The organism is Bifidobacterium sp. LH_730 (assembly GCF_056355835.1).
The window spans coordinates 281,024-396,366 of sequence record NZ_JBKETB010000002.1; the positions used below are offsets into that span (position 1 = coordinate 281,024).

The window sequence follows — 115,343 nt, forward strand, 5'->3', positions numbered from 1 at the left end:
CCGATGCCCCAGATAAGGTCCTTGACCGCGCATTCGGCGAGCAAGGCGTTCCCGGTGTCCTTCAGCTGCCGCAATAATTCCGGATTCTGGCTGAATTTCGCCAGCAAACCTTCGTATACCACGATTTGTCGCACGCCATTCCAACGATGATCGTCATAGTTCGACACCAACCGGCCCAGTGCTTTGATACGTGCCACATCATCCGTGACCAGAATGCGCTCTGCCGTTGCATCATCATGGAAGCACGCCGCTTTGCGGTGCATCATGAATTGTTCCATCGAGGAGAAGCCGATGCCATCCACGGCAAACGGGGAAAGATACCAATTGCTTAGATATCCGTTCTGTCCATTTGGATTATGGAAACATACGATGCCGGTCATGCATCGCCCACGTTTCGCACTGCCAGATCAAGTTCCAAATCGTGAAGTCCGTAATAGGCTTTCCTCAGAAAATCCACGGGAATCCTGCGCACCACTTCTGCGCTGGGAATATTGTAATACCATTGGTAATACGCATAGAATTCACCGATCCAGTCCGGCATGAAACCGGCAAGCGCCTTTCCCGGAAGCAACGCATATCCCTCGGTTTTGGAGAAGTATTCCCACAATTCCCGGGCGTTCATAGTGCTGACATACGCTTGCGCCTGATCGATACTCGCCCGTGTTTTGCTGGCCATATAGGCGGTGATGAAATCGACCGTGTCTTTATCCGGGAATTCCTGCGCGACAAAGTCGAAGAGTTTGCCCTGGCTCTCCACCACATCGGCCAAATACGCCTCCGCATATGCGCGCATCATCATCACCTCTTTGCATCGGTCAGCAAGGTGCTGAACACCGTGGTCACCGCATTCGCATCGGAATCAATGAGTTCACGCATTCTCTGACGTGCCATGGCGTCTCGTTGATTGTACTTGGCGTTGAATTCGGCATAGGGAACGGGAGTCAAACCATCCTCTCAGCCAGCCAAGCCAACACACCGTGCTGCTGAAAATCCAAGATGGCAAGACCATCGCAGTCCAACTCATACTGGTGGACCCAGCCATTCGCGGCATCAGGACGGCACACCGCCCATTCCTTGACAAGCTCGGCATCCGCCGTGAGGTAGAGCCCGCGACCATAGTCGTGTCGATCCTCACCGTAGCCATATATCGGCGTGCACACTTCGTTGGGATTCCCGTGATATAGCAACATCAGCGCCCGCCTCCCGCCATGCACGGCTCTCTTGATGCTCACAGCAATCTCAGCCTACGCCGGGGAAAAGCGCTGGAGACGGCAGCCGGATTCCAAACTGTTGGTTGTTTTGGGCTTCTGTTGGCGGCCGGCGCAGCAGAGCCCGAAGAACCGCTCCTGCAAATCGGCGGAAATAGCCGTTTTGTTCTGCAGCCTGGGATCAGGGGCACGACATGACCGCCAACAGAAGGCTAAAACCGCCAACAGATTGCCCAATGGCATCACCTGGGAGCACCGCCGGCATCAGTCCTTGGGCTCAATGCCGGCGGCCGCCACGGTGTCGCGGATGCCGTTGGCGATGGACAGGCACACGTTGCGCGCAAGCCCCGCGCGCATGCCGATATCCGCCATGTCGGCGATCGCGATGCCCCTGCCCTTGCCGTTCACGGACGTGGTGTGTTCGCCATTGATCCCCGGATTCTCGGTCAGGTCATAGGCCGGAGACAGATGCCACCTACCCGAGGACCGGTCGAACACAAAACTGAAGTTCTTGGCATGGTCGTCGCGATTGCCGATGAACACGTTGAAGCACATCAGACGATACAACCGCTCGCAATCCGCCAGTCCGTCGGTGATCCGCATGGTCAGACGCATCAGGAGACCATAGTCGAGGTTGGCGATGCGATGCGAGGTCTCGAGCAGCCCGCCGGCCGACACCATATGGACCTTGTCGCCATCAGGCAACCGGTCGAAGCGCTTCACACCGAAATAGCCCGGGCACTGTTTCGAGGGGAACAGCCTCGTCTCGGGCATCTCGATGCCGCACTCCCCCGCCAATCTTGACAGCCGGTATTCCCGCAGGCCGATGTCCGTCCCATCGACCGAAGAGGGGAATTTGACAATCCATTCCTCGCCGTCGATGGCGGTGAGGATCTTCGGCCGCGCGCCGCCGGATGAGCCTCCGAGCGCGAACAGCCTGTCCAGATCATCGGGAAAATCCGAGGCCAGCATCCGAGCGCACTCGGCGGCGATATCGTCGAGATCGCCCGCCCCACCGTGCCGTTCGAGCACATTTTCAGGCTGATATTCCAACGCGCCCATGCCACCGGAGCCCACGATGGACAGCCTCGCCAACGGACCGACCGAATTGGGATCGATGCCCCGTCGACGCAACAGACGATCGGTCAGCAAACGACCCCAGCCATCCGGCATGCTGTCATCGAACACGCCGAACATGCCGTCAAGAGGATCCCTCTTGGCGATGAACACGCCTTCCCGCAGCGGAAGGCTCAAAGGACTGATGGAAAACCCGTCGCGCAACCACGAGCCGTCATAGGAAAAGGCAAGCGTACGCTGCGGCGACATCATCAACCGCCCCACGGGACAGCCGTGCAACGAGACCCGAACCTGGTCGACGACGGGGAACGCGGCGTTCACGCCCGGCCTCTTTTCACGGCGGCCGCGACGTCTTCGAGGGTGCCGTAGTGCGGCGTTGCGAACAGCGCGTCGAAATCGGATTCACATCCCAGCGCGAATGCCACGGCGATCAACGACCCCAACGAAATCTCATGGATCTGCTCGAAGCGACGCAAAGACCCCAGGGACACTCCGGATGTCGCCGCAAGCGTCGCCTGCGTCATCCCCCGCTCCTTGCGACGCTCGACCATACGCGAGGAAATCGCCGCGGCCACCTCTCCTGGCAGGGGTTCATCAAGCAAAGAAAACATACTCATATATTATCAATATAAGCCAAAACAAGTGATAACTAATAATATATGAGTATATTAAAATCGGTGTTTACAGTCAGTCACCGACCTTGACCCACACGGTGACGTCGGATGGCAGCAAGCCATCGTCGCCCAACGGCTCGGAGGCCAGCATGACCTCGCCCGCGGGAACCGGCACGGCATGGCCGAGGAAATTGGTCATGCACACCCAGCCGCCAGAACGCTCAAATGGAAGCGTGACGCTCCCCTGTGGCAGAAAAACCTGAACCTTCCAAGCCCCATGGGAAGAATCGCGCTTTCATTAAAGCATGAAAACGAACACGAAAAATGTTTGATATGATGACTGCTGATGGTGAGTGATCCCATCACAGACCGGTTTCAAAAACCGTTATAACCAAACCATTGCAAGCCCTGACAGGGTAAGACGGGCCCACGCGCCCACAACTCACAAGGAAGTGAAGATGAACATACCTCGCATCAGCACCTACCGCTCGTTCGTCGTGGCCGCGGCTTGGCATGCGCACCTTGTCGCGCGCGGCCTGACCGCCGAGATCCGCCGCTGGGGCAACCACTGGCAGGTCGTCGTCACCAGCTGAACGGACGGGCGCGGGCGCCATTGATTCTCTATTCCGCGACGCGGAAAGAGAGCCGAATACGAAAATCTCCCTTTTCTCACCACGGCATCGCGCTCAGTATGAGAAAAGGGAGAGATTTTATGTCGTGTGTTGGCGCCTACTCCAGCTCGACCGCGCCGGTGTAGAGCTGGTAGTACTCGCCGCCGAGCGCGATGAGCTCATCGTGCGAGCCGCGCTCGATGATGCGGCCGTGGTCGAGCACCATGATGACATCGGAGTTGCGCACGGTGGACAGGCGGTGCGCGATGACGAACACGGTGCGGCCCTTCATGAGGTTGTCCATGCCGGCCTGCACGACCTCCTCGGTGCGTGTGTCGATCGAGGAGGTCGCCTCGTCGAGGATCATCGCCGGCGGATCGGCCACGGCGGCGCGCGCGATCGAGATGAGCTGGCGCTGGCCCTGCGAAAGGCCCGAGCCGTCGCCCTCCAGCACCGTCTGATATCCCTGCGGCAGCATGCGGATGAAGCCGTCCGCGTTGGTGAGCTTCGCCGCGGCGATGCACTCCTCGTCGGTCGCGTCGAGGCGGCCGTAGCGGATGTTGTCCATCACGGTGCCGGTGAACAGGTTCACGTCCTGCAGCACGATGCCGAGGGACCGACGCAGATCCGGCTTGCGGATGCCCTTGACGGAGATACCATCGTAGAGGATCTGCCCCTCCTGGATGTCGTAGAAGCGGTTGATGAGGTTGGTCACCGTGGTCTTGCCCGCGCCGGTGGCGCCGACGAGCGCGATCTTCTGGCCCGGCTTGGCGAACCAGGTGATGTCGTGGAGCACCGGCTTGTCGGGGTTGTATCCGAAGGACACGTCGGTGAAGCGCACGTCACCGCGCAGCAGCGTCAGCCGCCCGTCGGGCGAGGTGACGGCCTGCTCGCGCGCCTTGGCGGCGACCTCGGCGGCCTTGGGCGAGAGGGCATGCGCGGCGGCCAGCGAGCGCGTGCCGTCGTCGCCTTCCTCGCGCTTCCATGCCCAGTGGCCGGTCTCGTGGTCGACCTCGCGCATCGTGCGCCCGTCCTCGCCAAGCTCGACGTTGACCAGCGTCACGGTGCCGCCGTCGTCCTCGACCGGCTCGTCCATCAGCGCGAAGATGCGCGAGGCACCGGCCAGGGCCATCATCACCATGTTGAACTGCATGGAGATCTGGCCGATCGGGTTGATGAACGAGCGCGAAAGCGTCAGCAGCGACACGATGGTGCCGAGGGTCAGCGTGCCGGCGCCGGACAGGCCGAAGTTGCCCCAGCCGGCGATGCCGGCGATGCCGCCGACGATGGCGAGCAGCACGTAGAGCAGATAGCCCATGTTGCCGATGACCGGCATCGTGATGTTGCCATAGGTGTTGGCCGAGGACGTCGCCTCGAACAGCGCCTCGTTCTTCTCGTCGAACTCGGCCTGGGTGGCGGGCTCGTGGTTGAAGACCTTGATGACCTTCTGGCCGCCCACGGCCTCCTCGACGAAGGCGTTGACATCGCCGATCCAATACTGCTGCTTCATGAAGTAGCGGCCGGAGCGCGAGACGATGAACCTCACGACGACCACCAGCACGGCGGTGAACACGAGCACGAAGGCCGTGAACGGCACGGAGAGCCACAGCATCGAGACCAGCGCCGCCGCGCAGGAGATGATCGACTGGAACATCTGCGGGAACGACATCGTGATCGCTTGGCGCAGCGTGTCGGTGTCGTTCGTGTAATGGCTCATGATGTCGCCATGCTCATGCGTGTCGAAATAGCGGATCGGCAGCTCCTGCTGGTGGGCGAACATATCGTCGCGAATCGCCTTCAGCGTGCGCTGGGCGATGCCGACGAGAATCCAGTTATAGGCCCACGCCGCCACGATGCCGGAGACATAGAGGCATCCCATCAGCGTCAGCGCGCGGATCAGCGGGCTGAAGTCCGGATCGGCGGCGCCGACGAGCGGCAGGATATAGGTGTCAATCAGCGACTGCAGGAACAGCGCGGAGCCGGCCTGCGCCGCCGCGGACAGCAGGATGCAGCAGACGACGAGCGCGACGCGCCATTTGTATTTGAGGACGTATCCGAAGATGCGCTTGATGGTGCCGGGAGCGGCTTTGGGCGCGGCCGGCTTGGGTTTGCGCTCGTTGAACGTGTTCTTGCTCACAGCGTTTCTCCTTCCTCGTTCGCCTCGCCCTGCGCCTTGGTCTGGGATTCGTAGATCGCGCGGTATTCCCCGCAGGATTCCAGCAGCTCGGCATGCGTGCCCTTGTCGAGGATCCGTCCGTCGTGCATGACGACGATCATGTCGGCCTCCTCGACCGAGGCGATGCGCTGGGCGATGATGATCTTCGTCGTATCGGGGATCTCGGTGGCGAAGGCCTGCCGGATTAGTTTGTCTGTTTTGGTGTCGACGGCCGAGGTCGAGTCGTCGAGGATGAGGATCCTCGGCTTCTTGAGCAGGGCGCGCGCGATGCACAGGCGCTGGCGCTGGCCACCGGAGACATTGGTGCCGCCCTGTTCGATATGGGTGTCGTATTTGTCCGGGAATTCCTGGATGAAACCGTCGGCCTGGGCGAGCTGCGCGGCATGGCGCACCTGTTCGTCCGTTGCCTTCGGATCGCCCCAGCGCAGGTTTTCGGCGATGGTGCCGGAGAACAGCACGTTCTTCTGCAGGACCATCGCGACCTCGTCGCGCAGGGTGACCAGATCGTAGTCGCGCGTGTCCCGTCCGCCGACCCTGAGCGAGCCCTCGGTCACGTCGTAGAGGCGCGGGATGAGCTGGACCAGGGACGACTTGGCCGAGCCAGTGCCGCCAACGATGCCGATGGTGGCGCCGGAGGGAATCGTCAGGTTGATGTCGTCGAGCACCGGCTTCTCCGAATTGTCGGAATACCGGAACGACACATGGTCGAATTCGATGGAGCCGTCGGCGACCCGCTTGACCGGGTCGGCGGGGTCGGTGACGGTCGAGACCTCGGTCAGGACCTGGTAGATGCGCTCGGCGGAGGCGACGGAGATGATGATCATCACGAAGATCATCGACACCATCATCAGGGCCATGAGGATCTGCATCGCATAGGTGACCAGCGCGGTCAGGTCGCCGGTGGTCAGGCCCAGCGCGGCGTTGTTGCCGGAGGCGACGATCTGGTTGGCGCCGAGCCAGGCGATGAGGATCATCGAGGTGTAGACGCACAGCATCATCAGCGGCATGTTGAAGCTCATGATGCGCTCGGCCTTGAGGAAGTCCTTGTAGATGCGCTGCGAGATGCGCATGAACTTGCCGACCTCATGCCCCTCGCGGGTGAAGGACTTGACCACCCGCATGCCGCCGAGGTTCTCGTCGACGACGTTGTTGAGCTCGTCGTAGGTGTGGAAAACGCGTTCGAACACCGGATGCACGAAGGCGGCAAGCGCGATCAGGCCGAGGCCGAGGACCGGGATCGCGGCGAGGAAGATCATCGAGATCGACGGGCTGATGCGGAAGGAGAACGCCCAGGCCACGATGACCATGATCGGGGCGCGCACGCCCATGCGCACGATCATCATGAAGGCGTTCTGCAGGTTGGTCACATCGGTGGTCAGGCGCGTGATGATCGAGCCGGTGGAGAAGCGGTCGATGTTGGTGAAGGAGAAGCCCTGCACCTTCTCGAACAGGTCGTGCCGCAGGTTCTTGGCGAAGCCGGCGGCGGCGACGGCCGCATACCGGCCGGACAGCAGGCCGGCGATCAGCGACAGCACCGCGCACAGCACGAGGATGACGCCGAATTTGACGATGGCCGGCATCTGCCCGCCGGTGATGCCTTGGTCGATGAGCTCGGCCATGACGGTGGGGATGACGATCTCCAGCACGCCTTCGATGGCCACGAAGAACGGCGCGAGCAGCGTCGCCTTCTTGTATTCGCGCAGGGAGCCCAGCAGTGTGCGCACCAGATGCGCCTTCGCCACTTTCGGACGCGCCGCCTTCCCCTGGGACTGGGCTTGCGCCGCCGATTCGGGCCCGCTTTCCGTTCCCCGTCCCTCGCCGACGGGAACCGTCGACTCAGGCGACCGGGATTGGTTCCGTTCAGTCATATCCTTGTTATTTCCTTCCCTATGAGACTTGAGTCTTCTCAGTCTGTTTTCCTCATCCGCGAACCGTTTAGCCTCCGGCCGCGATGGTCGTTACCCACGGCACGCGCCCACCTTGCCGGTGGCGATGAGGTTGTCACGCATCACGTCGAGGCAATGCCGCAGGCTCTCCAGATCCTCTTCGCTCAGCCCTTCGCACATGGTGCGTTCCATGTCGTCGGCGTTGGCCCGCATGCGGCCTTCGAGCTCGCGCGCCTTGTCGGTGAGCACGATGCGTTTGAGCCGCGCGTCGCGTTCGACCGCCTCGCGCTCGATAAGTCCCTTGCGCTCCATCAGCGCGAGCACACGCGAAAGCGTGGAACGGGTCAGGCCGAAGCGACGTTCGAGGTCTTGCGGGAAAATCTCGCGATCCTCATGACGGCACAGGTAGATGATGATCTCCGCATTGCCGCCCGTGGCTTCACGGGCCTCATCCGGCATGGTGGCGGTTAAGTAGCGTGCGGTGAGGTTGGCCAGGCCTTTGACGCACACGCCGATTGGCGTGGGTTCCGCCACCTCATTCTCTTCGCACATAGCCCTCCCTACCATTCGGTCAGCATACAAATAATGTAGTATATGCAACAGTTGCAGATGCAACAATTATGGCGTGTCGTCACAACTAGCCCCGAATCCTCGGAACAGTTGGCGGCTTCGGCCCGCAGTCGGCAGATAGCGCAAAGGCACGCACCCTCCCCGCAATGGGAAAGAGCTATCCCCAGACCGTTCCGCCCTGCGTTCCCCAGGAACCTTCGAAAACATCCGCCACCTATGGGCAGAATCCGCCAACTGTTCGCACATGTCATCTGCGCACACAACCGGACTGTGCACGTTTCCAGTCCATGACACACCGACAGACACCAATAATTCCAACATTTTTAAATTCAATCGTCACAGATGTTATATTCTGTTACTGAAAACGTGCACAGTCCTGATTCCGCAGAAGGAAAAAGACAACGCACCACAGACACCAGCGAACACCGCCGTCGCTCTCGAAGGAGCCAACGACGGCCGAAAGGAAAGGACCGCATATGGCATTGCTCCCCAATCCGATAGTCCTGCAGCGCGCGGATCCCTTCGTCCTGCGCGACGGGGACTCGTATCTGTTCACCGGCTCATACCCGGCCTATGACCGCATCACGCTGCGCCGCTCCCCCACTCTGGCCGGCTTGCAGGCCGCGGAGGAGCATGTCATCTGGCGCAAGCACGAATCCGGCACCGGCACCATGAGCGAGCTCATCTGGGCCCCCGAGATCCACCGCGTCAACGGCCAGTGGGTCGTCTACTTCGCCGCCGCGCACACCACCGAAATCCACCCGACCGCCGACACCTTCCAGCACCGCGTCTTCGCGCTGACTTGCGATGACGACGATCCGATCAACGGCACCTGGACCGAACGCGGGCAGGTCGACACCGGCATGGACACCTTCGCCCTCGACGCGACCACCTTCGTCCACACCGACGGGCGCCAATACCTCATCTGGGCGCAGCAGGATCTGGCGATCGAAGGCCACTCCAACCTCTACATCGCGCGCATGGCCAATCCCTGGACGCTCGAGACCGAGCCGGTCATGCTCTCCAAGCCCGAGCTCGACTGGGAGAAGGTGCGCTTCATCGTCGAGGAAGGCCCGGCGGTCTTGAGGCACGGCGACAAGATCTTCGTGACCTTCTCCGCCTCCGGCACCGGCCCGGAATACGCGATGGGCATGCTCACCGCCGACGCCGACGCCGATCTGCTCGACCCGTCCAGCTGGAGCAAGTCCCCCGAACCCGTGTTCGCCTCGGCCAAGACCGTGCGCCAGTTCGGCCCCGGCCACAACTCCTTCACCACCACGCCCGGCGGGGACGATGTGCTCGTCTACCACTGCCGCAACTACGTGGAGATCCTCGGCGACCCGCTGTTCGATCCGAACCGCCACGCACGCATCGGGCTCATCTCCTGGCGCGAGGACGGCATCCCCGACTTCGGCACCCCGCAGATGGACACCCGCTTCACGCCCGCCACCACCGAAGTGCTCCCCACCGACGGCAGACTCGACGTGCGCGACGATCTGTGATTTGCGCAAACAGCCTTGGACAGGCCCCTGGTGTCGCATTCGCGTTTTGCCCATCACGCGGTCATGCCCCGCTAGAATAAGTCCCGGCGTCACGCCGCACAGAACGAAGGAACGAATGTGAATCAGCCCGGCAAAGCCACGATCCATGACGTCGCCCGCATCGCGGGGGTGTCGCGCGCCACGGTGTCGCGCTATCTCAACGGGCACCACTGGGTCAGCGACGACGCGGCGGCCCGCATCAAGGCCGCCATCGAGCAGACGCATTACGTGGCCAACACACATGCACGCGCGCTGGTCACCGGACGCGCCGGGTCGGTGGCCTTCCTGCTGGGCGAGCCCCAGCATCTGCTCTTCGAGGACCCGAACTTCGCCACGTTGCTGCGCGCCGTGGCCGACGAGCTGGGCAAGCGAGGACTGTCCTTTCTGCTCATGACCACCAACGACAAGGACGAGGAACGCCGCAACCTCGCCTATCTCCAAGCCGGGCACGTCGACGGTGTGATCCAAGTGGCCTGGCATCAGGATTCGAGCGAGATGCTGGCCGCGCTTGTCGCTGCGAACATTCCCACGGTCGTCGCCGAGCAACCGGCCGACGAAACGCTGCCGGTCAGCTATGTGCATGTCGAGGATTACGGCAGCGCACGCAAGGCCTGCGATTACCTGCTCGAACGCGGTGCGACGAAACTTGCGATGATTGCGGGACCCGACGGCCCCTCCGGCACGCGAGACCGCGTGCGCGGTTTCCTTGATTCCTGCGGAGCGCAGGCCAAGGAGCGCATCGTGCATGGCGACTACTCGGTCGCCAGCGGACAACGCGCAATGGGCGAGCTGCTTGACGCGCACCCGGATATCGACGCGGTGTTCGTCTCCTCCGATGCGATGGCCGTGGGCGCGATGAAGACACTGCGCGCGCGAGGCATAGATGTGCCCGCCGATATGCAGATCGTCGGCTTCGACGACTCCTCGGCCGCCTTGCTCGCCGACCCGGCGCTGACGACGGTGCGCCAGCCCTTCGAGGAGATCGGCACGCATCTGGTCGACCGACTTATGCGGCTGATCGACGGCGAGGCACCCATCGGGGTGACGCTGCCCTGCCAGCTGGTCGTGCGCGGCACGACGCGCTGACTTCCCAACCCATATATAGGAAAATGCTCCGGCGGGGCATGCGCATGACTGGACCGGCTCATTGTCAGTCGCGCATACCCCGCCGGAGCATTGCGTCGCCTGCGACAGTGGCGGCGAGACACACGGCCCGAAGCCGCGCATCCCGCCGCCGCTGTCACACGGCTTCCGCCTTACTTGGCGGTCGCCTTGGCGTATTCGTCGAGCATGAAGGCGGTGATCGCCTTGCCGCCTTCGCCGAGCAGCGTCGTCAGGCTGTTGACGGGCATGGAGTTGATGAACATGTTCATCATGTCGTTGTCGGGCAGCTGCACGAACTCACCGGCACGCCCCTTGGCCTGCATGGCCGCGACGATCGGGCCGCCGATGACATCGTTGCGCCATTCGCCGAAGGTCGACCACTCGTTGAGCGGCAGCGCCTTGCCGTCGCCATCAATCTCGACGGGCAGCGCGGCGGCGATGTCGCGCGAGGAGACGCCGACCTCGACCGTGTATTCGCCGGTCTCGACGTGCCAGTCATCGAAGCGCACGGACCAGTAGGCGAAGGCACGCTCGTCCAGGTCGATGGTCACGGTCTTCGACTCGCCGGCCTTGAGGAAGACCTTCTCGAAACCCTTGAGCTCGTGGGCGGGACGCGCGACCTCGGACGAACCGGGCGCGACGTAGACCTGCACGGTCTCGGCGCCGTCGACGGCGGAGGTGTTGGTCACGGTCACGCTCACGGAGGCGGTGTTGGCGCCGGTCTTGGTCACCTTGGCGTCGGTCAGCTCGAAGGTGGCGTAGGACAGGCCGTAGCCGAAGGGATAGTCGACGGCCTTGCCGTAGGTGTCGTAGTAGCGGTATCCGACGAAGACGCCCTCGCCATAGTCGACGTGGCCCTCCTCGCCCGGCCAGTTCACGGTGCTCGGGTCGTCGTTGATATCCATCGGAATGGACTGGGCGAGCTTGCCGGAGGGGCTCGCCTCACCGAAGATCACGTCGGCGAGCGCGGGGCCGCCGGCCTGGCCGAGCAGCCAGGATTCGAGCACGCCCTTGGCCTTGTCGGCCCACGGATGGACGGTGACGACCGAGCCGTTGGACAGCACGACCACGACGTTCGGGTTCTCCGCGGCGACGGCCGCAAGCAGCTCGATCTGCTTGGCCGGCATGTCGAGGTTTTCGCGATCGAAGCCCTCGGATTCGGCGGCCTCGGGCAGTCCCAGGAACATGAGCACGACGTCGGCGCCCTTGGCGGTTTCGACGGCTTCGACGGCGAGCGCGGAGTTCTGCGGCTCGAGGTCGAGGGTGAAGCCGGGGGCGAAGTCGGCCTTGATGCCGCGCGCCTCAAGTGTGTCGAGGAAGCTCGTCATCTTGGTGGGCGTGATATGCGAGGAGCCGCCGCCCTGATAGCGCGGGGTGCGCGCGAACTCGCCGATGACGGCGATCTTCGCGTCTTTCTTCACCGGCAGGATCGCGTCCTCGTTCTTGAGCATCACGATGGATTCGATGGCGGCCTGGTGGGCGACCTCGTCGTGCGCGTCGACGTCGAAGCGATAGCCTTCCTGGCTCATGGCGGCGCGGGACTTGTTGGCCAGCTCGATCATGCCGGCGGCCATCTTGTCGAGCTGCGCCGGGGTGATGCGCCCGTCACGGGCGGCGCGGACGACCTCGTCGTCCGTGTAGCTCGGCGGCATCTCGAGGTTGAGGCCGGCGTTGAGGGCGGCGGCACGGTCGTGCACGGCGCCCCAGTCGGACATGACGATGCCTTCGAAGCCCCATTCGTCGCGCAGCACCTCGGTCAGCAGCCAGTGGTTCTGCGAGGCGTGCACGCCGTTGAGCTTGTTGTAGGCGCACATGATCGTCCACGGCTGCGCGGTCTTGACGATGTGCTCGAAGGCCGGCAGGTAGATCTCGCGCAACGCGCGGTCGGAGATGACCGCGTTGATGCGCAGACGGTCGGTCTCCTGGTTGTTGGTCGCGAAGTGCTTCAGCGAGGTGCCCACGCCCTTGGACTGCACGCCCTCGACGATGCCGACGGCCTCATGGCCCGCCAGATACGGGTCCTCGGACCAGTATTCGAAGCAGCGTCCGCCGAGCGGATTGCGCTTGATGTTGACGCCGGGGCCCAGGATCACGGCGACCTTCTCCTGCACGCATTCCTCGCCCATCGCCTCGCCGACCTGGCGGATGAGGCCCGGGTTCCACGAGCTCGACAGGCCGGCCGCCGGCGGGAAGCAGGTGGCGGGCACGGAGTCGTTGAGATCGGTTTCGCCGGTGCTCACGGCGTTGGCCTTCCGCAGGCCGTGCGGGCCGTCGGTGATCATGTATCCGGGGATGCCCTTGGCATCGACGCCCTGCAGATGCCAGGCGTCTCCGCCGGAGGTCAGGGAGGCCTTCTCCTCAAGGGTCAGGTCATTGATGGAGGGATAGGATTCGGTCATTGCTCCTCGTTTCTGCTGCTACTTCGTTGTGTTGCGGAACGGGTTGAAATTACCAACCGGTCGGTAAGTAGATTATCAAATATGCACGCACGACACGCCGATTTATGCGCACCGAGAACCGCAGAACATAGCGCTGACCGACCGTATGGTTTGATATAGATTAAGCAAGTACAGCGCCGTGGAGGAGGGAATATGGCAGAGCTTTCAACCCAGGCATCCGCGCCGACCGACAGCCGGACCGCGATTCTGCAAGCGGCGGCGGAGTCCTTCGGCACGCGGGGATATTACGGCACTTCGCTGCAGCGCATCGCCGACGCGGTCGGTCTGACCAAGGCCGGCGTGCTGCACCACGTGGGTTCCAAGGAGGGGCTGCTGCAGGCCGTGCTCGACGAGATGTACGACCGCGAGACCGAGGACGCGACCTCTGCCATGGTCACGCAAGAACGCCCGCTGGTGGCCGAGATGTGGCGCGATGTCGTGGCCATCAACGCGCGCCGCCCCACGCTGGTGCATATGTTCTCGACGCTGAGCGCCGAAGCGCTCGACCCCGCGCATCCGGCGCACGACTATTTCTCCAGGCGCGAACGCCATGTCGTCGATGTGGCCCTGAACATCCGCTGGCAGGTGCCCGACGGCACCGACGTGCGGCGGCTGCTCACGGCCGGCTTCGCGATGATGGACGGCATCCAGCTGCGCTGGCTGCGCGAACCCGGCCAAGACCTCGAGGCCATGTGGACCGAATGCGAGGACGTCCTCATGCCGCTGCCCCTGTGGGAGGGCTATCGATGAACGGCCCCATGTCCAGCCGCGACGTGCGCGACCACAACCTCGGGCTCGTGCTGACAACGCTGGGCGACGGAGCCGGGCATTCGCGCTCCGACCTGACGCGCGAGACCGGACTGACCGCCGGCGCCGTCACCTCGCTGGTCAATGAACTGATCTCAGCCGGTCTCGTACGCACGGTGGCGGCCGAGGACACCAAACGCCCGCTCATCGGGCGGCGCAAGGACCAGCTGTTCCTCGGCTGCGGCGGCTATGCGGCCGCGGCGATCGAGCTGAGTCTCGACGGCATCCGCACCTGGGTGGAGACTCTGTCCGGCAAGTCGCTGCTCGACAACATCCAGACGATATCCTTCCGTGACCGCGCCCCCTCGGATTTCGCGGACCAAGCGGCGCGCACCATCGCCGGCATCATGGCGCGGCTCGACCAATGGAACATTGTCCATCTGCCGGTCGTCGGCATCGTCGTGCCGGCTCCCATCCTCGAAGACGGTTCGACGGTCTACGCCGCGCTGGACTTCAGATGGAACGACCCCTTCGACCTGCGCTCGATGATCGAACGCCGGCTGGCCGAAGCGCTGCCCTCCGGAGCACAGGCACCGAGAATCGTGCTATTCAACGACGGACACTGCGCGACCTGGGCGGAATACGAGCATCTACGTGTCTCGTTCCCGGACAACGCGCCGCGCAATCTCATGTATGTCAAGGCGGTCAATGGCATCGGCGGCGGCGTCATCATCGACGGACGCCCCTATTCGGGCTCCAGCGGCTTCGCCTTCATTCCCGGGCATACCCCGGTCGACCCCGACGGACCGCCATGCGGATGCGGGCAGCGGGGGTGCTTGGCCACCATCGCCGGCATCGAGCCGATTCTCAACTCCACCGGACTAACCGACTATGACCGCGAACACGGGCGCAACGCCGTGGTGGAGGAACTGCTCAGGCGGGAGAAGGCCGGCGACCCGACGGTGCTTGCGGTCGCCCAGCGTTCCGACCGTGCGATCCGCACCATGCTGGAGGCCATGTGCATCGCCTTCGCCCCGGACATCGTGGTTCTCGGCGGATATCTGCCACGTCGATTGGATGCGTTGAGCGATCTGAACCCGGCGGCCCTGCGGGGCATCGGACGGGGCGCATTCAGAGGCCGGGACGCCATCATCCCGGCTCACTTCGGCGCCGACGCCGCCATCACAGGGGCTATGATGCAGCTGCGGGCCGCCGTGCTGCGCGCCATGCCCAGCATTTTGCGCGGCGAGGAGTGGTGAGCGGCTTCTTCGCGCATGGGCATCTCGCTGCGAGATCCTTCGACTCCGCGCTTCGCGCTCCGCTCAGGATGACAGGAAAAGACACACCCCCACATTCATGCACATATCCTCCCCTTGTGAGGGGAGGTGTCGGACGAAGGCCGACGGAGGGGTAGAGCCCACTCCCCAACCCCACACAACACGAAAGGGGCCAGAGCATCGGATATCCCGACGCCCCGGCCCCATCACCGGATCGAAGTCACGCCATCATTCGATATGGCCGCAGCTTGCGAGCAGCTCGCGCTCGAACAGATACGCCTCGGGATCCCAGATCGCCTCGCCCTGCAGACGGATGGCGCCGGTCGGACCACCCTCGGCCAGCGACGGCCGGTCGACCGTGCCGTCGGCGATGAAGCGGGCCCAGATGCCGTTGACGACCTTGGCGAAGTGGCGCGAGGGGTTCGGTCCCAGCACGTCCTCGGCCTTCGGAGCGTCCAGCGCATCGAAAGCGTAGGGGATCTCGTCGCAGTGCACGGACGAACCGGAGGTCGAGTTCTGCTGGGCATAGTCGTAGAGCCAGGTGCGCTCCCCCGCTCCCGCGGCCATGCGGTTCTCGGCCAGGCGGGCAAGCCCCACGCGGAACATCCACTCGGTCATGAACTGCCCGCCCGTGCGCTCGGCGCCGATGCGATGCACCTCGTTGGCGAAGCGCTCCACGGCCTTGTCGGACATTCCCGCCGCCTTGAGCGGCGCGACGGCCTCGTCGATCCGCGGCGCCGGCCCGGGCAACGGGAAGGAGAACTCGTTGCGGGTAGTGCCGGCCAGCAGCGCCACGTCCCTGCCCGAGCCATGCGCGATCGCGTCGGCGATCGGCTCGGTCAGGAACTCGCCGTCGACCAAGGGCGTGAGCACCATGCCATGCTCGCCTTCGAAGCCGTCGCGCAGCGCCTTGAGGAAGTCGCCGGCATTCGTCGGCGTCGCCGGCCAGCCCTTGGCTTGGTTGATCTCGCGTTCATTGTCGAGGATCGTATCCTCGCCCACCTTGAGCCAGGCCTCCCGCGTCGGTTCGACGCCGACCCGTTCGGCCATCGCGCGCCCGCCGGCCATGGCCTGCTCGAGGCTTGGCGTGCCGGCCGGACCCGACTCGCTGATGACGCCGCGGAACAGTCCGGCGGCCTTGGGCGAGGCCATCAGCGCCTGCACATTGCCGCCTCCGGCCGACTGGCCGCCGATCGTGACCTTGTCGGGGTCGCCGCCGAATTCGGCGATGTTGTCACGCACCCATTCCAAGGCAAGGATCTGGTCGAGCATGCCGCGGTTCAGGGGCGCGCCCTCCATCCAGCCGAAGCCGTCGAAGCCGAGGCGGTAGGAGACGGAGACCGTCACGATGCCGCGCGCATTGAAGGCACGGCCGTTGTACCACGGCGAGGAGGGTGAGCCGGCGAAATACCCGCCGCCATGGATCCACACGAACACCGGCAGCTTGGCGCCGCGGTCGCGGGGCGCAGGCGTGAACACGTTGACGTTGAGCGTGTATTCGCCCGGGATGGAGGGCTCGGGAATCGTCACGGCGGGACCGAAGGGCCGGCGCTGCGGGGTGGGGCCGTATTCCATGGCCGGCCGCACGCCCTCCCACGCCGGGTGGGGCTTCGGCGCTGCGAAACGCAGCTCGCCCACGGGCGCGGAGGCGAAGGGGATGCCGAGATAGGCGGCCGAGGAGGCGTTCTGCCAGCGGCCCTGCACCAGGCCGGCGGTGGTGCGCACGACGGGCGCGGGGACCGCGAGATCGTATTGCAGATGATCGGTCATATCAGGTGCCTCACTTGGTCTTCTTGATGAACATGATGAACACCGCGCCCAGGAGGATGGAGATGATGGCGCCGGGGAAGGCGAGGGCGTAGGAGCCGGTCGTGAGCACGATGGCGGAGGTGACCAGCGGGGCGATGATCTGGCCTGCGGTGTTGGCCAGGTTGAGGATGCCGAGGTCCTTGCCGGCCTCCTCGGGGCTGGGGAGCACGTCGACGTTGAGGGCCTGGTCGACGGCGGTGTAGACGCCGAAGCCCAGCGCCATGACGGCGGCGAAGATCAGCATGCTGGTCTTGGACGGGGCCAGCCACGGGACGGCCAGGGCGATGCACATGACCACGGAGGAGATGACGACGGGCATCTTGCGCTTGCCGATCTTGTCGGAGATCGGGCCGGAGACCAGGGCGGAGGCCAGCGAGCAGACCATCGTGATCGTGGACATGATGGAGATCGTGGCGGCGGCCTCGGTGGTGGACAGGCCGATGTACTTCTGGCAGATGTAGAGCTGGTAGCCGTAGATCATGTAGTAGCCCATGATCAGCAGCAGGCGGCCGACGAGAGCGAGGTAGAAGTCGCGCGCGCCCTTGATCGGCGGACGGAAGCGCATGACCATCTCCTTGACGGAGACCTTCTCGACCTCGGCGTTCACCGAGGACTGCTCGCGCGGCATGATGACCACGGTGACCAGGCCGGTGACGGCCAGGATGATCGTGGCAAGGATGAAGCCGGTGGTCTGGTTGGTGATGAAGGCCGCGCCGAGGATCGCGCCCAGCGCGCCGCCGACGGTCTGGCCCACGCCATAGAAGGCGGACATGGTGCCGCGGATGTTCTCCGGGATGCGGTCGGAGAGGATCGCCACGCAGGGCGCGATCATGAGGTTGAGGCCGATCTGCAGCACGGACCAGAAGGCCACGATCGTGAACAGCGAGTCGGCCGTGGAGGTCAGCCAGAAGCCGAGGGCGGTGACCAAACCGCCGGGCACGATCCACGGGGTGCGCTTGCCGAAGCGCGAGCGCGTGGCGTCGGACAGTGCGCCGAAGACGAGGTTGGAGATCAGCGCGAAGATGATGCTGATCGAGTTCATCGAGGCGAGGATCGCCTCGGGGGCCAGGCCGATGTCCAGCGTGCTGAAGCGCGCAGGCAGCAGGACGCCCGAGCCGGCGGCGGCGCCCACAACCCACAGGATGTTGAAGATGATGAAGCCCGCCATGAAACGGGCCTTGTGGATGCCTGGCATCGGCTTGCCGGTGTCAGGCGCGATCGCGCCGGGATCGACTGCAGTCGCTTCGGAGACGGTCTGACTCATATGCTCCTCCTTGAGTTCGACCAACGCCCTCACCTTCGAGGACTAACCAATCGGTCGGTACGTCGAGGATAACGAACACGCCGATAATTTTCAACCCGTGAAAATTATCGGCGTGTCGCTTCTCTCCCTACACGAAAACCCATTGGAATACGGTGATATCCCGGCCCCGCAACGGAACCGGGATATCACCGGAGAAGCACAGTCCTATGCCTGCTTGCGACGCTCGGCCAACTCCATCCCGATGCCGTCGATGCGCTTGTCGAGATCGTAGGCCGCGAGCAGCGCGACCATGACGACGACCATCGCGATCGGCACCCACACGAAGGTGTGGACCATCGCGTCGAGCGCGCCCTGCGTCTGCGTCGAGGCGGCGCCGTCGTAGCCGCTTATGCCAAGGATCCAGGCGATCGCGGCGGAGGAGACGCCCATCGCGACCTTCATCGAGAAGCTCGACGAGCTGAACACGATGCCGTCGGAGCGCACGCCGGTCTTCCATTCGCCGTATTCGACCACGTCGCCGCTCATCGCGTTGAGGGCCGCGTTCATCGGCACGATGCCGATCATGCGCACGATGATCGAGACGAAGAACACCCACAGGTTCGTCGGATCGACGAAGACGATCAGAGAGCCCACGACCACCAGCGCGAGGCCGGCCAGCGAGGAGTTGCGCTTGCCGAAGCGGGCGACCAAGAGCCCGGCGAAGGGCAGGCCGATGATCAGCGGGATGACCGTCGCCAGGCCCACCACGGCCGTGAGGTTCGAGTTGCCGAGCACCCATTTGGCGATGTAGGCGGCCATGCCGTTGGCGATGCCGTTGTAGATCCACAGTGCGAAGTTGAGGCCGAGCGTCAGCCACCAGTAGCGGTTGCGCGACAGCGCCTTGAAATGCGCGGCCACGCTCCGCCGCTCCGCCGAGCCACCGGCGGCGCCGGCCCCACCGGAGACGCGTTCGCGCGTGTTGGCGAAGGTGAACCAATAGCCGAAGGGAATCATCACCGCGATGACGCCGAAGAAGATCGACCAACCGAGCGCCGAGCCGCCGAAGGCGTTGATCACCGGCATGGCCAGCACATAGACGAGCATGGCGGCCACGTTGGCGATGGTCATGCGGAAGATGTTGAGCTGGGTCTTCTCCCCCGAGTCGCCGGTCAGCAGCGAGGTCAGCGAGGCATAGGAGACGTTGACGGTCGAATACGCCACGTTGACGATCGTGTAGACCACCCAGGCATAGACGACGCCGGCCAGCGAGTCGCCGAAGGGGTCGAGGAAGAGGAACAGGAACGCCACGCCGTAGGCGATGCCGCCGAAGAGCATCCACGGCCGGGCCTTGCCCCATTTCGAGGTGGTCTGGTCGACGAGGATGCCGACGGCGAGATCCCAGAACGCCACGGCCAGTCGCACGATCAGCAGCATCGAGGCGACCATCGAGGCCGACAGATGCACCACATCCGTGTAGAACATGGTCAGATAGGTCGCCATCGCGATGTTGCCGATGGATGTCCAGAAATCGCCCATGCCGAAGGCGAATTTGGTCATGAAACTGAGCTTGGACACTGCCGCTCCTCTCCCATATTTCTCCCGAGTGTTTCTCCCGATGTCAGACCCTGCGGATGCGCACGGCCATATACTGCCGACCGAGGTCCACCTTGACGGAATCGGCATACGTCCCCGGCAGGGTCTCGACGGTCATGTTCCAGGTGTCGATGACGTCGACCTTGTATTCGCCGCCGGCGGGCAGCGGGAATTCGCGGTACTTGGGCGCGTACCAGCCGAAATAGACGAGCTGGTAGTCGTCGCCGGAGCGCAGCACCGGCACATCCCAGTACTGCACGGCCTTCTCCATCGCGGCCGGCAGCTGGATCTCGCCGTTCATCGGCGTGGCGACCGGCCAAGTGCCCTTGTTCGCGAGCGCGGCGTCGAGCGGGGCGGCGTCGAGCGGCGCCTCCTCGAAGACCCGGCGCATGAAGGCGATGCGCGCCGGCGCCTCGCCATACAGCTTGCCGCCGTGGGCCCACCAGATCTGCGGATTGTCGATGAAGGTCTCGCCGTGGGTCACATAGCCGCCGCGGATGGCGCCCTCCCAGTAGCGGCGCATGAGCTCGGTGCCGGGCAGGTTGCCCCAGCCCCAGTAGATATTGCCCTCGTATCCGGGCTCGTCGCACACGACCGGCTTGCCGAAGTCGCGGCGCCAGTCGGCGATGGCCTCGGTGGTGCGCGTGGTGTCGACGCGCTGGGTGGAGCAGTGGGTGCACCACGGCTCGTTGTAGTCGTAGACGGTCACGCAGTTGTGCACGGAACGCAGATGATTGAAGGCGTCGTTGGCCATGACGACGCGCGCGTAGGCGCGCCAGTCCTCGAGGCTCTTGGCCGGCAGAAGGTCGTATTCGTTGGCCAGCGACCACCACACGTTGCGGAACGCGCCATAGCGGCGGGCCATGTACTTCAAGTAGAACTCGTCCTCGGCGGTCGTCATCCTGGAAAAGCCCCACTGCTCCTTGTCATACGGGTGCAGCAGGATGATGTCCGCCTGGATACCGAGCTCGTCGAGCTGGCCGATGCGCCGGTCGAGGTTCTCGAAGAACGGCTCGTTGAATCGCGTGTGGTCGAAGCCCTCCTCCATCGAGCCTTCGTAGGCGAACATCGCGGGGTCGGCGGTGTTGAAGTCATAGGACTTGGGGAACACGCACATGCGGATCTTGTTGAAGGGCGCGTGGGCGAGGGTGTCGATGGTCTGGTCCTGCACCTCGGGCTCCTGGTTGGTCCAGGCGTAGCAGGTGGTGCCGTAGGGCTGGAACGGGGTGCCGTCCTCGTAGACGAAGCGGTATTTGAGCTGGTCGCCGTAGGCGGCGGCCGCCTCGCCGGTCAGCACGTCCTTGGCGGGCAGCACGCGCCCGTGGTTGCCTTCGGCGGCGGGAACGACGTCGATCTCGCCGCTCTGGCCGGCGAGGGCTGGGTCGGCCGAACGGGTCACATAGGTCCAGCGCCCGGCGACGGTGGGCATGAAGCGGACGGAATACTTGCCTTCGCCGCGGTAGAAGCCGCCGACGCTCACCTTCTCGCCGGTTTCGGCGCTGGTGAAGTCGGCCGCGAGCTCGACATCGGCATACGGATTGCCTTCCGAGGTCCCGGTGAGGTTGAGTTCGAAGAGACGGTACTGCTCGACGGTGTGCATGGTCATTTCGATTCCTTGTCGTTTTGCGTTGCGCGGGCTGCGACCGCTGTGTGCGCCGCCCGCCGTGCGGATGGGGGTGCGCAACCGCCGCAGGCGACGGGCCGGAACATCCCGACGCTTGTCAGTGGTTACTAACAGATAACTTATATGATGGCGGAGGAAAAGTCAACCCCGCCCCGAACGCGTGTCGGGGCGGGGTTGGGACATGGTTATTCATATGCGGCCGTGATATGCAGCCGCGTGGCCGGACGACCGGGACCGGACTTATTCAGCGAGGCCGGTCAGGCCCGGCTCCGCGCGGCGCGCGAGTCGAACTCAGCCTTGGGCGGACGCCGTCAGCTCATGCCGCCCGGCCGTCAGCTCATGCCGCCCGGCCGTCAGCTCGCACGCCAGCCCCGGCACATCGACCTCGGCCACCGCGCCCGCCGGCACGTCGACCACGAGCCGCATCGCGCCATCGCCGTCCAGCTTCCAGGAGACCGAGGCCATGCCGCGCGGGGTCAGATGGCTGGTGGAGGCATGTGTGATGCCGCCGCCGGGCATCGGCGCGACGCGGAAGCGACGCCAACCCGGCTCGACCGGTTCCAGGCCGCCGATGCGCGCATGCAACCAAGAGGCCACCGAGCCCAGGGCATAGTGGTTGAAGGAGGTCATGCCACCGGGATTGATGTCGCCGTCGGGCATCATCGAATCCCAACGCTCCCATGTGGTGGTGGCGCCCATCCTGACCTGGTAGAGCCACGAGGGGCATTCGGTGGACATCAGCAGTCCGTATGCCTCCTCGTCATGGCCGGTGAGGCTCAGCGCGGGCAGCACATAGGGCGTGCCGGCGAAGCCGGTCGACACCTTGCCGCCGGATTCGCGCACCAACTGGGCCAGGCGGTCGCCGGCCGCGGCGCGCAGGGCCGGGTCATGGTCGAGCAGGCCGAAGGCGATGGCGAGCGCATAGGCGCATTGCGTGTCGGAGGTCATCGTGCCGTCAGCGTGCACATAGCGCGCCACGAATCCGTCATGCACGCGGGCAGCAAGCGCTTCGAAACGCTCGGCATCCCCCTGCTCCCCCAACGCCTTGGCGCTGTCGGCGGCCATTCGGCAGCTGGCCGCGAAGAAGGCCGTCGACACCAGCTCCTTCTCGGTCATCGCCAGCATCGGATTCTCCGGCGGCGCCGAGGGATCAAGCCAGTCACCAAGCTGTCCGAGGACGGATTCGGGGCGGCGGTCCCACACGCCATCGGCGGAAAGATATCCAGCCACCTCGTCGATCCAGTCGCGCATCAGCGGATAGGAGCGGCGCAGCACCTCGACGTCACCGCCATCCATATAGAGCGCCCACGGCACGCGTGCGGCGGCGTCGCCCCAGATGGCGATGGCGGCCTGGATGCCCCAGGCGCCCAGCGGCACGAAGGGCACGTAGAACGGCACGGTGCCGTAGCGCAGCTGCTCGGCGCGCACATCCGCCAACCAGTTGTCGAGGAAGGACTGCGTGTCGTAGAGATAGGCGGCGGTCGGCGCGAACAGCGCGATATCGCCGGTCCAGCCGAAGCGCTCGTCGCGCTGCGGGCAGTCCTGCGGAATCGACACGAAATTGGAACGCATCGACCACAGGGCGTTCTCATGCAGCTTGGTCACCATCGGATCGGAGCAGTCGAACCAGCCGGCGCGCTTCATATCGGTGTGATAGACGCGGCAGTCTATGTCGGCCGCGGTCAGCTCGCCCGGATAGCCTTCGATCGAGGCATAGCGGAAGCCATGCATCGCGAAGCGCGGCTCCCACCAAGCGTCCGCGCCGTTGGAGACGTAGACGTCGCACTGCTGGCCGCGGCGCAGCGTGCGCGTGCAGGGCGTGCCGTCGGGGTTCAGGACCTCGACATGGCGCATCGTCACCTCGTCGCCGGCCTTGAGGCCGCGCATATTCAGGCGGATGCGCTGCGAGCAGTTCTGTCCGAAGTCGATCAGATAGGTCCCGTCGGCCTTGCGCTCGATGCTCGCCGGCTCATGCCGTTCGATGGGACGCACGGGCGGCAGCTCGGGGTTGACGATCTTCTTCGGGTCGTAGTTGACCTCGGCGACCGGCTTCCAGTCGGAGTCGTCGAAGCCGGGCTCGGAGAATCCGGGGCATTCGAGGCGGGCGTCGTATCGCTCGCCCTCGTAGAGGTCGGAGCACACAATCGGGCCCGGCGCGACCTTCCATGCACCGTCCCACGAATTGGACAGGATGCGGTCGGTGGTGCCGTCGGCGTAGGCGATGTCAAGCTGCGCGAACACGCCGATCTTGTCGCCGTAGAAGTTCACCCAGCCGCCGTCGAAGCCGAGGCGCCCGCGATACCAGCCATCGCCCAGCCAGAAGCCCATCGCGTTCGCGCCGGCGTCGAGCTCGTCGGTCACGTCGAAGGTCCAGCAGTCGAGGCGGTCCGAGTAGACGGTCCAGCCGGGCAGCAGCGCGTCGTCGCCGATGCGCCTGCCGTTGATCTCGGCCTCCACCAAGCCCAGGGCGGTCAGGCTCAGGCGCGCGGTCACAGGCTTGTCCTTAAGTTCGATTTCCGCGCGCACCAACGGCAGACGGCGGTGGTCGGTTTCCGGCTCCACCCACGAAGGGCCCACGAAATCGGCGAAATGCGCGAAGTTCTCCAGCAGAGCCGTTTCGAAACGCAGCGGCTCGCTTGTCGCTCCGTCGAGGCTGACGGTGGCCTCGACCGCTTCGAAGGAGGCCAGGGGCGCGAAGGGCCAGGCGCACAGGATATTGCCGTCGGCCGGCACCTGCGCCTCCTCGCTGACGGGCGAGCCAGCGAACGGCGTGCGCGTGACGCGGATGGTGGCCTTGGCGCCGGGCGCCGGCTCGAGTGCGTAGTTCCAGGACAGGCGCGGGGTGGCGGTGGCGACGCCGATGGCATCGCCGTGCAGGTGTTCGACCCTCAACGCATCGATGCGCTGGGCGGACAGGGTTTGGGTTGCGGTCATCTCATCACTCCTTGGATATGGACATACTGAGTCTTCCCGGCCGACAGCGGACGGGAACGGAGCGATGAAGTCACCATCGACTATATCCCATATTCGGATGTGCGACACGCACGCGGAACTAACTCAGCGATATCCGTCCCAGGTCGGCGAGGGGAAGAGATATGCGTCGTATCGCCCCCACTCCGCCTCATAGTCCACGCCCTCGGGGTCGGCGACCCAACGCCCTTCGAGGCCATACATCGCGGCGAGCGCCATCGAATAGACGAACTCGCCGTCGACGCCCTCGGGCACCTCCCAGTCGGAGTTCCGATACATGGTCAGCGTCGAATGCGTGCGTTCGACGAAATACCGGTGGGCCGGATGCTCGGGCGACATTGCCTCGGCGTTGAGCATCTGGAAAAGCCTTACCAATTCCGGGCGCTGCGCGTTCTGGGCGACGATGCGGCGCAGTACCGTGGGAACATGCGGCCGTTCCCCCTCGCGTGCGCCGCCAGGTTGGAATTCCTGGAGATACTGCCTCTCCGCGGTGGAGCGGTCATAGTATCGCTCGATGACGAGCACCAGCAGGTTCTGCTTGTTCTTGACGCGGTGGATGACGGCGGTCTGGGAGACGCCGATCTCGTTGGCGATGTCCTGCAGGGACATGCCGTTGTATCCGTGGCGGCCGATGAGATCGACCGCGACGTCGACGATCTGGTTGAGGCGATCCTCGGCGCTCATGCGGACGGTTCCGGAGGAGCCGCGCTTCCCCATGATGAGCCCCGCTATGGCTTCCTTTCCGCTCGCATTCCCACGCATGGCACCGCTCCTTTCCCAATTCCCCTCGCACGCGTCCCAACAATAGGGACGCGGACGGCGAAGCACCGGCCATTATTCCGGACAAAACCTTGCGGCAGTTGGCGACACGCCGCCTCTCCGTATTTTTTTGACATAAAAGTTACCACACGCTAACATCCTAAGTTAGCTGGTGGTAACCAGTACCGGAACAATGAAGTCAGCAATATCCGAAGTCGCACCAAGGAAGGTGTTCCATGGAAGAGAAGAACGTCGCCGCCATCGCGGATGACATCGCACCCGACACCGGCAAGCCCATGCCCAAATCCACGATGATCCGATTCGGCATCGGTTTCATCGTCTTCAACATCATGTGGATGATGGCCGGCACCGCGGGCTCGGCCGTGCTGCTGCCCGACCGCTTCAACGGACTCGGCATCGGCTCGGGCGAGGCCGTGCTCGCCTCGATGAACTCGATCGGCATCATCTTCGCCCTCATCGCCAACATCGTCTTCGGCGCCCTGTCTGACGGCACCCGCTCCCGCTTCGGCAAGCGCACCCCGTGGATCATCCCCGGCGGCCTCATCGCCGGCCTGGCCTACTTCATGACCTCCAACGCCACCACCCTGGTCGGCATCGTCGCCTGGTGGAGCGTGCTGCAGATCGGCCTCAACATGATGATCGCGCCCTGCGTGGCGATCCTCTCCGACCGCGTGCCGCAGAAGATCCGCGGCACCCTCTCCGCCTTCTACGGCGTGGGCCAGATCGTCGGCCAGTCCCTCGGCACGATGATCGGCGCCGCCTTCATCACCAACCCGAAGCCCGGCTTCCTCGTCGGCACCGTGATCTGGGTCCTGACCGGCATCGTCGTCGTGCTCATCATCCCCCGCGAGCTGCCCGCCACCTCCGGAGAGAAGATCTCCGTCAAGGAAATGGTCATGCAGTTCCGTCCGCCGGTCAAGGGCGCGCGCGACTTCTACCTCGCCCTCGTCGGCCGCCTCGCGATGATCTTCGGCTACAACATGATCATGGCCTACCAGCTCTACGTGACCCAGAAGTACATCGGCCTGGACAAGGTCGAGGCCGCGGCCACCGTCTCCACCATGGCCACGACCGTCATGGTCATCTCGCTGATCACCTCTCTGGCCTCCGGCCCGATCTCCGACAAGATCGGCAAGCGCAAGCTGCCGGTGTTCATCGCCTCCGCCATCATGGCCATCGGCCTGGCCATCCCGTGGCTCGCCCCGACCAAGACCAGCATGCTGATCTTCGCCGCCGTCATGGCCGTCGGCTACGGCATCTACATGGCCGTCGACCAGGCCCTCAACGTCGACGTGCTGCCCAACCCCGACGAGGCCGGCAAGGACCTCGGCATCCTCAACCTCGCCAACACCGTCGGCCAGGTGCTCGCCCCGATCGCGACCTCCTCGATCGTGCTGGCGACCGGTTCCTACGCGATGACCTTCCCCTGCGCCATCGTGGCCGTCATGGCCGGCGCCGTGCTCATCCTCTTCATCAAGAAGGCCAAGTGAGCCGCTAGCGCCCCTTCCCCGCGGCAACGCACCGCGCCCACCGCGGACCCCGGGTCCGGTTCCCTTCCTCGGGGCCGGACCCTTGCCATATCCCCATCAGCGGATCCCTCCCGGCCGCCCCTCCGGTGCGGTTTTCCGCATGCCAACCATGCCCTTGCGAAAAACCGTACATCTGGCATCCCCTACACGTACGGTTTTCCGCACAACCTCCGTCGGCCTGCGAAAAAGCGTGCGCAAACCCCCGCCTTCCAGCACGGTTTTCCGCACAACCTCCATCACCGTGCGGAAAACCGTATGCCAACGGAACATCCGACTCACGCCGCCAACGAAGCCCCTACCCATCACCATGAAAGGAACCGATATGACATCCTTCGTCCCCGTCACCGCCGACGACACGACCACCACCCACCCGGCCTTGAAGCCCTACGCGGACCGGCTCATGTATCGATCCGTCATCGCCGGGCGCCCCGCCGAGGACTGGACCTTCGGCGAACTGGCGACGTCCTTCCCGCTGTTCAACATCGGCACGCTGCTGTCCGGTCTCAACCGTCTGGCCGAGCTCGAGGCCGGCGCCCCCGGCTCGACCTGGCACCGCATCTACGACGACGCCGATTGCACCGACGACCCGGAGAAGAAGGACGTCGGATACTGGTTCTTCCCGGCCCGACCCGAACGCATCGCCGAGCGCGGCACCCAGAGCGCGCCCTTCGTCATCGCCGTGGCCGGCGGCGCCTACACCAGCGTGTGCACGATGGCCGAATCGATGCCGGTGGCGGCCAAGCTCAACGACCTGGGATACGACGTGTTCATCCCCAACTACCGCGTCGGCGTCTTCGGCGATACCGTCGTGCCGGCCATGCCCAAGCCGCTCGACGACATGGCGGCCGTCTGGCGGCATATCGACGCGCGCCGCGCCGAATATGGGCTCGGAACCCGCGGCTATGTGGTCACCGGCTTCTCCGCCGCCGGCAACCTCACGATGGAATGGGGCAGCAAAGCAGTCGGCTACGCGCATTACGGCATCCCCGCGCCCGTCGCCCTGTTCCCGATTTACGGACTGCCTGTTTTGGACGCGGGCGATGAGGGCGGATTCTTCCGCACCATCACGCTGGGAACGAATGCCTCCGACGAACTGGCGGAACGGTATGACGTCCTCAAGCAGATGGACGGCAACTACCCGCCCTGCTATGTCGTGCACGGCAAGCGCGATTCCATCTGCCCGGTCGTCCATTCCCTACGCTTCAAGGAGGCCCTGGACGCGAACGGCGTCACCTCGCGCCTCGAAATCGCCGAAACCGCCGACCACGGCTTCGGCGACGGCCAGAGCACCGACGCCGAGGGCTGGCCCGTGCGCGCCGTCCACTTCCTCGAGCGGCTGATCTGAGTCACCAACCGCAGCCCAATTCGCACACCGGGGCGGAGTCACCACGACTCCGCCCCTTGTCTATTTGCGTACGATTGTGCGCAGTCCGACGGATGGCATGCTCAGAAACGTACTCTGAGAAGCGCTCACAGTACGTTTGTGCGCACACTATCCGTCGGGCTGCGCAGAAACGTACGTTGAGAACTTCTCGCAGTACGTTTATGCGCATACCCCTCGTCAGGCTGCGCAGAAACGTACGCCGGCAAGCCACGCAAGCGCAGATTCCTCGCGCCAAGACCACACCAATAGCAACACGCGAGAGAAAATTCTTATACTTGACAATAAGTTATTCCCACTGATAGAATTTTCTTGTCATCGACGACAACGACTCACCATCATCAACCACAAGGACCGATACGACATAGGAGTCGCCATGGGTACAGGACCATTGATCGCAGTGCTGCTGGTTTCCATCGCACTGATCGTTTTGCTCATCATCAAATTCAAGATGCACGCCTCGCTGGCGCTGCTCATCGCCGCGTTCTTCGTGGCCTTCGCCACCGGGCTTGACCTCGGTTCCATCGGAGACATACTCGAACAGGGCGTCGGCGGCACACTGGGCTTCCTCACGCTGATCATCGGCTTCGGCGCGGTCCTCGGCAAGATGCTCGAGGTCTCCGGCGGCGCCGAGCGCCTCGCCTCCACGCTCATCAACGCCATCGGCAAGCAGCGCGCCACCATCGTCATGGCCCTGCTCGGCCTGATCTGCGGCATCCCGGTGTTCGTCGAGGTCGGCTTCGTGCTGCTCGTGCCGCTTGTGTTCGTGGTGGCCAAGGAGGCCGGCATCTCCCGCATCAAGGTCGGCATCCCGCTGGGCGTCTCGCTGATGGTCGTCCACTGCATCCTGCCGCCGCACCCCGCCGCCACCGCCATCGCCGGCACGCTCGGCGCCGACATCGGCACCGTCATCATGCTCGGCCTGCTCATCGCCATCCCCTCCGTGCTCATCGGCGGACCGCTCTACGCCCATTTCGCCATCAAGAACGACGAAGGCGCCGACACCGAGGACGAGACCGCCCCGGCGACCGGCGGCACCATGGCCTCCGAAGGCAAGACGCTGCCGGGATTCGGCATCACGCTGCTGACCATCCTCATGCCGCTGATCCTCATGATCGCCCGCACCATCGCCACCCAGGCGATGCCCGAGGGCATGCTCGCCCGGCAGATCATCGATGTGATCGGCAATCCGATCACCGCTCTGCTGATCTCCGTGCTCTTCGCCTACTGCTCCCTCGGTCTGGTGCGCGGCATGAAGCTCGACCTGATCCAAGAGATCACCGACGGCTCCTTCGCCCCGATCGGCGGCATCCTGCTCATCATCGGTGCTGGCGGCGCCTTCAACCAGGTGCTCACCGAATCCGGCGTGGCCCCGGCCCTGGCCGACGCCCTGTCCGGGCTGCCGATCAGCCCGATCATCCTGGCCTGGCTCATCGCACTGGTGCTGCACTTCGCGGTCGGCTCCGCCACCGTCGCCATGATCAGCGCGGCGGGCATCGTCATGCCGATGATGGAGACCACCGGCATCGCCCCGGAAATCCTGGCCCTCGCCATCGGCGCCGGCGCCATCGGCTTCACCCACGTCACCGACTCGCTGTTCTGGATGGTCAAGGAATACCTGCATATGACCGTTCCGCAGGCACTGCGCACGATGACCGTCGGCACCACGATCACCTCAGTGGTGGCCCTCTGCGGCACTTTGCTCGTAAGCCTCGTGCTCTGACCATCCCCTCCCCCGGGGTCGCGGCACCCGCGATACCGCGACTCCGGGCCAGTCATCCATCGATTCACATAACCTAACATCCCAAACGCAAAGGAGCAACCAATGACCAACGAAACCGTGCTCGGCAAGTCCATCGACCAGTGGGTGGCGGAGTTCCCCAAGATGCGCGAGCTCATCGACCTGGAGCCCAGCACCTGGTTCAACGACCGGGTCAAGCCCACGGCCGAGGCCCTGCCCGAGGTCGGCCTGACCGTCAAGGACATCGACGACGCGGCCGACCGCCTCAAGCGCTTCGCGCCGCTGCTCGTGGAGCTGTTCCCCGAGACGAAGGTGACCGAGGGCATCCTCGAATCGCCGCTGGTGGCCGTGCCCGACCAGCGCGACGCCATCGCCAAGCGATACGGCGCCGATATGCCGGGCAAGCTGTGGGCCAAGCTCGACAGCGAGCTGCCGATCAGCGGTTCGATCAAGGCGCGCGGCGGCATCTACGAGGTGTTGAAGCACGCCGAGGATCTGGCCGTCGAAGCCGGCAAGCTCAGCTATGACGACGACTATCGCAAACTCGCCACACCCGAGATGCGCGAATTCTTCTCCGGATACAAGGTCGCGGTCGGCTCCACCGGCAACCTGGGCCTGTCCATCGGCATCATGAGCGCGGCGCTCGGCTTCGACGCCAGCGTGCACATGTCGGCCGACGCCCGCCAGTGGAAGAAGGACAAGCTGCGCGAGCATGGCGTGCATGTCTTCGAATACGAATCCGATTACTCCGTGGCCGTCGCCTCCGGGCGCAAGGAGGCCGAATCCGACCCGACCGCCTATTTCGTGGATGACGAGAACTCCTCCACCCTGTTCCTGGGCTATGCCGTCGCCGCGCGGCGACTGGCCGGCCAGCTGAAGACCTACGACGTGCGCGTCGACGCGGACCACCCGCTGTTCGTCTATCTGCCCTGCGGCGTGGGCGGCGGCCCCGGCGGCGTGGCCTTCGGTCTCAAGACCGTGTTCGGAGACGATGTGCACTGCATCTTCGCCGAGCCGACCCACTCGCCGTGCATGTACATGGGCGTCTACACGGGCGCGCATAACGACATCTGCGTGCAGGACTTCGGCATCGACAATCTCACCGCCGCGGACGGCCTGGCCGTGGGCCGCGCCTCCGGTTTCGTGGGCCGTCGCCTCGAGCATCTGCTCGAAGGCTTCTACACGATCGACGACGACGAGCTCTACCGTCTCATCGCGCTGCTCGATCAGACCAGCGGCCTGGATATCGAGCCGTCGTCGTCCGCGGGATTCGCCGGCCCGTGGCGCGTGCTGGCCGACGCCGAATACCGCGGGCGCATGGGTCTGACGGACGAGCGCATGGCCAACGCCACGCATATCGCCTGGGCCACGGGCGGCTCCATGGTGCCGCGCGAGGAGATGGCCAGCTATATCGCCAAGGGCACGGCATTGCTGTGACCTGCCGCCGACCATTGATCCGTCGTATTCCCGCCCGATCGATGCGGCGATAGGACGGACCAGCAACGCATAGGGAAGGCCTGTGCGAGGCGTCGGTCATACGACGTTTCGCGCAGGCCTCCCCTATTCTTCGACATGCGGTTGGGCAGCCGTCCGCATATATGGTTCACTTATATATAGGGGACGCATGGGGGAACAGCATCCCCATATCAAGGAGGGACACATGACCTACGACACCCCGGGCCCCGCCCCACGCGATGGCGGCGACGCCTACGTGCGATCATTCATACCCCTTGTGGAGTTCCTTGGCGCGGCGCTTGGCCCCTCCACCGAAGTGGTGCTGCACGACGCCTCGCGGCCCGACAACTCGGTGATCGCCATCGCCAACGGGCATGTCAGCGGACGACGCGTGGGTTCCCCCGCCACCGACCTGATGCTCAAGGTGCTGCGCGACGGCACCCGCGACAACCGCGATTACGTCATCGGATACACCGGGCGCACGCCGCGGCGCGACCGATTCATCGTCTCCTCGACCTTCTTCATCCGCCACAACGGACGCATCGTGGGCACGCTGTGCATCAACACCGACCGCACCGCGTTCAATACGCTCAAAACCAGCATCGAACAGTTCGCCCATGCGTATTTCGATTCCTCGGCCGCCGAGCCGCAGGATTCCGCCGGCGAACCGCGCGAGGAGAACCTCGTGGCATCCGTCTCCGACATGGCGTCGCAGGAGATCGAGGCGATGAGCGCGGCGAGGGGCGGGCTGCCCGCGGAGAAATTCAGCGCCGACGACCGCATGGCCGTGGTGCGCACGCTCAACGAGCGCGGATATTTCCATTTCAAAGGCGCCATCGGCAAGGTCGCCTCGCGCTTGGGCGTGGCCGAGTCGACGGCCTACCGCTACCTGCACGCGGTGCAGAACGAGGAATGAACGCGGTTCGTCTAGACTGATACTGGTCGGCGCATATGATGTGGCGCTGCGAATCCAAAGGAGGGCCATATGCATCAGATCATCCTTGACACCGACCTGTCGATGGGCGCGCCGAACGCCGACGTCGACGACGGCTTCGCCCTCGCACTGGCGCTTGCGGACCCGGATATCGAAGTGCTGGCCGTGACGACCGTCAACGGCAACACCGACGTCTTCAACGCCACACGGCTCTCCCGGCGGATGCTCGAGCAACTTGGGCGTTCCGATATCCCCGTCCACCGGGGCGCGGACCGGCCGCTGACCCGCCCTTCGATCCATCCGGAGGCCATCGCCGAGCACGAGCGCCGGCGCGACGCCGATCCCGGATCCGAAGTCTTCGACGCGCACAGCCACGCGGCGCTGGCCATCATCGATCTTGTGCGCGCCCATCCGCATGAGCTCACCATCTGCGCGATTGGCCCGCTGACCAATGTCGCCCTCGCGCTGCGTCTCGACCCCGATATCGCGCCGTTGATCGAGCGGATCGTCGTCATGGGCGGCGTGTTCCTCGGCCAGACCGGAGAGACCTCACTGCCCGGCGAATTCAATATCTGGAACGACCCCGAAGCAGCCAATGACGTGCTTTCGCATGGTATCCCGGTCCGTTTCGTCGGGCTCGACGTGACCCTGCAGGTGCGGATGACACTCGACGAGGCCTCGGCCATGGAGCATTCCCCGAGCGCTTTCGCGCAATACGCCGGCAAGGCCACGAAGGAATGGATCGAGTTCCTCGGCTCACACAAGCCGGATTCGCCCATCGACCAGCAGTCGTGCGCGATGCATGATCCCCTGGCCGTCGCCGCGATCAGTCACCCGGAGCTTCTGCAATGGAGGGCGGCCAATGTGCGCTTCGCGGTTGAATCGGAATACGTGCGCGGCATCGCCGTCACCGATCTGCTCACCAATGCCAACCATCCCGCGCCCAATTGCGAGTTCGCGACCGGCATCGACGCACAAGGGTTCCTTGATCTGCTGACGCAGGCCGTTCGGCGTTTCTGAGATGGCGTTTGCGGTCGGGGAGGTGGAACGACATCTCCCCGGAGCCGGTTTCCGAGGCCACCTGCTGCGAAACCGGTGCGACATGCCAGCACAGCTTGTTCCGCGGCACATTTTTACGAACGACACGCTGGTGTTCTGAAATTCGTGCCACTGACGGCAACTCAGTGGCATGAAATTACGAATAACACGCCGCTGTTCGCAAATTCGTGCCACTGATAACCTCAAAACGTCACGGCACTGCGAAGAACACGCTGTCGTTCGCAGTGTCGTGACGCCAAGAAGAAGTGAGCTTGGCTGCGCGGCCCCACTGACATCGCCGTCAGATGTCTTTGCGATTTCGGTGTTCCCAGACTCCGGTGGTCTTCGGCGACACCACAGGCACCGCCGAAGACCTTCACCGGAAACCCCGGAAGCACAACAGCCGTCAGGCGACGGTAAAGGTGGTGCGCTTCAAGTGCTCGCGGCGGCTCGAATGGCCGACCAGCACCTCGAATTCGCCGGGCTCGACGAAGCGGCGGGCCTCGGAGTCGACGATCGTGCAGTCGGTGACGGGCACATCGAAGGCGACGGTCGTCGTCTCGCCCGGTGCTAGCTCGACGCGGCGGAAGGCTTTGAGCTCACGATCGGTCCAGCTGTAGGACGTGACGATATCGCCGATATAGAGCTGCACGACCTCGGTTCCCGGACGCTCGCCGGTGTTGGTCAGCTCGATCTCGACATGGACTGTGTCGTTCTCGGCGAAGGTGCCGGAGGCGGGCACATTGGTCACCACCGGTTCGCCATATTCGAAGCTGGTGTAGGACAGGCCCTCGCCGAAGGCGAATGCCGGATCCTGCGTCAGGTCGGAGTAGCGGTTGCCATGCTGGCCGCGGATTTGGTTGTAGTAGACCGGCAGCTGGCCCGCGTGGCGCGGGAAGGTGATCGGCAGACGGCCGCTCGGCTCGGTCAGTCCGAGGATGATCTCGGCGATGGCCTGGCCGCCCTTCATGCCGGGGCTCGGCGCCCACAGCAGGGCGGAGGTGCCGGCCGCGGCCGATTCGTCCACGATCACGCCGTTGGCGCCGATCACGCAGGCGGGCAGCACCATCGGCTTGGAGCTCATGAGCACGACGACCAGCGGCTTGCCGGTTTCGCAGGCCACGCCGGCCAGCGCCTCGAGCAGCGCGTTCTGGCCGCCGAGCAGCTCGAGCGTGCCGGTGGAGCAGGTTTCGCCGATGGTCTGGATCACATCGCCGACGACGGCCACCACAAGGTCGGACTGGCGCGCGTTGGCGACGGCTTCGTCGATCAGGGTCTGGTCGACGGGCGCGGAGACGCCGATCTTGGGGCGCGGCTGGCCGTCGGGATAGGTCTCGCCCTCCGGATCGGGCACGAGCTCGACGATATTCGCGCCGCGCGAATAGACGACCTCGGCGCCGGATTCACCGGCAACGGACTTGAACGCGTCGAGCACGGTGGTGATCATCTCGCGCGGATGGCCGTCCGGCATCCAATTGACCTGACCGGAGCTGCCGGCCCAGTCGCCGAGCTGCGTCTGCGCGTCGTCGGCCAGCGGGCCGACCACGGCGATGCGCTTGGCCGAAGCGACCGAAAATGGCAGCGCGCCGTTGTTCTTGAGCAGGGCGATGGATTCGCGGGTCAGTTCGAGGTTGAGTTCCTGGTGCGCGGCCGATCCGATGACCGCCTTGATGCGCTCGGGGTCGGGCAGACGCGGGTCCTCGAACAGGCCGAGGCGGAACTTCAGGGCCAGGATGCGGCGCACGCCTTCGTCGACGAGCTTTTCGTCGAGCATTCCGGTCTTCACGGCCTCGATGGCGCCTTCGTAGAACTGCGGCGTGGTCATGACCAGGTCATTGCCGGCCTTGACCGCGTCGGCTGCGGCATGGACGTAATCGGGCTTGACGTGCTGCTCCCACACGGAACGGCCCACGTTGTCCCAGTCGGTGATGAGCGTGCCCTGGTAGTTCCATGCGCCACGCAGCTTGTCATTGAGCAGCCACTTGTTGAAGGTGACGGGCACGCCTTCGATGGATTCATATCCGAGCATGAAGGTGCCGCAGCCTTCCTTGGCCACGCGCTCGAAGGGCGGCAGGAACCAGGATTCGAGCTTGCGATGGGACAGATCGGCCTCGGAGGCGTCGCGCCCGCCCTGGGTCTCGGAATATCCGGCGAAGTGCTTGGCGCAGGCCAGGATCGCATCCTTGGCAAGCGGTTCGCCGGCCTTCGCACCGCCCTGATATCCCTTGACGATCGCGGAGGAGAGCTCGCCGATCAGCATCGGGTCCTCGCCGAAGGTCTCGCCGACGCGGCCCCAGCGGGTGTCGCGCCCGATGCACAGCACGGGAGAGAAAGTCCAGTGCACGCCGGTGGTGGAAACCTCTTCGGCGGTGGCACGGCCCATGGCCTCGATTTTCTCGGGATCCCAGCTGACGGCCATGCCGAGCTGCTCGGGGAAGATCGTGGCGCCCGGCCAGAACGAATAGCCGTGGATGCAGTCGTCGCCGATGACCAGCGGGATGCCGAGGCGTGTCTTGGTGTTGACGGTTTCGACGGCACGCGGCAGGTCCTCGGGGCTGGTGTGCAGGATCGAACCGACATGCTTGTCGCAGATCAGCTCGTCGAGATTGCCCATGCGGGCGTCGAGCTGCATCATCTGCCCGACCTTCTCCTCGAGGGTCATGCGCGAGAGCAGGTCCTCAATGCGCTCGTCGACCGGCAGATCGGGGTTCTTGTAGGGAGCGTCCGCGGGAACGGTTGCGGGTGCGGTGGTCTCGGCCATATGGGTCGCCTTCCTCGTCGAAGATATTTAACTACCAATTGGTAGTTTATAGAATTCGGAGAAGAGACACGCCGGGAGCAGGCCACGCATCAGCCCCTCGCACTCCGGCAGCACACACCGCCCACGCATACGACGGTGCATATCGTCCGCCGGCTCAACCTTTCGCACTCAGCGATATCCATCCCATAGGGGCGAGGGGAAGAGCAACGCGTCGAAATCGGCCCATTCCTCGTTGAGGTCGATCGGCGGCTCGTCGAGCCAGCGTAACTGAATGCCGTCCATCACTTCCAGCGCGCGGCGCACGACGGGGCGCATCGATTCCTTCCACTCCCCCAGCTGAGGCGGAATGCGCCACGGGAAGGCGCAGTATCCCTCCCACGCATCCTCGGCACGCTTCCGGAAATGATCATGCAGGGGATGCCCGGGATTCAGGGATTCGACTTTGAGCACGGAGAACAACTGCACCATCTCCCGCCGTTGCGAGTTATGGTGCACGAGGAAGCGCAGATAGGCGGGGAACCGCAGATCCCCCTCCATGGACCCCGGCAGTCCGGAGGCCATGAACTCCTCCACCGTGCCCGAGGAATTGTAGGTCTCCTCGTAGGCCATCGACAGCATATTGTCCTTACTGCCCACATATCGCAGCAGTCCCTGCTTGGAAATGCCCACTTCGTCGGCCACATCCTGCACGGAGATGCCGTTGTATCCACGCTGGCTAATGAGCTTGACCGAGGCATCCAGAATCTCGCGCCGGCGTTCCTCAGGCGATTTGCGCACGCGCTTGGGGGTTTCGACGCTGGCAGCACGACGGACCCCGTTCCCCGTTTCTACCGTTTTCCCCGTGCCGTTCGACGCACTCATGCCCCCGTCTCCTTCCCACCGCATCGATTCCCTGGACCCATGATTCGACAGTCTATCCGATGCTCACGCCGCCAGTTCATAGGACAGACGAGCCATATCCCGGCGCGCATCATCAGCCGGTATCCGATGCTGCGGTTTGAACACATACACCTCTTGCATCCGGCGATATGCCGCAGAAAAATCCTTGTCATCGAATGCCTCAGTAAGCACGCTCGCCCGCCCCAACGGCATGTCAGCGGTGCGACTGCCCAGCCGGTCGCGCTCCTCCCTGCGCGTATATTCGGCGATGGCCGAAAGTCGGGCAGGGTCCTTCAGCAAAGCCTCGATGCGCAGCTGCCGTCTCAGCACACAAAGATCGTAGATATGCTTCGCCGCGTCAAACAGATACCCGCCGCCTTTAAGCCAGTAATTCTGCGCGGCAAACAATTTGTCGGTAAAGATGCGTTCCAAGGTCAGCGACGGCAGCAGCGCAGGCGCAATGTCAAACGGCGATGGCACCGGCAAGGCTGTAGCAACCATAGGCACAACCGACACTGGCTCGGTCGGCTCCGACTGCGTGAAACTGGTCGCCTCAATCTTCACACGCCCCGCGCGCCGCAATTCATCTTGCCCCGCCGCTTGGAACAGCGGCTCATAGACATACACACTGGTGATGGATCCCCTGCGGTTGTCATAATCGTCGTCGGTCTTGTCTAGCACCAGCCCTTGCAAGTCATGCGACAGGGCCACGGCTTCCAACCGCTTGCGCGCTTGGTTCCTCGATGGCAGGTCATCGACCGGCACCGTCAGGTCGATGTCTTCGGAGAATCGGTTGAACATGCCGAGTTTGTCATACATCGCGGTGCCGCCCTTGAACACCGAGGGGTGCTCGGCCTGCTGAGCAGCGAGACTACGTAGCATCAGCCACACGTAATAGTCCTTTTCGACGATATTGCGTGGACATTCTTCCTTTTCAGAGGCGTCCTCCACCACACGAGCGAAGGCTCGCCTATCTTCATGCAGAAACATCGACAATCCTTTCACTAAGTTGAACAACGAGATTCTGTACGCGCTTGGGATAAAACAGGAAAGCAAGGGACATGAGTTCGACGTAACTGAATTCCTCGCCCGACATAATCGCGGCGAGCCGCCGCCCATCCCGGTCATTGTCAAGATTGACGCCGGAATCGAGCATGTCAAGCACCTGTAGGTTACGCCAATTCGCGGCGGTGATATCGGTGACCGGCGCCCGCAATCTGACCCCAAGCTGACGCGCGATTTCAGGCTTCCTATTCGGACGTTGCGTCACCACATCCATTTTGTTGGGGATCTGGGTGCTCAGATTCCAGCGATTCGCCAGATACGCCCCGGTCTCATATCCGATTCGCACACCATGGTCATTCGTCATCCATAACGAATCGATAAGCGGCACGAGATTAGGCGCATCTTCAACACCCAGCGAGGGAATAATTCCAGCTTTATACCAGATCCCGGAATCATACTGTTTCAAATCGGAACGCCCCACTTCGGCATGCAGCGTGGCGCGCACCGAAGCACGTGGATACGCATGATCCGTCGCACGCATCACGTCGTCAACCGTGAAGGCATCCGAATAGGGCCGCTCCGCCACGAATTCGCGGATGGCTTGCGTCACACCATACTTACGTTCCATATCTAAATTATATCTAAATATAACTAGAGAACGTAAGTGTTCACACAAAGCAGAATAACCATGAAAGACGCTTTGCCGTCGCCGGCACAGCCAGAAGCCAGATATGAAAAAGGCACCCCGCGATATGCGGAGTGCCTAAAGCAGCGCTTCAATCACTGGCGATGCCGACAATACCGGCAACAGCGATCAGTCCAGCACGAAGGTGTTGAACGAGCGCGCCGGCAGCGTGGCCTTGATGCCGCGCGAGGCATCGGCCGGATCGGCGAACTCGAACGGCATCTCGCTCTCCAGCGCGTTCTGCACGGCGACGACGACCGTGCCATCCGGGTTGCGGAAGGCGATGGCCATCGAATTGAAGTGGCCGGTGGTGCCGAGCACCTTGGCGCCGGGACGCACGAAATGCGAAAAGTGGCGCATCACGTAGTACTCGGGGTTGCGGCGCACCTCGTGCGTGTCGGCGGTGATCGTGAACAGCGAGTTCTGCCACCAGCCCCAGGTGGAATCCTGATCGTCGAGGATCATGTTCCAATAGGTGTAGGCGGTCGCGCCGTTCTTGAGGTAGTGGTTGACCAGATGGAACACGTATTCCGCGTATTCCCAGGTGTTCTGGCCGTCGCCGCACTCCGACTCGGACTGGATCAGGTCGATCTCGGGCCACGACTCGTGCGTGCGCGCGATGCAGTTCTGCCCGGCCCACTGGTAGGCGATGCCCTCGATGTACTTGCGCGCGCCTTCGTCGAACAGGATGTTGTCGACGAAGCGATTGTAATTATTCAGGCGCATGCCATAGCCGCCGACGGTCCATGCCATGTCCTCCGGGCCGTTGAGCGTGCCCAGCCAGATCTTCGTGTCCAGGCCGGCCTCTTCGAACGCGGGTCCGAGGTAGTCGCGGATGAAGACCTTGAGCGCCTCGGAATCCCACAGCGCGCTCGGGAACTTCTGATCGGCGAAGACCTCGTTTTGCACATGCAGCTGGGTGACGTCGATGCCGTGTTCCTTGTAGGCCTGGACGTACTTGACGAAGTACTTCGCGTAGGCACGCTGGTTCTCCTCGGTGAGCACGAGGCGGCCGTAGTTATAGGCCTTCGGGCGCTTCATCCAGGTCGGCGGGGACCACGGCGAGGAGAACAGCTTCATATCGGGCTGCCATTCCTGGGCGCGGTGGATGTACGGGATGAGGGTGGACTCATCGTGTTCGACGGAGAAATGCTCCATCTCATAGTCGCCCTCGACCTCGTCGTAGGAGTACCACTGCTCCGAGAAGTCGTTGGCGCCGACGGGGGCACGGTTGAAGGTGAAGTTCATCTCGTCGGGGCTGAAGAGCTCCTTGATGATCTGGTCGCGCTCCTCTTGCGAGACGGTCTGCAGCGGCAGCCAGCCGAGTTCGTTGAAGCATCCGCCGAAGCCGCGCAGCGCCTGCTTCTCGGTGCCGTCGAGGGCGAGGTCGGGGGCGGAGGTGGCACCGGTGGCGGTGACATCGCCCGAGCGGTCGACGAGTTTGTCAGTCTGGGTGGTCGAGATCCAAGTGACCATATGCGTTCCTTATCCTTTCCGCCGTCAGTCGACGGGCGCGTCCTCGTCGGCCTGATAGTCGAAATAATCGAAGTCGGCGCACCGCTCATGCAGGGCGGCATCCGTGACGGCCACGCCGACCATCGTGCCGGTGAACTCGCCGAACTTGCAATATTCATCGGAGAAGGTGGTCGTGTCGAAATCCGGTCCGATCTTCGTCCAGGTCTCGCCGTCGTAGCCCCATTCGAACCAGCTGCGGCGGCCTTCGATGTTCAGACGCATGCACACGGGACGATCGTCCACGGCCACGCGCGTGTCAAGCATCTCGGTCTTCTCGCCGTTCTCGAGGCGCACAATCGACAGAGCGGGCCCGCCCAGCGTCTCGGACCAGTACTTGCGCAGGAAGGCGTTGTTCATGTTGTCGTAATACAGGACCAGACCGGCGGAATGCTGGTACACCTCGGGCGCGAAATCCATGCGCGTGGTGACCGTGGCGTGCACGCTGGTGAGCTTGCGGGCCACAAGACTCGTGCGGTTCAGCGAGGCAAGCGACTCCTGGCCGCGCACGCGCAGCCAACCCGGCCGCTCGGTCACATTGGCGAAGCCGCAGGGCATGAGACGCGGCGAATAATACCAATTGCCCAGTTCGGGCCCGTCGAAGTCGTCGTGGTCCGGAATGGACGGCATCGGCACGTCGGGAAGGTTCGGCTCCTCGACCTCAAGCTTGGCGAGATTCGAACCATCGGTCATGCGCAGCCAGCCATCATCGGTCCAATGCACCTTCTGGATGGCGGTTTCGCGGCCAAGCGTGCAGCGCAGCTCGGGCACGAAGGGGCGCGAGGTGAGATGCACAAGATACGACTCGCCGTTCGGCAGATCCACATAGGAGCCGTGACCGGATTTCTGCAGCACGGAGTCCGGGTTGAAATACCGGGGCTTCAAATGGTCGTCGTCGGCGCGCTCATTCGATTCGACCGGCTGCGAGGTGACGATCGGACCATTGGGATCCGGCTCATAGGGGCCCCACACATTGCGGGACCGGCCCATGGTCACGGCGTGGTTGTAGCCGGTGCCGCCCTCGGCGCACATGATGTAATACCAGCCGTCGCGCTTGGTCAGATGCGGGGCCTCGATGCAACCGCGGTCGGTGGCGCCGCGCCAGATGCGCTTGGGATAGCCGACGACGTGCCGGGTCTTGGGATCGTATTCCACGCAGCAGATCACGCCCGGCTTCTCATAGCCCTCGCGGGTCTCCCATTCCAGCGACACGATGTATTTGCGCCCATCATCGTCGTGCAGGATGGAGGCGTCGAAGCCCGAGGAGGTCAGATACACCGGCTCGCTCCACGGCCCTTCGATGCTCGGCGCGGTGATGAGGTAATTGTCCACGTCGAAATACCGCGCGTTCATGGAGTTCATGACGCCGTAGATCACATAGAACAGCCCCTCTTCCTCGCAATAGGTCAGGCACGGCGCCCAGATGCCCTTGGCCGAGGGCAGTTTGGTGAGGTTCGGCTTGGTGTCGTCGGTGAGCACATGGGTTTTGAGCTCCCAATGCTTCATATCGCGCGAATGGTAGACCGGGATGCCGGGCATCCATTCGAAGGTGGAGACGGCCACATAGTAGTCGTCGCCGACGCGGCAGATGGCGGGGTCGGGGTTGAATCCCTTGAAAATCGGATTATGCAGCATTGCGAAGGCCTTTCACTTGTGGTTGATGGGATACCAGTCCTGGGCGATGCACCGGCCGAGGTCCCATGCGTCCCAGCCGATCCATCCGGGGGTGTTGACCGTGTCGGTCAGCAGCTTGTAGTTCCAGTAATAATGGCCGTGTCCCTTGCTCCAGGCGGCGAGCTGGGAGGCGGCGACGCCTTGGTAGAGGTCGCGTTTCTCGGACGGGCTGAGGGTTTCGGCGGCGGCGCCTTCCTCTCCATTGAGCACACTCTGGCCGCCGTGCGTGTCCACGCCGCAGCCAACGGAGTTGAACAGACACCATTCGCCCACGATGGTCGGGAAGTAGCCGTCCATCTCCTCGATCATCGGCGCGTAGGTGCCGGTCACGAAACCGTCGTATCCTTCGACGGTCTGCGGGCAGCCGGCCATCTCGGCCATCATCAGATACTGATGGGTGTCGAGGATCACATTGACGAACTCGGGGGCCAGACCGCCGTCGGCCCCGCGCATGAAGTCCTTCCACGCGTAGGTGTCGAAGCCGTCATGGAACACCACGGCCTTGCTCTCGGGAAGCGCGCCGTGATCGGCGTCGCGCAGGCGGCGGTAGGCGGTCAAATAGAAGTCCTTGAGCCAGTCGATGTCGATCGGACCGGTGCCCTCGGCCAGCTCGGGGTCGACGGCCTTGTATCGCTCGGTCACATTCATCGAATCCCAGGAGGCCTTGGTATTGGGCTCGTTGATGATCTCGATGCCCATAAGCCCCTCGCGATCGCCATAACGCTGCGCGAGGCGCTCGAGCACGGTGAGCACGAACTCGACCTCTTCGGGAAGCTGCGCCCATTTGCACACGCCGGAGATGCCGCCGTTGTCGAAACCATTCTGGCTCATCGGCGCGGTATGCAGGTCGATGAGGATGGTCAGGCCATATTTCTCGGCCCAGTTGAAGGCTTTGTCCAGCTCTTCGACGCAGCCGATGAACGGCGGACGGTCGCCGAAGATGAAATACGGCACGGGGATGCGCACAGAGTTCAGTCCCCACGACTTGATGGTGGCGAAGTCCCGCTCGGTGATGTATTCGGCGCGATGCGTGCGGATGCGGGCTTCGTAGACCTCCGGGTCGAGCTGGGTGGGCAGATAATATTCGTCGTCGGCCGTGGTGCCGTCGAACAAGGCCGGATTCATCCACTTCTCGAGGACGAGCCAGTTGCCGAGATTCACTCCGTTGATGAAATCGGTCGCTGCGGTCATAATCGCTCCTTTGCTTCCGTTCGTTGTTGTTGCGTTGATTCGAAGTGGTATGGCAAGGCCGGCCCTGCCGCAGGGATGGACGACGGAACCGGCCTTGGGAATGGGGAGAGGGACAGGGCTTACTTGACGCCCTTGATGATCTGAATGAAGACGCAGCCGATGATGGCCAGCGCGATGGAGACCGGGAACGCGAAGTGGTAGCCGAGGTTGACGACGATCGCGCTCATAAGGATCGGGCCGCACATCTGCCCCAGGGTGGTGGCGAGGTTCAGGATGCCCAGATCCTTGCCGGCCTCCTCCTTGCTCGGCAGCACGTCCACGAGCAGCGCCTGGTCGACGGCCGAGTAGACCGCATAGCCGAGGCCCGCGATGCCGGCGAACAGATACATGCCCATCGAGCTCGGGAAGATCCACGGCATCGCGATGCCGACGGCGAAGAGCACGGAGGCGACGATGACGGGCAGCTTGCGGCGGCCGATGATGTCGGAGACCGGGCCGGAGATGAAGGAGCCGACCAAGGACATGACCATCATGATCGTGGAGACCACGGAGATGGTGATGGCGGACTCGGCGTCGGACTGGCCGATGTAGTTCTGGATGATGTAGAGCTGGTAGACGGCGATCATCTGGTAGCTGATGAGCATGCAGAAACGTCCGGCGAAGGCCTTGTAGAAGTCGTGGGCGGTGGAGAACTTCGGCGGACGGAAGCTCATGAGCACGTCCTTGAAGCTGCCCTGATCCTTGGGCAGGAAGTCGGCCGGGCCCTCCTTGGGCATGACAAGCACCGCGACGACGCCGCCGAGGAACATGAGCACGCCGGCCACGCCGAAGCCGAGGAGCAGGTTGGTCATGAACAGGGCGCCGAGCATGGTGCCGATGGGCGCGCCGACGGTGGAGCCGGCGCCATAGAAGGCCGACATGGTGCCGCGGATGCCGGAGGGCACGCGGTCGGAGAGGATGGCGACCAGCGGGGCGATCATGCAGTTGAGGCCGAACATGCAGGCGCAGTAGTAGATGGTCAGCAGCACGGCGTTGGTCGTGGTGCCGGTCAGGAACAACGTGACGCCGCCGAGCAGCGCGCCGAACAGGATCCACGGGGTGCGCCGGCCGAAGCGGGAGCGCGAGCGGTCGGAGAAGTTGCCGAACATGAGGTTCGACACCAGCGAGGCGACGGCGGTGAAGGCGTTGACGATGCCGACCAGCGCCTCGGGGTTGGCGCCTTCGATGGTCTTGTAGTGCATCGGCAGCAGCACGGAGGACACAATGCCCAGGCCGCTCATCCACAGCACGCCGAAGACCAGGAAGCCCGCGCCGAAGCGCGCGATGTTGATCTTCGAAAGCGGCTTGCCGGTCTCGGGGGAAAGGGAGGGATCCTTGTCGGCGGCCGCGACATTCGCGTTATACGCCTCCAACCTCGGATCGATGGTGGTTGCTGATGCTGCGCTCATATGCATGCGCTCCTTTGCTAGCGTTCTTCTCAATACCTGATGCAGATGGCGTTCGACGAAGCTCCACATTGTGCTCCGTCTGATTTTTCTTAACCACCAACCGGTAGTTAGTAATTTCATTATACGAACTCGCCCCATTCGCACAACTCGGCGTGTCGCCATCATGACGTCGAATGTGCGCGTCGGGGCAGGGCCGGAGTCCCCGTGAGGACTCCGGTCGTCAGGTATCCTTCAGTGAGAATCAGCCGATTCAGCCGGCGATAATCATGAGGTTCCAAGCACCGATGGTCAGCTCGTCGCCGACGGCAACCGTTTCGCCGGCCTTGCACGGCAGCGCGGCCGCGGCCGCTTCGTCAACAGTGCCTTCGGTGGCGATGGGCAACGGCGCGACGACGATCTCGCCGGCGACGGGGCTGGCCGCCGCGACCGGTTCGGCGGAGTAGTTGAACAGATAGGTGACGGTTTCGCCCGCGTCGTTGACACCCTGACGCACGGCGAGCTTGCCGGCAAGCGTGGCGCCCGCGACCCCCACGCCCACATGGGCGACGGCTTCGCGCAGCACGGCGCGCATCGCGTTGGCGTCGAGCATCGTGGCGATCCATTCGGCGTCGCCCTCCCCGAAGGCATGGCGGGTGATGGCGGCGTAGTCCTTCCACGCATAGTGCCCGTAGGAGGCAAGCGTCTCGACACTCTCGTCGACCGGCGTGAGCAGCTCGATCAGGGCCTGCGCATCGGCGGCCGGAACACCGGCGAGCGCGCCACCGTCCGCGAATTCGACCGGCACGTTCTTCGGGCGCGTGAACTGGTTGTAGGTCACGCCGAACACGTCGGTCAGGTCGTGCGGAGCGCGGTCGGCCCACACAGTGGTCTCGTCGTCGGAGACGAAGGAACGCATCGTGGAGACCAGATGCCCGCCATCGCGCACGTATCCGCGCAGCGCGTCGATGGTTTCCTGCGGCGCGCAGTAGAGCGCGGGCGTGACGACCATCGCATACTTCGCCAACCGCTCGGCGGACGCATCGACCGGCACGAAATCGCATTCGACGTTGAGCTCGAACAACGCGTCGTAGACGGCGCGCACGACGTCGTTGTATTTCAGCGTTCCGCCGCCCGGGAATCCGGTTTCGATCTGGAACCAGTCGAGGGCCGTCAGCGCCTCGTTGCTGACCATGATGGCGACCTTGTTGCGCTTCTTCAAGTGCACCAGCCGCTCCCCCACGCCCTTCGCGGCGATCTCGCGACCGAAGACGCCGGCCTCGCGATAGGTGGGATTGGGCTCGAGGTCATGGCTCAGCACGCCCTTCCAATATGTTTCGAAGGAGTTGTGAATGGAGTGCCAGTGCCAGTATTCGACGCAATCGGCGCCGGAGGCGAGATGGGAGTAAGCCTGCAGTCGAAGCTGCCCCGGGAAGGGCAGCCAGCCGTGCTGGCCCTGCGCCTCGGTTTCGAGCACGAGGTAGTTCGCGCCGTCCTTGGCCGAGCGGGTCATGTCGCCGCCGAAGGCGATCTCCTTGCCCGTGAGGTCGTCCTCGGTGGGGTGGTAGATGTCCACGCCCATCACGTCGACGGCCTCGCCGGCCTTGAAATGGTCGACGGCCGGCTGCACGCCGTAGGAGTAGCCGCGCCATTCGAAGTCGAAGTTCTGGGTGACGAACTGGCCTTCCTTGGCGTATTCGCGCACGATATCGGCCTGCCATGCAAGGAATTCGGCGACCTGCGCGCGGCGGAAGCGGTCGAATTCGCCGCGCAGCGACTGGTTGATCGAGGCTGTGACATCAGGGAAATCCTCCCACGCGTCGATGCGGTTGGACCAGTAGTCGAGTCCGAAATGCGCGTTGAGGGCGGCGAGATCATCGTCGAACTTCTCGCGCAGGTACTTGACGAACAGGGCCTGCATATCGGGTGAGACGGAGTCGTAGTACTTGGTCTCGTTATCGACCTGATATCCGATGACGGCCGGATGGTCGGCGACATGCGAGATGAGTTGGCGGATCGCGCGCTCGCCGTAGAAGCGATACGCGGGGTTGACGATGTCCATGATCTGTCGGGCGCCGTATTTGCCGGCGCCGGCGGGGGTGACGGCCAGCACGTCGGGATGCATCTTCACGAGCCAGGCGGGCACAGCGTAAGTGGGGGTGCCGACGATGACGGCGATGCCGGCGCGATGCGCGGCGTCGAGCGCACGATCGACATGCGTGAAGTCGAAGACGCCGGGCTGCGGCTCCATCGTGCTCCACGTCGATTCGGCGATGCGGATCAGGTTCATGCCCGCGTCCTTCATCATCCGCATGTCCTCGTCCACGCGGTCGATGCCCTTCATCATGAGGTATTCGTCGTAATACGCCGCTCCGAACAGGATGCGGTCGGCGACTGCCGCTGCGCTCATATAAACTCCTTTGTTTTTATCTAATGGTTATTAGATAAGTGAGATGATAAAACACCCTGATCGCGTTTGTCAAATCATCGCACCGGACCGCCGGACCACACCGGTCAGCGATACAGATCCCAGACCGGAGAAGGGAAGATCAGCCCCTCGAAGGCGATCCACTCGTCATACAGATCGATTGGCGGCGTGCGGAACCAGCGCAGCTGTATGCCGTCCATCGCCTCCATGCACCGGCGCACGATGGGGCGCATCGAATCCTCCCACCGCCCCATCTGCGGCGGAATGCGCCATGGAAAAGCCGAGTAATATTCCCACACTTGGTCGGGGCGGCGCTCGTAATACTCATGCAGCGGATGTTCCTCGCTGAAGGACTCCGCGCCGAGCACGGTGTGCAGCTGCACCAAATTGCGCCGCGCGGCGTTGAACCGCACCAAATAGCGCAGATATGCCGGGAAATGCGGCGCCTCGGGATCGGAGCCGGGCAGGCCGGAGGCGAGGAATTCCTCGGGAGTGCCATGCGCGTCGTATTCATCGGTGATCAGCAGGGAAAGCAGCCCCTCCTTGGTGCCGACATAGTGCAGCAGCCCCGGCTGGCTCATGCCCACGGCATCCGCCACGTCCTTGAGACTGGTGCCGTAATACCCTTTCGCCGCAATGAGTTTCGTCGCCGCGGCAGCGATTTCCGCACGCCGCTCCCCCGGGCTTTTCCTCACTCGCTTCCGCACATCAGCCATGCCGACCATTGTACTATCTAACAATCATTCGGGAAGATTCCATCCATCAGCCATCGGCAATTCCCGACAAACATCAATCCTCAGCTGACATCCCTAGAAATCGCTGGCCTGACGTCACCGTGGGACAAGTTATCCACAATAGCCTGACCGGAAGATTTCGCCGGCATTCCGCGGGTTTCCGACCACCAATAGGCCTACGACCACAAGCCTTGTGCACCGTCATGCATCAGGTCATCGTGGAGGAAAGCGCAACGCAGCGCGACCCTCGAAAAGGAGAAGGATATGATGCAGCCCACTCTCACCTGCCAGCCGATATGGCCAACAATAAAGTATTACAATTTTGTCTTACCGCAGGTTTAGTCATGGCGATCATAGTGGCCAAACGAGTGCGGGAACGGCATCCAAACATACAGGAACAGGACATACGCCATGCATGGCTTCACGTCATCAGGTCCGGGAGAAGGGAAGGCACCGAGCCAACGCAATATATTTCGGTGGGCACCGACACCCAAGGCCGTCTTCTGGAAATGTGCGCGGTGCGCACGCTAGCGGGAGACACGATGATTTACCACTGCAACACAGCGCAACGACCGATGCTGCGCGAATTGCGTCTCATATAGGAGGGAACGGAACATGGCATTTATCGCGGAAGGCGGAGCCGAAGTCACTGACGACATGCTCGAACGCTGGGCCGACGACGCCGAGCAAGGAAAGTATCAGGGAAGGCCCGGCATGATCTTCGTCGGCCGACCGCCTTTGACGGATGAGGAACTGGCTTCTGTCACTTTTAAGGTGCAGCCCAGCGTCCTAAAACTGGTGGACACGCGAGCATCCGCAACCGGCATCAGTCGCAGCGAGTTCATCCGGCGCGCGCTCACCCACGAACTCGCCAACGCCTGAGCCCCACCCATCAGCCGCCCGCACACACACTCACGCCACGCCTAGCTCGGGCCCTTAGCGCTGGAAGACCTCGGGATGCCTCGCGTCTCCGGGGATATCTTCGAGCAATCCCTCGAGCCCGAGGAACTCGCGCCAGAAGTCGAGCGGCTGGCCGTAAGGGCTGGCGTCGCGGCCATGCGCCTGCAGATTGGCCTTGGCCTCGAACACATCCTCCTCGGTCAGGCCGTCGAAATAGCTTTCCAAACGCATGCGCTCGGCGGGCCGGTAGAACAGCGTGGCGATGATCTCGGTGAGCCGTTCGACGCGCTCTATCGGCAGGGAATCCCAATGCCGCATTTCGATGAAGTTCTTCAACCGCACGTCGTTGAAATGTGTGGAGATGATGTGGTTGATCTCATAGTCGTTGAGCTCGCGGTCCGGATAGATCTCCCCCGCGTTCTCACGGAAGGCCGCGTGATGCAGCTGCTTACCGCTCAGGCCGCGCTCAATCGCCTCGGGCGTATGCGTCAGATCGGCGAACATCAGCGGCGTGGAGAGCACATCCACCGCATAATCCTCCCAGCCATAGCGCTGGTCGAACAGGCCGGGAATGACATTGGTCCGCTGCACGTCGAGATAATCCCATATCCGCTGGCGCAGCAATGGATATGGATTCGCCTTCCCCTCGAAATAGGGGGTGTTGCGGAAGAACCATGCCAGGATCGGCCCGATGGCGGTGCCGATGCGCATCTTGGCGATGGCGTCGGCCTCGTCGACATAGTCGATCGACACCTGCGTGGAGGCCGAGCAGCGCATCATGCAGGGTCCGAATTGACCGACGCGCCCGAGATAGTCGGTCATCGCCTCATACCGGTCCTTGGGATTGACCGGCACGTCGACGAAGCTAGAGCGCGGCTGATATCCGTAGGTCACGAAGCGCCAACCGAACTCGGCCAGGATGGGGTCGGTTTCGGCGCGGAAGCGCGCGTAGATGCCGCTGAGTTCCGCGGGCTCGCGCAGCACGCCGATGGAGGCCTCGACCTGCCCGCCGGGTTCGAGGGACACGGCGATGCCGTCGCGCGATAACCCCACCAGATGGCCGTTCTCCCAGTATTCCTTGGATGCGTCGTAATACGGGCGCAGGCGTTTGAGCAGCGCCTCGACGCCGTTGGGTTCGTAATACGTCACCGCGGTGTCGTCGGCGTCATGCACCGGCAGATGCTCGATTTCGACGCCAAGCCCACCGGTTCCCCGTCGGGCGCAGCCGCTCTCGAAGAACCGCAGCAGACTGGCGACATGCTTGGGATTGGGCTTGGCCAGCAGATGCGCGTAACTGATCCTCGGAGTAACCATGCGCCCATCGTATCCGCCGCCGGCATGACCACGCACCGGTTCGGCTATACGAAGAATCTATGACATGCGACGGCCCATATGCCGCCCGTCCCCATGTCCTCCCGTCTTCCATCCGCACCGAAATACAGACGCCCCGGCTCATGATGGACAATTCTCTCTTTTCTCGTGCTATCCACACATTGTTATGAAAAAAGGGAGAAAATGGGCATGGCTTTTCTCCCTTTTCTCGTACATCAGACCCGTCTACCACGAGAAAAGGGAGAATCCGCACCAACATTGGTCCACGGCAGGGGAAGCCGCTCAGCCGCGACGGGCGGCCAAGGTCCCGCCCACCTCATTAGTCAGCAGTTGTAATATTCGGCTGACCTGCGGCAGCCTTTTTTGCCGCCGCGATCATCAGCTTGATGCGGTTGAGCTGGTTGGCCTCGGAGGCGCCGGGATCGTAGTCGATCGAGACGATGTTGGCTTCGGGATGCAGACGGCGGATCTTGCCGAACATACCGCGCCCGGTGACATGGTTCGGCAGGCAGGCGAAGGGCTGCGCGCACACGACGTTCGGCGCGCCCGATTCGATGAGCTCCAGGATCTCGGCCGTCAGCAGCCAGCCTTCGCCGGCCTGCACGCCAAGCGAGGTGATCGTCGAGGCCATCTTGGCGAGCCGGTCCATCGGCACATCCTGACTGAACTTGCCGCCCGCGAGCGCGATCGCGCGGCGAACCGGCTTCAGATACGCTTCGAAGGCGCGGCGCATGAACCGCTTGCCAAGATCGGAGCCGCCCTTGCCGAGGTAATGCTTCTCCCAGTCGTGCGTGTAGAGGTGCGTGGTCATGAACTCCATGATGCCGGGCACAACGGCCTCGCAGTCCTGGGATTCGATGACCTCGACCAGATGATTGTTGGCGTCGGGATGGTATTTGACAAGAATCTCGCCGACGACGCCGACGCGCGGCTTGCGCGGGATGTCCTTCAATTCCAGCGCATCGAAGGCCTTGACGATTTCGCGCGCAAGCGTCGGATAGGGCAGGTATCCCTTGCCGATGGCCCGCTTCGCGGTCGCCGACCAGCCGTGATGTTCGATGGTTTCGCGCGCGATTCGGTCCCACTGCTCGTAGAGCGCGTCGGCGGAGCCGGGCACGGCCTCGTAGGGGTGGACGCGGCGCAGGCATTTCAAGAGCAGATCGCCGATCACCAACGCCTTGATCGCGCGCGCGGCGAGCGCGGGCGTGGCCTTGAAGCCGGGGTTGTCCTCGAATCCCTGCATGGACAAGGCGATCACCGGCACCTGCGGATAGCCGGCGTCGATCAGGGCCTTGCGGATCAGACCAAAGTAATTCGTCGCGCGGCACATGCCGCCGGTCTGCGTGATCGCGAGCGCCACATGGTCGGGATCGTATTTGCCTTGGATGATCGCGTCGACCATCTGACCGACGACCATGATGGCCGGGTAGCAGGCGTCGTTGTTGACGTATTTGAGGCCGGTTTCGACGTCCTCGTGGCTGGCCGTCTTGAGGATGTCGAATTTGTATCCGCCCGAGCGGATCACGGACTCGACCAGGGACATATGGATCGGGCTCATCTGGGGGCCGACGATCGTGTAGTCCTTCTTCATATCCTTGCCGAAGGAGATTTTGTTGGCATACCGGCTCATCGTCGCGCCGCCGTGTCCGGAGCGTCCGGCGCTGGCCTTGCGGGCCGCCTCGCGCACGGCCTTGGTGAGCTTGGGATTGGCGGCCATCGTCGCGTCGAGCATGACCTGACGGCCGGGGGTCGGCGCCTTGGAACCGGTGTGGCGGAATTCGCCGGTGCGCGGTGCAGGCACGTCCGTCGCGCCCTGCGCCTGCGCGAGCTTTGCTTCGGCCGCATCGACGGCGGCCTGCGCCTTGGCCAGCTCGGCCTTCGCGGCCTCGAGCTGCGCCGCGGCCTCGGACTCGGCCTTATTCGCCGCATTCGCCGCATCATCGGTGCCGGCGCCATCAGCCGAGTCCGTCGCCTTGGCCGTATTGGCCTCGCGCTCTTCGATCGCCGCCTTCAACGAGCGCAAACGAATCTTGGCCGCGCCGAGGTTCGACACCTCGTCGATCTTGAGCAGCGTGTACACGTCGGCCTTGTCCGCCAGGATCTCGGAGACTTGGTCGGTGGTGATGGCGTCGAGGCCGCATCCGAAGGAGTTGAGCTGCACGAGCTCGAGCCCCGGATAGGAGGCGACGAAGTTGGCCGCCGCATAAAGTCGGGAATGATATGCCCACTGGTTCGTCACGCGCAGCGGCATGCGGGTGATGGTGCGGTCGCCGACGTGACGGAAGCCGCCGGCATCGTGGGCGCGCGGATCGGCCTCCCCCTCGGACAGGTATTCAGTCAGATCGAGCTTCTGCCCGGGTTCAAGCTCGCATATCGAATCCTCGGACAGCACCGCCATCCCGAGCGAGCATATCGTCTCGGGGATGCCGTGGTTAATCTCGGGATCGATATGGTAGGGACGACCGGCGAGCACGATGCCGCGGCAATGGTGCTCCTTCATATAGGCGAGCGCGCGCAGGCCCTCCTGCTGCACGTCGTTCTTGAAGATCTTGTCCTCGGCATAGGCGGCCTTGACGGCCTCCTCGGCCTCCTCGCGGCCGACATTCGCCCAAGCGAACTCCTCGACGATGCGGTCGACCATGAGGTCGCGCTCGGCGAGGTTGAAGTACGGGCGCAGATAGCGCACGTCATCGGCGCGCAGCTCCGGCATATTCGCGCCGATCACCACCGGATAATTCGCGACGATCGGGCAGTTGTAGTGGTTGTCGGTGCCCTCGACCAGATCCTCCTCGAAGCTCACGCACGGGTAGAAGATCGTCTTGATACCCTTGTCGAGCAGCCATTTGATATGGCCGTGCACCAGCTTGGCCGGATAGCAGATGTTCTCGGAGGCAATGGTCTCGATGCCGGTTTCGAACAGCTCATGCGAGCTGCGGCCGGAGATCACGACCTTGAAGCCCAGGTGCGTGAGCAGCGTGAACCAGAACGGATAGTTCTCGTACATATTGAGCACGCGGGGAATGCCGATTTCGCCGCGCGTCGCCTTCTTGTCGGTGAGGCGACGGTAAGCGAAGCAGCGCTTGTATTTGTAGTCGTAGAGGTTCGGCCGGTCGCTGCGCTTGCGCTTGGCGTCGCCGCCGCGCTCGCAACGGTTGCCGGTGACGAAGCGGCTGCCGTCGGAGAATGTGGTGATGGTGAGCTTGCAGTGGTTCTGGCACAGCTTGCACACATCGCGTTCGGTGGTCATCGTGAGGTTGTCGAGCTCGTCGCCGGTGAGGATCGAGGAGGCGGTGTGCGAGATGCCATCGATGATCACGGAGGGCGTCGCGTCCGCATCCTCGTGTCCGTCCGCCTCGTCCGCATAGTGCATGCGGGCCGTCAGCGCCGCGCCGAAGGCTCCCATGAGGCCGGCGATATTTGGACGGGTCACCTCGCGCTCGGTGAGCAGTTCGAAGGCGCGCAGCACCGCGTCGTTGAGGAAGGTGCCGCCCTGCACGACGACGGTGTCGCCAAGTTCGCCGGAATCACGCAGCTTGATGACCTTGTAGAGGGCGTTGCGCACCACGGAATAGCACAGGCCGGCGGCGATGTCCTCCATGGAGGCGCCTTCCTTCTGCGCCTGCTTGACCGAGGAGTTCATGAACACCGTGCACCGGGACCCGAGGTCGACCGGATGCGTGGAGGCGAGCGCGGCCTCGGTGAACTCCTGGATCGTCAGTCCCATGGACTGCGCGAAGGTCTGCAGGAAGGAGCCGCAGCCGGAGGAGCAGGCCTCGTTGACGGCGATCGAATCGATCACACCGTCGGTGACGGCCATGTATTTCATATCCTGGCCGCCGATGTCGATGACGGCGGTGACGCCGGGGCTGGCCATCTCGGCGCCGCGGTAGTGGGCCATCGTCTCGACGACGCCCTCGTCCAGATGCAGGCCGGTGGTGATGAGGCCCTCGCCGTATCCGGTGGCGCAGGCGCGCGCGATCCACGCGCCTTCGGGCAGCTCGGACTGGATGCGTTTGACGATGTTGACGGCGGCCGTCAGCGGGCTGCCCTCGTTGTTGGCGTAGCTGGACCAGACGATCTCGCGGTCGTCGTTGACCAGCGTAGCCTTGATGGTGGTCGAGCCCGCGTCGATGCCGAGGAAATGCGGACCGCTGGCGCCTTCGAGCGTGCCGACGTGCACATGCTCGCGGTGATGGCGTTCGTCGAAGGCCGCCTTGTCCTCCGGTGTGGCGAACAGCGGCGGCATGGTCGGCGTGTTGGCCGGCAGGTTCTTGAGGTCCTCGAGCGCGGCGAGGATGTCGGCGCAGGTGCGCGGCTCGTAATGCGTGCCGTCGATGTCAATGCCCTCGGGCTTGCCGGCGATCAGGGCGGCGCCGTAGGCGACGTAGAGGTGGGCGTCGGTGGGCACGATGAACTCGTCGACCTTGCCTTCGAGCGTGCGTTGGAAGGCTGCGCGCAATTCGGACAGGAAGAACAGCGGGCCGCCGAGGAAGATGACGGTGCCGTGCACGGGTCGGCCGGCAGCCAGGCCTGCGATGGTCTGGGTGGCGACGGCGGTGAAGATCGAGGCCGCGAGGTCCTCCTTGGCCGCGCCGTCGTTGATCAGCGGCTGCAAGTCGGATTTGGCGAAGACGCCGCAGCGCGAGGCGATCGGATAGAGGTTCTGGTATCGCGTGGCCAGGTCGTTGAGGCCGGAGGCGTCGGTGTCGAGCAGGGTGGCCATCTGGTCGATGAACGCACCGGTGCCGCCCGCGCACGAGCCGTTCATGCGCTGCTCGGGAGTGGGCTTGAGATAGGTGATCTTGGCGTCCTCGCCGCCCAACTCGATGATGACGTCGGCCTGCGGATATTGCGCGTCGATCGCCTCGGTTTCGGAGATGACCTCCTGGATGAAGGGAACATGCAGATTGTCGGCGAGCGCCAGTCCGCCGGAGCCGGTGATGGCCAGCCGCACGGGTTCGTCGCCGCGGCCGAGCTTATCGAGCGCGGCATTGATGTCGACGAGCAGGCCTGCGACCGTGGCGCGCACATTGGCATGGTGGCGCCGGTAGTCGGAGAAGAGGGTGTCGCCGAGCGCGCTGGATTGGTCCAGCACCACCGCCTTGACGGTCGTCGAGCCGATGTCCAGTCCGATGCGCAACGGCCGCTCTCCCCCGCGTTGGCCGTCCGCACCCGCGGCGTCCATGGATGCTGCTGTGTCTGCCATTCGTTCCTCTGCCTGTCGTCCTCCGGAAGACGCATGCCCATCGCCCCGTTCTCCGGGTAACCCAGTGCGTTTCGGGCGCACTGAAACGGGCATGCCGCGTCCGGCTGCTCCTATGTAATGTAGTCCACCGCCCGCCCAATAGCACGCCCCGGCTGTGATGTCGTTCACAAGGCGGTTTCAGCGGATAGTACGGCAGCCCAATGTCGCCGAAGAATATTCGGAAGACGCCATTCCAAAGACCGGCAGAATCGATTCCATATAGCCGAGGGCAATAAAATAAAATTTATTTTAAATTCACAGCATTTGTTTAGTATGCTTAAACTCCATTTAAAAAACGAAGCACTTCACAAACGGAAAGGAACGTCATGCGCATAGCTAGGCCTGATTATTTGGAACGACTGTCCGCATGGCGCGACAAACCCGTCATCAAGGTCATCACCGGCGTGCGACGATGCGGCAAATCCACGCTGATGGAGATGTGGGAGCAGCAGCTTCGATATGAGGGTGTGCCCGCGGACCATATCATTCATCTGAATCTGGAGCTTCTGGAGAACGAACCACTGCTGGAATACCATGCGCTGCACGACAAGGTCATGGTCCGTTGCACGGACGACGAGATGTATTACGTGCTCATCGATGAAATCCAGAACGTCCCCGAATTCCAAAAGGCGGTCGATAGTCTCAACGCACGTACCAACATAGATCTGACCATCACCGGCTCGAACGCCAATCTTTTGAGCGGCACGCTGGCCACGCTTCTGTCGGGGCGTTACGTGGAAATCAGCATGCTGCCGCTTTCGTTCCGCGAATATTGTTCAACCGGCGACGAAAACGAATCACAGCAACGGCAGTGGTCCAACTACATCCACGACGGATCGTTCCCGGCCGTCACCATGCTGAGCAACGACGACACCTTGGTCCGCGACTACCTCGACGGCATCCTCAGCACGATCCTGATCAAGGACGTGGCGGGACGGATCAACGCGAACGTCTCGCTGCTGCGCACCTTGACGACGTATCTCTATGACAACATCGGCAACCTCACCACCGCGGCGAATATCGCCAACACCCTGACCTCAATGGGCACGAAGGTCTCGCAGCCGACCATCGCCTCATATCTCGACGCTCTCGAATCCGCGTTCATCGTGTATCCGGCGCAACGCTACGACATCAAGGGCAAACGCCTGCTCAAGCAGGAGCGCAAATACTACGCGGTGGACATGGGTTTGCGCCGCGTGCTGTGTTCGAACAAGGTGCGGGACACCGGACGCATCTTAGAGAACATCGTGTATCTCGAGCTGCTGCGCCGGGAAAAAGAGGTCTATGTCGGTCAGGGACCTGCCGGAGAGGTCGATTTCGTCACCAACGGCACAGAGGGGCTCAAATACTGGCAGATCAGCGAATCCGTGCGCGACGAAGAGACGCTGGAACGCGAACTGTCATCTTTCCGGCCGATCAGGGACAACTATCCGAAGACGCTCATCACCATGGATGACGAACGTCCGGTTTCCTATGACGGCATTCGTCGCATCTACGCCCTGGACTGGCTAGATGGGCGGGAGTGAGTCCGACGACTGCTTCATCGGGGGACGATTCATACGCCTTCCGTGGAGGGGCGCGGGCGGCCGGACCTATGATATGGGCGGACCGGGATGGCCGGCGCGGCGCCGCCGGACGATTCCGGCGAGGAGAAGGAGCTTTCCGAAGATATGGACGAACAGCGTACGCAGCAGATTCCCACGGCCACGACCGACACCGTCGACATGGGTCCCGTCCCCGATGCGACCATGCCGCGAACCCCTGCGATCCCCGCGGCGGTGCCGCCGGCGCAGGTGCCGCCGGAGGCCGGGAACGGCGGCGCGCCCCACTGCAAACGCTGGCCCATCGTCGTGGCCTCGGTGGCCGCGGTCGCCCTGATTGCGGCCGGAGCGGGGCTCCTGGTCTACCGCCATGCCCAGCAGACCGCACTGGCCGATTGCCGCGCTGCGGTCAGCGACTTCAGCAAGGCGCGCAAGGATCTGCTCGCCACCACCGAGAACGCGCCCCAGGGCGAGCAGCTCGTCCGGCAGATCCTCGGCGTGGACAAGCTTCTGGACGCGTTCGCCGATGCGATGGACGCGGCGGAGGGCACCGTCAACGACGAGGCGTGTGCGTCCAACGCGCTGCCGATCCAGCTGAACATCGTGGCCGACACCGTGCGCTCCGCCACCGATTCACTCAACAAATCCGCGGACAAGATCAACGCCGAGATCAAATCCGAGACCAAGAAGGGCGTGCAGGATTGGCTCGCCGGGATTACAGGCGGCTCCGATGGCGCGGATGCCGATGCGGACGCGGACAAGGATGCGACCGCCGGCGACCAGGCGCTGTCCGATGCGCGCCAAGGCCTCGAGGATTCGCTGGACGCCGCCCGTTCCCTCGCCTCGCAGCTCACCGGCAGCATCGTCGACGGCACCGCGGGCCGGCTGATCAAGGACGGGCTCAACACCGCCATCGACGCGGCCCAGAAGCTCGTCGACGATTCCGGCGTCACCGACACCAAGGCGTTCAAGGCCGCTAAGGTCACCCTCGACGAATCCGTGCAGGCCGTCCGTGACTGGATCGATTCGCAGGCCGCCAAGGCGCAGTAAGACTGCTTATCCCATTCGCTTCAGCTGAAAAGGCCCGGCGTTCCCACCCACCGCCGCAACGGGGAATGGGAACGCCGGGTCATCGCCGGGGCGGTCAGGAAGGAGAAAGACCGCCCCGGAGGAATCACTGCTTGACCGTGAAGCCCTGGTCGGTGCCGTACTTGACCAGCTCGTCCTGCCACTTGGCCAGACCATCGGCCAGGGAGATGTCGCCGACGATGCCCTTGCCCACGGTGTCGTTGTAGACCGTGCGCGCATGCACCTCGAACGGAGTGACCTCGTATCCCTTGACGACGTTGGCGGCGGACTGCGAAAGGACCTCGTTGTACTTCTGGTCGCCGAAGAAGGCCACATCCTCGCCGTCGGAGTTCTTCAGGGTCGTCTTGTTCTTGAACTCATCGGAATTCAGCGTGTCGTTGTCGGAGGGGAAGCCACCGAGGTCGATGCGGGTCTTGATGCCCTCCTTGGAGTGCAGGGCGTATTCCAGGAACTCCCACGCGGCGTCCTGCTTCTTGCTGGTCGAGGTGATGGCCAGCGAGGAGCCGCCGATCTCGGAGTTGGAGGTGTCGCCCTCCTTCCACTGCGGCGTCAGCGCGACGCGGAAGTTGCCGGCCTGGTCGGGCGCGATATTCACCAGATTGGCCGGCATCCACGAGCCGAAGACCAGCGAGGCGAGCGTGCCGTCGTTGAGGGAGCGGTTCCAGTCGTCGGACCAGCTCTTGATCTTCGTGTTGATGAGGTCCTCGTCGATCATCTTCTGCCACAGGTCCGTGAAGGTCTTGACTCCGGGATCCGAAGTGAGGTCGATCGTCACTTCCTTGTCCTTGGCGCCGAAGGGGTGGCCTCCCGCCTGCCATACCAGCGCGTTGAACATGCCGGCGTCGGAGCCATCGTTGGTGATGTAATAGTTCGAACCGAGGGCGTGGATCTTCTTTGCCGCCTCGTAGAACTCGTCCCAGGTCTTCGGCGCCTCGGTGACACCCGCCTTGTCGAAGACGGTCTTGTTGTAGAAGGTCGCCAACGGACCCGAATCCATCGGCATGCCGTAGATCTTGTCGCCGTAATGGATCTGCGTCCAAGTGCCGGGCGTGTAGAAGTCCTCGTATCCGCCGACCTTGTCGGTCAGGTCGGCAAGGAAACCGAAGATGGCGTATTGCGGCAGCGCGTAATACTCGATCTGGGCGATGTCGGGCGCGCCGGAGCCCGCCTCCATCGCATTGTTGAGCGCCGTGTACTGGTCGGCCGCGGTGCCGACGTTCTGCAGCTCGACCTCGACCTTGTCCTGGCTGGCGTTGAAGTCCTTGACCACCTGCTTCATGGTTGGCTCCCAGCTCCACATTGTGATCTTGGTCTTGCCGCCGGAGGCCGAGTCGCCGCCCTGTCCACCATCGCCCGAGTTCGTCGAACCGCAGGCCGCCATCGAGGCCAGCATCGCCGCGGCGCCGCCGAGTGCGATCGCTTTCCTGCCGAATGTGTGCTTCGTCATGTTGATTCCTTCCTTTCTCAGAGATCGGACCTCTGCGTCCGCTCCTTGGGAGAGGCTTCCCCGCCTCTCTATGATGACGTTAACACAACTTGGTGTTAACGTCAACTTCGCTGAAATTCCAATGACTTCAGATATCCACGCAAGATCCTATGCGTTACCTCTCATCCATGCACGAATGCGATGGAACCGTCCATCCCCGCCCACGGCGGTCGTTTCCCGTCACCGTCCATCCACACACGAACACACCGGCGCCGTGGTGGAGCGCACCACCAACTCGGATTCGACGCGCACCCGACGCACATCGCGCTCGCCTCGTATGGCGGCATCCAGTATATCCATCACCGTGCCGGCGACTTCGTCATATCGCTGACGCACGGTCGTCAGCTCGTTGACGGCGTAATATCCGCCGACCGAATCGTCGACCCCGACGACACTGATCCGCCCCGGCACGTCGATTCCCCGGGCGCGCAACGCCTGGACGACGCCCATCGCCAGCGTGTCATTGGCGGCGTAGATGGCCGTGCACCGAGGGCAATGTCCGACGATCCTCTCCCCCGCGAGGTATCCATCGGCCGCCCACCATCCGGCGTAATCGACCGTCAGTGGCTCGAGGCCATGTGCTCGCATGGCCCGCTCGTAGCCTTCCGCACGCGCCGTTGCCACGGGGTCGTCGGAGTCTCCTCCCACATGGGCGATCATGCGGTGGCCGAGCCCGATCAGATGCTCGACGGCGATTCGGCTGATAAGGCCCTGGTCCATATCGACCGAGGACCAATCGGCTGCGGGCTTGACAACCGTGCCAAGCGCCACCACCGGTACCTCGGGGAACAGGTCGACGACCTGCTCGGACAACGCCCCTCCTGCGTTGACAATCAGCCCATCGAGGTCAAGCCCCGCGACGAAGGGGGCGGACTGCCGCAGCCGTCCATCAAGCTCGCGCGGAATCAGCGTCAATCCATAGCCGCGGCTCGAGGCGGCCCTGAGCACGCTGTTGAGCATCTGTCGGCTGCCGAAGGTCTCGAGGTAGTCGACCATCAGACCGACCATATGGGACCGCCCCGAGCGCAGGGCACGCGCCACGCGGTTCGGCCGGTATCCCAGGGTCCGCATCGCCTCCTCGACGCGGGCGCGCGACAGGGCGGACACCGGGCCGTTGCCTGTGGTCACCCGCGAAACCGTTTGCATCGACACGCCGGCCAGGCGGGCCACATCGCGGATCGATGCGGGTCGGGAGCCCACCGCCGCTCTCGCGACAGCATCGCCGCACCGCGCATCTTGCTCACTCATAGCCACCAGCCTATCCCACGGCGCACCGTATTCATCCCGGTCGGGGGAATCAGGAAATCAGCGGGACACCGCCTCCAGCGCTCCGCGCCATGCCTCGCGACCGTGACCGTTGGTGCGGGCGGCCAGCGCATATGCTTCCTGGGCCAGCTCCATGCGGGCATCCCGATCCGGATGTCTGTCCATGGCTTGCGCCGCAGCACGCCACACCGGTTGCTCCACCTCGATCAGCAGATCGTCGGGCAGTCGCATCGTGCGCCGCCAGTCGCGTTCGGTGTCCACGCCGGCGGCACGCAGCTGCATGGCTTGTTCCTCGGAGAGCCGATCCTCGCCGTCGATGATGCGCCCGGCTTGCTCCGGCGTCAATCCCAGCACTTGCACCAGCCGACGCAAGTAGTCACCTCGTCCGGGCGTCAGCCGCAACTGCCCGTCCCCGTCACCCTGCAACCGCGGCAGCGCCGCGCATTGGTCATGCCAATGGATGAAGGTGGCCATCAACTCATCGAAGTCATCATCGGCGCGTGTCCCCGCCACGTCGTCGCCTCGACTGTCACCATCTCGACTGTTGTCGCCGCGGACCACGGACGCAGACTCATCCGGCCGGTCATCGACCACCGCGTGGAGCGCATCGTCAGACAGCGTTCCCATGGGACGCAACAGCAGACGGACCGGGATGACGGTGCGATATTCGGGCCAGGCGACCATACGCACGCCCAACGGGGTGTCTCCCAACAGCAGCGCGTCCGCAGAACCCAGGGTCTCGTCATTGCTCATCGGCACCACCGAGACCAGGCGAGGATCGTCCTCGACGCCCGCGATCAGCGCATATTGAGACTCGTCGTCCTCCCATGGTCCCTTCGCCAGCCATATCTGGCCCGCGCAGGGACCGACCTCGATCGCCTCGGCCATGGCGGAGGGATCGTCGATCGCGGGGTCGCGGCGGGCGATGTGCCGTCGTGCGTTGATGCGGTCGAAGGTCGCCGCGAAGTCATGCATCGCCGTGTCCTGGCTCATTGGCTCGTCCTTTCCTCACGTCTTGTGGTTTCGATGCGCGGCTCGGCGGCTGGCAGCGAACCGGCGGCTTCAAGACGGTCCGCCACCGCCTGAATGTCAAGGTCGTGGCAGAACGCCGTCTCCGACAGCCGACGGCACAGCCACTGCTTGAAATCCCCATCCCTCCGGTGCTCGGCTATCTCATCGACCAGACGGTCCAAGCCGTCGGCTTGCCACGGCGTGGGCGCATCGACCGCGCCGATGGTTTCGGCCGGCAGCACAGGCATCACATCGTCCAGCCGCGTCCTGTCATCGAGGGGCAGGGCGGCCTGCGGCAGCCGCGACATGAACACGCGCACCAGCGCGGGCTGATGGACGAGTCCATCGGCGACACGCAGCACCCCGGCAATCATGTCCTCGACCTCATGGCCGCGATACGTGCCATATCGGATGACACCGTTGGTCTTGTCAGCGTCCGGAAGCCTGACCGGAAGCTCATACCGTGAGGCGACGGCGCGCAGGCGACGCTCCGGAACCGCGGATAGTTTCGCGCCTCCGTCCTTGAGGCCCCAATATGAGGCGTTGGAGATCCGCCTGTGCTCGAAACGTGCGTCTCGCAAAAGCTTCTTGCGCAGCGTATCGGCGATCTTCCCCTGGAGTGTGCGGTCATAACGTTTGCTGAACCACTTGGACATCGTCCGACGGACGTAACGCTCGAAAGCCTCGTCATCCTTGAAACCATCCATCGCGCGTTCGATGGCGGCGATACAGTCTTCGTAGAACGCACAAGCGGCAGCTTCGACGTTGTCCAAGTCGGGGTCGAGCGCCATGAGCTCGGCACGGTGCCCGGGGAATTGACGCTCCATTTCCTTGCACAGGAAGGCGGCGGTTTTCTCGCCAAGATGGCCATATTCCCGGAATTCGTCGAGATATCGGTGGGTTCCGCCTTCATTGGCCATGGATTGTCTGGACATGCGCTCCTCTGGATGTATGTGATCGGCATCCAGTATATGCGTCCGGCATATGCGCCGCTGCAAGCCACACCCACACGGTGCCTGCGTCCGCGTCCATATCCTTGTCTCCGTCTGCGTTCGGCTTGTCATCATCACGGCTCCCCGTTGACGACAACGAATGCGGTGAACCCACGGTTCGAGCGTGAGCGTGCGGCACTGACCCGCCCTCTTCTCAAAGACGCGATGCCCAGTTCGGCCGCGTCCAGGACCAGTTCGTCGCGATCACTGCGATGCAGTTCCTCAAGCATCCTCGACTCGACCTGCGTAGGTTCGACACCGTATTGCGGTCGTCCGTCAACCGTCGCCCGCACGGCCAATTGCCCCTGCGCATCGAAGAAGGCGATGCTGCCACCATCGGGCAGAAACCCGGACAGGCGGCGCGTCACGGCCTGACGCGAGACGAGACGCGCCTCCCGGAACAGCCGGCAGGCGTCGCCGGCGACCATGCCGCCCTGCGTCAGGCATTGGCGGACCAACGTCTCGGGCAGCAACACCTCGGCGGCGAAACGGTTGCAGGCCAATTCCTCGAATCGTTTCGCAACCGCCTTGTCGTCGAAGTCATACAATCTGGCGAAGCAATCCAGATCCGCGCGCTGCAGGAAATGGCCCAGCTCATGGAACGCCGTGAAATGCTTGCGGAAGAACGAACCATTGTCGACCTCGATAAGGGGCAGACTCCCGTCCGACGGATCGGCGGGGATGAACAAGCCGGACAGATTGCGCCCATGGTCGACGATGGCCGCGGTCGAGCCGAGGGCCCTGGCGTGCACATCTATCCCCTCGACGAACTCGATGCGCACCTGGTCCTTCCAACGCACTGGAAGGAGACGATAGCTGCGCTCCCTGGCGCTGTCGAAGGTCTCCGGATGCAGACGTCGGCCCACGGCGAGCATCGCCGCGGATTGGACCGTCAGCAGCTGCTCGAAGCCATCCTCGATCATGGCCTTTCCCTCCGTTCTATCGGCGAGTTCGTCCCGCACAGGGAGCAGTCTCGACGACGCTTGACCACCCATCATCGCCGAAAGCAAACCGTTTCAATGAATCGTTCTTCGCGCTGACGCATCAGCTTGCAGAACTCCTCGTAATCATTCGCGCTCCGGGGCACATCCATGGAGACCTTGTTCAGATGTATTGCACCGCTGGGTACCGCGCGACCGATGCCCGGAGTGTCCAAGCCACGCATCAGCACCAAATCCATGTCACGGTCGCCGTCCTCACGCGCCGCGTCCAAGGTGTCACCCGAAGACAGCCCGATGTCTCTGCCATAGTCCGGATACATGAGATATCCCTGCGTGGACTCGAATCGATACATATAGGCGACCATTTGCAGATAATCGTTGCGCTTGTCTTTCTGCGCGAATTTGTATTTCGCATCGGCGATGCAGTAGGGGGCCTCGCGGGAGATGAAATCGGGATAGATCGAATAGACGCGGCGAGGCGAGGAGGATGGCGACGGGGATGACAGGAACATATGCTGTCGCATCGCACCTGTCTTGTTGTCCGGATGGTAATAGTCACGGTCAAGCAGCGTCGACAGATACCGTTCCCATAGCCAGGCGCCGTCGAAGAGGATACCGTGCATCCGATCGTCCGCGCCACAGTATGCGAAGCTGTTGTGCGTCAATATCGCCAGACAGAGCCGTTGGAGCTCCCGGTATGCCGAGAACAGTTCGTTGCGGACCGGTATCCGCCGGTTGCGGTCGATCAGCAAACGCCGTCGCGCCCTGTCATACGACGGGGTGCGCCAACGCAACGCGGCGAGATCCTTGCGATATTCCGAATCCGAGAACACGGAGCTTTCCAATCCCTGTTCCTTGATGAATTCGGCCGTATGTCGCGCCAGCTCCAGCACCGGATTGTCGGACGTGCGCTCATTGGTCGCATATGCGACCGGGAATCCCAAGGGCATATTCGACTTGATATGACGGGCGACGTCGATGGCACCGCGCACACGCATATCGTTGTGTTCGATATGCACGTATTCGCGGTATTCGCCTTGCGCCAAGGCGCTGTGCAGATATGTGGGGAACAGGTATGCCAGCAGGTCGTGCGTCGATTTCGAACGGTCGGTGGACATCCGCCAATCATCGCCCGTCAGATTGATGCGGAATACCTTGCACAGCAGATAGCGCAGGAAATGGTCGGCGCCATCCTTTCCACCGCCATTTCCGGCGAACCGAGATCCGATGACCAGTTCCTCATCGTCGCCCTCGGCGTTCCGGTATCCCAGGAATCCCATGACATTGGTGGTCCACCACATGCCGTGGTAACGCGACAGCAACCCCTGGTTTCCGTCGAGATCATCGCTGTCGTCGAATGAGGAGAACAAAAACAACCGGCGGTTCTTCGCCAGATCGGCCAGCGTCTGGTCCCGCAGCATGTCGAATAGCTCGGTGCTTTCGAACGCCTTGCCATCGGCCCCTGCGATGGAACTGTTGTCAGCGAAATGAAATGAAACGACGGCCATATCCGATTCCCCTACATATCGCAGGCGGCAAGCTCAGTCCTGAGCCCCAGCCTTGAATTGGCTCTCGAGATACTCCATGGTCTCCCTGCGTTCCTGCCCATCCCGTCCGCGCAGATACTCGCCGATCAACGGAGCAAGTTGGAACTTCCACAAGTCGTCGAGCATCGGCTTGACCTTGTCGTCGGACGGCAACTTGTCGCCGCACAACTGCTTGCCCTCCTCATCCCTGAAGATGAAATAGCTCGGACCGATCTCGTATTCCGGGCCGAGGCGCAGGTCATGACCGGAACCGCCGTCGCTTTCGTCGGCACCCCGGATGGCTGCGTTCAACCGTTGCATGCACTTGAAGGCGGTTTCCGCCAACACGCCCTCATCCATCATGCGGCGACCGGCCTCCTCAGGCGTGACCTCGATGAAACGGAATCGGCGGCGCATCGCGAAGTCGAAGGATTCGACGTTACGGTCCACGTCGTTCATCGTGCCGATGATATAGACGTTCGGCGGCACCTGCAGACGGTAGTCTGCCTGGGCATGGAGGTTCGAATATTGCGTTGTCACCGCGCCCTCGTCGCCACGCTTGTCCGGATCGATGGCGAGGAACAGCTCGCCGAAGATTCGAGCTAGGTCTCCACGGTTAATTTCGTCGATGACGAAGACGAAACGAGGATTCTGGTCCTTGTCCCAAACCTCCTTCGCATTATCCACGAAGCGCTTGAAGCTGCCATCCACAAGCTTGAAGCCACCTGACTTCAGGTCGCCGGGTCGCAGCCCTTCCACGAAGTCCGTGTAGTCGTAGTTCGGATGAAATTGGACCATATCGAACTGTCTGATGCTCTCGCCATCCAGGTCATAGCAAGGACCTTTCGGATCCTTCAAATCCTCCCGGTCGACGCCAATCACGGATGCGGCGATATCCCTGGCCAGATAGGTCTTCCCCGTTCCCGGAGCCCCGTGAAGGATGATGTTCTTGCTTCTGATAAGTTCGTTGACATAGCCCATGATTGCCTGCCTCCTATGCTGTTGCGCCTGATGCTGGGCCTTGCTTTTGTCGATGAGCAGCTGAACCTCATATGCTTCGGGAGCAAGTTCCATGAACCGATGCACCATCTTGATGAGTTCGCTGTTGGCCGGCTGGCTCAATCCCTCGGCGTCAAGCCCGAGCTCGGCAAATGATTGACTGGCCTCTCCGGATTGGACTAGTTCATACAGATGGCGGTCAAACGCCTTCTTCGCCTCCTCATCCTCAATGTCTTTGGCTTCGTCCTCATACTTCTTGCCCATTTTGATGACGAGCTGCTTATGCTCGACATCCACAGCCATATTCAGCCAATGGAAATTCGTCCAAGGTGAAATCACATGGCCATATTGATCAATGAACACAGCATTGAGCACGCCAAGCCCAGGAAAGGTCCTCCATGTCTCATCAGACTGATTGACGGTCAGGACATCGGATATGGAGGAAATCATCTGCCGATACTCATCGTTGCCCGCATGACTGGCTTGGACCGATTCCTTCAGCATCGAGAAGAAACGAATGATTGTCTGCGGCTCATGATGTTGAAGCGTATTGAGTTTTCTTCTCTGTTCTCCTTTTCGTTTGCTTTCCTGGAGGTTCTTTTCCTGCCAAATCATGAGGCTGAGAAAGACCTTGAACCGGTCATAGTCTTGCTGGCTCCATTCAGCCATGATGCTTCCTTTCCAGTATCAAACGGTCCATCCTAGGACCAGTGCTGCACGTCTCCAAGGACACGACGACGCTTCTGGCATGAACATGCCTCCAATGCATCGAACGGAGAGCGGCCAGAAGGTATGGCGACATCCGAGAAAGAGAAGTCATCGTCGTCACACAGCCCGGCACGTCACCGGATGCCGGTCAGATGCCCCCAGCCGGCGATATGTCGCAGTGTCACCAGACGACGTTCGTCGGGAGTGTGCACGTCGACATATCCGGGGCACTGGCGCAGATGCGCCAGCTTGCGGGCGAGGTACAGCGCGTAGTGGCGCATGCAGAAATAGAATTTATGGTCGGCCGGGCAATCGGGGTCATCGCAATAGCTGAGCACATAGTAGGACGGCACCTCGGTGCACATCCCCTCCTCCCACTGGCAGTCGTGATCGCCGCCGCCATCGCCGTACCACCCGTCGAAATCGATGCCGTCCATCTCCAGTTCCGGAGCGCGGTCGGTCTGCCGTTCCATCATCGCGTTCATCGTGCGTTCCTTTCATGTTCGTTCGCCGCGTGGCGGGTCGGATCCGCGCCAATCTTGACCAATCGTTCCAACTCGGCCTCGTATTCGGCGATATCCTCGAGAATCGCCGGCTCGTCGTTGGGATCGTTGCGGTAATACATGGGGTATCTGGCGCGGTTATATCGCCACGAGTCGCCCCAATACACGTCGAGGTAGTTCGACAGACCCTCCGCATAGGCGCGCCACAGCAACACCGAGTTATCGGTGACCGGCAGCACCCAGCCCGTCGCGCGCGACCAGATGCCGAACACGCCGGCGCGCGCTTCGGCAGGATCCTCGGTCAACGCCTTTGCCTCCATCAGCTCGTCATAGGAGAAGCCGCCGTAAATCCGGAAATATCCTTCCTCGATTGTCGGCTCGATCCGGCCGTCCTCACCCCTGACGAAGGTCGCGTACAATTCGGCGGGTTCCTCCTCCGACTGGGCATAGGCGTGCGCCAGGAATGGGAACCACGGCCCTAGTTTGCGGTTGATCCGGTACGTCACATCCCCGTAAACACCATCGCGCAGACCATAGAAGCCGGTCGCGCCATTCCTTGACGGATGGTCCGGGTCGGGTTTGGTGTCACGGAAAAGCACCACCTTGAGATCCATGGTCTGATAATCCCAGCCGTCGATGTGCTCCTGCAGCTGCTCGGCGGTGGCATCGGGGGTCATCTCGAAGGTGTCTTCCATGGCCCAGGAACCTTGGTCGAGATAGTCGTTGAACTCCTTCTCGAAGGCATCGGCCGGGCCAGCGACGGACATGTCGTCCGATGCGGACGGTACGAACGTTTCTTCATCCGCCCGGGGTCGCCCGTCACGCGGGGCGGCATCATCATTGTTCTTGTCACACATATGCGTTCCTTTCCTTGTCGCTGCTTCCTTTAACCGGACAATCTGTCCGAGGAATCATCGGGCCGCTTCCTGCTTCGTGCCGTTCCATGACGACACCGGCTTGTCTGGATCCCGATACAGCTCTGGCAGGAAAGTGCGTACACACTCGCCCTGGGAATCGAAATTGTCGGCGAACTGGTATTTGCGCTCGACGAAAAGCCCCATCGGCTGAATCATGCGCGCCGTCAGCGTCGACGCCGAGCAGGCCGACCACGGGGCGGCGGACGGCACCTGCTCGTCATCGGCGGCGATCGCGGCGTTCCGGCCGAACAGCGCGTCGCGCATGGCTGGATAGTTCAGGGTGTTGTCGTCGATCCAAAAGCGCGAAGGATGCTCGCGCATATAGGCCTCGTATTGCTCACGAGTGCCGAAGTCCCGCTCGCCCGGCTCATCGGGGTCAATCAGATCCTCCCGGGCTACGAACGGGATACGCATCAGGCGATAGCCGGGCTCCAGCAGGCGCAGGCTCAGCTCCCACGCACGTTCCTCGGACCATGCTTCGAACTCGCACTCGTCGATATCATCGCGGAACACACCGTATCCACGGAACCGCTGCTGGACGGTCACGCCCCGCTCACCGAGATGATTCGGATCCACCGTGGACGCCGTCATCGCGAAACCGGGGTTATACGTCCAATCCGGCACACGGGGCTCATCCGCCTGAACCGGACGACGGCTTCCGCCGTCGGCACAGGCGAACTCGGAGATATATCTCAGATCGCTCAACCGCTGCACCGCGTATTCATAACCACCCGACACGACCGCGCCCTCATGTTCAATCCGCATCCTCACATTCCTTCCCGCGACATCATCCGTGCCGCTCCTTGTCCATATCAACCGGACAATGTGCGGGAGGAAAACGTTTGGCCCCTGGGAACATCACTTCCAGAAGGCTTCAGCCATGACTGCGATTGACGACAAGCTGCGGAAACCCCTGGGATATGCGGCTGTGTGCGGTTGCTCTATGTCTAAGGGCATCGGCTGACCGCAGTCCCGTTCCCACATGCGTCATGCGTCGGGACAACCGTCCAGCACGCTGTCGATGACCTGTTTGCCGAACAGAGCATCGATCCAGGCAGCAGGGATGCCCTGGGGATTGTCTGGTCCGGCGATGCCGTGGACGATGCCAGCCAGTCCTCCGGCCACGGCGGCCGTGGTGTCGGTGTCCTCTCCGAGATTCACGGCCGTGAGCACGCAGGATGCATATGAGTCCGTGGTGGACAGGCACCAGCAGGCCGCTTGCAGGGTGTGCAGCACAAAGCCACCGGACTGGATCTGGTCACGCTTGAGATTCCACACGCCATCGAAGCCAATGGCCCCCAAGGCCCGACGGACCGGCGTTCCCCGCATCAGCAGCCGGGCCAACGCGACATATCGCACGCATGCCTCCATGCTGATCGGATGGGCGTGGGTGATCGCGCTGGCCCGGCGCACATCCTCGTCATCGACATCGGCGAAGGCCAGCGGAATCATGCGCATCAACGAACCGTTGCCGTTGTCGAATTCGTCGTCTCCCCCGATGCCGGAACGCAACGCCTCGTCGGTGGTCCGGCCGACGTCGAAGATGCAGCCGTCCGAGGTATAGGCCCCGCGATACCGCCAGTCACGGAAGCGTTCGAGCATATCATGCGCATCGACGCGCCACTCGTGGTGCTTCAGGGAATCCAGCGTGGCCAACGTCATGGATGTGTCATCGGAAAACGTGCCGGCCGGCCGGCCATGCGTGCCGCCGCCGATCATCGCCGAGCAACGGAAATCACCGCGGTGACAAAACTCATAGGGCACGCCCAACGCGTCGCCGACCGCGACCCCGTAGATCGCGGCACGCAGCTGTTCCGACCTCACGCACATCTCCATCGGGCCCGCGGCCTGATTCCCGTTCATTTCCATATGAAGTCCTCCTCATCGACATTGTTCACCTAGCTCTCTTAACCGGACAATGTCAACGAGGAGACGGGAGCGCGAGATATCAACGACTCGTTCAACGAGCATTGCGCCGAAAGCCGAGGCCCCTCCCAAATGCGTCGCACACAAAGCAAAGTCGAGCCCAGCCCTCCGATAGCACGGAAAACAACTTCGGACTCCTGAAACGCTACAGTCCCGAATCCCCGGTTTCCCCAGTGGCGCGATGCATCTCACAGCGTCATGGCGACGGAAAGCACGACGGCAAGGATAACGTAGGCGAGCATACCCGGCGTGACGAGCACGGCGCGGGCAGCGGTGCCGCGCGGCAGCTCAAGCGGGGTGACGTAGAACTCGCGCCGACGCCAACGCATGGCGAGCAGCACGATGCCGGCGACGCACAACGCGATCAACACCAGTCCATACGCGCCGATCGCCATGACCGCGGAGCCGAAACGCTCCGCGAGCTCGGCCTCGCCCATCCCCGCAAGCGCGGCCGGATCGGTCGCAAGCGGCCCCGCCAGACGCAGCATCAGCGGCGCCAGCACCGCGCCGTTGAGATTGATCAGCATATGCAGCAGCCATGAATACCGCAGCATCGACGTGCGCATGTAGACGTAGGCGAAAAGCACGCCGATGCCGAACGCATAGAAGAACTGGTAAAGGTTCAGATGGAACAGCGCGAAAGCGAACGCCGACAGCAGTATCGCGGTGCGTTCGCCGTATGCGCGCGTGCGGTCGATGATCTGCTTGCGGAAGATCCATTCCTCGAATATCGGCGCGAGCACGACCATATAGAGCGCGTTCGGCAGCAGTCCGTTCGCGGTGGCGACGTCGGCGACGCGGTTCGAGGCCTGGCCGCCGGAAAGGACGGCGGACAGGAGGGTTCCGATGATATTGCCGCCGATCATGATCGGGAAGCACATGGCGAGGAACTCGAGCGTGCGGCGCGCTCCCAGCGCGAACCGGCGGGTGGGCAGGGCCGGCACAGTACCGAGCATGAGGCGGGCGACGGGCATGGCGAGCGCATAGAGCGGCACGCCGGAGACGACGTAGGTCATCCAGCCGGGGATATGCGAGGCCGGCCATGCCGCCGTGACCAACGCCCCGAGCAGATTGCCGCACAGCAACCACAGGGCCACCATAACCGTCAATGCCACGCCGATCCTCGAGAACCGGGCGCGGGCCGTCTTCCACGGGTCCTGCGGAGTCGGCGCGGGCTGGAATATCTGTTCGTTCGTCATGCGGCCCACCATACCCCATACATATAAGCGAGCTGCCATGTCAAAAACGAAAACCGCGGAATAACGCCAAATTCATCATAATCGTGGCAGCTCCCCTTACCCTCACGCATAAGCGAGCTGCCACGCTCGCAGCTAAATCCTTGATATTCCGCCGATTCCCGTCAGAGCATGGCAGTTCCCTTATCGGCCGATCAGACGGCCAGCGCGGGAACCGGACGCGGGGCGACACGCACGTCGGCGCCGGGACGCAGCCCGGCTGGGATGTCGCCGGCGGACAGCTGCACCGTGACGACAAGCCCGGCGGCCGACGCGTCGGCGGCACCGGTCGCAAGACCGGCATTCCCGAAATCGGCGGCGCCGGATGCGACTTCGACCTCGACCCGCACCAATGCCCCGAGGAAGTGCACGGCCGTCACGCGGCCGCGCTCCCCCGTGCCCACGCCGTCATCCACATCCCCATCCCCGACCACGGACAACGCCAGATTCTCCGGACGCACGAGCACGGTCACCCGCCCTGCGCCACGCGAGCCGCGCAGCAGCGGCACGCAACGCCCGAAGACCACGGCCTCACCTCCATCGACCAAACCGGGCAGACGGTTGGTCAATCCGATGAACGTGGCCACATACTCGGTGGCGGGCCGCTGATAGAGGTCCTGCGGAGCGGCGATCTGCTCGATGCGCCCGCGGTTCATCACGCCGATGCGGTCGGCCACGGCAAGCGCCTCCTCCTGGTCGTGCGTGACGAACACGGTGGTGGTGCCGGTGGCGAGCTGGATGCGGCGGATCTCGTCACGCAGCTGCACGCGCACCTTGGCGTCGAGGGCCGACAGCGGCTCGTCGAGCAACAGCACACGCGGCGAGACCGCCAGCGCCCGCGCCAGGGCGACGCGCTGCTGCTGGCCGCCGGACATCTGCTGCGTGAACTTGCCCGCCTGATCGGCCAGACCGACCAATTCCAGTTTCTCCATGGCGATGCGTCGGCGCTCGGCACGGGACATGCCTCGCACCTCGAGGCCGAATGCGACGTTCTGCAGCGCGGTCATATGGGGGAACAGCGAATAGGCCTGGAACACCATCGCCATGTTGCGCTTGTTGACGGGCACGCCGGTGACGTCCTGTCCGCCGACGAGGATGCGCCCGCCCTGGATGTCCTCGAGTCCGGCCAGCGAGCGCAGCGCCGTCGACTTGCCGCAGCCGGAGCCGCCGAGCAGCACGACCATCTCGCCGGGCTTGACGTCAAGTTCGAAGCCGTCGAGCGCGCGGGTGGTCGAACCGGGATAGATCTTGACGACATCCTGCATGCGGATGCCGCCTCCCCGGTTCTCCGATTCGCGCAGCAGCGCCTTGGCCGCGTCGGCGACGGATGGCAGGGCGGTACCGGTGGCACCGGGCGCATCGGAACGGCCGGGCACCGGGCCCGGAACCGGCGCGTCGACGAAGGCATCGGCCGCCTTCGCGACCGCGGCTTTGCGTTGGGCGAGGGACATCATTCGCTTCTTTCTCGATGTCGGCGCATACCGGCCGATATCAGGTCGAGGGCCACGAGCAGCAGCACGCCGAAGAGCAGGGCGAGCAGCGACATGGCGGTGGATATCTGGGAATTGGATTGGCCGAGCTGGAACAGCGCGACCTGCAGATTCATGCGTCCGAGCAGCGAGGCGACGGTGTATTCGCCGAGCACCACGGCGATCGAGATGAACGACGCCGACAGGATGGACTGCCACAGATTGGGGACGATGACCCGTGCGAACACGCGCGGCCATGAGGCGCCGAGGGACCGCGAGGCCTCGACGAGCGTCCTCACGTCGATGGAGTTGAGCCCCACCGCAAGCGCGCGGAAGGCGAACGGCATGACGAGCGCCACGTAGGCGAAGCACAGCCACACCGGATCGGTGTCGAACACATCCGCGCTCAGCCAGCGATATATCGGCCCCAACCCGACGACCAGCACGATCGCCGGTATCGTCAGCGGCAATGTCGCCACCCACTCGATGGCCCGTTCCAGCGCGCGCGAACGGATATGGACGATCACCATCGTCGGCACCATCAGCGCCAGCATGATCGCCACTGTCACCAGACACAGGGCGAGCGAGGAGCTGAGCCCCTGCCATAGCACGCCCAGGTCGGTGCCGAGCGAGGAGCCGTCGCCGGAGAAAATCGCCTTCCATGCGTCGAGGCTCCACTTGCCGGACAGCGGGTGACGCACGGTGAACAGCAGCATCGAGACCAGCGGAACGGCCAGGAAGGCCAGCACCAGCGTCAACACCACGCCTTTGAGCACGCGCTGCCGGCGCACTCGGACGGCGCGCAGTTGCGGGGGACGGATGGTCGCGTCGCTCGTCGATTTCGGTTCGTTCACTGCCAACGTCCCGCCCTCCTTTCGATGACATGGCTGAGCAGCATCACCACGGCCACGACCACGACCATCGCGAAGGCGAGCACCTGTGCGAATCCCTGTTGCCCCATGTCCATCTCGTTGCGCATCGCGCCCTGGATCATCAGCGGTACGAGGATCGAACGCTGCGCGAACAGCGCGGCGGCGGTGGCGTAGGCGGAGAAGGCGTTGGCGAAGAGCAGCAGGAAGGCCGACACGAAGCGCGGCGCGAGTATCGGCCCGGCCACGCGGGTCCAATACTGCCAGGTCGTGCCGCCGAGGTTCTCCGCGGCCTCGCGCCATTCGCGGCGGATTGATTCGACCGCCGGAAGGAAGATGATGATCATCAGCGGAATCTGGAAGTAGCAGTAGATCGTCACCAGACCAGGTAGCGAGCTCAGCCAGTTCGGGTCGACGGCCGCGCCGAACAGTTGGCGGATGAGCATGGTGCCCACGCCGTTGATGCCGATGGTGGCGATGAAGGCGAAGGCCAGCATCACGCCGCCGAATTGGGCGAGCACCGAGGAGACCGCCGACACGAGGCGACGAACAAGGCCGTCGGGTCTCGCGCCGATGACCAGCGCGTAGGAGGCGCATGCTCCCACGACCGCGCCGATGGCGGCCGAGGCCAGGGACACGGCGATCGAGGTGCCGAATGCCGCGATGACATTGGGCTCGGCCAGCCGGCGGAAGTTCGCCAGCGTCAGGCCGCCGTCGACGCCGGTGAAGGCGCCCACGACGACGATCAGCGTCGGCGCGAGCAGGAAGCAGGCCGTGTAGGCGAAGAAGGGAACGGACACCGCGACGGTGCCGAGCGCCTTGCGGTGTCGGGCCAGCGCATCCGATATCGGCCGGGCGGCCGCGGGACGGGCGGAGCGCGCCGCCATGATATTTGTGGAGGTCATATGTTCCTCTGCATACGAAAATCTGCGATATATGGACAGAGACCTGATATGCGGACGGAACCGGGGCGCACGGCGAACCAGCCGCCGCGCGCCCGTCGGGCCTATCCGGCATCCGTCAACCATCCGTCAGTTGCCGATGGTCGCGTCCCAATTGCTCTGGAGCCACTTGGTGATCTTCTCGGCGGTGGGATTGTCGTAGGAGATCGGCTCGCCTTCGATGGCGGTGGACTTGGCCAGCGCGTTCTTGTCGACCGTGCCGTCGGCCTGCATCGACTCGAGCAGCACCGGGGTGGCGCCGCCCTTGAGCCACAGGTTCTGCGCGTCGGGGCTGTACAGATATTCCTCCCACAGACGGGCGGCGGCCGGATGCGGCGCGTCCTTGTTGATGGCCTGGTTGTAATAGCTGACGACCTGCGCCTTCGGGAAGGTCCTGTATTCCCAGTTCACGCCCTTGGACTTGAGGTCCTTCTTGTAGGACGCCTGGTTGTACGTCCAGTCGAACACCACGCCGGTCTGGCCGGAGTCGATGGTGCCGTTGGTCACGTCGACCTGGGTGAGGTTGCCGGCGTCCTTGAGCTTCTTGAAGAAGTCGAGGCCGGGCTGGGTGTCGTCGAGGCTGCCGCCGGCGAGGGCGTTGACCATGACGAAGCCGTTGAAGGCGGCGCCGGCCTCGGCGGGCTTGCCGTTGAGGGCGACGGTGCCGGCGAACTTCGGGTCGAGCAAGTCGTCGAGCGACTTGACCTCGCCGTATTTGTCCTTGTTCCAGCCGACCGACATGATGCCGGTGTAGTCGGCGACATAGGCGCCGTCGGAATCCTTCTGCGCGTCGGGGATCTTGTCCCAGGAGGCGACCTTATAAGGGGCGAAGGCGTCGGTGCTGGTGGCGGCGACGGACTGGCCGAGGTCGAAGACGTCGGGCGCCGCGTCGGTGCCCTTGTTGGTCTTGGCCGCGTCGAGCTCCTCCTTGGAAGAGGCGTTCGGGTTGAGCTCGGTGATCTTGATCTCGGGATAGCGCTTCTTGAAGCCTTCGATGACCTCGCCGTAGTTGGACCAGTCGTGCGGCAGGGCGATGACATTGAGCGCGCCCTCGGCCTTCGCGGCCTTCTCCAGGTCGGCGAGGTCGCCGAAGTCCTTGAGGGAGGTGGCCTTGGCGGACTTGGCGTCCACGGCGACGGTTTTCGCCGAGCCGGCGTCCGATCCGGACTTGGCGGCATTGGACGAGCCGCAGGCGGCCATCGAGAAGGCGAGCACCGCGGCAATCGAACCTGCGGCGAGTTTCTTAAGGGAATTCATATATCATCCTTTTCCCATACGCCCGGCGGCTGTTCCGCCGGATCACAAAGCCGACGCTAGGCCGCCCATCTGGCCGGGGACCGTCCTGAATATGAATTCGCGGCGTCATTCGGACACGCGCAAATGAATTTCGGCGAACGTAAGGTGAACCGGCCCATTGTCATCCCTCGCAAACGCAACACCTGCTGTCATCCTGAGCGAGCGCAGCGAGTCGAAGGATCTCAAGAACGACGCATGACCCAAGATACGAAAAAGCCCGCCTTGCGGCGGGCTCCACCCCTCCGTCGCGCCTTCGCGCGACACCTCCCCTGCAAGAGGAGGATAGGAAACTCAGCCAAAACGTCCCGAGATATACCGCTCGGCTTCCTCGTTCTGGGGGTTGTTGAACATCGTCGTGGTGTCGGCGAAATACTCGAGATGACCCGGCTGGCCGACGGCCTTGAGGTTGAAGAAGGCCGTGTAGTCGGCGATGCGCGCCGCCTGCTGCATATTGTGCGTGACGATGACGATCGTGTAGTCGTTCTTGAGCTCGTTGATCAGATCCTCGACGGCCAGCGTCGAAATCGGGTCCAAAGCCGAGCACGGCTCATCCATCAGCAGCACCTGCGGGTGCACGGCCACGGCGCGGGCGATGCACAGACGCTGCTGCTGACCACCGGACAGACCGATGCCCGGATTGTCGAGGCGGTCCTTGACCTCCTCCCACAGGTTGGCGCCGCGCAGCGCCCACTCGACCAGATCGTCCGCGTCGGATTTCGTGATCTTGCGGTTGTTCAGGCGCACGCCGGCGAGCACGTTCTCACGGATCGACATCGTGGGGAACGGGTTCGCGCGCTGGAAGACCATGCCCACGTCACGGCGCACGGTCACCGGGTCCACGTCCTTGTCGTAGAGGTTCTTGCCTTCGAGCAGCACCTCGCCCTTGCAGTGGGCGCCGGGGATGATCTCATGCATGCGGTCGAGCGTGCGCAGCACCGTCGACTTGCCGCAGCCGGAGGGACCGATGAAGGCGGTGACCTTGTTCGGCTCGATGTTGAGGTTCACATCCTCGACGGCCAGGAAGTCGCCGTAGTAGATGTTCAGGTGGTTGACGTCGATGCGTTGTCCCATTGTTATTCCTTATTTCCTTGACATTCCAACGATATCAGCCGATATCAGCGTTCGGTTTTCACGGCGAAGACCTTCGCCACCAGTCGTCCGATGAGGTTCAGGACCAGCACGATGACGATGAGCACGAGGGCGGCGGCCCAGGCGCGTTCCATCGGAATCGTCGTGACGCAGGTCGCGTCGGCACCGGGCGCGCAGTTCGCGTTGAGCTTCGAGTATTCCTGGTAGACGTAGACCGGCAGCGTCGTCATCTGCCCGGAGAACAGGTTGACGTTCGTCGAGGCGATGAAGCCGGCGGTCATGAGCAGCGGAGCGGTTTCGCCGATGACGCGGGCGATGGCCAGGATCGCACCGGAGACGATGCCCGGCAGCGCGGTCCTGAGCACGATCTTGGTGATCGTGCGCTGCTTGGTGACGCCCAACGCGTAGGAGGCCTCGCGCAGATCGTGGGGCACGATTTTGAGCATCTCCTCGCTCGACTTGACCACGGTCGGAATCATGAGCAGTGACAGGGCCACGGAGCCCTCGAAGCCGTTGATCGTGCCGGGGCCGCCGAGGATCGCGAACATCGAGAAGGCGAACAGGCCGGCCACGATGGACGGGATGCCGCTCATCACGTCGACCAGCAGCGTGATGACGCGCGACAGCTTGCCTCGGTTGGAATACTCCACCAGATACACGGCGCACATCAGGCCGATCGGGATGGAGATGACCATCGCGCCCAGTGTGATCTCCAGCGTGCCGATGATGGCGTGGAGCACGCCGCCATAGCCGCCGGAGGGCGTTTGGTTGCCGCCGATCACACCGGTCATGTTGTAGCTCAGGAAGTTGAGGTTCAGACGCTTGATGCCGTTGGCGATCGTCGTCCAGAGCACGGAGATTAGCGGGATCAGCGCGATGACGAAGGCCAGGGCGATGAGCACGCGCATGGCCATGTCCTTGCGCTTGCGGGCGGCGATGAAGGAACGGGTCGGCTTGAACTTGTCGAAGTCGATGACGGGCGCGCCGTCCATCGAGGACTTGGGCGCGGTCGGCTGCGCGCCGGCGTTTGCGGTTGCTGCGGACATCAGGCGGTCACCTTCTCCGTGATCTTACGGGCGATGAAGTTGACGATGAACGTGATGAGGAACAGCACCAGGCCGGTGCCGATGAGCACGCTCACGCCGAGGTCGTTGGCCTCGGGATACTGCGCCGCGATGTTGGCGGCGATGGTCTGGTTCTGCGAGGCCTGCAAAAGCTTGAACGAGTAGTGCAGCCCCGGGGAGAGGATCATGAGCACGGCCATCGTCTCGCCGAGCGCGCGGCCCAGGCCCAGCATGGAGGCGGAGACGATGCCGGAGCGTCCGAAGGGCAGCACGGCGAGCTTGACCATCTCCCATTTGGTCGCGCCAAGCGCCAGCGCCGCCTCCTCCTGCAGGCGCGGCGTCTGCTGGAAGATATCGCGCGACATCGAGGTGATGATCGGCAGAATCATCACCGCCAGCACCACGGCGACGGTCGCCACGGTGCGCGCCGGATTCGAGGCGGGTCCCTCGAACAGCGGCACCCAGCCCAGATAGGTCGCCACCCAGTTCCAGAACGGGAAAATCGCGGGCACGAGCACCAGACCGCCCCACAGACCGTAGATGACGGAGGGAATGGCGGCGAGCAGATCGACGACGTAGCTCAGGGCCGTGGCGAGCTTCTTCGGCGCGTAGTGCGAGATGAACAGCGCGATGCCGATCGAGATGAAGAAGGCGATCAGCAGGGCGAGGGCCGAGACGAGCACGGTGCCGAACAGCAGCGGGCCGACATACTGCCAGAAATTGGTGGCTTTGCCGCCGGTGAAGCTGGAAATGGTGTCGGCATTCGCCTTCTGGTCGCCGGTGATCAACGGCAGCGCGCGGAACAGCAGGAAGAGCGCGACCGCGGCGAGCACCACGAGAATGAGGATGCCGCAGGCGTAGGCGATGCCCCTGAAGACCTTGTCGGCGGTTTTGCCGCCGGCCGGCTCGGACACCGACGCCATGTCTTGCGAACTCACAGGTTCTCCTTTGTTGCGAGTTTCTTTGGTTCAATCGTAACGGAACGGACCGGCGGCCGGACGCGATGCGGATTGCGCGGTCGCGCCGTCGCCGCCAGTCCCAAGGGCGCGCCTTGGGCGCGGGGGCTCATACGTCCGGCCCGCGCCCATGGCGTCTGTCCCCGCGTGCGCGGGGTGCCCCTGTCCGTCACTTGGTCTTGATGGCCTCGATGGACTTGGCGACCTTGCTGGACAGCGAGGACGGCAGGGCGGCGGAGCCGGCGGCGTCCTCGGCGGCCTTCTGGCCTTCCTCGGAGGTCACATAGGTGAGCCAGGACTTGACGAATTCGGCGGTCTTGGCGTCCTTGTAGGCCGGGCAGGCGATGTCATAGGAGACCAGCGCGATCGGGTAGGCGCCGGCGACCTCGGTCTTGTGGTTGATGGAGATGACCACGCGGTTGTCGCCGGTGGCGGTCTCGTCGGCCGGGGAGTCGTCGATGGTCTTCGACGCGGCTTCGGCGGAGATCTCGGTGTACTTGTCGCCGACCTTGACGGCCACGGTGCCGAGGTCGCCCACGGCGGAGAAGTCGGCGTATCCGATGGTGCCGTCGGCCTGCTTGATCGTGCTCACGACGCCGGAGGTGCCCTTGGAGCCCTGGCCGACCTCGTTCGGCCAGTTCTCGGACAGCTCATAGGACCAATCGGAGCCGGCCACGTCCTTCAGATAGCTCACGAAGTTCTGCGTGGTGCCGGACTTGTCGGAGCGGTGCACGACGGTGATCGCGGTGTCGGGCAGGTCGAGGTCCTTGTTCTGGTCGGCGATGGCCGGATCGTTCCACTTGGTGATCTTGCCATCGAAGATCTTGGCGATCGTGGAGGCATCCATGTTGATGTGCTTGCCCGCGTCGGAAACGCCCTTGAGGTTGAAGGCCACGGCGATCGGGGAGATGTAGACCGGCACATCGAAGGCGGTGCCGGAGGCGCACACGGACTTGGACTGCTCGACCTCCTCGGCGGCCAACGCCTTGTCGGAGCCGGCCCAGGCGAGGGCGCCGGTCAGGAAGGAGGAGACGCCGGCGCCGGAGCCGGTCGGATTGTAGGCGATCTTGGCGTCCGGGTTGGAGGCCTGGTAGCCGGCGATCCAAGCATCGACGGCGTTCTGCTGGGAGGAGGCGCCGGCGCCGGCGAAGTCGCCGGAGATCGGGGCGGACTTGCTCGCGGAGGAGCCGTTGGAAGCGGAATCGGTGGTGGTGGCGACGTTATCGCCGCAGGCCGCGAGCGCGGCCATCATGCTCAGGCCGCAGACCACAGCGGCGGAACGGACGAACAGATTCTTACGCATGTCGTATTCCTCTTGTGTCTTCTGGCGGCCAACCAGCCGCCCTTTTCTTTTCGACACTTCAAGCCTACGGTCCGTTTCGCGCCCTTCCGGCCAAACCCGGTGAACGGAAGATGAACAGTTGCCGTCGTTCAGCTCACCGTCGAGTCCACCGTCGAACTCACTGCGGGTCGTCGATTTTGTATCCCAGTCCCCTCACGGTGGTCAGATACTTCGGATGGCTCGGCTCCTCCTCGATCTTGGCGCGCACGCGCTTGACATGCACGTCAAGCGTCTTGGTGTCGCCGACGTAATCCGAGCCCCAGATCCGGTCGATGAGCTGATGGCGCGTCATCACGCGCCCCTTGTTCTGCATCAGATACTCAAGCAGCTCGAATTCCTTGAGCGGGAAGAAGGTGGCCTCGCCGCGCACGGTGACCTCATGCTGGCCGACGCGCATCGCGATATCGCCGCAGGTCAGCGGCACATCATCGTCGGAGGCGCCCGAGCCTCCTTCGGCGGCGGCCTGGTTGCGGCGCATGACGGCGCGGATGCGCGCCAGCAGCTCGCGGAACGAATACGGCTTGGTCACATAGTCGTCGGCACCGATCTCCAGACCGACGACCTTATCGATCTCGGCCGATTTCGCGGTGAGCATAATAATCGGCACACGGCTCTGCTCGCGGATGCGGCGGCACAGCGCGGTGCCATCGAGGCCGGGAAGCATCAGATCGAGAAGCACCAGATCGATGCCGCCCCTGGTGAACAGCTCGAGCCCTTCCTCGCCGGTGGCCGCGGCGGACACATCGTATCCCTCGCGCGTGAGCTGGTAGACCAGCGGCTCCCGATAGGACTCCTCGTCCTCGACGATGAGAATTCGCGTCATGCCTTCCCTTTCTCATGGGCGCCCGAACTGGGGCCGGGCTGCGTCCCATAGTAGTGTCTCGCCGGCGTGGGGAACCGCCGCCGAACAGGATACGTAGTTATTCGTTTGCGCGTGCGCCTGCATCCACGGACGATTCGGCCGCCTCGGGCAGTTCGATGGTGAAGGTCGACCCCTCCCCCTCGTGGGACCACACCGATATCGTGCCGCCGCAATCCTCGATGCAATGCTTGACGATGGCAAGCCCCAGACCGGTGCCGCCGGTCTGTCGGGACCTCGCCGGGTCGACGCGGTAGAAGCGTTCGAAGATGCGGCCGAGGGATTCGCGCGGAATGCCGATGCCTTGGTCGATGACGCGGATGGTCACGCTGCAATCGCCGTTTTTCTTGCGTCTGCCGCTTTCGATGGCAACGCGCACGGTGGTGCGTTCGGGCGAATAATGAATCGCGTTCTCGACCAGGTTCTTGATGGCGGTGACGATGGATTCCTCGTCGGCCATGATGGTGGGGGCGCTCCCGTCTGCGCCAGCGTCCGCGCCATCCTCTGCGGCATCTCCCGCGACAAGCGGCAGGCCTTCCCCATCCAAGGAGAGCCGCAGCTCGATGCCCTTGCCCTCGGCCTGCACCACATTCTCGGCGATCGCCTCGCGCGCCACGGCAAGCACATCAAGCGGCTTGGCGTCGATGACAGCGCGGGCGGTCTGCGCCTTCTGCAAGTCGATGAGGCGATGGACCAGTTCGGTGAGACGTTCGGATTCCTTGGTGATTCGCCCGGCGAAATACCGCACGGCCTCCGGGTCGTCGGAGGCATCGGAGACGGTTTCGGCGAGCAGGGAAATCGCACCGGCCGGGGTTTTGAGCTCGTGCGAGACATTGGTCACGAAATCGCGGCGCATCGCCTCGAAACGGCGTTGTTCGCTGGTGTCATGCAGGAACAGCGCGATCAGACCATCGCCGATCGAAGCGGCACGCACCTTGAGGTAGAGCATGTCCGAGGGCGCGGCCTCGCCGGCCTGCACGCCCCGCCCGCTGTGCTCGAGGCGGGCTGCGGGGTCAAGCGGCATGCTCACCTCGCGTTCCCGCATCTGACCGTCGCCGGCCACCTGGGCAAGCAGGTCGCCAAGCTCCACGGAGACGACGCGCCCGGAATCGATCAAGCCGAATGCGCGCGCACCGGGGCTTACATAGCGCATCCGTCCACCGGCGTCGGCGATGATCAGCTCATCGGGCATCACGCGCGCCACGGACTCGCCGACCTGGCGATCGAACACGCCGGGAAGCGAGCCGTCACCGGCCGTCGACAAAGCGAAGGCCGGCGAAACAGCGGAGGAGGCTGCGCGTTCGGCCCGCTCCCCCGCCTCGCGCCCGCGCGCATAGGCGATGGCCGCGCTTGCCACCGCGACCAGCACGAGCCCCAAGGCCATCCACACCCAGTCCATGCCGCACCTCGTTTTCGCCGGAACGCTCCCAGCCTAATCCGACACGGCCGTGGCGCACCGAAAAAACTACGTAAGTTCAACCACTGTTCATCTGAGTGGCGGGGAGCTACAGCCGACGCACGATGTCGAGGGTCAAGCGCGCCGCCGTATTCGCATATTCAGAGATATCGAACTCCTTGAACACCTCGTAATCGGTGTCGGCGTTGTCCGACAGCGCTCGGATCACCAGCGCCGGCACATCGTTGCGGGCCGCGACATGCGCGACGGCCGCGCCTTCCATCTCCACGCAGTCCGCGCCGGTCGAGGCCTTGACCTCGGCGCATTTGGCCGGCGTGTCCACGAAGTAGTTGCCGGAGGCGATGGTGCCGACGATATGCGTGATGCCGGCGGCCTCAAGCGCCTGGCGGGCCACGTCGATCAGATGCGCGTCGGAGTGGAACTCCTCGATCGGAGCCTTCTCCTCGCCTGGCTTCCACTGGCCGACCAGACGCATATCGGTGTCGAGGTAGCGCAGCGTGCCGCCCAGCACCACATCGTCGATATGCAGATCCTTGTTGAGGTTGCCGGCGATGCCCGAGAAGATCACGGCATCCGGCGCATAGGCGTCGATCAGGCGCTGCGTGGTGGCCGCGGCGTTGACCAGTCCCATGCCGCCGACGGTGGCCACGACCGTGACCTGCTTCCCCGCGTTCGTCGTCACCGTGCCCCGGCTCACTGTGAGGCTTGCCGCATGCTCTTGCTCAAGCCCTTCGAGGGATGCGCCGATTAGCGCCACCTCCTCGTCCAATGCTCCGATGATTGCGATGGTTGTCGTCATGCTGCGCCTCTCCTCGTGTCCTTGGCCGCCGCCTGCTGTCGTCATGTCCATTGCCGTCAACAGTTGGCGGATTGGGCGAACAGTTGGCGGCCCTGTTCGTGTTCCGCCATCCGATTTCGTTGGTATGGCAAGCCATTGTATCGCCGAACCGCCTTGAGGTCCGCCAACTGTCCGTCCAATCCGCCAACTGTTCGCCGCGAGACCCACTGGGCATGTTCCCACAACGTTCCCGACCATCCCAGCCAGAGCAATCGGCATGAATTGTGTACTCGAGCCAAGAATTGTGTACCCATGCCGCCGCACGGGCACCAGAATGTCGCTGTTTTTACTGGTCAATTCAGGAAAGAGGTACACAATTCTTAAGTCAAGTACACAATTTTTTACTTAACCCACAATTCTGGCCATGAGGTAGCGGCAACACAGGGAGTGACGGGTTGAATGCAGCCATCGCGAAAGAAAGACAATGCAAGTCGCTGGATCTGGCCTGCATGGAAGTGGGATTTCTGGAATCCACATGCAAAACCCTTGAAAGAAAAGACAAAGCAGGCGTGCGGACGCAGGTGGCTTTTGGCCTTGGCGATGCCGCACACCGCTGTGCCGTCCCTCCATTGTGCCTGAGGCTTCGCGGGGCAGACGCTTTTGCTCAGCATATGAGACCGGAGGCCTCTGAGAGGAATCGCCCCATTCATTCAGCGGAAACGACGCCGGCGCGTGTCCACGGCCTCGGCGAGCTCGCGCAGCAACGCCTCGGTGTCGGGCCATGAAATGCAGCGGTCGGTGATCGAGCGGCCATAGACAAGGCTGTCGAGAGGAGCGGCGGATTGATTGCCTCCTTCGATGAAGCTTTCCATCATGATGCCGCTGATGCCCTGCTCGCCGTCGGCCAGGCGCGAGGCGATCTCGCGCACGACGGCCGCCTGGCGATGTTCGTCCTTGCCGGAATTGCCATGCGAGCAGTCGATGATCAGACCGTGCGCGGCGGCCGAATCGGCGGGCATCTCGGCGCGGATGTCCTCCATGGCCTTGGCCACGGAGGCGGCGTCATAGTTCGGCCCATGGCTGGAACCACGCAGCACCACATGGCAGTCGGGGTTGCCGAGCGTCTGCACCGAGCACGCGCGCCCCATGTGGTCGATGCCGAAGAAGGCATGGCGCTGGGCGGCGGAATAGCAGCCGTTGAGCGCGGCCTTGACCGAGCCGTCGGTGGCGTTCTTGAAGCCGACCGGCATCGACAGACCACTGGCCAGCTGGCGGTGGATCTGCGATTCGGTGTTGCGTGCGCCGATCGCCCCCCAGCTCACCGCGTCGGCGATGAACTGCGGGCTGGTCGGTTCGAGGAATTCGGTGGCGGCCGCAAGCCCGGTGCCAAGCACGTCGAGCAGCACTCGGCGAGCGAGCAGCAGCCCCTTCTTGATGTTGTGCGAGCCATCGATGTCCGGATCGTTGATCAGACCCTTCCAGCCGATCGTGGTGCGGGGCTTCTCGAAATAGACGCGCATGACGATCAGCAGCTGTTCGCCGAGCTCGTCCTTGAGGCGCGCCAAGCGACGGGCATAGTCGAGCGCCGCCTTGGGATCATGCACCGAGCAGGGGCCGACGATGACCAGCAGACGATCGTCCATGCCGGTCAGGCATGCGCGGATCTCGTCACGCGAGTAGGCGACGATCTCCTGCGCGGCCTCGTCAAGCGGCATGTCGGTGAGGACCTGGGCAGGCGTGGGCAACGGCTCAAGTTCGATGACACGACGGTTGATGATGCGGTTGACGCCGACCTGATCCTCCCAGCGGGGCACATCGGTTGCCACCAGCGGATTCTTGCCCTCGTCCATGGCCTGTTTGATGGCCAGCAGTTCGGCGGGCGTGTTCAGCGGGTCGACGTTCGCGGTCATGGTTCTCGGGTCCTCTCCTCAGACGGTCTTACCCAAGAGTACCCCTGTCCGGGAAACGAGCCGCCCCCATCGGAGGAAACAGCCGTCACCCGATAAGCCGCCTCGGAACGTAACATGCATTTGCACACCATGGTCAAGGAGCTGTCACCGCTTAAGCGAAATGGCGGAATGCCGCCTGCCCCGACAAAAGGACAGCTCGCCTATCCGCGATCAGCGCGCGCGACGGGCCTCGACCGCGTCGGCCAGCGTGTGCAGCAATTCGGCCGTGCGGTCCCATGGCACGCACGAGTCGGTGACGGACTGGCCATAGACCAGCTGGTCCAGCGGCGCGGGCTTCTGATGCCCCGAGACCAGGAAGCTCTCCATCATCACGCCGAGGATGCCCTGTTCGCCGGCCGCGACGCGTTCGGCGATCTCCTCGACGACCTCGGCCTCGCGCACCTCGTCCTTGCCGCAGTTGCCATGCGCCGCGTCGATGACGAGCCCATGCTCGCTCGGCCCGGAGGCCTTCGACGCCTTGAGCGCGGCCAATGCCTCGGCCACGGACTGCGCGTCATAATTCGGCCCATGGCTGGAGCCACGCAGCACCAGATGGCAGTCGGGATTGCCCTTGGTCTCGGCCGAAATCACACGGCCGTCAAGATTGATGGACAGGAAATGATGCTCGAAGGCGGCGGCATAGCACGAATCGGCGGCCGGTTTGATCGAACCATCGGTCGCGTTCTTGAAGCCGACCGGCATCGACAGGCCGGAGGCCAGCTCGCGGTGCACCTGCGATTCGGTGTTGCGCGCGCCGATCGCGCCCCAGGAGATCAGGTCGCAGATATACTGCGGGGTGATCGGATCGAGCCATTCGGTCGCGGTCGGCAATCCCATCGCCAGCACATCGGTCAGCACCTTGCGCGCCAGGAACATGCCCTTGCGGATGTCGAACTGACCGTTCAAATCGGGATCATTGATCAGGCCCTTCCAGCCGATCGTGGTGCGCGGCTTCTCGAAATACACTCGCATGACGATGAGCAGGCGGTCCTTGAGCTCGCGCTGCACGGCGGCGAGCTTCTCCGCGTATTCGTGCGCCGCCTTGGGATCATGGATCGAGCAGGGGCCGACGATCACCAGCAGACGGTCGTCGCGCCCGTGCAGCACATCGCGGATCTCCTGGCGCGAGCGCAGCACCAGATCGCTGGCCTCGTCGGTCAGCGGCAGTTCCTTGAGGAACGCGCGGGGCGCGGGAATCGGGTCCAACTGACGGATATTGACGTCGACGGTTTCGGGAAAGACGGCCTGGTCCCCCAATCGCCGCTCATCCTCGGAACTATCCGGTCCACGCAATGCCGACATGCCGCTCTCCTTTCTCATCGACGGCGGATATACGAAAACCCCACCATAGCTGGTGGGGTTCGTTTTCCCAACTTGGGTACCGGGTTATGGAATGGAGCGCGCTACTTGGCAGCCGCCTGTCGGCGGGAAGTCGGGAAAACAGTCCACAGGACTGTTTTCTTTATCCGACTTCTAGCCTTGGCAGGCACGCGGAGCGTGCCCTTATGCCAAGGCTCCCATCGGATCCCACGCCGGAAGCATGGTGGCGGGCTCGGTGAGGGCGGCCTGCATGTCCTCGGGGAGGAGCGCCTTGGGGACGGCGACCTCGTAGACGTATTCGGTGAACCAGTCGTCGGACATGGTGAAGTAGCCCTTGTCGGCGATCTTGTCGCCCCAGGAGTTCTCGACGCGCCAACGGCGGGTGGTGGTGCCGTCCTCGGCCACGTCGACGCCCACGAAGGCCATCGCATGGTTCATCGCGGAATCGGCGAAGCGCACACGCGCCTCCTTGTCGAGGTCGAAATCCACGTCGTAGACCTTGCCATACTCGAACAGGTCGGTCGCCCACGCGCCGTTCTCGCGGTCCATCATCGGATGGCAGTCGGCGCCGAACCACACCGGGATGCCCTGCTCGACGAGGATGCGGCGCACGAGGTCCTTCATGAGCTGCACGTCGACGTTGAGGTATTCGGTCGGGTCGCCGCCCGCGACATTGCCCAGATGCTCGATGCCGATCTTCTTGCCCTTGGCGTGCTCCTGGCGCGGATCGTCCACCAGGCACACATAGCTTTCGAGGTCGGCCGAGCCGACGTACTTCTTCCAGAACTCGACCGGCGTGATCTCGCCGTCGCGGTGGAATTCGCCGTCCGCGTCGGTCCACTCCCAGTCGAAGGAGACCGGCGGCTCGCCAAGGTGGATCGTGAGGATGCGGTGGCCGGCGGCGCGCGTCTCGGCGATGATGTTTTCGATCGCGGCGGCGTCACCGTTCGCGGCATACATATGCGCGATGGCGGTGTGCAGCAGGCGGCGCAGCTGCACGTTCATCTCGCCGGTGTTCTTCGACGACTCGGTCTCCGGGAACAGGTCCTTCGGCACGGCGCCATACTTCTTGTAGACGTTCATCGCCATCGTCCACTGGCCGCCGTCGCCCATCACGTCGGCGAGCAGATGCTGGATCAGGCGGGAGTCGGAGGGCTCGCCGGCGAGCACGAGGGCGGCCACATCCTGCAGGAAGTAGTTGACGCGCTCGAGCTTGTCGAAATACATCGCGTAGTTCTGGGAGAACTCGAACTCCTTCAGGTTCATGTTCTTCTTGGCGACGAAGCGCGCGACGTTGAGCGAGCTGAACAGCCAGCAGCGGCCGGAGCGGTCCTGGTGGGTGGCGGTGCCGTTGTCGACGATCGTGGAGAAGCGGCGCTGCATGAGGCGGGCGCGGTCATAGTTGCGCGCCACCTTGTCGATGCCGGCGGCGGTCACCGCGTTCATCGCCAGACGGTTCGTCCCGTCGGCCTTGAATTCGTCGTTGAGCGCGGCGAGCGCGTCGCCGGTGAGCGGCTTCAGTTCGGTCATGGTGCTCCTCTCGTTGGATGCGTTCGGTGATGTGCCGCTGGGGCACTTCGGATACCGATACGAGTCTAGTGCCCCGCCTGACAGAAACGGCTTGCCGATATGACGGGGCCCGCCCGCCGTTCCGCCGGATGGCGGCGGAGCGGTCAGGCGGGTCCGTGTCCGGATCTTGCGGAACGAGGTCCTTATATATCGGTATCGGCCGTATCTCAGCCCTCGGCCTGGCCGTCGTCCGATTCACCGTCCGACTGTCCGGCGTGGTTCTCCGCATCGGCCCCGGCGTCCGCGCCATCATTGCCGTTAGCCTCAGCCGAGGCATCGTCGGCCGAGAATTCGACCGTCTCGGCCGCGTCGCCGTCGGTTTGGCCTTCGGCACCGGCGCCCGGGACGTCGTCCGGTTCGTTCGACGACGCCGCCGGATCGTCCTCGGCGTCCGGCGCGACGGCGTTGAGCACCGGCAGACTGTCATTGGGCGCGTCGGCGCCAAGGAACCCGCCGAACGCCTGGGAGAACATGGCCCGCAGCTCGCCCACCCGCTGGGTGATGGCGGCCTCCCGCTGCTGCAGCCGGGCGATGTGCTCGTTGAGCCCGTCGATCTCCTCCTGGGCCGCGGCGCGCCGCTCCTCGACCTGACGGTCCACGTCCTCGTTGGCCTTGCGCACGATGTCGGCGGCCTGTTCGTCGGCTTCGCGGCGTCTGTCGGCCGCATACGATTCGGCCGCCTCGCGCACATCCCTGGCCTGGGCGATGAGTTCGTCGACCTCCTGCTGGGCGTCCGCGCGCCGCTGCTCGAGACCGGCCAGCATCTCGTTGACCTTCGCGGTGGCCTCGTCCTGCTGGGCCGCCACGTCGGCGCGGATCTGCTCGACTTCGGCGCTCACCTGGCTCATCGTGGAGGTTCGGCTCACCTCGGCCTCGTCCGTGATCTCCTGGGCCTTCGCGCGGGCGGCGTCGACGATCTCACCGGCCTGGCGCTGCGCGTCGGTGGTCATCTTCGACACCTGCTCGCGCACATCGGCGAGCTTCTTGTTCGCCTCGGCGAGCGCCGACTCGATCTGATCGTTGGCCTCGGACTTGAGTCTCGCCACCTCCTCGTTGGCGGCTTTGCGCTGATCGGCGACCTGCTGCGTGGCTTCGGCGCGCATATCCGCGATTTCACGTTCCTGGGCGGCACGTTCCGCGGCGAGCTGCTTGTCGTGTTCCTCGCGCAGATTGGTCAGTTCCAGCGAAAGCGTCTGACGCTGCTCGGTGGCCGCCTTCGTGGTCTCGTTCCTGAGTTTCTCCGCTTCCTCGTTGGCATTGGCCGAAATGCCGGCCGCCTCGCCGCGCGCCTGTTCCAAGGCCTCGCCCGCCTTGGCGTTCGCCTCGTCGAGGATGTGCTGCGCGTCGAGCTTGGCGTTGTTGATCAGCGTGGACGCCTGGGATTGGGCCGTCGCGCGCGTCGCCTCGGCATCCTGCTTGGCGCGTTCCAGCAACTCGGTGCTGGTCTGTTCGGCGGAGGCGAGCATCTGTTGGGCGTTCGCGCCCAGCGATGCGAAGGAATTGCCGCCGGCCTGGCTTTTGGCCTCCTGCAGCTGGGCCTGCAACTGGAGGATGCGATCGTCGCCGGCCTTGACCTGTTCGCGCATGCGCTCGACCGTGAGCTGCGCCTGCCGGACGCCTTCCTGCGCCGACTCGAGGGCCTGGTCGACCTTCGCCTTGTCATATCCCCTGAGCACCACCGGGAAACGATCCGCCATCTATCCGTTCCTTTCCGCGTGTCATCGCGCATCCGCCACGCGCCGCCATGCCGGCGCGACCATTCGCACTCTAACTCAGCGCGCGGGCCCGCGGCGGCGTCTGCGGCCAATCCACACAACCCATGCCAAAGAAAGACGGGACGAAAACGAAAACAATCCTCAATCGAGCAGGATGCTGCCGCTGGACGGGCGCATGTGGTAGCGCAGCGTCTCGCGCACCACGTTGCGGCAGGCCGCGATCTGCTGCGCCAGCGGCAGGCCGTGCTGCGGATGCGGCTCCTCGTTGACCAGCGGGAAGCTCACGAAGCCGGAGAGCACGCGTTCCTGTCGCGAGGTCCAGTTGAGCAGGTTGTAGAACAGCGAGTTGCACACGAAGGTGCCGGCGTCCGAGCTCAGCGTGGCCGGGATGCCGTCGCGCGCGAAGTCCTTGAGGATGGCGCGCAGCGGCAGGCGGGTCCAATACGCGGCCGGACCGTCTGGGTCGATCGGCTCGCGCCTCGGGGTGGCGTTGTCGGCGTCGGGGCGCGCCGTGTCCATGAGGTTCGTGGCGCAGCGTTCCAGCATCATGCCGCGCGCCGCGCGTTTGAGGCCGGTGGCCACGACGACGTCCGGCTTGGTCGCCTCGATGGTCTCGAGCAACGTGGGCCAGGCGTTGGCGAAACTGACGGGAAGGCTCACCGCGTTAATCGACACGTTCAGACCGCCCAATGGATCGTTCGCGCCCCGGGAGGGCCCCAGCCCCTGTTCGGCGAGCGCATGCGCCACCTCGGCCGAGGGATTGACCTCGATGCCGTCGTAGTGGTCGAAGCCGGAGATCACGACGTTGAGCTGCTGCATATTCACCCAGTGTAGCCGCCCGGACGCGCGGGCGTCGATGGGCCGACGCGCTCAGTGACGCAGGTCTGCGAACGCCTGTCCCAGGACCGCGTGCATGCGGGCGCGCACGGCCTCCTTGTCGGCGTGCGCGGCGGAACGGGCCAGCGGGTCGAGGGCCTCCCCATCGGCGATGTCGGCCCCGTCCGCACTGCCGCCGTCGAGCAGCGCATGCGCGATGCCCTCTGCCACGGGCAGGTCGGCGCGCGTGGTGATCTTGAGGTTCGTCTCGGCGCCGTCGACGATGGCCACCGGCTCGTCGGGCAGATAGTCGACGACGACGCGCGTGTCGTCGGTCGGATGGAACTGCGGATCGGCAGAGGCGAGCTCGTAGGCCCGGCGGATCGTGTCGAAACGGAATGCCTGCGGCGTCTGCGCGCGGAAGGTGTGGGGCCGCTCGGGCACGGAGCGCACGACTTTGCGTCCTTCGCGGAATTCGGTGAGCAGTATTGTGTCGGTGCTCGCATAGGCGACGGTCGCGGCGTTCAATTCGTCGAGCGCGTCGATGCAGCCGTCGATGGAGGACTGGGAGACGAAGGGACGCACGGCGTCATGGATCAGCACCTTGGCGTCGCCCGGAATCCCCGCGCCGGCGAGCGCATCCAGCGCGGCCCCGGTGCTGTCGACGCGCTCGGCGCCGCCGTTGACGATCATGCGCACCTTGGGATATCCGGCCTCGTCGATCAGTCGCTCGACGCTCGGACGCACGGAGGGGTTGACGACGACGATCGCGTCGGTGACGCGCGGATTGGCTTCGAACGCCTCGATCGACCAGCAGATGATCGGCTTGCCGCCCACGGAGACGAGCTGCTTGGGGTTATCGGGGTCGAATCGTGTGCCGAAGCCGGCGGCCAGCACGACCGCGACGACCGGCGCGTTGTGATTTCTTTCGCTCATAGTGACTTCCACTCTAGGCCCGCACCCCGTTTGCGGCGGCCGCGTGCGGGGCGTTCTGCACGGAATCCGCCTCAGGCGCGCACGATCAGCGCAAGCATCCGGCCCTCGTTGCCTTGTCCGGCGAGCGAGGCGCGGCGATGCGAATACCACAGCGGGTTCTCGAGCGTGCACATGCCGCGGCGCAGTTCTGCGAGGCGTTCGGGCAGCGAACCGCCCTCGCCGTCCGATTCGCACAGCTCGGTCAGTTCGGCGTCCTCGGAAAGGTATTGGGTCGCGGCGGCCACGCGGGCACGCGAGGGGATGACGTTGTCGGCGGGGATGCCCGCGGCGGCGAGTTCGGCGAGCGCGGCCGCGCTGAGATCGACGCCGGGCCCGCCGAAGCGGGTCAGTCGGAAGGTGCCGGGGAACTGCGCGTCGAACTCGTCGGCGATCTGGTCTCCGGTCTCGTAGCAGTCGCCGCATATCGCCGGCCCCAGGGTGGCGACGATGCGGCTTGGATCGGCGCCCTTGGAGCGCATGAGCTCGACGGTCGCGCCGATGACGCCGCGCTGCAGACCGAGGCGCCCGCAGTGAGCCGCGCCGATGACGCCGGTGATCGGATCGGCCATGAGCACGGGCAGGCAGTCGGCGGCGAACATGCCGAGGGCGATGCCAGTGCGGCCGGTCACCTGCGCGTCGGCCTCGATGACGGTGGGGTGCATCGCGGCGCCCTGCGTGCCCGAGGCGTCGAAGCCGAAGGGTGCGTTGGTCTCGAAGATCGGGTCGATGTCCACCGCGGTGCCGGAATGGACCTGGCAGATCAGGGACAGCGGCGCGCCGATGGCCCGGGACAGCGCCTCGCGGTTGGCGAGCACGGCCGACGGGCTGTCGCCTGATTTGCCGCCCATGTTGCAATTGGCATATCCGCCGGCGCTCACGCCGCCGAGGCGCGTCGTGTAGACGACCTTGACGCCCGGCGCAAGCGCCACCGGAATCGTCACCGGGATGGGCCTGCCCTCCTTGTCCGTGGGGCTTACGCTGTTGCTGTCGAGAATCGCGTCATCGTATTGCGTCATACCAGCCATCGTAGCCGCCCCGGACGCATCCAGCCACCCCGCGCCGAACCGCATCGAGTACGTTTCTGCGCAGTCCGACGATATCTATGCGCAGAATCGTACGTTGAGCCCACGCAGGAGTACGGTTCTGCGCATACCGTTCGTCAGGCTGCGCAGAAACGTACTCCTAGGCCGCGTGAGCGTACGTTTGTGCGCATACCATCCGTCGGACTGCTCAGAAACGTACCGGAGGAATACCGTTACTCGGCCTTGAGCGTCGGGCGCTTGGTGCGGGAACGGATCGCGGCGTTGACCGGCACCTCGTGCGGGCAGGGCATCGAGAACACGTGCGCCGGATTGTTGATCGCGGGGACCGGCTCTCCATCCGCGTCGCGCAATCCGTCGGCCGGCACCTCGTAGACGAGCGGCGGCTCGCCCGGCAGCAGGAATTCGACCATCTGCCCCGGCTCGATTTTGTTGCGGCTCATCAGCGTGACCCGCCCGCCGTCCTCCGGACTCCACGACAGCACCTCGCCGACGACGAGCCACGCGCGGAAATAGGCGGAGCGGTCGGTGTTCTGCGTGACCTTGTGCGACGGATAGTAGAAGCCGGTCGAATAGTCGCGGTGCGCCACCTTGTCCGGTTCCTCGAGCAGCCATTCGGGCAGCTCGACATGCGGGGCGGGGCGGACGGGCGCATGCCGCCAGCCTTCCGCCGGGCGCCCCGTGGTGCCCCAGTCGTCGTCGGCGCGTCCCGGTGTCGCAGCCATCGCGAACGGCGCGGCCGACGAACGGTTGGCCTTGCGACGGGTGGCGCCGGCCATATCCGCGCGGTCATCGGTTGCGGCTTGCGCGGGCCGCGCAGGCGTCTGGCCATCAATCTCGGCCATATCCGCCCCCGGCTCGCCCGGCACACCGGCGAAGGCGCCGTCGGCGCAAGTCATCGCTTCGTCCGGCGCCGCGCATAGCGCCTCCCAATCCGGGTCGTCCGGCCGCGCCACGCGGTCATGGAAGGGCTTGAGCACCGCTCCCGACTCATCCTCGAAGCCGCGCTGCACCATATACGCGTTGACCGCGGTTTTGTAGGCATTGGTCATCGCGGCGATGTAATACGCCGACTTGGAGCGTCCCTCGATCTTGAGGCTCGTCGCGCCCGAGTCGATGAGGTCGTCGATATGCGGCAGCATGCACATATCCTGCGAATTGAACAGGTAGGCGCCCTCCGAGGTCTGTTCGATCGGGAAGTACTGGCCGGGGCGCTTCTCCTCGACGATCGAATACTTCCAACGGCACGGCTGCGCGCATTCGCCGTGGTTGCCGTCGCGGCCGGTCAGATAGTTGGAGAACAGGCAGCGCCCGGAGAAGGCCATGCACATCGCGCCATGCACGAAGCATTCGATGTCCATGCCCTCGGGAATGCGCGCGCGGATATCGCGCACGGCCTCGATATCCATTTCGCGGGCGAGCACGACGCGGCGCGCGCCGAGTTCGTAGAGTGCCTGGGCGGCGCCGTAGTTGGTGACGCCCGCCTGCGTGGAGACGTGCAGTTCGAGTTCGGGGGCGATTCGGCGGGCCATCATAAGCACGCCGATGTCGGTGACGATCAGCGCGTCGACGCCGGTGTCCTTGAGATCGCCGAGATAAGAGCGCAGCGCCTCGACCTCGTCGTTGCGCGGCAGCACATTGCAGGTCACGTAGACGCGCGCGCCGCGGGCATGGGCGTATCGCGCGCCCTCCTCGAAGTCCTCGAGCGAGAGGTTCTTCGGCGCCGAGCGCATGCCGAAGGCCTTGCCGCCGCAGTAGACGGCGTCCGCGCCATAGTCGACGGCGGTTTTCAATCCCCTGAGATTGCCGGCGGGGGCCAGCACCTCCGGCTTGCGCCGAGCGCGCATCCGGGCTCCGTTCTGTGTCATGGAACGTAAGTCTATCGGTGGGGCCGCCCGCCGCATGCTGCGTCGCTGCGGGCCGCATCCGTGCGTTCTATGCCGCTGCGGGCTTGGCCGGACGCGAAGTATGTGATCTCGCGCACAGCGGCGGCGTGATGATGGCCACATTCGCCGCCTGTGCCACGCACACACCGACCCTAGATATGGGATGCGCGGCAAGTCGGCGAACCCCAGGCATTCCAGCTGCGCACTAGCGTGATGGCCATCATCCGCACATATCCACAAACCACTAGATATAGTGCCCACAACCGCAACACACCCCTACAAACAGTGCCTTGCCCTCAAATCGCAGCCGTGTAGTCTAAAGCGCGTCACCACCCATCGCTCGAACCCGGAGGGGCCATGTCCGTCACCGTCTACACCAAACCGTCCTGCCCGCAATGCAACGCCACCAAGCGCCAGCTCGACAAGCAGGGCATCGCCTATGACGTGGTCGACATCGCCAGCACTCCCGGCGCCCTCGAGACGCTGCAGGCCGCCGGTTTCCGCCAGGCACCGGTCGTCATCACCGACTCCGATTCCTGGACCGGCTACCGCCCGGACAAAATCAAGGCCCTTGCCGCCGCCCGCGCCGACACCAACACGACGGTGTCCGCGTGAGCAAAACCGAGAACCCCATGACCTCCGCGGCCGAGGCGCCCAGCGCCCCGGACCAGCCCGCCAAGCCCAGCGTTCCCGAACGCCCCGCCACCGACGGGCGCGCAATCGGCGCGGTCGTCTACTTCTCCTCCGCCTCCGAAAACACGGCGCGCTTCGTCGCCAACTGCCGACTCGAGGAGGAGGGAATCGACGTCTACCGCATCCCCCTGCGCCCCGCCGATCCGCCGCTCGACGTGCGCGAACCGTATGTGATCATGGTTCCGACCTACGGCGGCGGCAACGCGAAGAAAGCGGTGCCGGTGCAGGTCAAGAAATTCCTCAACGACCCGGGGAACCGACGCTGGATACGCGGCGTCATCGCCTCCGGCAACACGAACTTCGGCGAGGCCTTCTGCGCGGCCGGCGACATCATCTCGAAGAAATGCGCGGTGCCGTTCCTCTATTACTTCGAGCTCATGGGAACGCCGGAGGACGTGACGAAGGTGCGCAAGGGCATCGTCGATTTCTTCCACAACCACGCCGAATAGCCGGATCAGCCCGTTCCCAACCCAAATAACCGCTTGCCATCGCGGCATCCGACGCGACGGCACTTCCACCCGACCCCAGAATCGAGAAGCCTATGGCCATCACCGACTCCACCGCCCTGAACATGGACCGCACGGCAGACACCGCGACCGGCCCCTACGACCCGGCGCACGACTACCACGCGCTCAACGCGATGCTCAACCTCTACGACGCCGACGGCAAAATCCAGTTCGACAAGGACAAGGCCGCCGAGCGCGAATACGTGACCGGACACGTCGCGACGAACACCATCGCGTTCCCCACCGTCGCCATGCGGCTCGACTACCTCATCAAGAACCACTATTACAACGGCGAGGTCTTCGCGCAGTACTCCCCCGAATTCCTCGACTCGTTCTACGCGCACGTCGCCTCCCTCGGCTTCGAATTCGACACCTTCCTCGGCGCGTTCAAGTTCTACTCCTCCTACGCGCTGAAGACCTTCGACGGCAAGCGATATCTCGAGGACTTCCCGCAGCGCGCGGCCGCCGTGGCGCTCGAACTCGCCGCCGGCGACGAAACGATGGCGATCCGCGTGGCCGACGAGATCATCTCCGGCCGCTTCCAGCCCGCCACACCGACCTTCCTGAATCTCGGCAAGGCGCAGCGCGGCGAGGCCGTCTCCTGCTTCCTGCTGCGCATCGAGGACAATATGGAATCGATCTCGCGCGGCATCAACGCGGCCCTGCAGCTCTCCAAGCGCGGCGGCGGCGTGGCGCTGCTGCTGACCAACCTGCGCGAGCTCGGCGCGCCGATCAAGCACATCGAGAACCAAAGCTCCGGCGTCATCCCCGTGATGAAGCTGCTCGAGGACTCCTTCTCCTACGCCAACCAGCTCGGCGCACGCCAGGGCGCCGGCGCCGTCTACCTCAACGCGCACCACCCCGACATCCTGCGCTTCCTCGACACCAAGCGCGAGAACGCCGACGAGAAGATCCGCATCAAATCGCTGGCCCTCGGCGTCGTCATCCCCGACATCACCTTCGAACTGGCCAAGAAGAAGGCGCCGATGGCGCTGTTCTCGCCCTACGACGTCGAGCGCGTCTATGGCAAGCCCTTCGCCGACATCTCCGTGACCGAGAAATACGACGAGATGGTGGCCGACGACCGCATCACGAAGACCTACATCGACGCGCGCGAGTTCTTCATGACCATCGCCGAGCTGCAGTTCGAGTCGGGCTACCCCTACATCATGTTCGAGGACACCGTCAACCGCGCCAACCCGATCGAGGGGCGCGTGACCATGTCGAACCTGTGCTCCGAGATCCTGCAGGTGCAGGAGGCGAGCACGTTCGCCGAGGACCTGTCGTTCGCGCATGTCGGCCGCGACATCTCCTGCAACCTCGGCTCCCTCAACATCGCCAAGGCCATGGACGGCGGGCTCGCCGACACGGTAGAGACCGCGATCCGCGCGCTGACCTCCGTGGCCGAGCACACGTCGATGGACTGCGTGCCGTCGATCCGCCGCGGCAATGAGGAGGGCCACGCGATCGGCCTCGGTCAGATGAACCTGCACGGCTTCCTCGCCCGCGAGCACATCCATTACGGTTCCGAGGAAGGCCTCGACTTCACCGATATGTATTTCATGACGGTCGCCTATCACGCCTACCGCGCCTCGCACGCGCTGGCCGTCGAGCGCGGGCGCGCCTTCCGTTCGTTCGCCAGCTCCGCCTATGCCAAACCGGCGGGGCAGGGGAATTATTTCGATAAATACACCGACGGACGGCGGTCCTTGGAGCCCCGCACCGCGCGTGTGCGCGAACTCTTCGCCTCGCGCGGCATCCATATCCCCACCGTCGCCGATTGGGAGGCGCTGCGCGACGATATCCTGCGCGACGGCATCTACAACCAGAACCTGCAGGCCGTGCCGCCCACCGGATCGATCTCCTATATCAACCACTCCACCTCCTCGATCCACCCGATCGCCTCGAAGATCGAGATCCGCAAGGAAGGCAAGATCGGCCGCGTCTACTATCCGGCCGCCTACATGACCAACGACAACCTCGAGTATTACAAGGACGCCTACGAGATCGGCTGGCAGAAGATCGTCGACACCTACGCCGAGGCGACCCAGCACGTCGACCAAGGCCTGTCGCTCACGCTCTTCTTCCCCGACACCGCCACCACCCGAGACCTCAACAAAGCGCAGATCTACGCCTGGCGCAAAGGCATCAAGACGCTCTATTACATCCGCATCCGGCAGACGGCGCTTGAGGGCACCGAAGTCCAAGGCTGCGTTTCCTGCATGCTCTGACGACATATCCGCAATCGTTTGACTTCTTTTAACGAAAGGATTCCCATGGCACCGATTTCCATCCCACGCAAGCCGCTTAAGCTCATCGACCGCGTTTCCGCGATCAACTGGAACCGTCTCGAGGATGACAAGGACCTCGAGGTATGGGATCGCCTCACCGGCAATTTCTGGTTGCCGGAGAAAGTCCCGGTTTCCAACGACATCCCCGTATGGCAGCAGATGAGCGAGGAGGAACACACGCTCACCATGCGCGTGTTCACCGGCCTGACGCTCCTCGACACGATCCAAGGCACCGTCGGCGCCGTCTCGCTGATCCCCGACGCGCTCACGCCGCATGAGGAGGCCGTCTACACCAACATCGCGTTCATGGAATCCGTGCACGCGAAATCGTATTCCTCGATCTTCTCGACCCTGTGCTCGACCAAGGAGATCGACGCGGCGTTCGCATGGAGCGAGGAGAACGAATTCCTGCAGAGGAAGGCGCAGATCGTCCTCGACTATTACGAAGGCGACAATCCCTTGAAACGCAAGGTCGCCTCGACGCTGCTCGAGTCGTTCCTCTTCTATTCCGGCTTCTACCTGCCGATGTATTTCTCGTCGCACGCGAAACTAACGAACACGGCCGATGTGATCCGCCTCATCATCCGCGACGAGGCCGTGCACGGGTATTACATCGGCTACAAGTATCAGAAGGGGCTTGAATCCGCGAGCGACGCGGTGCGCGAGGAGATGGAGGCCTACACCTACGACCTGCTCAACGAGCTCTACGACAACGAGGTGGAATACACCGAATCCCTGTATTCGGGCGTCGGCCTGGTCGAGGACGTCGAGAAATTCCTGCGATACAACGGCAACAAGGCGCTGATGAACCTCGGATACCCGGCGCTGTTCCCCGCGGAGATCTGCGATGTGAACCCGGCGATCCTGGCATCGCTGTCACCGAACGCCGACGAGAACCACGATTTCTTCTCCGGCTCCGGTTCGTCCTATGTCATGGGCAAGGCCGTCGAAACCGATGACGACGACTGGGATTTCTAAGATCTCCGAGCCGTCGCCGCCGACACTCTTTTCGCGGTCTCAGTGCGCCGACGCATAAGGAATCGACGCGCAAGACGCGCCCGCTCATCACATAACGGACGACACGCCCGGAGTGCCGCAAAACTGTTGGTTGTTTGGTGCTTCTGTTGGTAATCGTCGTCATCACCTGAACCGCGGCTCCGAAGCGGAATGGCTCTATTCAGCCATTCCGCTTCGCTGTATTTCACCGGGTGCCACATCAAATTACCAACGGAAGCTCCAAACAACCAACAGTTTGCCCGGCGAGGCCGAACCATCGCCGCCCGGCCTCGCGTTCAGGCCTCTTTACAGCCCCGGTCGAAAGGTCAGCCGAGCTTGGCAAGCTCCTCAGCGCTGAGCTCCAGATCGCCGGCCTTGAGCGAATCGAGAATCGTTTCCGGCCGATGCGCGCCGGGGATCACGAACATGTGGTCGCCCTTGGCGAGCTCCCAGGCGAGCACGACCTGCTGCCAGCTGACGCCATGCGCGGCCGCCACCTCGCGGAACGGGTCGAACTTCGTTTCATCGTAGGGATGGCGATATCCGCCGAGCGGGCTCCAGCACACGAAGGCCAGCCCATGCTGACGGCAGTATTCGAGCGTGTCGGCGGTCTCGAGATGAATCGGCGAATACTGGTTCTGCACGGCGATGAGGCGGTCGCCGAGGATCGAACGCGCGATCTCCAACTGCTCGATCGTGGCGTTGGACACACCGGCGTATTTCGCCACGCCCTCGTCGACGAGCTGCTTGATCGCCTCGATGGACTGGTCGTAGGGCACCTCCGGGTCATGGCGGTGCAGATACAGCAGGTCGATGGCGTCCACGCCGAGCGCCATCGCCGACTGCTTGCCGTATTCGATCAGATGCTCGGGCTTGCCGTCGCGCGGCCACAGCGGCTCGCCGTTCGGCCCCCATTCGCGGCGCAGACCGACCTTCGTGGCGACGGTAACCTCTTCGCGCGGCCCCTTCCAGCTTTCCAGCGCCTCGCGCGTCAGCTTCTCGCCGGTCTGCTCCTCCTCGCCCGGCGTGTAATACGCCCATGCGGTGTCGATATGACGGCATCCCGCGTCAAGCGAGGCGTGCAAGGTCTCGATGCCCTTGTCATGGCCGAGGTTGTTCTCGATGGTCAACGGCATTTCGCCGTGGCCGATCGCCGTCGTGTCATACGGTCCCAGATTGCGATGCAGCACCATATCCGCTCCTTTGTGCTCGTGTGTATGGCGTCCGACTGTCTCGGCGCACGGCGCGCGACAAACTCATGCCGCGCACGCGTCACTTGTGCGTCGAGTCAACGTTTCCTCTTCATTATCCTCCCGCCGCTCCGCGCACGGCGTTTTGCTTCCATGTTTCGCGCATGGGTAACCAGCCCCAACCAACGGTGTTCCTGATACCGACGGTGTTACTTATGCCGCCAATGACGCCGCCGCCAACGCTATCGTCACGCCTGATGTTCCAATGGTTCCGGCGTTCCCAACGTGCCGATCGCCTCCCCAATTATCATCCTCCTCACCACCTCTCTCCTCCCCTCCTCCGCCAACTCTCTCCTTCCCTCACCCACCCTCACCACGGTGCCCTTAACTCCACCGTGCGGTTTTCTCCACGGTGCTGCAATGCGCAAAATGGCGGAATAAAGCCAAAACGATGTTTACCGCACCGTGGGGTTTGCAGCACGGTGGAGAAAACATCACCGTGGAAGAAGGGACACCATGCGTTGTGCACCGAACGCCCGCGTCGCGACGCCACATGGACGTCATGTTGCGATACGCCTCTGGCACCTCGGTTCCTCGGTTATCCACAATCGCTCCGACAGGCGGTTTACCCAATGATTTCAACGGGTTGCAGACTTTTCCACAGCGCGACGCCAGCCTCCGACCACAATGCTCGGTTGCACTGGACAAACACCCACGCACCGCTCCACAGTGGACATAGCCATGGGCGGAACACCCACCCGGCGAAGGAGACGGATATGGGATTGACTGGCACGCATAAGACGCAACGGGGATCGCTCAGATGGCGGCGGAGAATGGCGCTGGCACGGCGACTGGCGGCGGCCTGTTGCGCGGGATTGGCGGTGTATGCGGGCTTGGATTGCGTGATCTCCGCAACGGACACTGTCGCGGTGGTCGTCGCAGATTCCGCGATCAAGCGAGGCGAACGCATCACGGCGGATATGGTGTCATTGCGCACGGTCGCGACCTCGTCGGTGCTGCGCTCGGCATTGCGCGATACCACAGCGGCCGTGGGGCGTGTGGCGCAGGTCGATATCGAGGCCGGCCAGCCGTTGTTCGCCGCGTTCGCCGATGCGATGCCTGTGGTGCCGGAGGGATACACGGTGGTCGAGGTGCGCCTGTCCAGCGACGCCACACGCGTGGTGATGGGCGATGTGGTGTCGCTGGCTTCCGCGGCGGGTTGTTCGGCAGATGCGAGGATCGGTGGTGATGCCGGAATTGGGCTCACCGAGAGTGATATGAATGCCGGCGCAGCAGGCAATACGGAAGATTCGCCGAACACCGGAAACGCAAGCGATGCCAACGCACAACCCATGCCCGGCGAAGATGCCGGCACAACCGACAGCGCGGACAGCATTCCGACCGACGAGAGCGCGGAAACATCCGATGTTCCGGCAAACGATGGGACCATCGCAGCCTGCGTGCTCGCGGAGCGAGCGATAGTGATGGACCAACCGGCCAAGAGCAACGGCGGTTTGCTTGACACGGATTCACCTGATACAAGGGTCGTGCCGCTCGCCATGCCGCCGGACGCCGCGCTGCGCGTCATGGAGTCTCAGGAGGCCGGCGCCATCGTCGCCGTTCGTTCGGCGGACGATGCGGCTAAAACGAGGTCGTCGCGGGACTGAGATCCTTCGACTCGCTGCGCTCGCTCAGGATGACCTTGTGAATATGAAAAACCCGGCCGAAGAGGCCGGGTCTTTCATATTTAGAAGGTCACTTCTGGCCCTGGGCAGCCACGGCGGCGGCGCCGGCGGCGGCAGCCTCCGGGTCGAGGTACTCGCCGCGAGGCTTGATCGGCTTGAAGTTCTCGTCCAGCTCGTAGAGCAGCGGCATGGCGGTCGGGATGTTGACCTTGGCGATCTCCTCCTCGGAGAGGTTGTCAAGCATCTTCACGATGGCGCGCAGGCTGTTGCCGTGGGCGGCGATCAGCACGGTCTTGCCGGCCTTGAGCTCGGGCTCGATGTCGGACTTGAAGAAGGGCTCGACGCGCTTGACCACATCGGCCAGGCACTCGGCCTCGGGCACCGGATCGCCGGCGTAGCGCGGATCGTTGTTCTGCGCATACTGATCGTTCGGATCGATCTCCGGCGGCGGGGTCGCGTAGGAACGACGCCACAGCATGAACTTCTCGTCGCCGTATTCCTGACGGATCTCGGTCTTGTTCTTGCCCTGGAGGGCGCCGTAGTGACGCTCGTTGAGGCGCCAATTGCGCACGACCGGAATCCACAGACGGTCGGCCTCATCGAGGGCGACGTTGGCGGTGTTGATGGCGCGACGCAGCATCGAGGTGAAGACGATGTCCGGCAGGACGTTCTTCTCCTTGAGCAGGCGGCCGCCGTTCTTGGCCTCCTCGACACCCTGCTCGGTCAGCGGGACGTCGACCCAGCCGGTGAACTGATTGGTTTTGTTCCATGCGCTCTGCCCATGGCGGAGCAGTACTAGTTTGTAAGACATACTCCGTACTCTACCCGGCCCACGGTATTTTTCACGCTCGGCACCGCATATCCGCCCGCAGCGTCACCACGCGGCCATCCACATGCTGTGACCGATCAGCGCAGCGCACCACGCCAGCGCCGAAACCAAGGTGAACAGACCTGCGGCGGACAGCGCGCGCCGATAATCCATACGATGCACGAACCACGCGGGCACCGTCGCGAACGCCAACGGCACGGCGACCACGACGCTTGGCACCGCCACACCGCCCCAGCGCATCGGGAGACTTCCAAACGCGTGGATACTGACAATCACCGACAGCGCAAGCAGCGCATACAGCGTGACCGTGGCCTTCCCCAACCCCACGCGCGAGGCATAGGTGCGTTTGCCGGACTCACGGTCGGAGGGGATATCGCGGATATTGTTGACGAGCAGCAGCACGGCAGCGTTCAGCCCAGCCGCGACGGCAGCGGGAGTCAGCCGCGCCGACAGACCGAGCTCGCCCAGGATGGCGTACTGGGTGCCGGCCACGGCGATGGGACCGAAGAACAGGAAGACGAATACCTCGCCCCAGCCCCGGTATCCATAAGGATGTTTGCCACCGGTATAGAACCAACCGGCGATCAAGCTGGCGACCCCAACAGCCAGCAACCCCCACCGGCCGCCCGCAATAATCACGACCAAACCAACCACGCAGGCCACGCCCGCCGCGATACCGGCCGCCGCAAGCACGCGCTTCGGCGCCACCCCCGAAGCCACCAGCCTAGCCGGCGCGGCACCGTGTCCTCCCCCTGACAAGAGAGACGCCGACATATCTCCTCCCTCTGACGAGGGAGGTGTCGGCCTCTGGCCGACGGAGGGAGAGACATCGGAGGGAGAGACTTCGGAGAGAGCGTCCCCGGAAGACGCACCCATCCCCCTCCCCGCATCCGTCCCCCGCACGCCATCGGAATAATCATTGGCGAAGTTCACCGCCACCTGCAGCGCCAATGCCACGACCAAGCAGCCGACGAACGCCCACCAAAACCAACCGGAGGTAATGCCCGCGGCCTGCAGAGGATCCCCGCAAGTCCGCGCCGCTTCATCCGCACCGAGACCCACGGCGCATCGCCACCGCAACTCCGCGGCTTGGTTCCAAGCCAGCGCCGCGCCAACCAGCACCGGCGCAATCGACGCCGGCAGCGTCTTCGGCCGCATCCCCGCAATCCACATCCTTGTGTTCATATATCCAGTATCTCATTTTCGTTGAAAAAAACGCCCGACTGGAGTCGGGCGGGCGAGGGGTGAGGAGTACGGAGCGGAGGACGGAGAGGTGGTTGCGTTCTGTTATAAGGATGGCTCCGCCGGCACGGGAGTGCACTGCACTCCCTCTTCGGCCGGCTCGCGCGGCCGGCTCATGTAATTCCTTCGGAATTACGGCCGGCCGCTTAATTCAGCGGGACAACGGATGGCTCCGCCGGGGCGAAAGCCCACTGGGCTTTCGCCTATTCCGGTTCGCGTGAAGCCGATATTGAATTAAGGCTTCGCCTTAATTCAGCGGCTTCACCAACGGGAAGGTAATCGTCTCGCGGATCGTTGCACCGGTCAGAGCGATGAGCAAGCGGTCGATGCCCATGCCCATGCCGCCGGCCGGCGGCATGCCGACGCCGAGGGCCTCGAGGAAGTCCTCATCGATGTCGCAGGCCTCTTCATCGCCGGCGAGCGCGTCCTTGGCCTGGGCCACGAAGCGTTCACGCTGCACGATCGGATCGTTGAGCTCGGAGTAGCCGGTGGCCAGCTCGAAGCCACGCACGTAGAGATCCCACTTCTCCACGACGCCGGGCTTGGAGCGGTGTCCCTTGACCAGCGGGGAGGTCTCGACCGGGAAGTCGCGCACGAAGGTCGGCTCGTAGAGCTTGTCCTCGTAGAAGTGCTCCCACAGGTGCTCGACGAGCTTGCCGTGGTTCTCCACGTCGTCGCGCTCGACGCCGAGCTTGTCGGCGATCGCGCCAAGATGCTCGACGGAGGTGCCGGGGGCGTCCGGGCCGCCGTTGGGCACGATCTGTTCGCCAAGGGCCTCGGAGAGGGAGTCATACATGCTCATCGACTTCCATTCGCCGCCGAAGTCGTATTCGGTGCCGTCGTTCAGCGTCACGACATAGGAGCCGAACACATCCTTGGCGGTCTGCTGCACCAGCTCCTTGACGAGCGCGCCGATCGTGTCATAGGTGCCGTAGGCCTGGTAGGCCTCGACCATCGTGAACTCGGGGGCGTGCGTGGCATCGACGCCCTCGTTGCGGAAGTCGCGGTTGATCTCGAACACGCGGTCGATGCCGCCCACGAGGCAACGCTTCAGGAACAGCTCCGGCGCGATGCGCAGGTAGAGGTCGAGGTCGAAGGCATTCATATGCGTGGTGAACGGGCGGGCCGCGGCGCCGCCGTGCAGGGTCTGCAGCATCGGCGTCTCGACCTCGAGGAAGTCGTGGTTGTCGAAGGTGCGGCGCAGCGAAGCGACAGCCTTCGAACGGTTGCGCACCATGGAGCGGATCTTCTCGTCCGCGATCATGCCGATATACGGCTTGCGGGTGCGGGTGTCCTCGTTGAGCTCCTTGTGCAGGGCCGGCAGCGGCTGCAGCGCCTTGGAAGCGATGGCCCACTCGGTGGCGAACACCGACAGCTCGCCGGTCTTCGAGGAGATGACGCGCCCGCGCACATAGAGATGGTCGCCCAGATCGACGAGCTGCTTGAACTGCTTCAGGGAGTCGGCGCCGACCTCCTTCTTGGAGATCATGGCCTGGATCTTGGTGCCGTCGCCCGCGGAGAGCTGCACGAAGTTGAGTCCGCCGGCGTTGCGGATGAACAGCACACGCCCGGCGATACCAACCATATCCTCGGTTTCCTGACCGGCCTCAAGCGTGCCGTCATACTTGGCGCGCACCGCTTCGATGGTGTCGGTCACATCGAGATGCACCGGATACGGCGCCATGCCATCCTTGAGCATCATCGCGCGCTTGGCGACGCGCATCTGCACCTGCTCCGGGTGGGCCAGCGGGCCGAATTCCTTGTTCGACGGATCCACGGCCTCGTCGAGGCTGGCGCCGGCGTCGATGCGGGAGCGGATCGCGGCGTCCTGCCTCAGCAGCATCTCGGCGCGTTCCACGGTCGTCATCTGGGGGACGGCCGGAGCGTCGGCGGCCTCGGTATTTTCAGTGTTTTCCATATTTTCGACAGCTTCAGACATAACTCACCAGTGTACGGCTCCATAATGACCGTCAGAACGGCCGCCCTTATCCATGCCGGCGTACGTTTCCAAGCAGTCCGACGATAGGACTGCGCACAATCGTACGGATGGATAGCTTCAGCGTACGTTTCCACGCAGGGAAACCGTATGAGTGCGCAGAAACGTACTCATGGACGGAGCCAGCATACGAAAATGCGCAGCCGTATCGCGCAAGTGCTCAGAAACGTACGCCAACGCATGCGGCGCAAGCCGCCACACCGTCGCGACACCACGGATTTGCATTTGTCGGCGGGTACGTTGTATTATCTACGACGTTGTCTGACGGGCTGTAGCGCAGCTTGGTAGCGCGCTTCGTTCGGGACGAAGAGGCCGCGGGTTCAAATCCCGCCAGCCCGACAACCGAAAGGGAATCGCCGAGGAATCGGCGGTTCCCTTTCTTCATGTTTCCATGCAGCCGTGTGGCAGGTCCGCGCGCGAATCCCGCGATCCCTAGGAGGCACCCATGAAGAAGAGTCTGCTTGCGCTGGCATCCGGCGCGTTCATCCTCGGCGCCGCCGAATTCGTGATGATGGGCATTCTGCCGCAGGCCGCCGCGGCGATGAGCGTGTCCATCCCCACCGCCGGGCATTTCATCTCGGCCTATGCCATCGGCGTGTGCGTCGGCACGCTGATTCTGGTATTCGGCCGCAAAGTCTCCCCGCGCAATCTGGTCATTTTCTTCATGCTGCTGGCGCTGGCGGGCAACGCGATGAGCGTCGTGGCGCCCAACGCCATGTTCCTCGTCGTCGCGCGTTTCATCTCCGGACTGCCGCACGGCGCGTTCTTCGGCACGGCCACGCTGATTGCCAAGACGCTCGCCGAACCCGGCAAGGAGGCGCGCGCCGTGTCGATGATGGTCACCGGCCAGACGGTCGCCAATATGCTGGGCGTGCCCGCCGGCACGCTGCTCGCCGAGCACCTGAGCTGGCGCATGGCCTTCGCGCTGCTCGCCGGATGGGCCGCGCTGACCGCCGTGCTCACGCTGGTGTGGGTGCCGCGCGTCGACGCGGTGAAGGACGTGGGATTGGCCGGCCAGTTCCGTTTCCTGTCCAAGCCGGGCCCGTGGCTGATTCTGGGCGCCGTGTTCCTTGGCAATTCCGGCATCTTCTGCTGGTGGAGCTACGTCTCCCCGTGGCTGCAGCGCATCGGCGGGTGGGGTTCTGAGCTTGTGCCGATGCTGATGATGCTCGCCGGCTTCGGCATGGTCATCGGCGGCATCGTCGGCGGCAGGATCACCGACCGCTGGCGTCACGCCGGCACCGCGGCGATCGGCCAGGCCATCGGCGGCGCCGGATTGCTGCTGGTCTTCCTGGTGCCGGGCAACTTGGCCACCACGGCCGCGCTCACCTTCCTCATCGCCTTCGGCCTGTTCTTCATCTCCGCCCCGCAGCAGCTGCTGATGACCGAGGCCGGCAAAGGCGGCGGCGAGCTCATCGGCGGCGCAAGCGTGCAGGTCGCGTTCAACGGCGGCAATGCGGTCGGTTCGATGGTCGGCGGCATGGCGCTGACGGCCACCGGCATGAACTATCATTCCATCGGTCTGGCCGGTCTGCCGCTGGCCGTGGCGGCCGTGGCGCTGCTGGTCATCTTCTCGAAGCGATATGAGACCGACACCGACGCGTTTGAGCGCATGCGCGAGATCAAGGTTGGCTGAGCGACCGGCCCGCGCCCTGTGACTGAGACGAAGGTCACACCGCGGCACCGCGCGCGCCGTCCGCACTGACCATAGACTGGCAGAAGTGCGTGCGGTGCCGCGCGCGTAGGGAGGCTGACATGGCTGACGAGGAAGCGCTGCTCAAGGCATATGCGGAGGGCTTCGGGCATGGCCCCGGGGATGCGGATGACACGGGTTTCGATATGGATCCCGATGCGCCGGAGACCTCCGATTTCGATGTGAACCGGTTCCTCGCGGGACTTGACGCGATATTCGACCGCCACGCGGCGGCGGACGAAGCGGGTCCCTATCTTGAGCAGGCGATGGCGGATGCGGAGAATGCGGGCGATGACGCCGGCTTGCTCACCGTGCTCAACGAGACGATGGGCTTCTACCGTTCGCAGGGCCGGCACGAAGAGAATCAGTGGATCGTGCAGCGGGCCATCGAATTGGCGCTGCGCATGGGTTTGGAGGGGACCGAGGCGTGGGCGACGACGCTGATCAACTGCGCGACGGCGATGCGCGCGGCGGAATGCTACGACCAGTCCGAGGATTTGTATCGCCAGGCGCTGGAGTGTTCCGAGCGCGTGCTGGGACCGAAGGACCGGCGCATCGCGGCGTTGCACAACAATCTGTCGATGCTGTATTCGCAGACCGGGCGGCTGGAGCAGGCGCGGCATGAGCTCGAACTGGCGCTTGGCGTGCTTGAGTCCGCCTCCGTGAACCCGGACGAGGATCTTGATGTGGCCAGCACCCACACCAATCTGGCGTTGGTGCTGCTGCAGGAGGCGGGTGGCGCGGCGAATGCGGCGGATACGGCGGCCGATTTTCTTGCGCAGGCCGACGCGCATGCGACGAAGGCATTGGACATCTACGCGACCGGGCACCTGGAACATTCGGCGCATTTCGCCTCGGCGTTGGCCGGACTGGCGCAGGTGCGCTTCGCCGAGAAACGATACGCCGACGCGGTCGAACTGTATCGACGTTCGCTGACGGTGATCGAGGAATGCTACGGCCGCGACACCGATTACTGGCGCATCACCAAAGCGAATCTTGACGAGGCCGAACAGCGGGCGGGCGAGGCTGGCACGACCCATCAGATCGGTGACAACGAACAACCGACCAGCATGTGCGTGGAAACCGATGCAACATCCGCAGTCTCACTCGGGCATTCCGGCAATAGCGCAGACGTCCACGAAGACACCGGACATGAGGCAATGGCGAAAGCCGCGCCCGAGGAAACCGCTGCGTCTAGAGGCATCGCCATCACTCCCCTCCCTTCGGGCATGGCGCTGGCGCGCGCCTTCTGGGAGCAGGTCGTGCGCCCGATGATTGCCGAACGCTATCCGGAGTATGCGCCGCGCATCGCGGCCGGGCTGGTCGGGCATGGTTCGGAATGCTATGGCTTCGATGACGCGATTTCGCAGGACCACGATTTCGGCCCGCGCTGCTGCCTGTGGCTCACCGACGAGGATCACGCCGCCATTGGCGAGCGCTTGCAATCCGACTACGAGGCTCTGCCCCGCTCGTTCACAGTGGATGAGTCCCGAACGATTGCCTTTGATGACAAGATGGCCTCAACGCCATCTGCCAACAGCAACAAAACATGCGGCACAGGAAACGACAACAGCGCCAACGACGAAGCGCCCGACGTTGCCAGCGATGCCGACTGCGGCAGCGTCGGGACTCGCCGCGCTGACGTTGACACCAATCCCATGATGGCGCGCACGCCGCGGGCGCAGGGCGCGGGCCGGCGCGAAGGCGTGTTCTCCATCGGCGGGTTCTTCGAATCGATCACCGGATATCGTCAGGCTCCGCCGGCCGACCGGCCGCATGAGTGGCTAATGCTGGACGAGGCAACGCTTGCCGCAGCCACGAATGGCGCCGTCTTCGCCGACCCGCTCGGCGACTTCTCGGCCACGCGCCAAGGCTTCAAGGCGATGCCCGACGACGTGCGCCTGTCGCTGATCTCCCGTCGTCTCGGCATGATCGCACAGGCCGGTCAATACAATCTCCCCCGCATGTTAGAGCGCGGCGACGGCGCAGCGGCATGGCTGTCCATCCGCGAATTCGTCGACGCGACGGCATCGCTGGTGTTCCTGTTCAACGGGCCGATCACGGTGGGATACCTACCGTATTACAAGTGGAGTTTCGCCGCGCTGCGCCGGCTTTCCTCGCGCATCGCCACCCGCATGGCGGATGTATGCGAACAGCTGGAAAACGTAATGCGCCTCGCCTCCGCGGCCTGCTACGGCGGCGAGGGCTTCGGCGAAGGCGGCAAGGGCTCGGGGCCAGCCATCGAACGCATCGAATCGACCATCGAGCAAATCTGCGCGCAGATCGTCGTCGAGCTCAAGCGCGAGGGACTGACGCGCAGCGACGAGACCTTCCTCGAATGGCAGAGACCTTACGTCGAGGAACACATCCAAAGCGACAATCCGGTGCTGCGATCACTCTGACCCGGGCACTCGTGTCCGGGACGGCGCGTGAACATCCTGTCTCCTCGGCATACGGCATCATTCCGAGGAGACAGGATGCCGCCGCATGTCAGGCGTCCCCGAACATCACCGTATGCCAATGCCCCCTCAGCCACCAAGGAAAAGGAGACCTCATGGAGAACATCGACACGTTGCACGCGAAAATCGTGCTGCACGAATGGAAGCAGTTCCAACAGACCAACAACGAGGGCGGGCGAGCCTCATGCCAGGGCAATTGGCCGATGTTCCAGCAGATGCGCATGAGCCAGTTCCTCACATGGCCCGCCGAACTGCTCGAAAGCTATGAAGCCGATCTGACGGCCGCCGACGCCGTGGACCGTAACCTCATCACTGAGAAATACGGCCGCATGATGGCCTCGACCGCGCCCGAACAGTTCAAGGAGACCATCGAGCCGTATATCCCGAAGCTCTCCGACGAGCGCATCGCGCGTCAGGAGCAGGTCATCGCCACGCAGGTGGCGTGGGCCGACGACTTCCGCAGCCGCTACCCCAAACTAGGCGCCGCGATGCGCGTGCTCACCACCGCCGAGGACACACCCGAGGTCACGAGTTTCGAAACCTATCTGCGCGGCGAACTGGGCACCTATTCGGATGGGACCTTCGCGCTCTACGAGCGTTTCGTGGCCGATCTCAAGGCCGCAAACCGCAACCTCACCGAGGAAACGATTCTCAACACCGTGCGTCTAGGCGGTTTCGCCGACCTCGACGAAGCCGAAGCCGCGCAGTAACCATCACCACGAGAACAAACCCCAGAAGGCCATGACGGTCAGCGCGGCCAGCAGACCGAGCAGGGTCAGCGCATAGACGCTCCAGCGCAATGCGCTTACGCCTCCGACGCGCACAACACGCCACAGCCGCACCATCAGCCACGCGCACAGCACGGCGCAGAGCACGGCATCGACCTGCAGCACACCCCAAGCGACAGCGAATCCCGCCGCATTGGATTGGCCATGCAACGCCTGGATGATCACCGTCGAGACATAGCCGGCGAGCAGCAGCACCATCGCGGCGTCCGCGACCGTCGGCGATATGCCGCCCGGAAACCACCGACAGCCGACCGTGACCATCGGCATGCAGCCATCGCTCACACCGACACGGCATGTCGCGATACGACGCCCTACGGCGGTGCAACATGTCACACACAGCCACCGCAAATCCCAGCACTCCGGCAGCAAGCAGGCAGATCAGAGATCCCGCCATCAACCCAACGAGCACGCCGAGCGATCCAATGATGCCGGACTTGGTTTGCTCCGGCACAGCATAATGCTGATCCGGCTGCGCGCCGGCGATGCGCGGCGTGGCCCAGCCATCCGCGCCGGCCCCGGTGGCCACGCCGTTCACCCAGTTGCTCAGCGCCTTCGTATATCCGTCCGCCAGCGGCAGTCCGGAGGTAAACAGTCCCTCCCCCGCGCGCATCTGATGGTTGGCCCGGAAATAACGCACGGTCACATTGTCATTGCCTTGGGCGGCGGTCACGTCGAGCACGGTGCGAGCGCCTTGCTCGATCGGCATGGCGGGGTCGAGCGTGCCGTAGTTGACCAGCACCGGCATGGTCAGCGTCTTGAGATACCGCGCCGCGTCGAAATCCGCGTATGCGAGGTCGAAGGGCGCAAAATCCATTGACATGAGCTTGGCCACGTCACGCAGCACTGGTTCGGGCGCGCCGGCCGCATGGGCGTAGGCGCTGACCGCCATCGCCATCTGTTCGCGCCCTTTGAACACCGGCGCGGAGGAAAGAATGGAAAAGGCGATGTCCCGCCGCTGCCCGCCCATCATCGTGGAGATCCATGTGCCTTCGGATTCGGCGTAGACGCCGGTGTGCGACCGGTCCACGCCGGGCACGGCGAGCAACTGGTCGAAGGCGCGGGAATAATCACGGGCGAACCGCGCGTAATCCCTGTGCAGCGGCGTGTAATTGGCGGTGCGTTTGGCCGGCACCAAGGTGACGATGCCGGCGGAGGCCATCGCGTTGGCGATATCGCCGAAATCCTCCTGCCCGGCGGTGCCGGAGCCGTGGATGAACAGGCATGCGGGGCGTGGCCCCGCCGCGCCGATTGGCTCGCGCAGGATGGCGGGCAGTCTGGCGCCATCCTCAGTTTCGATCGTCAGTGTGGTTTGCCTGGTGCGATATGCGCCCTCATGGTCGATCCGCACGCCTTTGGGTTCGATGGCGGGATCGGACGATTCGACAGCGATATGGTTTTCGAAGGACACTGCCCGCCACTGGGGCATCATCATCTGTCCCAGAACGACGAGCACTGCCAGCAGAGCCACCGCAGCGGCAGCCACTGGCAGTATTCGCCTCCCCATCCTGTTCACATCCCCTCACTGTAGTCAGCATGTTTGCAGACTGGCGTCATTCCCGAGGCGTATCGTCCCCGTCACGCCTCGGCGAACGAGCATTCGGAGAGGCGCCGTCACGCTGGTCATTCGCAGTGCTCTTATCGGTTTCATCCTTCTGCGCCGACGCCCGACGCGTATGCGCAGCCTTGGCGGCTCCCCATACGATGGCGATGACGACGAGCAACACGCCCAGCCCGCCGATGCACAGGGCGACGAACGCCTCGGGCGAGACGCGCAGCAGATCGATGAGTCCGAACATGCTGTTGCTCACGCCGAAACCGAAGAACATGCCGATCACACCAAGAATCAGCGTCAGCACACCGAACACGATGGTCGGACCACTGGGACCGGTTTTGGGCTGCGGTTCGGGCAACGGCGCGGGAGCGGCCACCGGGACCTGCACGAAGGGTTGCGCTGGGGCTGCGCCCATGCCCGGGGTCTGTATCCACGGATTGCCCGGAGCGCCGGGCATCGGGGTCACCGGTGGCTGCGTGGCATACAGCGGCACACCATCGGACGACGGCAACCCGTCACTTGGCAGTGCGGCGCCGACCGGTATGGCAGTGCCAGCCGCCTCCGGCATCGGCCCAGCATCCGGAATCGACCCGTCAATCGAAGTCGGCCCGTCAATCGGGACCGTCGGTTCGTCCGGCGAAGCCACCCCCGCCTCGACCTGTGACGGCGCCTGAGCCTCTACCGGCAAGGCCTCGGTGGGAGCCTCCACCGCCGACATCTCACGCGTTGGGTCCATGCCATCCTGCGTGGGCATAACCACCGTGTCGCTGGCAACCGGCGCAGGCAATACTCCAGTCGGCGCAGCATCACCCGCCGCAACGGGCATCACCACGGTATCGCCCGCCGACGCGAGGTCCATGGTTTCGGTCGGCGAATCATCCGCCCGCCCGAACACCGCCGGCATCGCCTCGGTCGGCGCGCCATCATCCGCCGCAACCGGCATCACCGCCGTGTCGCCCACGGGATCGGACACCGCGGCCAAATCGATGGTTTCCGTCGACTGGCCGTCCGCACGCACGTCGGCATTCATCATCGTTTCACGCTCGTTCATCTCATGCTCCTTCATTTGACGCTCCGGGAGAACTCGACGTACCCGGGCAGTTGACTGTCGGATGCCTGGACGACGGACACGCGCCCGCCGATGGCGTCGACGTTGATCCTCAGATAGTCTGCGTAATGGTTGAGATCGTCACCGGTGTATCCGTCCTCATCCCAGCCGTACTCGTCCCAATCGTCGTTCGCGTATTCATATCCGTATCCGTATTCATATCCGCCGTCGAAGGTCGGGCTGACGTTCAGATCAACGTTGTTATCGGTGACGACGGACCAAGGCCCGCCCAAAGCGGTGATTCCTTCCAAAGCGCCGCCCCAACGAGTGGAGAAGACATAGTGGCAGCCATCGGGGACCGTCACCTGCACCTGCGCGCGGTTCGCGGCGATGTTGATCTGCCCGGTCGGGCAGGTTTTCGCCTCGGACAGGTCGATGTTGGCGACGGAGGAGGCATAGGAGGAGCCGTTGAAACGCACGCCTTGCTCCAGACGTGCCATAAGCGCGTCATCGTAGTCGGCGACCCAGTAGTTCCGTGCGCCGTCCGGGCCTTGCACGGAGCGTATGCCGTCGGCGTCGCGCGATTCGTAGTTGAGTCCGAAATCGACCTGCGCGTAGGAATCGGTGTTGTGCTCGGCTCGATAGAAGACGTAGGCGTAGCCGAGGCTGGTGAACATCATGCAGACGGCCGTGAAGCCAGCGATCAGCGTGACCGGGATGAGGCCGCCGGAACGGCGCCCGCGCACGCCGAGCACCACCAGCGTCAGGCCGAGCACGATGCACACCGCGCAGATCCATGTCGTCGCCATGGCCATGACATCGCCCGGGCCCATCGGGACGAGGCCAAGCGACATAACGCCCATCAAGATGGCCGCCGACAGCAACGACAGACCGAGCAGCGACAGGACCAGCGTCGGCCCGGCCGGCTTGCGGCGGGCATAGCGGGGTCCAGCCGGAGCGGGCTTCGGGGCGCGGTATCCGGCCGGAGCAGGCATGGTGGCGGCACCGGCCGGAGCCATAGGCGACGCGGGCGCGAAGCCGGAGGGTTGGCCGTTGCGCGCGGCGCCATACGGCTGATAGGGGTTGGCGGGAGCGTCATGGAAACCAGTGTCCGATGGCTTGGCGGCATGGGCGAACGCTTGGGCCGGATCGGAGGTCGGATGCGCCGCGGAGGGGCCGGAACCGTATGCCGCGGCAGGACCGGACATGCCGGGGGCCGGCATATGCGGCGCGGACGCTGGATATGCGGTCGCGCTGGGCACCGCATTGGGCGCCGCGCCAGGCATCCCGCCCGGCGTTCCGTTCAGCCCTCCGCCAGGAGCGCGGTAGGCATAGCCATAGCCTTCGCTCTGCCGGATCGCGCTCTGTGCCAGGAACCACAGGAAGGCCGCGGCGAGCGCGATGGCCAGCCATCCGAAGCCGGGGAGGATGATGGCCACGGCCATGCACAGGAAGGCGCCGAGGCAGTCCCACTGCCAATGCCCTTCGATCAGATCCTCGACGAGGATATGCCCGGTGCGCGCGTCGGGCAGCAGCAGCCAGGCGAAGGCGTAGACCGCCGCGCCGAAGCCGAACAGCAGCACCGATGCGGCCAACAGCGCACGGGTGAGGGTGGGACTCCAGCCGAGGCGCGCGGCCAGTCCGGAGCAGACGCCGCCGATCCAGCGGTCATCGCCGCGCATCATGCCGGTCGACCGGATCCACGAGAAGAAGCGGCGCGGCTTGCGGGGAGCCGGGTTAGGCGAGGACTGCGGCATGGCTCCGGGGGC

At 63.9% G+C, this 115,343-nt stretch carries 89 protein-coding genes and 1 tRNA gene (2 of these 90 running past the window's edge); 24 read left to right on the forward strand and 66 right to left on the reverse strand.

The features are described from left to right. The 6 genes from AC1AUD_RS03995 to AC1AUD_RS04020 all read right to left on the reverse strand — a co-directional run. Window positions 1-380 carry the 5' portion of an NADAR family protein gene (locus tag AC1AUD_RS03995; protein ID WP_476572300.1) on the reverse strand. 97 nt of this gene lie to the left of the window's left edge, so the window shows 380 of its 477 coding nt (coding positions 1-380); it begins with the start codon at window positions 378-380; its stop codon lies off the left edge, out of view. Beyond that, window positions 377-799 carry a hypothetical protein gene (locus AC1AUD_RS04000; protein WP_476572302.1) on the reverse strand — a complete coding sequence of 141 codons (423 nt, stop codon included), beginning with the start codon at window positions 797-799 and terminating at the stop codon, window positions 377-379. Before AC1AUD_RS04000 ends, AC1AUD_RS03995 begins: the two co-directional genes overlap by 4 nt. A 142-nt stretch (window positions 800-941) precedes the next feature. Continuing rightward, window positions 942-1,232 carry a DUF3990 domain-containing protein gene (locus tag AC1AUD_RS04005; RefSeq protein ID WP_476572304.1) on the reverse strand — a complete coding sequence of 97 codons (291 nt, stop codon included), beginning with the start codon at window positions 1,230-1,232 and terminating at the stop codon, window positions 942-944. A gap of 240 nt (window positions 1,233-1,472) precedes the next feature. Beyond that, window positions 1,473-2,606 (reverse strand): type II toxin-antitoxin system HipA family toxin, encoded by a 1,134-nt coding sequence (locus tag AC1AUD_RS04010; protein WP_476572307.1) that lies wholly within the window; start codon window positions 2,604-2,606, stop codon window positions 1,473-1,475. Further along, window positions 2,603-2,902: a helix-turn-helix domain-containing protein gene (locus AC1AUD_RS04015; RefSeq protein ID WP_476572309.1), complete on the reverse strand. Its 300-nt coding sequence runs from the start codon at window positions 2,900-2,902 to the stop codon at window positions 2,603-2,605. The genes AC1AUD_RS04010 and AC1AUD_RS04015 overlap by 4 nt, the downstream gene beginning before the upstream one ends. Window positions 2,903-2,972: 70 nt before the next feature. Then, the gene (locus AC1AUD_RS04020) at window positions 2,973-3,098 is read right to left on the reverse strand and encodes a hypothetical protein (RefSeq protein WP_476572312.1); all 126 of its coding nucleotides are present in this window, start codon (window positions 3,096-3,098) and stop codon (window positions 2,973-2,975) included. A gap of 259 nt (window positions 3,099-3,357) precedes the next feature. On the opposite strand from AC1AUD_RS04020, the gene AC1AUD_RS04025 reads away from it, so the two are divergent. After that, a complete protein-coding gene (locus AC1AUD_RS04025; protein WP_476572313.1) occupies window positions 3,358-3,492 on the forward strand; it encodes a hypothetical protein in 135 nt (44 codons plus the stop codon). A 136-nt stretch (window positions 3,493-3,628) separates the two neighbouring features. On the opposite strand, the gene AC1AUD_RS04030 is transcribed toward AC1AUD_RS04025, so the two are convergent. The 3 genes from AC1AUD_RS04030 to AC1AUD_RS04040 all read right to left on the reverse strand — a co-directional run bounded on the left by AC1AUD_RS04030 (window position 3,629) and on the right by AC1AUD_RS04040 (window position 8,124). Beyond that, window positions 3,629-5,647, reverse strand: coding sequence for an ABC transporter ATP-binding protein (locus tag AC1AUD_RS04030; RefSeq protein WP_476572314.1), 2,019 nt, complete (start codon window positions 5,645-5,647; stop codon window positions 3,629-3,631). Beyond that, window positions 5,644-7,554 (reverse strand): ABC transporter ATP-binding protein, encoded by a 1,911-nt coding sequence (locus tag AC1AUD_RS04035; protein WP_476572316.1) that lies wholly within the window; start codon window positions 7,552-7,554, stop codon window positions 5,644-5,646. Before AC1AUD_RS04035 ends, AC1AUD_RS04030 begins: the two co-directional genes overlap by 4 nt. Window positions 7,555-7,644: 90 nt before the next feature. Next, window positions 7,645-8,124 carry a MarR family winged helix-turn-helix transcriptional regulator gene (locus tag AC1AUD_RS04040; RefSeq protein ID WP_476572318.1) on the reverse strand — a complete coding sequence of 160 codons (480 nt, stop codon included), beginning with the start codon at window positions 8,122-8,124 and terminating at the stop codon, window positions 7,645-7,647. 494 nt (window positions 8,125-8,618) lie between these two features. On the opposite strand from AC1AUD_RS04040, the gene AC1AUD_RS04045 reads away from it, so the two are divergent. Further along, entirely contained in the window at window positions 8,619-9,644 is a 1,026-nt protein-coding gene (locus AC1AUD_RS04045) for a glycoside hydrolase family 43 protein (protein WP_476572320.1), read from the forward strand. A gap of 117 nt (window positions 9,645-9,761) precedes the next feature. Next, window positions 9,762-10,769 (forward strand): LacI family DNA-binding transcriptional regulator, encoded by a 1,008-nt coding sequence (locus AC1AUD_RS04050; RefSeq protein ID WP_476572322.1) that lies wholly within the window; start codon window positions 9,762-9,764, stop codon window positions 10,767-10,769. 170 nt (window positions 10,770-10,939) lie between these two features. On the opposite strand, the gene AC1AUD_RS04055 is transcribed toward AC1AUD_RS04050, so the two are convergent. Further along, on the reverse strand, window positions 10,940-13,186 hold the full coding sequence (locus tag AC1AUD_RS04055; RefSeq protein WP_476572324.1) for an exo-alpha-(1->6)-L-arabinopyranosidase: 2,247 nt from the start codon (window positions 13,184-13,186) through the stop codon (window positions 10,940-10,942). A 192-nt stretch (window positions 13,187-13,378) separates the two neighbouring features. Here AC1AUD_RS04055 and AC1AUD_RS04060 point away from each other — a divergent pair, with 192 nt between their 5' ends. Both AC1AUD_RS04060 and AC1AUD_RS04065 read left to right on the forward strand, forming a co-directional pair. Continuing rightward, on the forward strand, window positions 13,379-13,975 hold the full coding sequence (locus tag AC1AUD_RS04060; RefSeq protein WP_476572326.1) for a TetR/AcrR family transcriptional regulator: 597 nt from the start codon (window positions 13,379-13,381) through the stop codon (window positions 13,973-13,975). Further along, entirely contained in the window at window positions 13,972-15,231 is a 1,260-nt protein-coding gene (locus AC1AUD_RS04065) for an ROK family transcriptional regulator (protein WP_476572328.1), read from the forward strand. The genes AC1AUD_RS04060 and AC1AUD_RS04065 overlap by 4 nt, the downstream gene beginning before the upstream one ends. Before the next feature lie 246 nt (window positions 15,232-15,477). On the opposite strand, the gene AC1AUD_RS04070 is transcribed toward AC1AUD_RS04065, so the two are convergent. The 6 genes from AC1AUD_RS04070 to AC1AUD_RS04095 form a co-directional block, all read right to left on the reverse strand. Then, window positions 15,478-17,019, reverse strand: coding sequence for a carboxylesterase/lipase family protein (locus tag AC1AUD_RS04070; protein WP_476572329.1), 1,542 nt, complete (start codon window positions 17,017-17,019; stop codon window positions 15,478-15,480). 10 nt (window positions 17,020-17,029) lie between these two features. Then, window positions 17,030-18,322, reverse strand: a complete 1,293-nt coding sequence (locus AC1AUD_RS04075) for an MFS transporter (protein ID WP_476572331.1) — start codon at window positions 18,320-18,322, stop codon at window positions 17,030-17,032. A gap of 204 nt (window positions 18,323-18,526) precedes the next feature. After that, a complete protein-coding gene (locus tag AC1AUD_RS04080; RefSeq protein WP_476572332.1) occupies window positions 18,527-19,876 on the reverse strand; it encodes an MFS transporter in 1,350 nt (449 codons plus the stop codon). A gap of 43 nt (window positions 19,877-19,919) precedes the next feature. After that, entirely contained in the window at window positions 19,920-21,500 is a 1,581-nt protein-coding gene (locus tag AC1AUD_RS04085) for a DUF5605 domain-containing protein (RefSeq protein ID WP_476572334.1), read from the reverse strand. A gap of 309 nt (window positions 21,501-21,809) precedes the next feature. Then, window positions 21,810-24,452, reverse strand: a complete 2,643-nt coding sequence (locus tag AC1AUD_RS04090) for a family 78 glycoside hydrolase catalytic domain (RefSeq protein WP_476572336.1) — start codon at window positions 24,450-24,452, stop codon at window positions 21,810-21,812. A gap of 123 nt (window positions 24,453-24,575) precedes the next feature. Next, entirely contained in the window at window positions 24,576-25,250 is a 675-nt protein-coding gene (locus AC1AUD_RS04095) for a TetR/AcrR family transcriptional regulator (protein ID WP_476572338.1), read from the reverse strand. 233 nt (window positions 25,251-25,483) lie between these two features. Here AC1AUD_RS04095 and AC1AUD_RS04100 point away from each other — a divergent pair, with 233 nt between their 5' ends. The 6 genes from AC1AUD_RS04100 to AC1AUD_RS04125 all read left to right on the forward strand — a co-directional run bounded on the left by AC1AUD_RS04100 (window position 25,484) and on the right by AC1AUD_RS04125 (window position 33,328). Next, entirely contained in the window at window positions 25,484-26,758 is a 1,275-nt protein-coding gene (locus AC1AUD_RS04100) for an MFS transporter (RefSeq protein ID WP_476572340.1), read from the forward strand. 361 nt (window positions 26,759-27,119) lie between these two features. After that, on the forward strand, window positions 27,120-28,142 hold the full coding sequence (locus AC1AUD_RS04105) for an alpha/beta hydrolase (protein WP_476572342.1): 1,023 nt from the start codon (window positions 27,120-27,122) through the stop codon (window positions 28,140-28,142). A 412-nt stretch (window positions 28,143-28,554) separates the two neighbouring features. Continuing rightward, window positions 28,555-29,901, forward strand: a complete 1,347-nt coding sequence (locus AC1AUD_RS04110) for a GntT/GntP/DsdX family permease (protein WP_476572344.1) — start codon at window positions 28,555-28,557, stop codon at window positions 29,899-29,901. Window positions 29,902-30,003: 102 nt separating this feature from the next. Continuing rightward, window positions 30,004-31,356 (forward strand): D-serine ammonia-lyase, encoded by a 1,353-nt coding sequence (gene dsdA, locus AC1AUD_RS04115; RefSeq protein WP_476572346.1) that lies wholly within the window; start codon window positions 30,004-30,006, stop codon window positions 31,354-31,356. Window positions 31,357-31,579: 223 nt separating this feature from the next. Further along, on the forward strand, window positions 31,580-32,290 hold the full coding sequence (locus tag AC1AUD_RS04120; RefSeq protein WP_476572348.1) for a helix-turn-helix transcriptional regulator: 711 nt from the start codon (window positions 31,580-31,582) through the stop codon (window positions 32,288-32,290). A gap of 69 nt (window positions 32,291-32,359) precedes the next feature. Further along, on the forward strand, window positions 32,360-33,328 hold the full coding sequence (locus tag AC1AUD_RS04125; protein ID WP_476572350.1) for a nucleoside hydrolase: 969 nt from the start codon (window positions 32,360-32,362) through the stop codon (window positions 33,326-33,328). Window positions 33,329-33,752: 424 nt separating this feature from the next. Here the strand turns inward: AC1AUD_RS04125 and AC1AUD_RS04130 are convergent, their stop codons facing one another. From AC1AUD_RS04130 to AC1AUD_RS04175, 10 genes are all read right to left on the reverse strand, one after another. Further along, entirely contained in the window at window positions 33,753-36,107 is a 2,355-nt protein-coding gene (locus AC1AUD_RS04130; protein WP_476572352.1) for a glycoside hydrolase family 3 N-terminal domain-containing protein, read from the reverse strand. 168 nt (window positions 36,108-36,275) lie between these two features. Continuing rightward, window positions 36,276-36,968: a TetR/AcrR family transcriptional regulator gene (locus AC1AUD_RS04135; protein WP_476572353.1), complete on the reverse strand. Its 693-nt coding sequence runs from the start codon at window positions 36,966-36,968 to the stop codon at window positions 36,276-36,278. Window positions 36,969-37,031: 63 nt separating this feature from the next. After that, the gene (locus tag AC1AUD_RS04140; RefSeq protein WP_476572355.1) at window positions 37,032-37,976 is read right to left on the reverse strand and encodes a nucleotidyl transferase AbiEii/AbiGii toxin family protein; all 945 of its coding nucleotides are present in this window, start codon (window positions 37,974-37,976) and stop codon (window positions 37,032-37,034) included. Further along, on the reverse strand, window positions 37,963-38,619 hold the full coding sequence (locus AC1AUD_RS04145) for a hypothetical protein (RefSeq protein ID WP_476572357.1): 657 nt from the start codon (window positions 38,617-38,619) through the stop codon (window positions 37,963-37,965). The genes AC1AUD_RS04140 and AC1AUD_RS04145 overlap by 14 nt, the downstream gene beginning before the upstream one ends. Before the next feature lie 186 nt (window positions 38,620-38,805). Continuing rightward, a complete protein-coding gene (locus AC1AUD_RS04150; protein WP_476572359.1) occupies window positions 38,806-40,152 on the reverse strand; it encodes a glycoside hydrolase family 30 protein in 1,347 nt (448 codons plus the stop codon). A gap of 24 nt (window positions 40,153-40,176) precedes the next feature. Further along, window positions 40,177-41,823 (reverse strand): glycoside hydrolase family 43 protein, encoded by a 1,647-nt coding sequence (locus AC1AUD_RS04155; RefSeq protein ID WP_476572361.1) that lies wholly within the window; start codon window positions 41,821-41,823, stop codon window positions 40,177-40,179. Window positions 41,824-41,835: 12 nt separating this feature from the next. Continuing rightward, a complete protein-coding gene (locus tag AC1AUD_RS04160; protein ID WP_476572363.1) occupies window positions 41,836-43,053 on the reverse strand; it encodes a glycoside hydrolase family 5 protein in 1,218 nt (405 codons plus the stop codon). Between the two features lie 119 nt (window positions 43,054-43,172). Further along, window positions 43,173-44,501, reverse strand: coding sequence for an MFS transporter (locus AC1AUD_RS04165; RefSeq protein ID WP_476572364.1), 1,329 nt, complete (start codon window positions 44,499-44,501; stop codon window positions 43,173-43,175). Window positions 44,502-44,751: 250 nt separating this feature from the next. Continuing rightward, window positions 44,752-46,887 carry a beta-galactosidase gene (locus AC1AUD_RS04170; RefSeq protein ID WP_476572366.1) on the reverse strand — a complete coding sequence of 712 codons (2,136 nt, stop codon included), beginning with the start codon at window positions 46,885-46,887 and terminating at the stop codon, window positions 44,752-44,754. Between the two features lie 104 nt (window positions 46,888-46,991). Beyond that, window positions 46,992-47,621 (reverse strand): TetR/AcrR family transcriptional regulator, encoded by a 630-nt coding sequence (locus tag AC1AUD_RS04175; RefSeq protein WP_476572368.1) that lies wholly within the window; start codon window positions 47,619-47,621, stop codon window positions 46,992-46,994. 221 nt (window positions 47,622-47,842) lie between these two features. Here AC1AUD_RS04175 and AC1AUD_RS04180 point away from each other — a divergent pair, with 221 nt between their 5' ends. Both AC1AUD_RS04180 and AC1AUD_RS04185 read left to right on the forward strand, forming a co-directional pair. Continuing rightward, window positions 47,843-48,241, forward strand: coding sequence for a hypothetical protein (locus AC1AUD_RS04180; RefSeq protein ID WP_476572370.1), 399 nt, complete (start codon window positions 47,843-47,845; stop codon window positions 48,239-48,241). 13 nt (window positions 48,242-48,254) lie between these two features. Then, window positions 48,255-48,521, forward strand: a complete 267-nt coding sequence (locus tag AC1AUD_RS04185; protein ID WP_476572371.1) for a ribbon-helix-helix domain-containing protein — start codon at window positions 48,255-48,257, stop codon at window positions 48,519-48,521. A 54-nt stretch (window positions 48,522-48,575) separates the two neighbouring features. On the opposite strand, the gene AC1AUD_RS04190 is transcribed toward AC1AUD_RS04185, so the two are convergent. After that, on the reverse strand, window positions 48,576-49,853 hold the full coding sequence (locus AC1AUD_RS04190; protein ID WP_476572373.1) for a glutamate-cysteine ligase family protein: 1,278 nt from the start codon (window positions 49,851-49,853) through the stop codon (window positions 48,576-48,578). Window positions 49,854-50,190: 337 nt separating this feature from the next. Then, window positions 50,191-55,056, reverse strand: a complete 4,866-nt coding sequence (locus AC1AUD_RS04195; RefSeq protein ID WP_476572574.1) for an acyl-CoA dehydratase activase-related protein — start codon at window positions 55,054-55,056, stop codon at window positions 50,191-50,193. Between the two features lie 386 nt (window positions 55,057-55,442). Here AC1AUD_RS04195 and AC1AUD_RS04200 point away from each other — a divergent pair, with 386 nt between their 5' ends. Both AC1AUD_RS04200 and AC1AUD_RS04205 read left to right on the forward strand, forming a co-directional pair. Then, on the forward strand, window positions 55,443-56,642 hold the full coding sequence (locus AC1AUD_RS04200) for an ATP-binding protein (protein ID WP_476572375.1): 1,200 nt from the start codon (window positions 55,443-55,445) through the stop codon (window positions 56,640-56,642). A gap of 144 nt (window positions 56,643-56,786) precedes the next feature. Continuing rightward, window positions 56,787-57,707 (forward strand): hypothetical protein, encoded by a 921-nt coding sequence (locus AC1AUD_RS04205; protein WP_476572377.1) that lies wholly within the window; start codon window positions 56,787-56,789, stop codon window positions 57,705-57,707. A 124-nt stretch (window positions 57,708-57,831) separates the two neighbouring features. Here the strand turns inward: AC1AUD_RS04205 and AC1AUD_RS04210 are convergent, their stop codons facing one another. From AC1AUD_RS04210 to AC1AUD_RS04360, 31 genes are all read right to left on the reverse strand, one after another. Further along, window positions 57,832-59,193: an ABC transporter substrate-binding protein gene (locus AC1AUD_RS04210; RefSeq protein ID WP_476572378.1), complete on the reverse strand. Its 1,362-nt coding sequence runs from the start codon at window positions 59,191-59,193 to the stop codon at window positions 57,832-57,834. Window positions 59,194-59,412: 219 nt separating this feature from the next. Further along, window positions 59,413-60,480, reverse strand: a complete 1,068-nt coding sequence (locus AC1AUD_RS04215) for a LacI family DNA-binding transcriptional regulator (protein ID WP_476572380.1) — start codon at window positions 60,478-60,480, stop codon at window positions 59,413-59,415. 57 nt (window positions 60,481-60,537) lie between these two features. Continuing rightward, a complete protein-coding gene (locus tag AC1AUD_RS04220; protein ID WP_476572382.1) occupies window positions 60,538-61,491 on the reverse strand; it encodes a hypothetical protein in 954 nt (317 codons plus the stop codon). After that, complete coding sequence (locus AC1AUD_RS04225) at window positions 61,488-62,444, reverse strand: hypothetical protein (protein WP_476572384.1); 957 nt, start codon at window positions 62,442-62,444, stop codon at window positions 61,488-61,490. The genes AC1AUD_RS04220 and AC1AUD_RS04225 overlap by 4 nt, the downstream gene beginning before the upstream one ends. Window positions 62,445-62,575: 131 nt before the next feature. Beyond that, window positions 62,576-63,424 (reverse strand): ImmA/IrrE family metallo-endopeptidase, encoded by an 849-nt coding sequence (locus tag AC1AUD_RS04230; RefSeq protein WP_476572385.1) that lies wholly within the window; start codon window positions 63,422-63,424, stop codon window positions 62,576-62,578. 71 nt (window positions 63,425-63,495) lie between these two features. Continuing rightward, window positions 63,496-64,950, reverse strand: coding sequence for a 5-methylcytosine restriction system specificity protein McrC (locus AC1AUD_RS04235; protein WP_476572387.1), 1,455 nt, complete (start codon window positions 64,948-64,950; stop codon window positions 63,496-63,498). A gap of 33 nt (window positions 64,951-64,983) precedes the next feature. Beyond that, window positions 64,984-66,636 (reverse strand): McrB family protein, encoded by a 1,653-nt coding sequence (locus tag AC1AUD_RS04240; RefSeq protein WP_476572389.1) that lies wholly within the window; start codon window positions 66,634-66,636, stop codon window positions 64,984-64,986. Between the two features lie 173 nt (window positions 66,637-66,809). Then, window positions 66,810-67,160 carry a hypothetical protein gene (locus AC1AUD_RS04245; RefSeq protein ID WP_476572391.1) on the reverse strand — a complete coding sequence of 117 codons (351 nt, stop codon included), beginning with the start codon at window positions 67,158-67,160 and terminating at the stop codon, window positions 66,810-66,812. Next, window positions 67,157-68,035 carry a hypothetical protein gene (locus AC1AUD_RS04250; RefSeq protein ID WP_476572392.1) on the reverse strand — a complete coding sequence of 293 codons (879 nt, stop codon included), beginning with the start codon at window positions 68,033-68,035 and terminating at the stop codon, window positions 67,157-67,159. The genes AC1AUD_RS04245 and AC1AUD_RS04250 overlap by 4 nt, the downstream gene beginning before the upstream one ends. A 54-nt stretch (window positions 68,036-68,089) precedes the next feature. Beyond that, window positions 68,090-68,860: a hypothetical protein gene (locus tag AC1AUD_RS04255; protein ID WP_476572394.1), complete on the reverse strand. Its 771-nt coding sequence runs from the start codon at window positions 68,858-68,860 to the stop codon at window positions 68,090-68,092. 222 nt (window positions 68,861-69,082) lie between these two features. Beyond that, on the reverse strand, window positions 69,083-69,919 hold the full coding sequence (locus AC1AUD_RS04260) for an ADP-ribosylglycohydrolase family protein (protein ID WP_476572397.1): 837 nt from the start codon (window positions 69,917-69,919) through the stop codon (window positions 69,083-69,085). A gap of 290 nt (window positions 69,920-70,209) precedes the next feature. Continuing rightward, complete coding sequence (locus AC1AUD_RS04265; protein ID WP_476572399.1) at window positions 70,210-71,220, reverse strand: lysostaphin resistance A-like protein; 1,011 nt, start codon at window positions 71,218-71,220, stop codon at window positions 70,210-70,212. 191 nt (window positions 71,221-71,411) lie between these two features. After that, complete coding sequence (locus AC1AUD_RS04270) at window positions 71,412-72,707, reverse strand: ABC transporter ATP-binding protein (protein WP_476572575.1); 1,296 nt, start codon at window positions 72,705-72,707, stop codon at window positions 71,412-71,414. Further along, entirely contained in the window at window positions 72,707-73,585 is an 879-nt protein-coding gene (locus AC1AUD_RS04275) for an ABC transporter permease (RefSeq protein WP_476572401.1), read from the reverse strand. Before AC1AUD_RS04275 ends, AC1AUD_RS04270 begins: the two co-directional genes overlap by 1 nt. Continuing rightward, window positions 73,576-74,481, reverse strand: a complete 906-nt coding sequence (locus tag AC1AUD_RS04280) for an ABC transporter permease (RefSeq protein WP_476572576.1) — start codon at window positions 74,479-74,481, stop codon at window positions 73,576-73,578. Before AC1AUD_RS04280 ends, AC1AUD_RS04275 begins: the two co-directional genes overlap by 10 nt. Window positions 74,482-74,625: 144 nt before the next feature. Beyond that, window positions 74,626-75,792, reverse strand: coding sequence for an ABC transporter substrate-binding protein (locus tag AC1AUD_RS04285; RefSeq protein ID WP_476572403.1), 1,167 nt, complete (start codon window positions 75,790-75,792; stop codon window positions 74,626-74,628). Between the two features lie 330 nt (window positions 75,793-76,122). Continuing rightward, window positions 76,123-76,902, reverse strand: coding sequence for a phosphate ABC transporter ATP-binding protein PstB (gene pstB / locus AC1AUD_RS04290; RefSeq protein WP_476572404.1), 780 nt, complete (start codon window positions 76,900-76,902; stop codon window positions 76,123-76,125). A 44-nt stretch (window positions 76,903-76,946) separates the two neighbouring features. After that, window positions 76,947-77,966 carry a phosphate ABC transporter permease PstA gene (gene pstA / locus AC1AUD_RS04295; RefSeq protein ID WP_476572405.1) on the reverse strand — a complete coding sequence of 340 codons (1,020 nt, stop codon included), beginning with the start codon at window positions 77,964-77,966 and terminating at the stop codon, window positions 76,947-76,949. Beyond that, window positions 77,966-78,922 (reverse strand): phosphate ABC transporter permease subunit PstC, encoded by a 957-nt coding sequence (pstC, locus tag AC1AUD_RS04300; protein WP_476572407.1) that lies wholly within the window; start codon window positions 78,920-78,922, stop codon window positions 77,966-77,968. Before pstC ends, pstA begins: the two co-directional genes overlap by 1 nt. A gap of 187 nt (window positions 78,923-79,109) precedes the next feature. Next, complete coding sequence (gene pstS / locus AC1AUD_RS04305) at window positions 79,110-80,243, reverse strand: phosphate ABC transporter substrate-binding protein PstS (protein WP_476572408.1); 1,134 nt, start codon at window positions 80,241-80,243, stop codon at window positions 79,110-79,112. A gap of 157 nt (window positions 80,244-80,400) precedes the next feature. Beyond that, window positions 80,401-81,105 carry a response regulator transcription factor gene (locus AC1AUD_RS04310; protein ID WP_476572410.1) on the reverse strand — a complete coding sequence of 235 codons (705 nt, stop codon included), beginning with the start codon at window positions 81,103-81,105 and terminating at the stop codon, window positions 80,401-80,403. Between the two features lie 97 nt (window positions 81,106-81,202). Further along, a complete protein-coding gene (locus AC1AUD_RS04315; protein ID WP_476572412.1) occupies window positions 81,203-82,540 on the reverse strand; it encodes a sensor histidine kinase in 1,338 nt (445 codons plus the stop codon). A gap of 106 nt (window positions 82,541-82,646) precedes the next feature. Beyond that, complete coding sequence (gene mtnN, locus AC1AUD_RS04320) at window positions 82,647-83,357, reverse strand: 5'-methylthioadenosine/S-adenosylhomocysteine nucleosidase (RefSeq protein ID WP_476572414.1); 711 nt, start codon at window positions 83,355-83,357, stop codon at window positions 82,647-82,649. Between the two features lie 689 nt (window positions 83,358-84,046). After that, window positions 84,047-85,246, reverse strand: coding sequence for a 3-deoxy-7-phosphoheptulonate synthase (locus AC1AUD_RS04325; protein WP_476572415.1), 1,200 nt, complete (start codon window positions 85,244-85,246; stop codon window positions 84,047-84,049). 210 nt (window positions 85,247-85,456) lie between these two features. Further along, window positions 85,457-86,587 (reverse strand): 3-deoxy-7-phosphoheptulonate synthase, encoded by a 1,131-nt coding sequence (locus tag AC1AUD_RS04330; RefSeq protein WP_476572417.1) that lies wholly within the window; start codon window positions 86,585-86,587, stop codon window positions 85,457-85,459. Window positions 86,588-86,788: 201 nt separating this feature from the next. Next, window positions 86,789-88,135 carry a C1 family peptidase gene (locus tag AC1AUD_RS04335; RefSeq protein ID WP_476572418.1) on the reverse strand — a complete coding sequence of 449 codons (1,347 nt, stop codon included), beginning with the start codon at window positions 88,133-88,135 and terminating at the stop codon, window positions 86,789-86,791. Window positions 88,136-88,341: 206 nt separating this feature from the next. After that, on the reverse strand, window positions 88,342-89,871 hold the full coding sequence (locus AC1AUD_RS04340) for a coiled-coil domain-containing protein (protein ID WP_476572420.1): 1,530 nt from the start codon (window positions 89,869-89,871) through the stop codon (window positions 88,342-88,344). Between the two features lie 159 nt (window positions 89,872-90,030). Beyond that, complete coding sequence (locus AC1AUD_RS04345; RefSeq protein ID WP_476572422.1) at window positions 90,031-90,708, reverse strand: pyroglutamyl-peptidase I; 678 nt, start codon at window positions 90,706-90,708, stop codon at window positions 90,031-90,033. 51 nt (window positions 90,709-90,759) lie between these two features. Then, entirely contained in the window at window positions 90,760-91,641 is an 882-nt protein-coding gene (locus tag AC1AUD_RS04350) for an IspD/TarI family cytidylyltransferase (protein ID WP_476572424.1), read from the reverse strand. Window positions 91,642-91,712: 71 nt separating this feature from the next. Continuing rightward, entirely contained in the window at window positions 91,713-92,696 is a 984-nt protein-coding gene (locus tag AC1AUD_RS04355) for a purine nucleoside phosphorylase YfiH/LACC1 family protein (RefSeq protein ID WP_476572426.1), read from the reverse strand. Between the two features lie 239 nt (window positions 92,697-92,935). Continuing rightward, window positions 92,936-94,588: a U32 family peptidase C-terminal domain-containing protein gene (locus AC1AUD_RS04360; protein ID WP_476572428.1), complete on the reverse strand. Its 1,653-nt coding sequence runs from the start codon at window positions 94,586-94,588 to the stop codon at window positions 92,936-92,938. Window positions 94,589-94,963: 375 nt separating this feature from the next. Here AC1AUD_RS04360 and nrdH point away from each other — a divergent pair, with 375 nt between their 5' ends. The 4 genes from nrdH to nrdF all read left to right on the forward strand — a co-directional run bounded on the left by nrdH (window position 94,964) and on the right by nrdF (window position 99,074). Then, complete coding sequence (gene nrdH / locus AC1AUD_RS04365; RefSeq protein ID WP_476572430.1) at window positions 94,964-95,221, forward strand: glutaredoxin-like protein NrdH; 258 nt, start codon at window positions 94,964-94,966, stop codon at window positions 95,219-95,221. Between the two features lie 17 nt (window positions 95,222-95,238). Next, window positions 95,239-95,748 (forward strand): class Ib ribonucleoside-diphosphate reductase assembly flavoprotein NrdI, encoded by a 510-nt coding sequence (gene nrdI, locus AC1AUD_RS04370; protein ID WP_476572577.1) that lies wholly within the window; start codon window positions 95,239-95,241, stop codon window positions 95,746-95,748. A gap of 92 nt (window positions 95,749-95,840) precedes the next feature. Next, window positions 95,841-98,036, forward strand: coding sequence for a class 1b ribonucleoside-diphosphate reductase subunit alpha (gene nrdE / locus AC1AUD_RS04375; RefSeq protein WP_476572432.1), 2,196 nt, complete (start codon window positions 95,841-95,843; stop codon window positions 98,034-98,036). A 45-nt stretch (window positions 98,037-98,081) separates the two neighbouring features. Beyond that, window positions 98,082-99,074: a class 1b ribonucleoside-diphosphate reductase subunit beta gene (gene nrdF / locus AC1AUD_RS04380; protein WP_476572434.1), complete on the forward strand. Its 993-nt coding sequence runs from the start codon at window positions 98,082-98,084 to the stop codon at window positions 99,072-99,074. A gap of 344 nt (window positions 99,075-99,418) precedes the next feature. Here the strand turns inward: nrdF and AC1AUD_RS04385 are convergent, their stop codons facing one another. After that, on the reverse strand, window positions 99,419-100,285 hold the full coding sequence (locus tag AC1AUD_RS04385; protein WP_476572435.1) for an aldo/keto reductase: 867 nt from the start codon (window positions 100,283-100,285) through the stop codon (window positions 99,419-99,421). Window positions 100,286-101,115: 830 nt separating this feature from the next. Between AC1AUD_RS04385 and AC1AUD_RS04390 the strand changes: the two genes are divergently transcribed. Then, complete coding sequence (locus tag AC1AUD_RS04390; RefSeq protein ID WP_476572578.1) at window positions 101,116-101,949, forward strand: SAF domain-containing protein; 834 nt, start codon at window positions 101,116-101,118, stop codon at window positions 101,947-101,949. An 88-nt stretch (window positions 101,950-102,037) separates the two neighbouring features. Here the strand turns inward: AC1AUD_RS04390 and AC1AUD_RS04395 are convergent, their stop codons facing one another. From AC1AUD_RS04395 to lysS, 3 genes are all read right to left on the reverse strand, one after another. After that, entirely contained in the window at window positions 102,038-102,778 is a 741-nt protein-coding gene (locus AC1AUD_RS04395) for a phosphoglyceromutase (protein ID WP_476572437.1), read from the reverse strand. Window positions 102,779-102,841: 63 nt separating this feature from the next. Further along, a complete protein-coding gene (gene menA / locus AC1AUD_RS04400; protein ID WP_476572439.1) occupies window positions 102,842-103,570 on the reverse strand; it encodes a 1,4-dihydroxy-2-naphthoate octaprenyltransferase in 729 nt (242 codons plus the stop codon). 715 nt (window positions 103,571-104,285) lie between these two features. Continuing rightward, window positions 104,286-105,977, reverse strand: coding sequence for a lysine--tRNA ligase (lysS, locus tag AC1AUD_RS04405; RefSeq protein ID WP_476572441.1), 1,692 nt, complete (start codon window positions 105,975-105,977; stop codon window positions 104,286-104,288). A 322-nt stretch (window positions 105,978-106,299) separates the two neighbouring features. Between lysS and AC1AUD_RS04410 the strand changes: the two genes are divergently transcribed. The 4 genes from AC1AUD_RS04410 to AC1AUD_RS04425 all read left to right on the forward strand — a co-directional run bounded on the left by AC1AUD_RS04410 (window position 106,300) and on the right by AC1AUD_RS04425 (window position 110,896). After that, window positions 106,300-106,373, forward strand: a tRNA-Pro gene (locus AC1AUD_RS04410). Window positions 106,374-106,479: 106 nt separating this feature from the next. Continuing rightward, window positions 106,480-107,670, forward strand: coding sequence for an MFS transporter (locus tag AC1AUD_RS04415; RefSeq protein ID WP_476572443.1), 1,191 nt, complete (start codon window positions 106,480-106,482; stop codon window positions 107,668-107,670). Window positions 107,671-107,789: 119 nt separating this feature from the next. Then, window positions 107,790-110,129 (forward strand): DUF4037 domain-containing protein, encoded by a 2,340-nt coding sequence (locus AC1AUD_RS04420; protein ID WP_476572445.1) that lies wholly within the window; start codon window positions 107,790-107,792, stop codon window positions 110,127-110,129. A gap of 152 nt (window positions 110,130-110,281) precedes the next feature. Continuing rightward, on the forward strand, window positions 110,282-110,896 hold the full coding sequence (locus AC1AUD_RS04425) for a DUF4125 family protein (protein ID WP_476572447.1): 615 nt from the start codon (window positions 110,282-110,284) through the stop codon (window positions 110,894-110,896). Here AC1AUD_RS04425 and AC1AUD_RS04430 read toward each other — a convergent pair. From AC1AUD_RS04430 to AC1AUD_RS04440, 3 genes are all read right to left on the reverse strand, one after another. After that, complete coding sequence (locus AC1AUD_RS04430; protein ID WP_476572449.1) at window positions 110,838-112,457, reverse strand: alpha/beta hydrolase family protein; 1,620 nt, start codon at window positions 112,455-112,457, stop codon at window positions 110,838-110,840. The two genes, AC1AUD_RS04425 and AC1AUD_RS04430, sit on opposite strands and share 59 nt — an antisense overlap. A gap of 67 nt (window positions 112,458-112,524) precedes the next feature. Further along, entirely contained in the window at window positions 112,525-113,577 is a 1,053-nt protein-coding gene (locus tag AC1AUD_RS04435) for a hypothetical protein (RefSeq protein WP_476572451.1), read from the reverse strand. 11 nt (window positions 113,578-113,588) lie between these two features. Then, window positions 113,589-115,343, reverse strand: the 3' portion of a protein-coding gene (locus AC1AUD_RS04440; protein ID WP_476572453.1) for a PspC domain-containing protein. 213 nt of this gene lie beyond the right edge of the window; only the last 1,755 of its 1,968 coding nucleotides appear in the window; its start codon lies off the right edge, out of view; it ends in the stop codon at window positions 113,589-113,591.

Excerpts from the sequence above, each read along its gene's own strand:
- AC1AUD_RS04000 (WP_476572302.1), bottom strand. The coding sequence starts at position 799 with ATGATGATGCGCGCATATGCGGAGGCGTATTTGGCCGATGTGGTGGAG.
- AC1AUD_RS04015 (WP_476572309.1), bottom strand. The coding sequence starts at position 2,902 with ATGAGTATGTTTTCTTTGCTTGATGAACCCCTGCCAGGAGAGGTGGCC.
- AC1AUD_RS04020 (WP_476572312.1), bottom strand. The coding sequence starts at position 3,098 with ATGACCAATTTCCTCGGCCATGCCGTGCCGGTTCCCGCGGGCGAGGTC.
- AC1AUD_RS04025 (WP_476572313.1), top strand. The coding sequence starts at position 3,358 with ATGAACATACCTCGCATCAGCACCTACCGCTCGTTCGTCGTGGCCGCG.
- AC1AUD_RS04035 (WP_476572316.1), bottom strand. The coding sequence starts at position 7,554 with ATGACTGAACGGAACCAATCCCGGTCGCCTGAGTCGACGGTTCCCGTC.
- AC1AUD_RS04040 (WP_476572318.1), bottom strand. The coding sequence starts at position 8,124 with ATGTGCGAAGAGAATGAGGTGGCGGAACCCACGCCAATCGGCGTGTGC.
- AC1AUD_RS04045 (WP_476572320.1), top strand. The coding sequence starts at position 8,619 with ATGGCATTGCTCCCCAATCCGATAGTCCTGCAGCGCGCGGATCCCTTC.
- AC1AUD_RS04055 (WP_476572324.1), bottom strand. The coding sequence starts at position 13,186 with ATGACCGAATCCTATCCCTCCATCAATGACCTGACCCTTGAGGAGAAG.
- AC1AUD_RS04060 (WP_476572326.1), top strand. The coding sequence starts at position 13,379 with ATGGCAGAGCTTTCAACCCAGGCATCCGCGCCGACCGACAGCCGGACC.
- AC1AUD_RS04065 (WP_476572328.1), top strand. The coding sequence starts at position 13,972 with ATGAACGGCCCCATGTCCAGCCGCGACGTGCGCGACCACAACCTCGGG.
- AC1AUD_RS04070 (WP_476572329.1), bottom strand. The coding sequence starts at position 17,019 with ATGACCGATCATCTGCAATACGATCTCGCGGTCCCCGCGCCCGTCGTG.
- AC1AUD_RS04075 (WP_476572331.1), bottom strand. The coding sequence starts at position 18,322 with ATGAGTCAGACCGTCTCCGAAGCGACTGCAGTCGATCCCGGCGCGATC.
- AC1AUD_RS04085 (WP_476572334.1), bottom strand. The coding sequence starts at position 21,500 with ATGACCATGCACACCGTCGAGCAGTACCGTCTCTTCGAACTCAACCTC.
- AC1AUD_RS04090 (WP_476572336.1), bottom strand. The coding sequence starts at position 24,452 with ATGACCGCAACCCAAACCCTGTCCGCCCAGCGCATCGATGCGTTGAGG.
- AC1AUD_RS04095 (WP_476572338.1), bottom strand. The coding sequence starts at position 25,250 with ATGCGTGGGAATGCGAGCGGAAAGGAAGCCATAGCGGGGCTCATCATG.
- AC1AUD_RS04100 (WP_476572340.1), top strand. The coding sequence starts at position 25,484 with ATGGAAGAGAAGAACGTCGCCGCCATCGCGGATGACATCGCACCCGAC.
- AC1AUD_RS04105 (WP_476572342.1), top strand. The coding sequence starts at position 27,120 with ATGACATCCTTCGTCCCCGTCACCGCCGACGACACGACCACCACCCAC.
- AC1AUD_RS04110 (WP_476572344.1), top strand. The coding sequence starts at position 28,555 with ATGGGTACAGGACCATTGATCGCAGTGCTGCTGGTTTCCATCGCACTG.
- dsdA (WP_476572346.1), top strand. The coding sequence starts at position 30,004 with ATGACCAACGAAACCGTGCTCGGCAAGTCCATCGACCAGTGGGTGGCG.
- AC1AUD_RS04120 (WP_476572348.1), top strand. The coding sequence starts at position 31,580 with ATGACCTACGACACCCCGGGCCCCGCCCCACGCGATGGCGGCGACGCC.
- AC1AUD_RS04125 (WP_476572350.1), top strand. The coding sequence starts at position 32,360 with ATGCATCAGATCATCCTTGACACCGACCTGTCGATGGGCGCGCCGAAC.
- AC1AUD_RS04130 (WP_476572352.1), bottom strand. The coding sequence starts at position 36,107 with ATGGCCGAGACCACCGCACCCGCAACCGTTCCCGCGGACGCTCCCTAC.
- AC1AUD_RS04135 (WP_476572353.1), bottom strand. The coding sequence starts at position 36,968 with ATGAGTGCGTCGAACGGCACGGGGAAAACGGTAGAAACGGGGAACGGG.
- AC1AUD_RS04140 (WP_476572355.1), bottom strand. The coding sequence starts at position 37,976 with ATGTTTCTGCATGAAGATAGGCGAGCCTTCGCTCGTGTGGTGGAGGAC.
- AC1AUD_RS04145 (WP_476572357.1), bottom strand. The coding sequence starts at position 38,619 with ATGGAACGTAAGTATGGTGTGACGCAAGCCATCCGCGAATTCGTGGCG.
- AC1AUD_RS04150 (WP_476572359.1), bottom strand. The coding sequence starts at position 40,152 with ATGGTCACTTGGATCTCGACCACCCAGACTGACAAACTCGTCGACCGC.
- AC1AUD_RS04155 (WP_476572361.1), bottom strand. The coding sequence starts at position 41,823 with ATGCTGCATAATCCGATTTTCAAGGGATTCAACCCCGACCCCGCCATC.
- AC1AUD_RS04160 (WP_476572363.1), bottom strand. The coding sequence starts at position 43,053 with ATGACCGCAGCGACCGATTTCATCAACGGAGTGAATCTCGGCAACTGG.
- AC1AUD_RS04165 (WP_476572364.1), bottom strand. The coding sequence starts at position 44,501 with ATGAGCGCAGCATCAGCAACCACCATCGATCCGAGGTTGGAGGCGTAT.
- AC1AUD_RS04170 (WP_476572366.1), bottom strand. The coding sequence starts at position 46,887 with ATGAGCGCAGCGGCAGTCGCCGACCGCATCCTGTTCGGAGCGGCGTAT.
- AC1AUD_RS04175 (WP_476572368.1), bottom strand. The coding sequence starts at position 47,621 with ATGGCTGATGTGCGGAAGCGAGTGAGGAAAAGCCCGGGGGAGCGGCGT.
- AC1AUD_RS04180 (WP_476572370.1), top strand. The coding sequence starts at position 47,843 with ATGCATCAGGTCATCGTGGAGGAAAGCGCAACGCAGCGCGACCCTCGA.
- AC1AUD_RS04185 (WP_476572371.1), top strand. The coding sequence starts at position 48,255 with ATGGCATTTATCGCGGAAGGCGGAGCCGAAGTCACTGACGACATGCTC.
- AC1AUD_RS04190 (WP_476572373.1), bottom strand. The coding sequence starts at position 49,853 with ATGGTTACTCCGAGGATCAGTTACGCGCATCTGCTGGCCAAGCCCAAT.
- AC1AUD_RS04195 (WP_476572574.1), bottom strand. The coding sequence starts at position 55,056 with ATGGACGCCGCGGGTGCGGACGGCCAACGCGGGGGAGAGCGGCCGTTG.
- AC1AUD_RS04200 (WP_476572375.1), top strand. The coding sequence starts at position 55,443 with ATGCGCATAGCTAGGCCTGATTATTTGGAACGACTGTCCGCATGGCGC.
- AC1AUD_RS04205 (WP_476572377.1), top strand. The coding sequence starts at position 56,787 with ATGGACGAACAGCGTACGCAGCAGATTCCCACGGCCACGACCGACACC.
- AC1AUD_RS04210 (WP_476572378.1), bottom strand. The coding sequence starts at position 59,193 with ATGACGAAGCACACATTCGGCAGGAAAGCGATCGCACTCGGCGGCGCC.
- AC1AUD_RS04215 (WP_476572380.1), bottom strand. The coding sequence starts at position 60,480 with ATGAGTGAGCAAGATGCGCGGTGCGGCGATGCTGTCGCGAGAGCGGCG.
- AC1AUD_RS04220 (WP_476572382.1), bottom strand. The coding sequence starts at position 61,491 with ATGAGCCAGGACACGGCGATGCATGACTTCGCGGCGACCTTCGACCGC.
- AC1AUD_RS04225 (WP_476572384.1), bottom strand. The coding sequence starts at position 62,444 with ATGTCCAGACAATCCATGGCCAATGAAGGCGGAACCCACCGATATCTC.
- AC1AUD_RS04230 (WP_476572385.1), bottom strand. The coding sequence starts at position 63,424 with ATGATCGAGGATGGCTTCGAGCAGCTGCTGACGGTCCAATCCGCGGCG.
- AC1AUD_RS04235 (WP_476572387.1), bottom strand. The coding sequence starts at position 64,950 with ATGGCCGTCGTTTCATTTCATTTCGCTGACAACAGTTCCATCGCAGGG.
- AC1AUD_RS04240 (WP_476572389.1), bottom strand. The coding sequence starts at position 66,636 with ATGGCTGAATGGAGCCAGCAAGACTATGACCGGTTCAAGGTCTTTCTC.
- AC1AUD_RS04245 (WP_476572391.1), bottom strand. The coding sequence starts at position 67,160 with ATGAACGCGATGATGGAACGGCAGACCGACCGCGCTCCGGAACTGGAG.
- AC1AUD_RS04250 (WP_476572392.1), bottom strand. The coding sequence starts at position 68,035 with ATGTGTGACAAGAACAATGATGATGCCGCCCCGCGTGACGGGCGACCC.
- AC1AUD_RS04255 (WP_476572394.1), bottom strand. The coding sequence starts at position 68,860 with ATGCGGATTGAACATGAGGGCGCGGTCGTGTCGGGTGGTTATGAATAC.
- AC1AUD_RS04265 (WP_476572399.1), bottom strand. The coding sequence starts at position 71,220 with ATGACGAACGAACAGATATTCCAGCCCGCGCCGACTCCGCAGGACCCG.
- AC1AUD_RS04270 (WP_476572575.1), bottom strand. The coding sequence starts at position 72,707 with ATGTCCCTCGCCCAACGCAAAGCCGCGGTCGCGAAGGCGGCCGATGCC.
- AC1AUD_RS04280 (WP_476572576.1), bottom strand. The coding sequence starts at position 74,481 with ATGGCGGCGCGCTCCGCCCGTCCCGCGGCCGCCCGGCCGATATCGGAT.
- AC1AUD_RS04285 (WP_476572403.1), bottom strand. The coding sequence starts at position 75,792 with ATGAATTCCCTTAAGAAACTCGCCGCAGGTTCGATTGCCGCGGTGCTC.
- pstB (WP_476572404.1), bottom strand. The coding sequence starts at position 76,902 with ATGGGACAACGCATCGACGTCAACCACCTGAACATCTACTACGGCGAC.
- pstA (WP_476572405.1), bottom strand. The coding sequence starts at position 77,966 with ATGTCCGCAGCAACCGCAAACGCCGGCGCGCAGCCGACCGCGCCCAAG.
- pstS (WP_476572408.1), bottom strand. The coding sequence starts at position 80,243 with ATGCGTAAGAATCTGTTCGTCCGTTCCGCCGCTGTGGTCTGCGGCCTG.
- AC1AUD_RS04310 (WP_476572410.1), bottom strand. The coding sequence starts at position 81,105 with ATGACGCGAATTCTCATCGTCGAGGACGAGGAGTCCTATCGGGAGCCG.
- AC1AUD_RS04315 (WP_476572412.1), bottom strand. The coding sequence starts at position 82,540 with ATGGACTGGGTGTGGATGGCCTTGGGGCTCGTGCTGGTCGCGGTGGCA.
- mtnN (WP_476572414.1), bottom strand. The coding sequence starts at position 83,357 with ATGACGACAACCATCGCAATCATCGGAGCATTGGACGAGGAGGTGGCG.
- AC1AUD_RS04325 (WP_476572415.1), bottom strand. The coding sequence starts at position 85,246 with ATGACCGCGAACGTCGACCCGCTGAACACGCCCGCCGAACTGCTGGCC.
- AC1AUD_RS04330 (WP_476572417.1), bottom strand. The coding sequence starts at position 86,587 with ATGTCGGCATTGCGTGGACCGGATAGTTCCGAGGATGAGCGGCGATTG.
- AC1AUD_RS04335 (WP_476572418.1), bottom strand. The coding sequence starts at position 88,135 with ATGACCGAACTGAAGCCGCTCACCGGCGACGCGCTCGCCGCGCTCAAC.
- AC1AUD_RS04340 (WP_476572420.1), bottom strand. The coding sequence starts at position 89,871 with ATGGCGGATCGTTTCCCGGTGGTGCTCAGGGGATATGACAAGGCGAAG.
- AC1AUD_RS04345 (WP_476572422.1), bottom strand. The coding sequence starts at position 90,708 with ATGCAGCAGCTCAACGTCGTGATCTCCGGCTTCGACCACTACGACGGC.
- AC1AUD_RS04350 (WP_476572424.1), bottom strand. The coding sequence starts at position 91,641 with ATGAGCGAAAGAAATCACAACGCGCCGGTCGTCGCGGTCGTGCTGGCC.
- AC1AUD_RS04355 (WP_476572426.1), bottom strand. The coding sequence starts at position 92,696 with ATGACGCAATACGATGACGCGATTCTCGACAGCAACAGCGTAAGCCCC.
- AC1AUD_RS04360 (WP_476572428.1), bottom strand. The coding sequence starts at position 94,588 with ATGACACAGAACGGAGCCCGGATGCGCGCTCGGCGCAAGCCGGAGGTG.
- nrdH (WP_476572430.1), top strand. The coding sequence starts at position 94,964 with ATGTCCGTCACCGTCTACACCAAACCGTCCTGCCCGCAATGCAACGCC.
- nrdI (WP_476572577.1), top strand. The coding sequence starts at position 95,239 with ATGACCTCCGCGGCCGAGGCGCCCAGCGCCCCGGACCAGCCCGCCAAG.
- nrdE (WP_476572432.1), top strand. The coding sequence starts at position 95,841 with ATGGCCATCACCGACTCCACCGCCCTGAACATGGACCGCACGGCAGAC.
- nrdF (WP_476572434.1), top strand. The coding sequence starts at position 98,082 with ATGGCACCGATTTCCATCCCACGCAAGCCGCTTAAGCTCATCGACCGC.
- AC1AUD_RS04385 (WP_476572435.1), bottom strand. The coding sequence starts at position 100,285 with ATGGTGCTGCATCGCAATCTGGGACCGTATGACACGACGGCGATCGGC.
- AC1AUD_RS04390 (WP_476572578.1), top strand. The coding sequence starts at position 101,116 with ATGGCGCTGGCACGGCGACTGGCGGCGGCCTGTTGCGCGGGATTGGCG.
- AC1AUD_RS04395 (WP_476572437.1), bottom strand. The coding sequence starts at position 102,778 with ATGTCTTACAAACTAGTACTGCTCCGCCATGGGCAGAGCGCATGGAAC.
- menA (WP_476572439.1), bottom strand. The coding sequence starts at position 103,570 with ATGTCGGCGTCTCTCTTGTCAGGGGGAGGACACGGTGCCGCGCCGGCT.
- lysS (WP_476572441.1), bottom strand. The coding sequence starts at position 105,977 with ATGTCTGAAGCTGTCGAAAATATGGAAAACACTGAAAATACCGAGGCC.
- AC1AUD_RS04415 (WP_476572443.1), top strand. The coding sequence starts at position 106,480 with ATGAAGAAGAGTCTGCTTGCGCTGGCATCCGGCGCGTTCATCCTCGGC.
- AC1AUD_RS04420 (WP_476572445.1), top strand. The coding sequence starts at position 107,790 with ATGGCTGACGAGGAAGCGCTGCTCAAGGCATATGCGGAGGGCTTCGGG.
- AC1AUD_RS04425 (WP_476572447.1), top strand. The coding sequence starts at position 110,282 with ATGGAGAACATCGACACGTTGCACGCGAAAATCGTGCTGCACGAATGG.
- AC1AUD_RS04435 (WP_476572451.1), bottom strand. The coding sequence starts at position 113,577 with ATGAACGAGCGTGAAACGATGATGAATGCCGACGTGCGTGCGGACGGC.